We start from the raw sequence: 111,861 nt of genomic DNA, 5'->3' as shown, positions 1-111,861 counted from the left end.
GCTGCCTTCTTCGCAGGTGCTGCCTTCTTCGCAGGTGCTGCCTTCTTCGCAGGTGCTGCCTTCTTCGCAGGTGCTGCCTTCTTCGCAGGTGCTGCGGCCTTCTTGGCCGGGGCGGCTTTTTTAGCCGGGGCTTTTTTCGCAGTTGCCATTGTTTTCTCCTTGATCAAGTTGCAAAGAGCACTTCATCCGATCTTGATGCCGGTGAAGTGATTCAGCGCCTTGGGGTCGTGTGGATGCATCCACGGCTGGCCCCAAGGAGTTGAATCCTGTGACAAAGTCCTCCCCGCGGTGCCGAGGCATCGGGAAGAGGACTTTGAATGCTTGAAACGCATGTGATGGTCTGTCGGTGTGCAACGCGTGGCCCCGGGCCTAGGAACATCAGTCCCAGGAGAGCGCCCCGCCGGACTGGTACTCGATCACGCGGGTCTCGAAGAAATTGCGCTCCTTCTTGAGGTCGATCATTTCGCTCATCCAGGGGAACGGGTTCTCTTCGTTCGGGAACATGGGCTCCAGGCCGATCTGCGTGGCGCGCCGGTTGGCGATGTAGCGCAGGTAGCCCTTGAACATGGAAGCGTTGAGGCCCAGCACGCCGCGCGGCATGGTGTCTTCGGCGTAGCGGTATTCGAGCTCCACGGCCTTGATGAACAAGGCCTTGATCTCGGCCTTGAATTCCGGCGTCCACAGCATCGGATTTTCCAGCTTGATCGCGTTGATCAGGTCGATGCCGAAATTGCAGTGCATGGACTCGTCGCGCAGGATGTACTGGTACTGCTCAGCGGCACCCGTCATCTTGTTCTGGCGACCGAGCGCGAGAATCTGTGTGAACCCGACGTAGAAGAACAGGCCTTCCATGAGACAGGCAAACACGATCAGGCTCTTGAGCAGGGTCTGGTCGTCCTGCGCTGTGCCGGTCTTGAACGCCGGGTCCATGATCGCTTCGATGAAGGGGATCAGGAACTCGTCCTTGTCGCGGATCGACTGGACCTCGTTGTAGGCGTTGAAGATCTCGGACTCGTCCAGACCCAGCGACTCCACGATGTACTGGTAGGCGTGGGTGTGGATGGCCTCTTCAAACGCCTGGCGCAGCAGGAATTGGCGGCACTCGGGCGCCGTGATGTGGCGGTAGGTGCCCAGCACGATGTTGTTGGCGGCCAGCGAATCGGCGGTCACGAAGAAGCCGAGGTTGCGCTTGACGATGCGGCGCTCGTCTTCGGTCAGACCATTGGGATCTTTCCAGAGCGCGATGTCGCGGCTCATGTTCACTTCCTGCGGCATCCAGTGGTTGGCGCAGGTGGCGAGGTATTTTTCCCAGGCCCACTTGTACTTGAACGGCACGAGCTGGTTGACGTCGGTCTTGCCGTTGATGATGCGCTTGTCGGCCACGTTGATGCGGCGCGCGCCTGGCGTGCCTGCGCTGGCGGAAGAAGAGAGGGGGGCGTCAGACAGTGACACTGGCACACCCGGCATGCTGGTTGCCAGGGGAAGAGGTGCGGGCTTCGATGAGGGAGTGACTTGTTCGTCCCAGGTCAACATATGTGTGTCCAATTCTGCGGATTATCGAAGTGTCGGCATGAAATGCAAAGGACTCATGCGCGACGGGTGTGCTTTGTGTTGCGGTGTCGCATCGAACGCGCGAGCTTCGACACCACAACACATTGGCACGGACGGGTTCACATCACTGACAGGCTTCACAACCGGGGTCGTCGATGGCGCAGAACTTGATGTCGGTGGCGGGCTCCACCATCGCTTCACTGGTCGCGACCGGCGCACCCAAAGCGGTGTCGTTGCTGGTCATCGAAACGGCGTTGAGTTGACCCGTGCGACCGGTCGATTTTTCGACCTGGGTCGCCGATGTGGTGCGCAGGTAGTAGGTGGTCTTGAGACCACGCAGCCATGCGAGCTTGTAGGTGTCATCGAGCTTCTTGCCCGAGGCGCCGGCCATGTAGATGTTCAGGCTCTGTGCCTGGTCGATCCATTTCTGGCGCCGCGCAGCGGCTTCCACCAGCCACAGCGGTTCCACTTCGAACGCGGTGGCGTAGAGCGCCTTCACTTCTTGTGGCACGCGGTCGATGGGGCGCAAGGAACCGTCGAAGTGCTTGAGGTCCATGACCATCACGTCGTCCCACAGGCCCAGGCGCTTGAGGTCTTTCACAAGGTAGCTGTTGATGACGGTGAACTCGCCCGAGAGGTTGGACTTCACCGAGAGGTTGCCGAAGCAGGGTTCGATGGAGGCGTCCACACCGATGATGTTGGAGATGGTCGCGGTCGGTGCGATGGCCACACAGTTGGAGTTGCGCATGCCGTCCTGCGCGATCTTCTGGCGCAGCGCGTCCCAGTCCAGGCTGCTGGAGCGGTCCACGTCCACATAGCCACCGCGCTCGCACGCCAGCAGGTCCAGCGTGTCGGGAGGCAGGATGCCCTGGTCCCACAGCGATCCCTTGAAGCTGCTGTAGCGACCGCGTTCGCGGGCGAGTTCGGTGGAGGCCCAGTACGCGTAGTAGCAAACGGCTTCCATGGATCGATCGGCGAACTCCACCGCCTCGTTGGAGGCGTACGGGATGCGCAGCTCGTACAGGGCGTCCTGGAAGCCCATGACACCCAGGCCCACCGGGCGATGGCGCATGTTGGAGTCGCGTGCTTTCTTGACCGCGTAGTAGTTGATGTCGATCACGTTGTCGAGCATGCGCATCGCGGTCTTGATCGTGCGCTGCAGCTTGTCGTGGTCCAGCTGACGGGAGCCTTCGGTGGACCCGCTCTTGACGTGGTTGAGCAGGTTGACCGAACCCAGGTTGCAGACGGCGGTTTCGGTGTCGCTGGTGTTGAGCGTGATCTCGGTGCAGAGGTTGGAGCTGTGCACCACGCCGGCCTGCTGCTGTGGCGAGCGCACATTGCAGGCGTCCTTGAAGGTGATCCAGGGGTGGCCGGTTTCGAACAGCATCGAGAGCATCTTGCGCCACAGGTCGGTGGCGGGCAGCTTGCGGTAGGGCTTGATCTCGCCGCGCGCGGCCTTCTCTTCGTAGGCCACATAGGCGCGCTCGAAGTCGGCGCCAAAGCGGTCGTGCAGGTCGGGCACGTCGTTGGGCGAGAACAGGCTCCACTCGCCCTTTTCCATCACGCGCTTCATGAACAGATCGGGGATCCAGTTGGCCGTGTTCATGTCGTGCGTGCGGCGGCGGTCGTCGCCGGTGTTCTTGCGCAGCTCCAGAAATTCTTCGATGTCCAGGTGCCAGGTTTCCAGGTAGGTGCAGACCGCACCCTTGCGCTTGCCGCCCTGGTTCACCGCGACGGCGGTGTCATTGACGACCTTGAGGAAGGGCACGACCCCTTGCGATTCGCCGTTGGTGCCCTTGATGTGGCTGCCCAGGGCGCGCACGCGGGTCCAGTCGTTGCCCAGGCCGCCGGCGAACTTGGAGAGCAGCGCGTTTTCCTTGATGGATTCGTAGATGCCATCGAGGTCGTCGGGCACGGTGGTCAGGTAGCAGCTGGAGAGCTGCGAGCGCAGCGTACCGCTGTTGAACAGGGTGGGCGTGGACGACATGAAGTCGAACGAAGACAGCACTTCGTAGAACTCGATGGCGCGCGCTTCGCGGTCGATCTCATTGAGCGACAGGCCCATGGCCACGCGCATGAAGAAAGCCTGTGGCAGTTCGATACGGCTCTTGCGCACATGCAGGAAGTAGCGGTCGTACAGGGTCTGCAGGCCGAGGTAGTCGAACTGCAGATCGCGCTCGGGCTTGAGCGCGGCACCCAGGCGGGCCAGGTCGAACTGCTGCAGCCGCTCGTCGAGCAGTTCGTTCTGCACACCTTTCTTGATGAACTGCGGGAAGTAGTCGGCGTAGCGTGCGCCCATGTCGCTGGAGGGCACTTCTTCGCCGATCACTTCCTTCACGATGGTGTGCAGCAGCAGGCGCGCGGTGGCGTAGGTGTAGTCGGGGTCTTTTTCGATCAGGGTGCGCGCGGCCAGGATGGAGGCCTTGTAGACCTCTTCGATCGGCACGCCGTCGTACAGGTTGCGCTTGGTCTCGGCGACGATGGGGTCGGCCTTGACGTCTTTGCCCAGGCCCTTGCACGCGTCTTCGATCAGGTGTTGCAGGCGGTTCAGGTCCAGGGGGACCCGCTGGCCGCCATCCATCACGTGCAGCAGGGCTTCGGCGGGTTTGGCTTCCTCGGCCTGGTGGGCACGTTCCTGGGTGCGGCGCTCTCGGTACAGCACGTAGGCGCGGGCGACTTCGTGGTGACCGCTGCGCATCAGGCCGAGCTCCACGTGGTCTTGCACGTCTTCGATGTGGAAGGTGCCGCCGCCCGGGCGCGAACGCATCAGCGCGCGCACCACCGTCTGCGTCAGCGCGTCCACGGTTTCGCGCACGCTGGCCGATGCAGCGCCCTGGGTGCCGTGCACCGCCAGGAAAGCTTTCATCAGGGCCACGGCGATCTTGCTGGGCTCGAAGGGGACGACCGCGCCATTGCGGCGAATGATCTGGTAGTTGGCGAAAACCGGGCTGGCGGTGGCATGCGCCACGGTGCCGAAGGCGCCAGCGGCGGGAGCGGCAGAAGCGGTGCTCAAAGGGGAGGGGGATTGGGCTGTCAGCATGGGTCCTCTTTCATTTGTTGTTGGTGGCCTGCCCCGGTGCCGTGCGGCTGGGCAGGTGTTGGGCGGGCCGGTTTCAGGGCCGTGTCGGGCGGTGTGCGGAGGCTGCGGACCGGGGTCGGCGTGCCACGGCAGAAGGCCGTCAGCGTGAAATGCGCTGGTGCCGCGAAAGCACAGGGCACACTATATCTGGTGTGTCGGTGCCATTCAAGCCACTACCGGTAGCGTTTGAAAAAAAATATGGGTGCACCCGATTGGGGCTTTTCGGTGGGCGAAAAAACGCCCGAGAGCCCACTTGCCTGTCGCCGGTTCCATGGTCCGGAACGCCCCGGATTTTCTGGAACCTTGTTGGGAGAACCCAGTGATTTCGAACCCTCTGGGCGGATTCGGGTCTGAAAGCCGCGTCGATGCGGGCGGTGAAGAATCGGCTGCGGTTGCCGATGCGCGGGCGGCTCAATCGTCAGCGGTGAAAACCCGGTCTGTGTCTTCGGGAAAACACCGACGTGGCCAACCCAGGCCCCGCCGCAGCTGCGACCAGTCAAAGCCCGGCCCCGGGTCCTGCTTGCGTCCGGGCGCAATGTGCTCGTGGCCCGCCACATGGGCCACCGGATAACGTGTGCGCAGGCTGGCACACAAGCGGATCAGCGCGAGGTACTGCGCCGTCTCGAAGCGGTCGCCCTCCAGGCCCTCGAGCTCGATGCCGATGGAGTCGTCGTTGCAGTTGTCGCGTCCCCGCCAGCACGACGCGCCGGCGTGCCAGGCGCGGGCGCCGGCGTCGACGAACTGCACCAGCTCGCCATCGCGCCGGATGAAGAAATGCGAGGACACTTCCATGCCCCGGATCTGTTCGAAGTAGGGATGGGCTTGCCAGTCGAGCTGGTTGGTGAAGAGCTGTTCCACCTCGGGGCCGCCATAGACGCCGGGGGGCAGGCTGATGGAGTGGATGACGATCAGGTCGATGTGTGCGCCGTGGGGGCGTGGCCCGAAATTGGGCGAGGGGCAATGCCGGGCCGCATCCAGCCAGCCGCCGTTCCAGTGCCAGCGGGGGGCTGCGTGCCTGGTTTCAGCCCGCATCGTTGTCGTCCGAGGGCATGGCAATGCCGAGCCGCTGGATGCGGTAGCGCATCTGGCGCAGGTTGAGCCCCAGCCGGGCCGCCGCGGCGGTGCGGTTGTAGTCGGTTTCCTTGAGGGCCTGGAGCAGCACCTGGCGCTCCTGCTGGTCCAGGTAGGTCTGCAGATCGGCCGGAATGCCGGGGCACGGCGGAGGGGCCGCTGCGTCGGCGTCGGTCGGTGGCAAGGGCTCGATGCTGGCCGGGATCGTGTCCAGTGCGGTGTCGCCGAAGTCGTCGGGCTCGATGGTGTGGCCGCTGCTCAGCGCCAGGGCGCGCTGCAGCAGGTTTTCGAGCTCGCGCACATTGCCCGGCAGGTCCCGCGACTGAAGCCATTGCAGCGCCGCGCCGGACAATCCGGGCACGGCTTGCCCGGTCTCGTTGCAGATGCGTTGCAGCAGCGCGTGGGCCAGCTCGGGCAGGTCTTCGCGTCGGTCGCGCAGCGCGGGGGTGCGCAGTTCGATCACGTTGAGCCGGTAGAACAGGTCTTGCCGGAATTCCCCGGTCTTGACCAGCGCACCGAGATCGCGGTGGGTGGCACTGACCAGACGCACGTCCACCGCCTCGTCCTGCACGCCGCCGAGCGGGCGCACGCGCCGTTCCTGGATCACGCGCAGCAGCTTGGCCTGCATGGCCAGCGGGAGATCGCCGATCTCGTCGAGAAACAGGGTGCCGCCCTTGGCCGCCTGGAAGTAGCCTTCGCGGTCTTGCGTGGCGCCGGTGTAGGCGCCCTTGCGCACGCCGAAGAACTCGGCCTCGATCAGACTTTCCGGGATGGCGCCGCAGTTGACCGCGACGAGCGGGCCCGCGGCGCGGTGGCTGCATTCGTGCACCGCGCGCGCCACCAGTTCCTTGCCCGTGCCCGACTCGCCCAGGATCAATACCGGGGCCATGCTGGTGGCCACCTTTTCAATGCGGCCCTTGATCTGCGCGATGCTGGGCGCGTCGCCCACGATGCGCGTCAGGGCGCGCACGCCATCGGGCGGCGGTGGGGCGCTGCGCAGCTCGGCGATGGACGACGCGATCGCCGCGCGCGGACCGTCGGTTGGGGTGCGTTGCTGCAGCACCGCGGGCACATGGCGCTGGCTTTGCAGCGCGGCCAACACCGCGGCGCGCAGCTGCTTGAGATCAACCGGTTTGGTCAGGTAGTCGAACGCGCCGGTCTTGAGCGCTTCCACGGCGTTTTCGGCCGAACCGTAGGCGGTGATGACGATGCACCTTTCGGTGCGCTGGCTGGTGCTGAGTTCGCGCAGCAGCTCCAGGCCCAGGCCGTCGGGCAAGCGCATGTCGGTGATGAGCACATCAAACCGCTGCTGGGCCAGCCATTCGCGGGCCTGGGCCAGGTCCTGGGCCGAGACCACCTGGTGGCCTTCGCGCAGCAGCGTCAGCTCGTAGAGCGTGCGCAGATCGGGCTCGTCGTCGACGACCAACACGGAGGCGGTGACGGGGGTGGGGGTGGGCATCTTGTGGCTCGGGCGTCAGCGGGGCGAACGGGGCAGATCACCCGGCAGGAGCGAGCCGGGGCGCGTGAGGCTGGGGATCGAGTCGCCTGGGGGGTACGAGAGGCTTTGCTGGACCGGTTGGCGTGGCGCGTTGGCCGACGACGCCATGAGCACGTAGAACTCGTTGCCTTCGCGCTGGTCCAGCCGGCTGCGCTGGTAGGCGATCTGGGCGCCATACCGTTCGCACAGCTCGCGGCAGATGTAGAGACCCAGACCGCTGGAACGGCTCTCGGAGGAGAAGAACGGTTCGAACAGGTGGCGCAGCACGCCGGCTTCCAGCGGTGCGCCATCGCTCCAGACCGACAGGCGGATGCGGTCGCTTCCGCTGGGCTGGGTGATGACACGGATCGACGACGCGGTGCGGCTGGCGTGGTGCAGCGCGTTGTCGAGCAGGTTGATCAGCAGGCGGCGCAGGTGCTCGGGGTCGAAGCCGACGTGGGCCGTGGCTGCGTGGGTGTGTACCCCGAGCACGCGCTGGGCCTGGTTCTGCCGGATCCATTCGTGCGTGATCTGTCGCACCGTGTGGTCCAGCGGCAGCACCGGGGGGGCGCCATCGCCCCGGGTGGGCTGGACGCGTGCGACGTTGAGAATGTCGTCCACGATGCGCGAAAGCCGTTGCGCGTTCTGTTCGATCATGCGGGTGAGCCGTTTCTGTCCGGGTTCCTGCACTTCTTCGTCCAGCAGCGCGTTGGCTTGGGTGATGGCCGATAGCGGGTTGCGGATCTCGTGCGCCACGGCGGCCGACATGCGGCCCATGGAGGCCAGTTTTTCGGTGCGCACCTGGGCCTCGACCTCGCGCAGGTCTTCGAGAAACAGCACGCACAGCCCGGCGCGACGCCCGCCCTGCGCACTGGTCAACCGTGTGCGCGCGAACAGCCGGTGGGTGGTGAGCTCATCAAGGTCGATGCGGACTTCCGACTCCATCGGATGCCCGACCGCAAAGGTTTCGCTCACCAGGTTGGCCAGCCCTTCCCAAGCCGGCCGGGCCGAGAGCAGCAGCTTGGCGCCACGTGGGTAGTCCTCGCCCATCAGCATGAACTGGGCGGCCGGGTTGGCGTTGCGCACCACACTGTGCGGATCGACCACCAGCACACCTTCGCTCAGGCTCTCGATCACGAGTTCGTTGACCTGCGCCTGCGTGCGCGCAGCGGCCTGGCTGCTCAAGGCCAGGGCTTCCTCGCGCGCCAGGCGCAGCGCCAGTTGGTTGGCCAGCACCGCCACCAGGAAGAAGCCGGTGCCGGTCAGGCCCGACTGCAGGAAGCGCGAGGTGGACACCTCGCTGAGTACCGTGGCACTCAGGGCGGCCTCGCCCAGCATGTACAGCGTGATGCTGGCCGCGGTCGCCAGTGCCAGCGTCAAGGACCCGAGGATGGCGGCCAGCAGCACCGGCAGCGCAAACAGCGGCGTGTAGTTGATGCCGCCTTGCTGGAAGTGCTGCAGCAGGGCGAAGGCCAGCAGATCGACGCCGATGGTCAGCAGCCACTGGAACTGGAAGGGTTTGCCCAGCTCGGTCGGGTGCGACCAGATCAGCACCGCCAGGGTGGCGCTCAGGTGCACGGCGCAGACCAGGATGAGCCAGTCGGGGCCGCCTGAGCCGGTGACTACCACGAAGACCTGCAGCGCCAGCAGCACCACCGCGATGAACACCCGCGCCCGCATGAAGGCGCGCCAGAGCCGGAAGAAGGCGTGTTGCCGCTTTTCGCGGTTGTGCGCGCTGTTGCCCTCGAAGGCGGAAAACCAGGAGGGCGCAAACTGGGAGGTGACGTCCCTGGCCATGTCAGTGGACGGTGTGGGGCGTCACCGCGACGCCCCCTCGTGCTGCTGGCGGTGTTCGGGGCAGCAATACGCGCCCAATCGGCCGGTGAGCGCTTCGCTTTCGGGCAGGTGCGTGCCACAGTGCTGGCACGCCACCATGACCATCGGCGTGCGTGACGCACGGGGTTGGGGTGGCTTGGGCGAAGTGCCCTCGTCCGGCCCGATCTGGCGGTTGTTGCGCCAGATCCAGAAGGCCACGACCAGCACGGCCAGAACGAGCAGGAATTTCATGGACAGATACCCGTTCAGGCCCGTGACAACACGACTTCGAGCACGAAGCGCGATCCGACGTAGCCCAGCAGCAGAAAGCCCGCGGCCAGGTACAGCGTGCGCACGGCGACGCGCCCGCGCCAGCCCAAGCGCCAGCGGCCCCACAGCAGCACCCCCATGGTCAGCCAGGAAAGCACAGAAAACACGGTCTTGTGGTCCCAGGTCCAACGGTGGTTGAGCGTCTCGGAAAACCACCCGCCCGCCAGCAGCGTGGCGCTGAGCAGGGCAAAACCGGCGGCCACGAAACGGAACGTCAGCCGCTCCAGTGTCAGCAGCGGCACGGGGGTCTCGGTGGCGGCGCCACTGCGCATCGATTTTTCCGCCCGCTGCATCAACCAGGCGTGCACCACCGCGGCGCCGATCAGGCCGTAGGAGGCGATGCCCAGGGCCCAGTGCAGTGGCAACCAGTTCGAGCGCAGGGCCGGGTAGGGGGAGCCGGGAAACACCAGGGCGAGCAACACGGCGAGGGTTCCCAGCACGGCCAGCGTCCAGCGCGCCCGCAGTTCGGGGTACAGGCGGCTCTCGATCAGGTAGACCGTGAGCACCAGCCAGGCGGTGACGGAGAGTGCCGGCGCAAAGCCGAAACGCACCGGTTGTTCGAGCAGGCCCGAGGCCAGCACCAGCAGGTGCAGCAGCCAGGCCGTGGCCAGCACGAAACGGGTCTGCCCCGGCGTCATGCGGGGGTGAGCCCAGGCCAGGACGGCATACGACAGCGCCGCCACGGCCGAGAGCAGCGCAGCGGGGGGATTCGTCGCAAGGGCGGGCAGCAGGTTCATTGGGTCGGCGTCGGACGCAACGTGTGGGCGCAGGGCGCAGCTAAAATCAGCACCACAGTTTAACGGCCTTGCCCGCAGCAGCCCCGAGGGGCTGCGGCCCACCCCCCAGACACGCAGACCCCGCGGCCCGAGCCCGCAGCCTGCGCCACGGCGGCCTTTTTCACCACCCGAGCGCACCATGGCATCAGCCCTCTCCGACCGTCTCTCACGCATCGTCAAGGAAATGCGCGGCCAGGCCCGCATCACCGAGGCCAATGTCACCGACATGCTGCGCGAGGTGCGCATGGCCCTGCTGGAGGCCGACGTGGCCCTGCCCGTGGTGCGCGACTTCATCGCCCGCGTGAAGGAAAAAGCGCTGGGCCAGGAGGTGGTGGGCTCGCTCACACCGGGCCAGGTGCTGGTGAGCGTGGTCAACCGCGAACTCGCGGCCACCATGGGCGACGGCGTGGCCGACATCAACCTCGCGGCGCAGCCGCCCGCCGTCATTCTGATGGCGGGCCTGCAGGGCGCCGGTAAAACCACCACCACCGCCAAGCTGGCCAAGCACCTGATCGAGAAGCGCAAGAAGAAGGTGCTCACGGTCTCGGGCGACGTCTACCGCCCCGCCGCGATCGAGCAGCTCAAGACCGTGACCGCGCAGGCCGGGGCCGAGTGGTTTCCCAGCACGCCCGATCAGAAGCCGGTGGACATTGCGCGCGCCGCCATCGACTACGCGCGCAAGCACTATTTCGATGTGCTGCTGGTGGACACGGCCGGCCGCCTCGCCATCGACGAAGCGCTGATGCGCGAGATCCAGGAGCTGCACGCGGTGCTCAAGCCGGTGGAGACCCTGTTCGTGGTGGACGCGATGCAGGGCCAGGACGCGATCAACACCGCCAAGGCCTTCAGCGCCGCGCTGCCGCTGACCGGCATCGTGCTCACCAAGCTCGATGGCGACTCGCGCGGAGGCGCGGCGCTGTCGGTGCGGCAGGTGACGGGGGCGCCGATCAAGTTTGCCGGCGTGTCCGAAAAGCTCGATGGCCTGGAGGTGTTCGACGCCGAGCGCCACGCCGGGCGCATCCTGGGCATGGGCGACATCCTCGCGCTGGTGGAGCAGGTCACGGCCGGGGTCGACATGGCCGCGGCCCAGAAGCTGGCGGCCAAGGTCAAGAGCGGGGAAGGCTTCGATCTGAACGACTTCCTGGACCAGATCCGCCAGATGAAGCAGATGGGCGGACTCTCCAGTTTCATGGACAAGCTGCCCAGCGCGATGGCGGCCAAGGCCAGCGAGGCCGATCTGAGCCGTGCCGAAAAGGACATCAAGCGCAAGGAAGGCATCATCTGCAGCATGACGCTCAAGGAGCGCAGCCGCCCCGAGATCATCAAGGCCACGCGCAAGCGCCGCATCGCCGCCGGTGCGGGCGTGCATGTGCAGGAGGTCAACCGGCTGCTCAAGGAATTCGAGCAGATGCAGGGCATGATGAAGAAGATGAAGGGCGGCGGCCTCATGAAGATGATGAAGCGCATGGGCGGCATGAAAGGCATGCCCAAGTTGCCCGGCATGGGTTGATCGAAGTCAAACCCGATCATGGGGGCGCGGCCCATACTCGCGCCGCATGTTGTTTGCCCTAGAACTGTCGCTGGCCCTCCTGTCCCTGGGTGTGGCCCTGTGGCTGCGGCCCTGGCGCATGCTCCGCGGGCCCTTGCTGACACCTGCGCTGGCCGCGGTGGCGCTGTTGCCCTGGCTCTGGCTGCTGCCGCAGAAAATGCCTCAGGGTCTGCAGGTGCAGCTCTCGGGCGCCTGTCTGCTGGTGCTCATGCTGGGTTGGCCGTTGGCGGTGCTGGTGCTGGCGCTGGTGGCGCTGGCGGTGGGTCTGATCGGCCAGTCGGGTCTTGCCGCGACGCTCTCCCAGTGGGTCTGGATCGGGCTGGTGCCGGCCACGCTCGCGTTGGGCATTGGCGCGGTGCTGCGTCGCTGGTTGCCACCCAACCCCTTCGTCTACACCCTGGGCCGAGGTTTTCTGGGCACCGCCGCCGCCATGTTTCTGGCGGGCATGGTGCGGGAGTTCGGTTACCGCCTGGCCGGCGGTGTGGCGCTGGAGCAGGCGCTGGTCGCGCGCTGGCTCATGGCCTGGGGCGATGCCTTCCTCACCGGCATGTTCACAGCGATCTTCGTGGCCTTTGTGCCGAGCTGGCTGGCCACCTGGTCCGATGAGCGCTACCTGAAGCCGCCTCCTGAATGAAATGAAACACCCCGCCGCGCTTCACGCGGCGGGGTGTTTCATTCAAGCCGCGGCCAGCCGGCTGGCGTGGCGCCAGGCGCGGCGCAACACCGCTGGGGACCAGGACTCTTCCGGGATCAACAGCACGCCGCGCGAACGCATCCAGGTGCCCAGGTCCACGTGGCTGGTCGCCACGGTCAGAGGCACCGACAGCAGCAGCGGCAGGGCCACGGGGGCGAGCCAGATCAGCGCCTCAGCGTTGATGGCGGCGACACCCAAGGCCAGCAGGCCGATCACGGCGCTCATGGGGGCCAGACGCACCGTGGCGTCGCGCCAGGTCACGCCGGCCGCTTCGCGCGGGGGCGACTTCCATTCCAGCTTCAGGCCGGTGATCGCCACCAGCACGAACAGCGAATGCGCCAGCATGCGGATGGGCGCCTGCAGCAGGGCCAGCAGGGTTTCCACCGCGGCGCTGCCCAGCAGGCCGGCGGCCCCGCCAAAGGACCTCTGCTCGCCCTTGAGGAACACAGCCAGCAGGCCCAGCACACGCGGCAGGAACAGCATGGACAGGGTCCAGGCCCACAGGCCACGCAGTTCGGCCGGCACGGCGTGCCAGAGCGACGGCGCGCTGGAGTCCGACATCCACAGCGCGGTGCCGAAGGTCAGGAAGGCCAGCCACAGCGGCGCCGACAGGTAGGACATGGCGCCAATGGCGAACATGGTACGGTGCACGCGGTGGATGCCGGGCTCGGCCATCAGGCGGGCGTTCTGCAGGTTGCCCTGGCACCAGCGACGGTCGCGCTGCAGCTCGCTCAGCAGGTCGGGCGGCTGCTGTTCGTAGCTGCCGGTGAGGTCGGAGACCAGCCAGACGTGGTAGCCGGCGCGGCGCATCAGCGCGGCCTCGACGAAGTCGTGGCTCATGATGCCGCCGGACATGCCGCCCGTGCCCTTGATCGGGGCCAGCGCGCAGTGCCGCATGAAGGGTTCGACGCGGATGATGGCGTTGTGGCCCCAGTAGTGGGACTCGCCCAGTTGCCAGAACTGCATGCCCAGCGTGAACAGGCGGCCGGTCACGCGCGAGGCGAACTGCTGCGCCCGTGCGTGCAGGGTGGCGTGGCCGATGGCCTGCGTGGCCGTCTGCACGATGCCCGCGCGGGGGTTGGCTTCCATCAGCTTGACCATGGAGACCAGGCAGCTGCCGCTCATGACGCTGTCGGCGTCGAGCACCACCATGTAGCGGTAGTCCTTGCCCCAGCGGCGGCAGAAGTCGGCCACGTTGCCGGCCTTGCGGTGGGTGCGGCGCGTGCGCAGGCGGTAGTACACCTCGATCTGCGGCAGGTCGGGCTGGGCGGCGAGCGCGGCGCGCAGGTCTTCCCAGGCACCGCGTTCGGCCGCGGCGATGGCCGGGTCGTAGCTGTCGGAGAGCACGAACACGTCGAACTGCCGCGCGTGGCCGGTGCCGGCGAGCGATTCGCAGGTGGCGCGCAGACCGGCGAACACGGTGGACACGTCCTCGTTGCAGATCGGCATGATGATCGCCGTGCGCGCATCAGGGTTCATGGGGTGGTGTCGCACCGTGGCGGCCGAGAGCGTGTGGGCGTCGCCGCGCAGCGAGACCCAGAAGCCCATCAGTGCGGTCACGAAGCCTGTGACGACCCAGGCCGAAAGCACCACGAACAACACCAGCTGGCCGGTCTGCAGCCAGGTGTTCTCGTGCACGGGCTGGGCGTCGGCGAACAGGCTGGCCGCCAGCGCCGTGCTCAGCACGGTGAGCAGCACGAACACGCCGCGGCGCAGGTTGGCGGCCCGTTCCCAGGCCATGGGGGCGGGGGCCTCCACGGCCGGCGTGGCGGGCGTGCGCGGGGGCAGCACGCTGCTGGCCGCGCTCAGCAGGGCCGTGCCGATGCTGTTCCAGAACCCCCGCCAGGGGCGCGGCACCATGGAGCCACGGTTGATCGGTGGCGCGGTGACGGCGTTCGGGTGGCGTTCCTCGCGCAGCAGGCTGCGCGCCGACGGTGTGGCGCTCATTCGGGAAGCAGTAGATGTGTCCATGTTTCGCTCACGGTGTCGTTGTTGTGTTGGAGAAAGGCGCGCAGCTCGACCGGCTGGGCCGGGTCGATGCGCTGCACGCGCAGGGTCACGCGCCAGCTGCGCGTGGCGGGGTTGGGGTAGGCCAGCTGTTCGAGCACCCGGCCGTTGGCGTTGCTGCTCACCATGGCGCGCACCGGCGCGTCGGCGGGCAGGGCGTCCAGGGCGGGGCCGGCGAAGTCGATCACGTACTGCGGCTGGCCGATCTGCTCGGCCGCGCTGAGCTTGGTGTAGCCGTAGCCGCGGCGGGTCTGCGTGACCCAGGACGAGGGTGGGCGCTGCTGCGTCTCGCCCTGCCAGTGCAGTTCGTAGGCCCATTCCAGCGGCTGCCCGGGCGCGGGCAGGCGGGCCGGCACCCAGTACGCCACGATGTTGTCGTGCGTCTCGTCGGGCGTGGGCAGTTGCATCAGTTCGACCCGGCCAGGGCCCCAGTCGCCCAGGGGTTTGACCCAGGCGCTGGGGCGGCGCTCGTAGCGGGCCTCCACGTCCTGGAAGCTGGCGAAGTTGCGGTCGCGCTGCATCAGGCCGAAGCCGCGCGGGTTGCTCATGGTGAAGGAGCTCACCGCCGGCGACTTGGGGCGCTGCAGCGGGCGCCAGAGCCACTCGCCCTCGCCCGTGACCATCATCAGGCCGTCGGAGTCGTGCACCTCGGGGCGGAAGTCGCCGGGCATGGGCTGGTTTTCACCCGAGAGGAACATGCTGGTCAGCGGCGCCAGACCCAGCGTGGCCACCGGGCCCGCACCCTGGCGCAGGAACACCCGGGCGGTCACGGTGGTGACGGTTTCCGTGCCCGGGCGCACCACGAAGCGGTAGGCACCGGTGCTGCGCGGCGATTCCAACAGCGCGTAGATCGTCAGTTCCTTGGCGTCTGGCGTCGGGCGCACCAGCCAGAACTCGGTGAAACGCGGGAACTCCTCGCCGCTGCCGCCCACCGTGTCGATGGCCAGGCCGCGGGCCGACAGGCCGTACTGCTGGTCCATGCCCAGGGCGCGGAAGTAGCTCGCGCCCTGGAACACGATCAGTTCGTCCTTGTAGGCGGTCGAATTCAGCGGGTAGTGCACGCGAAAACCGGCGTGGCCGAGGTCGCCCCAGGCCTTGGTGTCGAGGGTGTTGTGGCCGAAGTGGAAGTCTTCGCTGCGGTAGGGCAGGTGACGCACCGTGCCGTCGGGCGCGATTTCGTGGATGCGCACCGGGGCGGTCTGGTACAGGCCGAGGTGGAAATACTGGGCCTCGAAGGGCAATGCTTCGGCGCGCCAGGTTCCTCGGTCGGGCCGGAACCGGATGTCGCGCACCTGGTCGTAGTCCAGGGCGGCGAGGTCGGCGGGCAGCTTGTCGCCATTTGACTGAAAGGGTTTCTGGGCGCGGGTCTGGGCCAACACGGTCAGGCTGTCCCAGTTGATGCGTTGGGCATGGGCGCAAGCCCCGGCCAGCATGAACAACAGGGCGCCCAGGGTGTTGCGCGCGCTCAGGCGTCGACGGGTGGGAATCGGGTGAATATCCAGGGGCATGCCTGAATAAGGGCAAACCCTGTGCCAGCCTGAGAAAATCCTTTTAAATCAAAGGCTTGTTCTCTGGGTGGTGATTTTTGGGGCCTGAACGGGTCTCCGAGGCGGTCCAAACCCCGGGTTTTTGTCGCCGTTCGGCGACAGCTTCCCCCTATTGATGGGAAAACTCCAGGGAAAACAAGGACTTGCAGCTGTCACTCATCGGCGACAGCATCACCGCCGGAACCCGCAGACCCGGGCGCCGCGTCGCTCTTGAACAGGCCGGGTGTGAGGGCGTGTTTCTGCAGCAGGCGGTAGAACTCGGTGCGGTTGCGTTGCGCCAGGCGGGCCGCGTCGGCCACGTTGCCGTCGGTCATCTTGAGCAGCCCCACCAGGTATTCGCGCTCGAAGCGCTGTTTGGCGTCGGCAAAACTCAGCACCTCCACCGAGGGCGTGCGCAGCGCGCGCTGCACCAGGGCCAGCGAGACCAGGGGCGTGGTGGACAGGGCACAGACCTGCTCGACCACGTTGTAGAGCTGGCGCACATTGCCGGGCCAGGCCGCCATGGTGAGCGCCTTGAGGGCCTCGGGCGCGAAGCCCGAGCTGCGCTTGCCGTATTTGGCGGCCAGCTTGGCCAGGAAATGGTTGGCCAGCAGGGCGATGTCCTCGCGCCGCTCGGCCAGCGTGGGCAGGGTCAGCGTCACCACGTTGAGGCGGTAATACAGGTCTTCGCGAAACTGGGCCGAGGCCATGGCGACTTCCAGGTCGCGGTGGGTGGCCGAAATGATGCGCACGTTCACCGGCACCGACTGGCTCGACCCCAGGGGGCGCACCGCGCGTTCCTGCAGCACGCGCAGCAGCTTGACCTGCAGGGCGGGGGGCATGTCCCCGATCTCGTCGAGCAGCAGGGTGCCGCCGTCGGCGGCCTGGAACAGGCCCTTGTGGTTGGCCACGGCATCGGTGAAGGCGCCCTTGACGTGCCCGAACAGCTCGGATTCGAGCAGGGCCTCGGGAATGGCGCCGCAGTTGACCGCGATGAACGGCTTGTTCGCGCGTGGGCTGGCCCGGTGGATGGCGCGCGCCAGCATTTCCTTGCCGGTGCCCGAGTCGCCGCGCAGCAGCACGCTGGCGTCGGACTGCGCCACCATGCGGGCCTCGGCCAGCAGGTCGGCCATGCGGTTGGAGCGGCTCACGATCTCGCTGCGCCAGGCCTCGTCGGCGAGCGAACTCGGGCTGGCCGGGGCGCCCAGCGCCAGGGCCTGGGCGATCTTGTCCAGCAGCTCTTTCGCGTCGTAGGGTTTGGTGAGGTAGGTGAACACGCCGCGCGCGGTGGCTTCCACCGCGTCGGGAATGGTGCCGTGCGCGGTCAGCAGGATGACCGGCAGCGACGGGTGGCGGGCGCGGATTTCGTCGAACAGCGCCAGGCCGTCGCGCCCGGGCAGGCGCACGTCGGAGAGCACGAGCTGAGGGCGTTCGATGTCGAGCTGGGCGAGCGCGGCCTCGGCCGAGCCGACCGAGGTGACCTGGTAGCCCGCCGACCCCAGCCGCATGGCCAGCAGCCGCAGCATGTCGGCGTCGTCGTCCACCACGAGCAGCCGCGCGCGCGGTGTGGCATGGCGGCCAGGCTCCTGGCTCACTGGACCACCCTCCGTGCTGCGCACTGCGGGGCTGAGCGTCTTCGGAACAGCCAGGCGGCGCTCATGGCGCGGCGGGGCGGCTGCCCGGAGGGGGTGGTGGGGGGCGCGTGGTCAGGCTGCGCTCGATCGCGCGCATGGCCTCCAGGCGTTCGTTGAGCTGCTCGATGCGGCGCTGGCTGTCGCGCAGATGCTGGCCCTGGCGCTCCACCGTGTCCTCCAGCCGGCGCAGGTCCTGCAGGCGTGCGGCGAGCAGGCGGGCCAGGGGCTTGAGCGGCGTGCTTTCGGGCGAGTTCTGGTTGACGACCCGTTGCAGCAGGCCCAGCGCACGGGCGGTGTCCACGGCTTGGTGCGTGTGCATCAGGGCCAGCGCCAGCTGCATCTGGCGCGGGGCCGATGCGCCCGGATCGGCCAGCGCGGCGATCTCGCCCGCCACTTCGGCGGCATTCATGGAGCGCAGGCGCTCGGTGTAGACCAGCAGCGAGGCCAGCGTGTCGGATTCGGCGGCGGTGCTGGTGCACAGCCCGGTCTGCGGAGCCGGTGGCGAATCCACCGTGGGCACCGCCGGCGCGGCGCAAACCCGCTCGGGCGCGCCGGTGCTCAGCGGGGGCGTGGTCGGCGCAGGCACCGCGCTGGGGGGCGGCGTCGTGCCGCAGGCTCCGAGGCCCAGTGCGAGGGCGAAAGGCAGCCCATGGCGGCCCGCACCCGCGAGAAAACGGGTGTGGCCATTCGTGGGGCGGAAACGATCAGGTGGCATGGGGAAGCTCGATGCGGAAGTGGGCGCCGTTGCGGTAAGGCAGCAATTCGATGCGACCACCGTGGGCCAGAATGTACTCGTGCACGATGGACAGGCCGATGCCGGTGCCGCGCACGGCGTCCAGCGGCTGACGCTCGCCCCGGTAGAAGGGCTCGAAGATGCGGTCGCGGTCCACCTCCGCCACACCGGGGCCCTGGTCGGCGATGTCGATCGAGGCCCGGCCCGGCAGGTCCAGCAGCCGCAGCTGGATACGCCCGCCGTGGGGCGAATAGCGGATGGCGTTGGACAGCAGGTTGCCCACCGCGGAGGCGATCTTTTCGCGGTCGATGTGCAGGAACACCGGCTCGCCCTCCACCTCCACCGTGAGCTGGTGGGCTTGCCAGTGCAGGCGCTGGGCGTCGACCTGGTCCTCCAACAGCACCAGCAGATTGGTGTGTTCCCGTTTGAGCTGGCGCGCTTCGAAGGCCGCCGCGTTGAAGCGCAGCAGGGCCTCGATCTGGTGCTGCAGCAACTGCGTGTTGTGCTGCAGGATGTTCACCACCTCGGCCTGGCTGGTGTTCAGCGCGCCGGCCACGCCGTCGCCCAGCACCGCCACGCCCTCGTGCAGCGAGGCCAGCGGTGTCTTGAGTTCGTGGGAGATGTGGCGCAGAAAGCGCGCCTTGTCGGCGTCGAGTTCGGTCAGACGCAGGCGCAGCCAGTCGAGCTGCTGGCTCACGCGGCGCACGTCCGACGGCCCCTGGATGTCGATCGGCGTGTCCAGCCGGTTCTCCCCCAGGCCGACGATGGCCTTCTCCAGCCGCTGGAACGGCCGCGCCAGCCAGACGCCAAAGGCCAGCGCCATCACCGCCGCCAGGCCGATGGAGCCCACCACCTGCTGGGTGAGCTGTTGGCGGCTGGTTTCGAAGCCGGCCTGCAGCGCGTCGTTGCGGTTGCCGATGATGGTCTGCACCTTTTGTGCGATCACCGTGCTGTGGCCGTCGAGCTCCCGAAAGGCCAGTGCCACGTCGCGCTCGCGCTCCAGTGCGGTCTCGGGCTCACCATCGAGCAGCCCCGCGATGTGGGTGAGCTGTTCGCGCCAGGGGGTCGAGAACTCGGGCGGCAGCTCGTTGTCTTCCAGCCGGTGCAGGATGTCCCGGGCGTTGCCCGCGGCCTCGTCGAAACGCTTGCGCAGCTGGTTGTCGCGCAGCACCAGCGACTGGCGCGCCGCGCGCTCCATGGTCAGGCTGCGTTCGCTCAGCGACTGCGCCGCCGTGGACAGGGCGATCGCCTGCGCCGCGCTCTCGCGGCTCTGAGCCATCAGGCTTTCGAGCGAAAACAGGGCCCGCAGGGCGGCCGCACCCAGGAGGGCGCCAATCAGCAGAAAGGCCACCAGCAGCAGTTGCTGGAATGAGAAGCGCAGCGTTTTCACGGCTGTGCGTGACCCATCTTGACCGGGCGCCCTGGGCGCCGCGGGGTGGTCATGCCACCTCGCCGCGCAGCGAGTGCGGGAAGGCTTCGGTGATGCGCAGGTCGATCATCTGGCCCACCAGACGCGCGGCGTTCGGACCGGCGTCGAAGTTCACCACCCGGTTGCACTCGGTGCGGCCCATGAGCTCGGGCGCCTCGGGGGTGGATTTGCGCGACGGGCCTTCGACCAGGATGCGCTGCACCGTGCCCTGGCGGCTGGCGCTGATGCGGCGCACGTTGTCCTCGATCGTGGCCTGCAGGTGCTGCAGGCGCTTGAGCTTCACGTCGTGCGGCGTGTCGTCGGGCAGGTTGGCCGCGGGCGTGCCCGGGCGCGGGCTGAAGATGAAGCTGAAGCTGGTGTCGAACCCCACGTCGGTGATGAGCTTCATCATCTTCTGGAAGTCGTCTTCGGTTTCGCCGGGGAAGCCGACGATGAAGTCGCTGCTCATGGCGATGTCGGGCCGGATCGCGCGCAGCTTGCGCACCGTGCTCTTGTATTCCATGGCCGTGTAGCCGCGTTTCATGGCCATGAGGATGCGGTCGCTGCCGTGTTGCACCGGCAGGTGCAGGTGGTTGGCGAGCTTGGGGATCTTGCCGTAGGCCTCGATCAGGCGCGGCGTGAACTCGTTGGGGTGGCTGGTGGTGTAGCGGATGCGCTCGATGCCGGGGATGTCGGCCACGTATTCGAGCAGCAGGGCGAAGTCGGCGATCTCGGCGGTGTCGCCCATCTTGCCGCGGTAGGCGTTGACGTTCTGGCCCAGCAGGTTGACCTCGCGCACGCCCTGGTCGGCCAGGCCGGCGATCTCCACCAGCACGTCCTCGAACGGCCGGCTCACCTCTTCACCGCGCGTGTAGGGCACCACGCAGTAGCTGCAGTATTTGGAGCAGCCTTCCATGATGGAGACGAAGGCGGACGCGCCGTCCACGCGCGCGGGCGGCAGGTGGTCGAACTTCTCGATCTCGGGAAAGCTGATGTCCACCTGCGGCAGCGACTGGCGCTCGCGCTGGTTCAGCAGCTCGGGCAGGCGGTGCAGGGTCTGCGGGCCGAACACCACGTCCACATAGGGCGCGCGCTTGATGATCTCGGCGCCTTCCTGGCTGGCGACGCAGCCCCCCACGCCGATCAGAACGCCTTTTTTCTTCAGGTGCTGTACGCGGCCGAGGTCGGAAAACACCTTTTCCTGCGCCTTCTCGCGCACCGAGCAGGTGTTGAACAGGATCAGGTCGGCTTCTTCGACGTCCTGCGTCTGCTCGTAGCCCTGGGCCGCGCCCAGCACGTCGGCCATCTTGTCCGAGTCGTACTCGTTCATCTGGCAGCCGAAGGTTTTGATGAAGACTTTTTTGCTCATGGGAATCGGGGCTCCGAAAGGGGCGTGCGGGCTCTGGCACACCGGTCGGTGGGGAGCGGGGGTGTCGGTGTGACGGCGGCGCTGGCGCTGGGGTGGGTCCGGGCGCGGACCCACGGGCTTCAGTTCTTGAGGTCGGCGGCCGTGGGTCGTTTTTCCTCGGCCTCGGCGGCGGTCAGGATCCAGACCTCGTGCACCAGGCCATGGGGCTCACGCAGGTAGTTCACGGTCAGTTCCTGCTTCACCAGCGAACCCGACATCACCAGCATGTTGTTGGTACCGCGGATGCGCGCGCCGGGCGAGAGTTGCGCGGGCTGGCCGTCGAGCGTGATGACGGGCGGTTGTGCCACCACCATGACGCCGCGCAGGGCCTGGGGTGGGAACGGGCGCTGTCCGGCGGTCTGTGCCTGGGCGGCGCCGGCCCACAGACCGAGCGTGAGCAGGCACAGGGCCAGCACCGTGGGGCGCCGGCCGGGGGCTGAGGGGGCATTGCAGCGGTTCATGGTGTAGATCCAGAGGCTGTGGGGCTGAAGCAGATGGCCAACCGGGGTTGGAAGGGCCGCATTGTCTCATGCGGCCCGAGCCGCCGCGACTCCCTGTCGCCTGGGCCGGAGCCGCTCAAAGCACCGGTTTGTGCATCAGGGCCACGTTGGGCGCCGGGATCTCGCAGGCCCAGCCGTGGTGCTCGGCCAGCCAGCGCAGCGTGGCCTCGCGGTAGAACACCACGTGGGTCGGATCGCGCCGGTAGTGCCATTGGGCAAAACGCGCGTCATCGGTCTGGAAACGCGTCATCAGCCCGAGCCAGCCGCCGGGCCTGAGCAGGCGGTTCAGGCGGCGGAACTCGTTGGCCGGGTGGTGAAAGTGCTCGGCCACCTCGGTGCAGGTGATGAAGTCGTAGTGCTGTGCCAGCGCCCCGGCGTCGGGCTGGAAAAACGGGTCGTACAAGGCCACCGCGTGGCCGGCCTCGCGCAACATGCCGGCCAGCGCCGGGCCGGGACCGCAGCCATAGTCCAGGCCGCTCTGCGCCGGCGGCAGGCGCTGCAGCAGTGGGGTGCCCAGTTGCGCCAGATGGCGCCGGTAGCCCGGGTCCTGCGCATCGTTGTGGTGCCGCCGGTATTCGGCCAGTTCGGCCTCGGCGCTGGGTCGCTGGTCCGGTCGCACGAAAGTGCAGTGGCAGTGCTCGCAGCGCCGGTAGTGCCGCCCGCCGACTTCCAGGAACGCTCGGCTGCCGGGGGCTTCGCACACCGGGCACGGCAGGCTGGCCGGTTCGGTGTCGACCGGGGCCGGGCGTGTCCCGCGTTGGCCGGCGGGCGTCACTTCCAGCGCAGCGGCTCGATGTGCACGCTGCCCTGCGTGCTGCTGAGGGTGAGCGCGCCTTCCTGCACCGTGGCCTGCAGCTGCATGCTGCGCTCGGCCATGCCCGCCAGGGCGGGTGCCACCTCGGTGGGCAGGCGCCAGACCTGCAGCTTGTCCAGCCGGGTCAGCTTGGTTTCGATGCCGCGCCACCACACGTCGGCCGCCGGGCCGAAGGCGTAGACGAACACCGCGTCGGCCTTGCTGCAGGCCTTGGCCATGGGTTTGTCTTCGGGCTGGCCCACTTCGATCCAGATGCGCTTGCGGCCGGTGAAATCGGTCAGTGACACGTCCGGGTCGTCCGGGTCCGACAGACCGGCGCCGAAAGCCAGGGTGCCGTCGCCGTGGCAGGTGTCCTGCAGTTCGTGGGCGTGGATGGCCAGCGCCACCAGCCGCACCATCATGCGTTCGTCGGTCTCGCTCGGGTGGCGGGCCAAGGTGAGCGCATGGTCGGCGTAGTAGCCGTGGTCGATGTCGGCGATCTGCAGGTTCGCCTTGAAGATGGTGGATTTGATGGCCATGGGTGAGAAGGGTAACCCCGCGCTGCGCCACCGCGCGGGTGGCGGCCCGGCAACGAAAAAAGCGGGTTCCGTTGCCGGAACCCGCTTCTGAAATGCTGGTGGCGATAGGTGGACTTGAACCACCGACATCAGCATTATGAATGCTGCGCTCTAACCAACTGAGCTATATCGCCAACGAGGTCGGCATTGTAGCCCAATTCGGAGCCCGAAAAATCGCCGGGGCGGGCCGCGTGCGCGGTCAGGCCGGTTTTTTCACATAGGACGAGCACCAGCCCTGGGCGGCGACCTGTTTGCCCGGGAACAGCGGGCAAGGTCCGGCGTCCGCGCCGGCCGTGCCCTGGTACAGCGCGCAGTTGGAGCAGGTTTGGTCGGCGGCGTGTTTGGGGTACTTGGTCTTGTCGGCACGGGTGGTGTCCGCGACGTAGCCCAGTGCCACGGCCGCGGCGTCGGCCTCGTCGAGCATCGGGCCGGCCCCGGCTTCGGGCGGTGCTGCGGGCGGGGTGGCTGGTACGGGCTCCTCCTGGGGCGCCATTGGCGCTGCGGGAGGGGCGGCTGGCGCCGCCTCGGGCGTGGCGGCGGGTGGCGGCGTGGCCTGGTCCGAACAGGCCGCGGCCAGCACGGCTCCTGAAGCGGGAATCATGAACATGAATCGGCGGCGCGTGGTCATGGGGCATCTCCTTGTTGGGATCGGCCGGGATGCACGCCCCATGCTCAGACCCCATCGGTCATCGCTTGCCAAGGGCGTGGAGCCGAAGCTTCTTATAAGCCCATGCCGCCGGGCGGCTTGTTACAGCCTGTGTGATGCCCAACAAGACGCTCACTGGTGCCGGAACGCCGCCTTGCGCTTGTTCACGAACGCGTCCATGCCTTCCTTCTGGTCGTCGGTGGCGAACAGCGCGTGGAACATCCGGCGTTCGAACATCACGCCGTCGGCCAAGCCGCCCTCGAAGGCGCGGTTCACGCATTCCTTGGCGGCCATCACGCTGGGCTGCGAGAACTCGCAGATCATGAGCGCGGCGCCCAGGGCTTCGTCCATCAGCTTGTCCAGCGGCACCACGCGGCTCACCAGCCCGGCGCGCTCGGCTTCGGTGGCGTCCATCATGCGGCCGGTCAGGGCCATGTCCATGGCCTTGCTCTTGCCCACCGCGCGCGGCAGGCGCTGCGTGCCGCCGGCGCCGGGGATGATGCCCAGCTTGATCTCGGGCTGGCCGAATTTCGCGTTGTCGGCGGCGATGATGAAGTCGCACATCATGGCCAGCTCGCAGCCGCCGCCCAGCGCGAAGCCGCTCACCGCCGCGATCACCGGCTTGCGGATGCTGCGGATGGTTTCCCAGTTGCGGGTGATGTAGTCGCCCTTGTAGACGTCGGCGAAGCTGTACTTGGCCATGGCGCCGATGTCGGCACCGGCGGCGAAGGCCTTTTCGCTGCCGGTCACGATCATGCAGCCGATGGCTTCGTCGCCGTCAAACGCCTTGAGCGCGGCGCCCAGTTCGTTCATCAGCTGGTCGTTGAGCGCGTTGAGCTGCTTGGGGCGGTTCAGCGTGACGATGCCCACGCGGCCTTGCGTGCTCACGGTGATCAGTTCGGGGGTTGTGGTGTCGCTCATGGTGTTTCCTCGGGTGGTGTGTGATGATTGACGTAAACGTCAACTATAGCGGGCCGTCCGATGCCGGGCCATCCAAGGGAAAACATTAACCGACCGATAGGTCGGTTAATGGTAGATTGCCGTTCCAGGCCAACCACGAGCGCTGCGGAACGACGGCGCCAGGAGACAGACACCCATGAACATCCCCGCCGCGGGCAGCACCGTGCTCTATGAAGTGCGTGGCGCCGTCGCCCTGATCACCCTGAACCGCCCCGACGCTCTCAACAGCTTCACGCGCCAGATGCACCACGATCTGTGGGCCGCGCTGGACCGGGCGGAGGCCCATCCGCTCGTGCGCGCGCTGGTGCTCACCGGCGCCGGCCGCGGCTTCTGTGCCGGGGCCGACCTGGCCGAGTTCGATTTCGAGCCGGGGCCGGACCTCGTGAAACGCGCCGACCCCGGCCCGGTGATCGATCAGGCCTTTAACCCCACGGCGCGGCGCATCCAGTCGCTGCGCATGCCGGTGATCGCGGCGGTGAACGGCGTGGCTGCAGGGGCCGGCGCCTCGCTGGCCATGACCTGCGACATCGCCATCGCCGCGCCGGGCGCGAGCTTCATCCAGGCGTTCAGCAAGATCGGCCTGATCCCGGACGCGGGCGGCAGCTGGTTCCTGGTGGAGCGGCTGGGCCTGGCGCGCGCCATGGCGCTGGCCATGACGGGCGACAAGCTGCCCGCCGCTCAGGCGAAAGAGTGGGGAATGATCTGGGACGTGCAGGACGACCCGCTCGCCGTCGCCATGGCATTGGCCGAAAAACTGGCCACGATGCCGACCAAGGCCCTCGTCGCCACCCGCGCTCTGTTGCGCGATGCCGGTACCCGCACGCTGAACCAGCAGCTCGACGTGGAGCGCGACACCCAGTCGGCCCTGGGCGCCACGCACGACTACATCGAAGGCGTGATGGCGTTTCGCCAGAAGCGCCCGGCGCAATTCAAGGGGGAGTGAATGCGCATGACGCCGCAAGAGCGCGCCGCCAAGGTCGGTGAAACCATGTTCGCGGCCGACGTGGCGGCGCGTGAAACCATGGGCATCGAGATCCTGAGCGTGATGCCCGGCCGCGCCGTGCTGCGCATGGCCGTCAAGCCGCTGCACCTCAATGGCCACCGGATCTGCCACGGCGGCTTCATCTTCACCCTGGCCGACACCACCTTCGCCTACGCCTGCAACAGCCACAACCGGAACGCGGTGGCGGCGGGCTGCAGCATCGAGTTCCTCAGACCAGGCCACGAGGGCGACGTGCTGACCTGCGAGGGCGTGGAGCAGACGCTGCAGGGCCGGCACGGCATCTACGACATGAAGGTCCGCAACCAGAAGGGCGAGGTGATCGCGATGTTCAGAGGCAAGAGCGCCGTCATCCCCGGCGCCATCTTTCCGGAAGAGGAGGGCGCATGAACCACTTCCCGCTCGAACCCATCGAAAAGGCCAGCATCGACGAGCTACGCGCGCTGCAGCTCAAGCGCCTGCGGGCCACGCTGCGCCACGCGTACCAGAACTCCCCGGTCTACAAGGCCAAGTTCGACGAAGCAGGCGTGCACCCGGACGATTGCCGCACGCTGGCCGACCTCGCGAAGTTTCCGTTCACCACCAAGAAGGACCTGCGCGACAGCTACCCCTTCGGCATGTTCGCCGTGCCGCGCGAGCAGTGCGCGCGCATCCACGCCAGCAGCGGCACCACCGGCAAACCGACCGTGGTGGGCTACACACTGAAAGACATCGACACCTGGTCTGGTGTGGTGGCGCGCAGCATCCGCGCCAGCGGCGCGCGGCCGGGCGACATGGTGCACGTGAGCTACGGCTACGGCCTGTTCACCGGGGGCCTGGGCGCGCATTACGGCGCCGAGAAACTGGGCCTGACGGTGGTGCCCTTCGGCGGCGGCCAGACCGAGCGCCAGGTGCAGCTGATGCAGGACTTCCGGCCCGACATCATCATGGTCACGCCCAGCTACATGCTGGCGATCGCCGACGAGTTCGAGCGCCAGGGACTGAACCCGCGCGAGAGCAGCCTGCGCATCGGCATCTTCGGCGCCGAACCCTGGACGAATGACATGCGGGTGGCGATCGAGGCCCGCATGGGCATCGACGCGGTGGACATCTACGGCCTGTCGGAAGTGATGGGGCCGGGCGTGGCCAACGAATGCGTGGAAACCAAGGACGGCCCGACGATCTGGGAGGACCACTTCTACCCCGAGATCATCCACCCCGAGACCGGCGAACCCGTGGCCGACGGCGAGATGGGCGAGTTGGTGTTCACCAGCCTGACCAAGGAGGCGTTGCCCATCATCCGCTACCGCACGCGCGACCTTACCCGCCTGCTGCCCGGCACGGCGCGCACCATGCGCCGCATGGAAAAGATCACCGGCCGCAGCGACGACATGATGATCGTGCGCGGCGTCAACGTGTTCCCGACCCAGATCGAGGAGCTGATCCTCAAACGGCCCGAGCTCAGCGCGCACTACCAGTGCGTGCTGAGCCGCGAAGGCCCCATGGACAGCCTGACCGTGCTGGTGGAGACGCAACCCGGCCTGGACCCGGCGAGCATCGAGGCGAGAGCGGCCGCCAAACGGCTGCAGCACGAGGTGAAGGTCTTCGTGGGCAGCCATGTGGAGGTCGAGTTGCGGCCCGAGGGTGGCGTGGAGCGTAGCCAGGGCAAGGCCAAGCGGGTGCTGGACCTGCGCGGGCGGTAGGACGAAATACCTCCCGCCGTGCCCGGCGCGGCGTGTCCGCAACAATTCCCTTCAAAAGTCCGGCCGCTCGGGGCTAACCCGGTTGGCAGCGCGCGCCTGCGGGCCTACATTGCGCAGGCAATCAATGGGAATCCATGGACAACAACACCCTGCTCGCCAAGACAGACAAGGGCCGTGAGGCCCTGGCTGCGCGCTCGCCCGAACTCGGGCCGAAGCTGCGCACGGTGCTGATCATGGTCGATGGCAAGAAGAGCGTGGCCGAACTGGGCAAGTTCGGCGGCGCGCTGGCCGTGCTCGAGCAGCTGGAGGCGGGTGGCTGGGTGCTCGAGGTGGATGCCAGCGGTCAACCGGTGGAGCGCGCCTCGGCCTCGGCCGAGGCGGTTACGGAGCCGGTCGCAGCGGCCACGGCCGAGGAGGTGGCGCCCGCCGTGGCGTCGGCACCCGCGGCCCCGGCCCCGCAGACCCTGCCGTATTCCGAGGCTCGGCGCATGGTGGTGCGTTACATCAACGACCAGCTCGGCCCCATGGGCGAGCTCACCGCCATCCGTGTCGAGGGTTGCAAGAGCCCGGCCGATCTGCAGGCACTGCTGCCCCGCATCCGGGACGCGCTGAGCAACTACCGCAACGCGGCCGCGGTGCAGCGTTTCGATCAGGAACTCGTGCCCCTGTTGCCCAAGCACTGAGTGCTTGATCAGCGCCCGAGCAAGCCGGCCACGGGCGCCAGCCACTGCGCCAGACGCGGCGCGTCGCCCACGCCCAGCCGCACGGCCTGGGTCGGGGCGGGCCATTCCAGCGGGCAGCGCAGCAGGCGTTTGTCGCGCGAGACCAGCGCCACCAGCTGCGTCCGCTGACCCCGCAACAGGTTGACCTCGTCGAGCTTGTGGACGCGCCAGGCTTCGGCGGCGGCACCGCGGCGGGGTGCCGCGAATTCCACGCCCAGCCATTCGTCTCCGGCGGCCATGCCCGCGGCTTCGGCGGCGCCACCGCGCAGCACGGTCTTGAGGGTGAGGCCGCCGGCCTCGCTCACGCGCAGGCCCAGCTGTTGCGCCAGCGGGGCTTTGTCCTGCGTCGCTTTGGCGCCCTGGGCCTGCAGCAGGTCGACCGTGGGCAGGTCGTCCGTGCCGTGCACCCAGTGGGCGATCTCTTCTTTGAAGCTGCGCCGCCCCAGTTGCTGCAGCACCCGCAGCACGTCGGCTTCGCGCAGTGGGCCACCTTTGCAGCGCGCCCAGAGCGCGCGCATCACCGCGTCCAGCGTGGTGTGGCCCTCGGCGCGCAGGGTCAGGTCCAGGCAGAGCGCCACGAGCGAGCCCTTGGTGTAGTAGCTCACCGTGGCGTTGGCGGTGTTTTCGTTGACCCGGTAGTACTTCACCCAGGCGTCGAAGCTGGCCTGGGCCACGCTTTGCATCAGGCGTCCGGGCGTCTGCTGGACCTGGTTGATGGTCTTGGTCAGCAGCTGCAGGTAGGTGTTGTCGTCGATCAGGCCCGCGCGGCGCAGGATCAGGTCGTCGTAGTAGCTGGTGAAGCCTTCGAAAAACCACAACAGCTCGGTGTAGTTCTCGCCGGTGTAGTCGTAGCGCTTGAACTCGGCCGGGCGCAGGCGCTTGACGTTCCAGGTGTGGAAATACTCGTGGCTGATCAGGCCCAGCAGCGTGGTGTAGCCGTCGGTGGCTTTCAGCGGCGCGGGTTTGTCGGTGGGGGGCGCAGGCGTTTCGCCGCTGGGTCGCCCCGAGGCGGCGCGTGGCGGTTCGCTGACTTTGGGGAGATCGGCCCGCTGGCAGATCAGCGCGGTGGAGTTGCGGTGTTCCAGCCCTCCGTACCCGTCGTCGCTGGCGTACAGCATGAACACGTAGCTCTGGAACGGTGGCGTGGGGGCATCGCCGTGCCAGAACGCCATCTGTTCCTCACAGATCCGGCGTGTGTCGCGCAGCAGGCGATCGCCGTCCATCCAGGCGCCGGCGCCGCTGACGACGAAGCGGTGGGGCACGCCGTGGGCGGTGAACTCGCCGCTCCAGAAATGACCCAGCGTCACCGGGCAGTCGGCCAGCTCGTCGTAGTTTTGCGCGCGGTAGTGGCCAAAGCCGTCGCCGTCCACGCTGTGGGGGGGCAGCCCGGTGGCCACCTGCCAGCCGGGCGTGGCCGGGCTGCACACCAGCTCCAGCGCCTGCGGCTGGTCTTCCTGGCCGAGCACCCGCAGGCACAGGCTGGTGGCGTTGAAAAAGCCCCGGGTACTGTCCAGAAAGGCGGTGCGCACCGAGTGGTCGAAAGCGTAGACCTGGTAGCGCAGCACCAGCGCCTCGTCGGGGCGGGCCTCGACCTGCCAGGTGTGTTTGTCGAGCTGGCGCATGGGCACCGGCTCACCGCCCTGGGTCGCTTCCAGGCTCTGCAGGTGTTGTGCGAACTCGCGCACCAGATAGCTGCCCGGTATCCACACCGGCAGGCTCAGCCGCTGCTTGGGCGCGGGGCGGTCGATATTGAGCGTGACTGCGAACAGGTGGGCCTGGGTGCTGTGCACTTCCACCCGGTGGTGCACCCCGGGGCTGGGCTGGGCCGGTGCGCTCGCGCGGGAAGAGCGAGAGGCGCTTGTTGGGTTGGTTTTTTTGCTCACAGGGCTCCTGCGCCAATGAAACAGCCGAGGGAGGCCACGGCCGAGAGCCGGAACCTCAGGGTGAGCCAGCGCTGCAGACCGGCCCGGGCGTACAGCCGGCGGTCCACCAGATAACACAGCACGAACAGCAAACCGAGCCAGGCCAGACCGGCGAACGGGGGCATCAGCAGGCCCGGCCAGGCCAGCAGCGAGGGCACGATGCCCCACAGGAAATGGTGGCGCTGGGCATGGTACGGGCGCTCGGCAGCCGCGGGCTGGCCTGCCCGGAGGCCGGCCAGCCAGCCCATGCCCCAGTGAATCCCGCCCAGAAACGAGACGATCAGCCCCGCATACGCGGCCAGTGCGATGGCGACCCAGGTTTGCAGTTCCGGCGTCACCAGCCAGAGCAGGGCCGCCAGCAGCACAAAGGGGATCAGCCCCGCGTGGCCCAGGGTCCGGACGAGCGCGGTGTCATGCGGGTCGTCCAGTCCGGCGCGGTCGGTCATGGGGCGGCGGCGTGGGATCAGGGTTTGGCTTCGGCCAGGAGCTTCTCGATGCGGTCGGCTCCGATGGCGCCGGGCACCCGCGAGCCGTCGGCAAAGATGATGGTGGGCGTGCCGGTGACGCGGGCCTTTTTGCCGAACTCGAAGTTGCGCGCCACGGCGGAGGCGTCACACTTGGCCGTGGGCGGGGTCACGTCGTTCACCATCCAGTCGATGAAGGTCTTGCCCTTGTCCTTGGCGCACCAGATGTTGCGCGACTTCTCGCCCGAGTCCGCGCTCAGGATGGGGTACAGCAGCACGTGCACGGTCACGTTGTCGATCTTGATCAGGTCGCGTTCGAAGCGTTTGCAGTAGCCGCAGTTGGGGTCTTCGAACACGGCCATCTGGCGCTTGCCGTTGCCGCGCACGATGGTGAAGGCGTCTTTCAGCGGCAGGTCCTTGAAGGCGATCGCGGTGAGTTTTTCCACGCGTTGCTCGGTCAGGTCCACGCGGGCCTTGGTGTCGATCATGGTGCCCTGGAGCACGAAGTTGCCTTCGGCGTCGGTGTAGAACAGTTCGCTGTGGTTGATCCGCACTTCGTACAGGCCCTCCATCGGCGTCTTGCGGACCTCGTCGATCTTCGGCAGGTTGGGCAGGCGCTCGGCCAGGTTCTTGCGGATGGTGGCTTCCTGCGCCAGCGCGCCCAGCGAGAGGGTGGTGATGAGCGCGAGCAGGAGGGTTTTGAGGGGTTTCATGGTGTGGCCCGTGGGCGTTGAAGGGTCAAAAAAAAGTGGTGGGGCTGGCTTTCAGCCCGCCTGCCCCATGGCCTGGCGGGCCAGCCAGTGCTTCAGCGGGCCCAGGCGGTCCACGCCCTGCATGCCCCAGTTGCGCAGGGACTGGATACGGCTGTCGGTCTGGGCGAACAGGCCAAACAGACCGTCGGTCACCCAGGCCATGGCGTTCACATCGGCCTGCCGCGCGCGCTCGTAGCGCCGCAGCAGCTTCAGGTCGCCCAGCTCGCGCCAGTACTCGCGCTCGTGCAGCACGCGGGCCAACTCGGCGGCGTCGGCCAGGCCGACGTTGAGTCCTTGTCCGGCCAGCGGGTGCATGGCGTGGGCCGCGTCACCGGCCAACGCCACACCGCCTTGGGCGGTGCGGGCGATCCAGCGGGTGGCGCGGGCCAACTCCAATGGCCAGGCCTGGGCCGGGCTTTCCAGTTGCATCTCGCCCAGGGCCTGCCCACAACGTTCCTGCACCGCCTGCGCCAGGGCGTCCGGGGCAGCCGCCAGCCAGGCATCGGCCTGCTGTGTTTCCAATGACCAGACCAGCGCCACGGAGTTCCCCTGCGCGCCACCCAGCGGCAACAAAGCCATGATTTCGCCGTTGCGGAACCACTGGCGGGCCACGCCGCCGTGCGGTCGGGCGCAGCGCAGCCGGGTGGCCAGGGCCTTGTGGGGATAGGGGCGCACCTCGAATTCCATGCCGAGCTCGGCGCGGGTCGCGCTGCGCTTGCCTTCGCAGATCACCGTGAGCGCGGCGGGCGGGGCCTCGCTCAGGCATTCGATGCCACCCTGGAAATGCACCGCGTGGGCCAGCCGCTGCTCCAGCGCCGGCACGTCCACGATCCAGGTCAGGGCGTCCGTGCCCTGGTCGGCGGCGCCAAAGCGCAGTTCGCCGCGGCCGTCGCCAAACACCTCCATGCCGGTCACCGGCGTGATCGTGGGCGGGGCGTCGGCCACACTGGCGCCAGCGGGCGCGAGCGCATCCTCGGGCCAGGCGCGCACCGAGCGCAGCAGATCGCGCGCGGCGGCGTTGAGCGCATAGGCCCGCACGTCGGCGCCGCCGGTGGCCGGGCGCGACGGGGCACCGACCAGCGCCACCCGCAGGCGGTCGCGCGCCAGCAACAGGGCCAGGGTGTGTCCGACCACGCCACCGCCTCGGATGGTCACGTCAAAACGCCGGTGCGTGGAACGGGGGGAAGCTTGCGACATGGCTGGATTTTAGGAGCAGGGCACAATCTGGCCCCGCGATGGCGGCGCAATGCCCTTGCCGCCCCGACAACCCTGGGTCCCGCCATGATCGACACCTCTCCGCCGGCCGATGTCCAGGCCACCATCGAACAGCTCTGGATCTACCCGATCAAGTCCTGTGCCGGGATTTCGCTCACCGAGGCCGAACTCACCGAGACCGGGCTGGCCTACGACCGCTCCTGGATGGTGGTGGACGCCCAGGGCGATTTCGTCACCCAGCGCGAACTGCCGCGCATGGCGCTGATCCAGCCGGCCTTCAAGCTGGGCCAACTGGTGCTGCGCGCGCCCGGCATGCTGGCGTTGCACCTGGCGCTGGACGCGGCCGAGTCGCCGTTGCGCGTGCGGGTGTGGGGCGACACGGTGGACGCCTACGACATGGGCGAGGTGGCAGCGCAGTGGTTCAGCGACTTCCTGGGGCCGGACGCGCCGGCCGGTCTGAAACGCCTGCGCCTGGCGCGTTTCGACCCCGAGGTGCGCCGCGTGTGCAGCCTGAAATGGACCGGCGGGCGCGAGGCCGTCACGCAGTTCGCCGATGGTTTTGGTCTGCTGGTGACCAGCAGCGCCTCGCTGGTCGAGCTCAATGCCCGGCTGGCGCAGGCCGGCCACGCGACGGTGGACGGGCGGCGCTTCCGGCCCAACATCGTGCTCGGCGGCCTGGAGGCGCACGACGAAGACCGGGTCGGCCCCATGCACATCACCACCGCCGAGGGTGTGGCGGTGATCGAAACCGTGAAGCCCTGCGCGCGTTGTCCGATCCCCAACATCGATCCCGCCACCGCCGTCTCCAGCCCGGCGGTGGGCGACGCGCTGCAGACCTACCGCCAGGACCCGCGCATGAACGGCGCCATCACCTTTGGCATGAACGCCATTCCGCTCGAAGGCCACGGCCAATGGCTGCGCGTGGGGCAGGCGGTGCGGGCCGACTGGCGTTTCGACTGAGGTTTTTGCCGGCCAGCGCGCCGCGCTCCGGTCGGGTGCGCAACGGGGCTCCACCACCGGGCCGCTTCTGGCCGGCGAGGCGCGCGACGGCCCGCCCTTTAAAATCCTGGGTTTCCCCCAGAATCTGAAAGCCCCGCCATGAGCCTCCAATGCGGCATCGTGGGCCTGCCCAACGTCGGCAAGTCCACCCTTTTCAACGCGCTGACCAAAGCCGGCATCGCCGCCGAGAACTACCCCTTCTGCACCATCGAGCCCAACACCGGCGTGGTGGAGGTGCCCGATCCGCGGCTGGCGCAGCTGTCGGAGATCGTCAAGCCCGAGCGCGTGGTGCCGGCCATCGTCGAGTTCGTGGACATCGCCGGCCTGGTGGCCGGGGCCAGCACGGGTGAAGGCCTGGGCAACAAGTTTCTCGCGCACATCCGCGAAACCGACGCCATCGTCAACGTGGTGCGCTGCTTCGAAGACGACAACGTGATCCACGTCGCCAACAAGGTGGACCCGATCGCCGACATCGAGGTGATCCAGACCGAACTCTGTCTGGCCGATCTGGCCTCGGTGGAAAAAGCCATCCACCGCGTGAGCAAGACCGCGCGGTCGGGCGACAAGGAGTCGATCAAGCAGCTCGCCATTCTGGAAAAATGCCAGACCGCGCTGAACGACACCCAGCCGGTGCGCACCATCGACTTCAGCAAGGAAGAGCAGGCCCAGCTCAAGCAGTTCTTCCTGATCACGGCCAAACCCGCGATGTTCGTGGCCAACGTGTCGGAAGACGGTTTCGAGAACAACCCGTTCCTGGACCGCCTGCGCGCCTTCGCCGAGAAGCAGAACGCGCCCGTGGTGGCCATCTGCGCCAAGATTGAGGCCGAACTCTCCGAGATGGACGACGCCGACCGGCTCGAATTCCTGAAGGAACTGGGCCAGGACGAACCGGGCCTGAACCGCCTGATCCGCGCCGCCTACAAGCTGCTGGGCCTGCAGACCTACTTCACCGCCGGTGTGAAGGAAGTGCGCGCCTGGACCATCCACGTCGGCGACACCGGCCCGCAGGCGGCCGGCGTGATCCACACCGATTTCGAGAAGGGCTACATCCGCGCCCAGACCATCGCCTTCGACGACTTCATCGCCTACAAGGGCGAGCAGGGCGCGAAGGATGCCGGCAAGATGCGCGCCGAAGGCAAGGACTACGTCGTCAAGGATGGCGACGTGATGAACTTCCTGTTCTCGTCCTGAACGCGCCCATGTCCGACACCGGCCGGTCCGAACCCCAACGCCTGGCCAAACGCCTGGCCGCCCAACTGCCCTGTTCGCGCAGCGACGCCGAGCGCTACATCGCCGGGGGCTGGGTGCGCGTGGACGGCGTGGTGGTCGAAGAGCCCATGGCGCGGGTGCACGACGGCCAGACCGTGGCGCTGGACCCCAAGGCCAAGCTGGAATCGCTCGACTCCGTGACGCTGATCTGGCACAAGCCCGCGGGCCGGGTGCTGCCGGAAGGCTCGCCGCTGCCCGATGCGCTGGCGGCCGAGCTGTTCACCAGCCAGAATCGGTTCAAGGGCGACCGCTCGGGCGTGCGCCCGCTCAAGGCCCACCGCCACAAGCTGCTGCCGGTGGCGCCCTTGTCCACCCCCATGAGCGGCCTGATGGTGTTCACCCAGAACCCTGGCGTGGCGCGCAAGATCTCGGACGAATCGGCGCAACTCGAACACGAGTGGCTGGTCGAGGTCGCGGCCGATCCCGAACTCGACGACGAAGCCCGGCGCGAGGCGGTGTTGAAGTCGATCGGCAAGGCCCTGTTTTTCGACGGCTGGAGCCTGCCTTCGGCGCGCGCGAGCTGGCAGAGCGAACACCGCCTGCGCCTGGCCATCAAGGGCACGCGGCCGGGCCAGGTGGAGCACCTGTGTGAACGGGCGGGCCTGCAACTGGTGGCGGTTCGGCGCCTGCGCATGGGCCGGGTCGCGCTCACGGGGTTGCCTGTGGGCGAGTGGCGCTACCTGCTGGGTTACGAACGTTTTTGAAATCGGCTGGCCCAGACGCTCAGGGCCATCGCGAGGATCAGCACCACCAGCCCCACCTGGTGCAGGCGCAGCATGTGCCCTTGCGCGATCAGGAGGCCGCCCAGCGCGGCGCCCAGCGCCTGTCCACCGTACATGGCGGAGGTGTTGAGCGCGACCGTGGCCGGGGCCAGTGCCGGCGAGAGGTGGACCAGTCGGGCCTGCTGCGCCGAGTTGCAGGCGAAACAGCCCAGCGCCCAGGGCACCAGCACCAGCGCCTGTTGCCAGACGCCCGCCCGACCCAGCGGCCAGAACAGCAGGCTCAGCACCATGGCACCGAGCGTGAGCAACACGGCGCGCGCTGCGCCGATGCGGTCGATCCAGCGCGAAAGACCCACGTTGCCGGCCAGGCCAAAGGCGCCGAACCACAGGAACATCAGCGAGAGCGCTGCGCCGCCCAGGCCGAGGGTCTGGAGGAAATACGGTGCGAAGTAGGAAAACAACGCGAACTGGCCAAAGGCCGAGAGCAGCGTGACACCCACGGCGAGCATGAGCGACGCCGAGCCCAGGGCCTGCCCCCAGGCCTGGCGCGACAGCGCCGCCGGGCGGATGCCGTCGGGCATTTCGCGCCACACCCATGCGGCGCTGACCAGCGACATCAGGGCCACCAGACCAAAGGCCCAGCGCCAGCCCAGCGTGCCGCCGATCCAGGCCGACAGCGGCATGCCCATGACGGACGCCACCGACCAGCCGAGGAAGACAAAGGTGATGGCGCGCCCGCGCTGGTGGGGCGGCACCAGCAGACCCACGCTGGCGGCGGCCTGTGGGGTGAAGACGGCGGGCGCGATCACCGCGAGCACCCGCAGCGGCAACAGCGTGGCGTAGTTCGGGGCCAGCGCGCAGATGCCGGTCAGCAGGGCGTACCAGAGCAGCGAGAGCGTGAGCAGGCGCCGGCGGTCCCAGCCCGCCACGAGGGTGGCGAAGGCGGGTGCGCCCAGACCCATGAGGATGGCGGCTGCGGTGATGAGTTGACCGGCCTGCGGAATCGACACATTCAACGAGGCGCTGATGTCGTTGAGCGTGCCCGGCACCACCATGACGCCGGTGCCGATCACGAAGTTGCCCAGCATCAGGGCCCACAGGGCGCGGGGCAGGGGGGCTTCGGTGGGCGGACGGGTCATGGGTGTGGTGCGGCAGGGACAGGCGCAGTATCGACGCGATCGCGCCGGGAGCGCACGGCTCAGAGTCCCCCGGGGAACACCCAGACCAGGGCGACGGTCATGGTCAGGTAGCGCGCGAACTTGCCCACCGCCATCCAGGCCAGGCACGGCCAGAACGGCAGCTTGAGCCAGCCCGCAACGGCGCACAGCGGGTCGCCGACGCCGGGCAGCCACGACAGCAGGCAGGCCTTGGGGCCGAAGCGTTCCAGCCAGTCCACGGCGCGCAGGTGGGTGGGCGTGCCGTGGCGTGCTCTGTCCACCGCCTTGTGCGCGCCGTAACCCATCCACCAGCTCACCGCGCCACCCAGGGTATTGCCCGCTGTGGCCACCACAATGGCGGGCCAGAACAACTCCGGGTTGAGTTTGATGAGGGCGAACACCGCGGGTTCGGACCCCAGCGGCAGCAGCGTGGCCGAGACGAACGCCACCACGAAAATCGTGCCCAGACCGACTTCGGGCAGGGCCAGCAGGTGCAGCAGGGACAGGAGCCAGTCGGGCATGAAGCGGGTGTGAAAGCGGCCGGCGCCGCGGTGGGGCGAGAGGATATCGCCTGCTGAAAAAACAGGCAGATACAATGCCCTTCCTTCCTGCCCGGAAAAGTCCGGCGCGCGGGCCTCCACCGCAGTTCCACCCGATTCTCCCACCGCCATGCAACTGGGTCCGTACACCCTGCCCAATGCCCTGTTCGTCGCACCCATGGCGGGGGTGACGGACCGGCCGTTTCGCAAGCTCTGCAAACGGCTCGGGGCGGGCTACGCGGTGAGCGAAATGGTGACTTCGCGCCCGGACCTGCAGGACAGTCTGAAGACCTCGCGCCGCGCCGACCACAGCGGCGAGCCCGGGCCCATCGCGGTGCAGATCGCCGGCACCGACGCGGCCATGATGGCCGACGCCGCGCGCTACAACATCGACCGCGGCGCGCAGATCATCGACATCAACATGGGCTGCCCGGCCAAGAAGGTCTGCAACAAATGGGCCGGTTCTGCGTTGATGCAGGACGAGACCCTGGCGCTGGAGATCGTGCAAGCCGTGGTGGCCGCCGCCGCGCCGCACGGTGTGCCGGTCACCCTCAAGATGCGCACCGGCTGGTGTGTCAACGGCCGGAACGCGCCGACCATCGCGCTGGCCGCTGAAGCCGCCGGGGTGCAGATGCTGACCGTGCATGGCCGCACCCGCGAACAGGGCTACAAGGGCGAAGCCGAACACGACACCGTGGCCCACATCAAGAGCCGGGTGCGCATCCCGGTGGTGGCCAACGGCGACATCACCAACCCGCAGAAGGCGCGCGAGGTGCTGCAGCGCACCGGCGCCGACGCGATCATGATCGGCCGTGCCGCGCAGGGCCGGCCCTGGATCTTCCGCGAGATCGCGCACTATCTGGCCACCGGTGAAGAACTGCCGCCGCCCGACCTGCTGGAGGTCAAGGCCTGGCTGCTCGATCACCTGGAAGACCACTACAGCCTGTATGGCGAATTCACCGGCGTGCGCAGCGCGCGCAAGCACCTGGGCTGGTACGCGCAGGCGCTGCCCTTGCCCAGCGGCGCGGCCGCGCTGTTCCGCGGGCACATCAACACCCTGGCGAGCGCGCAGGCACAACTGGCCTGCGTGCGCGACAGCTTCGATGCCTGGGCCGCCGCCGGAACCGACGAGACAACCCCCCAAGAAGAAAACTGGAAACTGGCCGCATGAGCAACCACAACCTGCACGACTGTGTTCGTGCCAGCCTGGAAGACTATTTCCGCGATCTCAACGGCACCGACCCGGCCGGCCTGCACGACATGCTGGTCAAGGCGGTCGAAAAGCCCTTGCTCGAAGTCGTGATGCAGCAGTCGCAGAACAACCAGTCGCGCGCCGCGCAATGGCTGGGCCTGAACCGCAACACCCTGCGCAAGAAGCTGCTGGAGCACAAGCTGATTGATTGATTGCGAAACACCCCCGCAGCGCTTCGCGCTACCCCCTCAAGGGGGCAACACCAGCGGCCCGGCGAAGCCGGTTCCGCGGTGTTTCCCGGTTGGGGCTGTTGCAAGCGGTGCGGGGCACGCTCCGGTGTGATGTAAAACCGATTTGAAACTTCCCCACCCAAAGCTCCCTATGCGCGCACTTATCTCCGTCTCCGACAAGACCGGCATCGTCGAACTGGCCCAGACCCTGCACGGCCTGGGCGTGTCCCTCATCTCCACCGGCGGTACCGCCAAGCTGCTGGCCGACAAAGGCCTGCCGGTCACCGAAGTGGCCGAAGTCACGGCCTTTCCCGAGATGCTGGACGGCCGCGTCAAGACCCTGCACCCCAAGGTGCACGGCGGCCTGCTGGCGCGCCGCGATGTGCCCGAGCACATGGCGGCCTTGAAGACGCACGGCATCGACACCATCGACCTGCTGATCGTCAACCTCTACCCGTTCGAGGCCACCGTGGCCAAGCCAGGCTGCACGCTGGAAGACGCGATCGAGAACATCGACATCGGCGGCCCGGCCATGGTGCGCAGCGCGGCCAAGAACTGGAAGGACGTGGGCGTGGTGACCGACGCCAGCCAGTACGCCGCCGTGGTGGCCGAACTCAATGCCAGCGGAAAACTCAGCGACAAGCTGCGTTTTGAACTGTCCGTGGCCGCGTTCAACCGGATCGCCCAATACGACGGCGCGATCAGCGACTACCTCTCCAGCGTGAAGTTCGAAGAAGACAAGCTGGGCGAGTCCTACGTGCCCGAGCGCGCCCTGTTCGCTGGTCAGTCCAACGGCCATTTCATCAAGGTGCAGGACCTGCGCTACGGTGAAAACAGCCACCAGCAGGCCGCGCTGTACCGCGACCTCTACCCCGCGCCCGGCTCGCTGGTGACGGGCGTGCAACTGCAGGGCAAGGAGCTGAGCTACAACAACATCGCCGACGCCGATGCGGCCTGGGAATGCGTCAAGAGCTTTGACACCCCGGCCTGCGTGATCGTCAAGCACGCGAACCCCTGCGGCGTGGCCGTGGGCGCCAACGCTTTTGAAGCCTATTCCAAGGCCTTCCAGACCGACCCCACCAGCGCCTTCGGCGGCATCATCGCCTTCAACCGCCCGGTGGACAAAGCCGCGGCCGAGGCCGTGAGCAAGCAGTTCGTGGAGGTGCTGATGGCGCCCGACTTCAGTGCCGACGCACTGGAGATCTTCAAGGCCAAGGTCAATGTGCGTCTGATGAAGATCGCCTTGCCCGCCGGCGGCAAGACCGACTGGGAGCAGGGCCGCAACGCCATCGAGTCCAAGCGTGTGGGGTCGGGCCTGCTGCTGCAGACCGCCGACAACCACGAACTGGCACTGGCCGATCTGAAGGTGGTGACCGTCAAACAACCGACGCCCGAAGAACTGCAGGACCTGATGTTCGCGTGGAAGGTGGCGAAATTCGTGAAGTCCAACGCCATCGTGTTCTGCAAGAACGGCATGACCATGGGCGTGGGCGCCGGCCAGATGAGCCGCCTGGATTCGGCCCGCATCGCCAGCATCAAGGCCGAACACGCCCAGCTGAGCCTGCAGGGAACGGCCGTGGCGAGCGACGCCTTCTTCCCGTTCCGTGACGGGCTGGACGTGGTGGTGGACGCGGGCGCGACCTGCGTCATTCAGCCCGGCGGCTCGATGCGCGATCAGGAAGTGATCGACGCGGCCAACGAGCGTGGTGTGGTGATGGTCTATTCGGGCGTGCGCCACTTCCGTCATTGAACCATCGGGCGCTTCGTGAGAAGTGCCTTGCTCCCTCTCCCCCGGGAGAGGGTTGGGGTGAGGGCTCTTCGGAGTTCTTTTCTTTTTCTGCGGCGGTTTCTCAAGTGTGGGGCTTCTCGCCTGCACGGTGGGAGGGCAGGGGGTCGGGGCATCCGCTCTCCGGCTCACCTCGCGGGCGGCTGTTCGGGTCTGCTTCTGTTTCTTCGTGAACGCCGGAGGGGCGCTCGATGTCTGGGGCAACCGCGAATGGAGCCTGCGACCGGACTGCCCCAACCCCCTGCCCCGCTGACGGGTGGGTGCGTCAACAGAAAATACCTTGGGGTGCCGGGACGGGTGTTTGCGGGAGTGCCCACGCGCATTTGAAGGTGGGTGGTGCGGGCTGACGGGCGCAGGCTCCATTCGCGGTTGCCACTGAGCCGGCGTGCCGGCGGCGCCGTTGACGAACCCATGTTGGCGCACCAGAAGCCGCCGCCCGCGAGGTGAGCCGGAGAACGGCAGCTCCACCATCCACCTGGCGCTAGGTATTGGCGAGAAACGCAACGATTCCAAAGAAAACGGCCGGACAAAGCCGGCCGTTTGGAGGCCGCGCAAAAGCGCTTATTTCCCCAGCAGCTTGAACACGTCCCGCGCCGCCGCCACGGTGTCCGCAATGTCCTGCGCGGTGTGCGCTGCGCTCACGAAACCGGCTTCGTACAGCGCCGGGGCGATGTACACGCCGCGGTCCAGCAGGCCGTGGAACAGGGTGTTGAAACGCGGGCCGTCGGTGGTCATGACCTTGGCGTAGTTCTGCGGCAGTTGATCGAACAGGAAGAAGCCGAACATGCCGCCCTGACCGTCGCCACACAGGGTCACGCCTTCGGCCGCCGCGGCGGAGGTCAGGCCACTCACCAGCGACTGCGTGGTCGCTGAGAGCGCCTCATAGAAGCCCGGTTTCTGGATTTCCTTCAGCGTGGCCAGACCGCAGGCCGTGGCCACCGGGTTGCCGCTCAGCGTGCCGGCCTGGTAGACACCGCCCAGCGGAGCGAGCTGTTCCATCACCGCGCGCTTGGCGCCAAAGGCGGCCAGCGGCATGCCGCCACCGATCACCTTGCCCATCACCGTCATGTCGGGCTCGAAGCCGGGGATCAGTTGGGCGTACACGCTCTGTGCGCCACCGAGCGCGACGCGAAAGCCCGTCATCACCTCGTCGAACGCCAGCAGCGCGCCGTACTGCGTGCAGAGTTCGCGGCAACGCTTCATGAAGGGCACGCTCGCGCGCACGAAATTCATGTTGCCGGCGATCGGTTCGATGATCAGGCAGGCCACATCAGGGCCGTGTTCGGTGAACGCGGCTTCGAGTTGTTCGACGTTGTTGTATTCGAGAACGATGGTGTGCTGCACCACCTCGGGCGGCACGCCGGCGCTGGTCGGGTTGCCAAACGTGGCGAGGCCCGAACCAGCTTTCACCAGCAGCGCGTCGGCATGGCCGTGGTAGCAGCCTTCGAACTTGATGATCTTCTTGCGGCCGGTGGCACCGCGCGCCAGGCGGATCGTGCTCATGCCGGCTTCGGTGCCCGAGCTCACCAGGCGCACCATGTCGATGCTCGGGACGAGCTTGATGATCTCTTCGGCCAGCTCCACCTCGCGCTCGGTCGGCGCGCCGTAGGAGAAACCTTCCAGCACGGCTTTCTGCACCGCATCCAGCACGGCCGGGTGGCCATGGCCCAGGATCATCGGGCCCCAGGAGCCGATGTAGTCGATGTACTTCTGGCCGTTGGCGTCCCAGAAATACGCGCCCTGGGCGCGCTGCACGAAGCGGGGCGTGCCGCCCACGGCGCGGAAGGCGCGCACGGGCGAGTTCACGCCGCCGGGGATCAGCGCTTTGGCGCGGTCAAACAGTTCTTGGTTGCGGTCGGTCATGGTTGGGGGAAGATTCAATGTCTGGTGGTGTCCAGCGGAAAATCATCGACGTCGAGCGTGCTGTCGGGGGAGGGGTCTCCCGCCTGGCCTTCGCCCTCTTCGTCGTCTTCGTGGGCCCAGAACAGACGATCGGGCACGGCGTGGCCCATGCCGGGCTGGAAGCCCGCGTCCAGGCACTGATCGAGGTAGGTCAGCGCCTCGGCGCAGGCCGCCTGCAGGTCGGCCCCCCCGGCGATCAGGGCGCACAGCGCGGCGGACAAGGTGTCGCCAGCGCCACTGAAGGTGGCTTCAAAGCGTTCGTAGCGGGCCGAGGCCAGCACCGTTTCAGGTGAGGCCAGGTGGCTCTCTAGATACTGGTCGGCGGCGTTGAAGCCGGTCACCAGCGTGTAGGGCACGCCGTGCACGGCGGCCGCACGGGCGACCTCGCGGGCATTGGGCGGGCGGTCGCCTTCCCACTCCGGCAGCAGCCATCGGCACAGTGTGCTGTGGTTGCCAACCAACACGGTGGTCTGCGGCAGCAACAGTTCAACGCAGGCGTCCAGGTAGGTTTCGATGGCCAGTTCGTCCCACCACGACAGGTCGGGCATGTAAGCCACCACGGGCACTTCCGCATAGTCGGTGGTGATGCCGGCGATCGCGCTGAGGTTCTCCGGACTGCCCACGAAGCCGACCTTGAACGCCTGCACCGGCACATCTTCCAGCGAGCAGCGTGCCTGGTCGGTGACGGCCTCCTCATCGAGGGCGATGTGGTCGTGGATTTCGCTGGTGTCGCGCACATAGACACCCGTCACCACGGGAAGCACATGGGCCGATGCGCTGGACATGGCCGTGATGTCGGCGCTCAGGCCGCCTGCCCCGCTGGGATCGTTGGCGTTGAACACCATCACGCAGGGCAGGCTGGTTTCGCCCAGGGCCTCAAGCGAGGTGGGCGTGGAGGTGTCAGGGGTGTCGGGCATGAGGGTGGTGTGGGGTCAGGGCCGGGTGCTGATGCAGGATCGGCGGTCCGCGCACATGGGGAAAACCAGCGGCTGATGGCCTGAGGAGGCCTCATGGGGCTCGATACAATGATTGCATTCTATGACAATGGCCCCTATAACCATGAGCGAAACCAAGACTTGGATGTGCCTGATCTGCGGCTGGATCTACGACGAAGCTGCTGGCGCTCCCGAGCATGGTGTCGCACCGGGAACGCCCTGGTCGCAGGTGCCCATGAACTGGACCTGCCCGGAGTGTGGCGCACGCAAGGAAGATTTTGAAATGGTGCAGATCTGAGGTCGACCATGCCGTGGCACAACAGTTGCGTGTGCCCAAGCCCTGACACCCTAACTGGAGCGACACAACCGTGAGCACGACACCCGCGCTGAAAGTCCTGGTGGTGGATGACAGCAATACCATTCGCCGCAGTGCGGAGATCTTCCTCAAGCAGGGCGGGCATGAAGTCCTGCTGGCTGATGACGGCTTCGACGCACTGGCCAAAATCAACGATTACCAGCCCGATCTGGTGTTCTGCGACATCCTCATGCCGCGGCTGGATGGCTACCAGACCTGTGCCATCATCAAGCGCAACGCCCGCTTCGCGAGCATTCCTGTGGTGATGCTGTCTTCCAAAGACGGCGTGTTCGACAAGGCTCGCGGACGCATGGTCGGTTCCCAGGACTACCTCACCAAACCCTTCACCAAAGACCAGTTGCTGCACGCGGTGCAGCAGTTCGGCGCCCACCTCACCGGAGCTGCATGATGCCCATACATAAAGTGCTTGTTGTTGATGATTCCAAGACCGAGTTGATGGTTTTGTCGGACCTGTTGATCAAAAACGGCTACAGCGTGCGCACCGCCGAGAATGCCGAAGAGGCCTTTCGTCGGCTCGGCGAGGAAAAGCCGGAACTGATTCTGATGGACGTGGTGATGCCCGGTCAGAATGGTTTTCAGTTGACCCGGGCGATCGCGCGGGACCCGCAGTATTCCCACATCCCCATCATCATGTGCACCAGCAAGAACCAGGAGACCGATCGTGTCTGGGGCATGCGTCAGGGTGCTCGTGACTACGTCACCAAGCCGGTGAATACCGAAGAGCTGATTTCCAAGATTCGGGCGCTGGGTTAAGCGCCAGGCTCGACACCACCGCACGCGCCCCGAACCTTACTCAGCATGGCCACCAACCGACAGTCACTCAAGGATCTGCAGGAACGACTGGCGCAACGTCTGTCTGCCGCGAAAACCGAAGCTGCGACAGCCTCCTGGCTGGCCGTGGAAGCGGGCGGGCAGCGCTACCTGATACCGCTGGTCCAGGCGGGCGAGATTTTCCCCTGGTCCCCCATTCAGTCCGTGCCTTACACCAAGCCCTGGTACGCCGGGGTGGCCAGCCTGCGGGGTGGCCTGCACGGTGTGGTGGATCTGGCGCGTTTGCTGAACCGGTCGCTCGCGCCTGCCACCAGTGGGGACCGCGTGTCTTCCGAATCGCGGCTGGTCAGTCTGCATGCTGCGCTGGGTGTCAATGCCGTGCTCTGGATCGATCGCCTGCTGGGCCTGCGCAACCCGGCCATGTTCAGTGCGCTGGGGTCCAACCCCGAGAATGCTCCCGCTTATTTCACCCGTTGTCTGATCGACCACCAGGGCCAGCTGTGGCAGGAGCTTGATCTTCAGGCCTTGGCGGGTGAGTCTGAATTTTTGGCCATCGCCGCCTGATGGCCGAACGCCGTCGGCCAATACCGGTTTCCCGTATGTTGTTTTCTGTTGGAAGGTTTTCTCATGGCCATGCTTGATCGATTCCAGGGACTGTTCAAGAAAAAAGCTGGTGATGAACCCGAACCCGACCTGGGCGATTCCATCGACCAGGACATCGCCGATCTGGCCGCCGCACGGCTCGCGCCGGACTCTGCGGCGGGTGACCTCCCAGAAAGCCGGCTTCCGGACGACGACAACCCTTCCGATGCGGGGATGGTGTCGCTGCCCTTGCTGGGCCGTCGCCTGGCCGAACAGCACCAGCGAACCCTGGCCACCTTGCTGGCGTTTGGCCTGGTGGTGTTGGGCGCGGTGACATTCTTTGTGCTGAATCAAACCCAGAACCTGAGTGTGCAGGTGGCTGCCACCGGTGACGCGCTGATGCAGTCGCAACGATTGGCCAAAAGCGCGTCACAGGCCTTGATCGGCAGTGCATCGGCTTTCCCGGAAGTGGATCAAAGTGCCGAGGTGCTGTTTGACAACGTTGCTGCGCTTCGTTTGGGTGCCAGCGGAGAACATGGCGCAGGCGACAGTCATGCCCATGGCGCGGATCTTGTCCCGCTGGCGGCCGAACTCCAGCCGCAGTTGAGTGAACTCACCCCGGTGGTGCAGCGTGCGCACGACAACGCCGCCGCCATTCTCGCGCAGCAGAAGATCCTGACCCAGGTGGGCGACGCCCTGCGCACGATCAACCGGCAGTCTTCCGACCTGCTGGAAATCGCCGAAACCGTCTCGTCCCTCAAGCTGCAGCAAAACGCGCCAGCGGCCGAAATTTCGGCGTCTGGCCAGCTGGTGATGTTGACCCAGCGTATCGGCAAGTCGGCCAACGAATTCCTGACCATGGAGGGTGTGAGCCCTGAGGCGGTGTTCCTGTTGGGCAAGGACTTGAACACCTTCAAGGAAATCGCCGACGGCTTGCTCAAGGGCAGTGAGGAGTTGCGCCTTGCCGCCGCCAAGGACGAACAGGTGCGTGAACGGCTGGAAGCCCTGCTGGCCATGTACGAACAGACCCGCACCGAAGCCGGCGCGATTCTGGGCAACCTGCAGGGCCTGGTGTCGGCCCGGGAGGCGCAGGCCGGCATCATTGCCGATAGCGAACCTTTGCGATTGGCATTGGGCAAGCTCCAGGCGAGCCTGTCTTCCCGCTCCGGTTTGGGCGGCGCAGAAATCGCCGTCTTGCTGCTGTCTGCGGTCTTTGCGCTGGGTTGTGCGGGTGGTCTGGCCTATGTGCAGCTGCAGGACAGCCGTCAGCGCCAACGGGTGGCTGAGCGTCAGCGCCAGGCGGCCGAGTCGCTGGAGCAGGATGCCAAGCGCGTGAACGACGCCAACCAGGCGGCCATTCTCCGGTTGATGAACGAACTGCAGACGGTGGCCGAAGGCGACCTGACGCAGGAAGCGACCGTGACCGAGGACATCACCGGCGCCATCGCCGACTCGGTGAACTACACGGTGGAAGAGCTGCGTTCGCTGGTGGGCAACGTACAGGCCACGGCCACCCGGGTGGCGCAGACCACGTCCGCGGTGGAAAGCACCTCGACCGAGCTGCTGGCGGCGTCCACCGAGCAGCTGCGCGAGATTCGTGAAACCGGCCAGTCCGTGCTGGACATGGCGCAACGCATCAACCAGGTGTCGGGACAGGCGCAGGAATCGGCCTCGGTGGCACGGACTTCTCTGCAAGCCGCTGAATCGGGTCTGCAGGCCGTGCAGGACGCGATCGGCGGTATGAACGCCATCCGCGACCAGATCCAGGAAACCTCCAAGCGCATCAAGCGGCTGGGTGAGTCTTCGCAAGAGATCGGTGAAATCACCGAACTGATCTCGGACATTACCGAACAGACCAACGTGCTGGCCCTGAACGCCGCCATCCAGGCGGCTTCCGCCGGTGAAGCCGGTCGGGGCTTCTCGGTGGTGGCCGAGGAAGTGCAGCGACTGGCCGAACGGTCGGCCGACGCCACGCGCCAGATCGCGGCGCTGGTGAAGGCGATTCAGACCGACACCCAGGACGCGGTGGCCGCCATGGAGCGCTCCACCCAGGGTGTGGTCGAAGGAGCCAAGCTGTCCGACAACGCCGGTACCGCGCTGTCCGAAATCGACCGCGTGTCGCGGCGATTGGCCGAACTGATTGAGCAGATCTCCAGTGCCACTTCACGCGAAGCCGAGTCGGCCAACGAGGTGGCCGGCAACATCCAGCACATTTTTGCCGTGACCGAGCAGACCGGTGAAGGCACGCGTTCGACGGCCCAGCAGGTGCGTGAACTCTCCGCCATGGCCGAAGAACTGCGTCAGTCCGTGTCGCGGTTCAAGATCGCCTGAGAGCCCTCCCGCGTCTGTGCACCAACCTGACTGATGATCATGCTCGACACCACCGCCGACAGTTTGCAGACGGATGCCCCGCTCGCCGACCTCGGTCCGCTGGCCTGGGTGTTCGACGAGTTGCGCAAGTCGCTCGACGCGGCCAACAAGGCCATCAAGCGCTTCGTGCGCGAGACGGAACGATCCCGCAGCGACGACCTGGAGGCGGTGGACCCGGGTTCGCTGCGGATCGCCCGCCAGCAGCTGCACCAGGCGGTCGGTGCCCTGGAAATGGTGGGCCTGCTTGCGCCGGCCCAGGTGTTGCGGGCGATGGAAGCCGCGGTGCAACGTTTCGTGCAGCGTCCCCAGGTGTGCAACGATGAGGCCGCGGGCAAGGTCGAACGGGCCAGTTTCGCCCTGATCGAATACCTGGAGGCGGTGCTCAACAACAAACCGGTCCAGCCTGTGGCGCTGTTTGCACAGTACCGGGAGGTTCAGGAACTGGCTGGCGCAGAGCGTGTGCACCCTGCCGATCTGTGGCCTTTCGATCAGCGTAGTGTGGTGGTCGAGGCCCCGAAGGGCGCGTCCGCGTCGCAGTGCGATGCCCCCCAGCGCCTGTTGTTCGACCGGCTGGTGTTGCTGGTGGTCAAGACCCAGAGCCCCGCCGCCGCACAGCAACTGGCCAGACTCAGCGGGGGGCTGTCCGCCGGCGCCACCGAGGCCCGGGTGCGGACTTTCTGGAGCGTGGCCGCGGCCTATTTCGAGGCCCTGTCCCAGCGCCTGTTGCCGGTGGATGTGTATGTCAAGCGGGCGGCTTCGCGCATCCTGCTGCAGTTCGCCACGCTCGCCCGGGGTCAGAACCAGGTGTCCGAGACCCTGTTGCACGACCTGCTGTTTTTCTGTGCCCAGGCTGATGGCGCCACGCCAGGCAAAGCGCCTCACCTCGTGGCGGTGCGTGAGGCATTTGATCTGGGCGCGACCAAGCCGGTGGACTACCACCTGGCGACGCTGGGGCGTTTTGACCCGGCGCTGTTGACCCAGGCACGCAAGCGCATCCATGCCGCGAAAGAAGCCTGGTCGCTCTTTTCGGGTGGGGATGCGAGCCGGGCCCGCCAGGTGGCCGACCAGTTTGGTCTGGTGGGCGATTCCCTGCTCAAGCTCCATCCGGCCAGCACCGTGCTGGCGCAGGCCTTGTTCAAGACGGCCGAGCAGTCGGCGCGCGATGCCGGCGGCGTCAGGCCCGAACTGGCCATGGAGGTGGCGACCACCACCCTGTACCTGGAAGCTGCTTTTGAGGATTTCGACCCCAACGACAGCGAAATGACCGAGCGCACCCAGGCGCTGGCCGCGCGTCTGGAGAGCGTGTTGGCGGGTGCGCCCGCGCAACCGCTGGACGCCTGGATGGAGCAACTCTACCGCCGCGTGAGCGATCGCCAGACCATGGGCAGTGTGGTGGGCGAGCTCAAGGTGTCGCTGGGCGAGGCTGAAAAGTCGTTGGACCAGTTCTTCCGCACCCCCCACGAAAAGGGCGGGTTGCACGTGGCGGTGTCGCAGCTCGCGCAGATGCGTGGCGTGCTTTCGGTGCTCGGGTTGGAGCAGGCGGTGCAGACGGTGGCGCGGATGCGGGCCACGGTGGACCAGATCCTGGACACCGAGGTGGACGAGACCATGGCCCGCGAAGCCGGAACCTTCCAGCAGTTGGGCAACAACCTCAGCGCGTTGAGCTTCCTGGTGGACATGCTCAACTACCAGCCCGCGCTGGCCAAGAAGCTGTTTGTGTTTGACGAGGCCAAGGGCGAGCTGTTGCCGCTCATGGGTCGTACGCTCAGTTCCGAGGCTTCCAAGCCACCGGCCCATCAAGATGCCCAGGCCATCAATGCCGAGGTGCAGCGGGTGGTCGACGGTGTGCAGGACGGGGTGGCCCTGGTCGATCTCAGCCGGCAGCTCGACACGCTGGCCACGCAAGCCTCGCTGGCCGAACAGCCCGGGGTGGCACGCGCCGCGCGCGACGCGGCCCAGGCGGTGGTCAGTGACAGCGCCAGCGCCGGCGCACAGGCGCTGGTGGACCTGTCGCAGGCATCCGCTCCCGTGGCAGCTCCGGTGCCCAACGCCCTGATGGCCGAGGACAACGAAGAAGACGATCTGCTCGACATCTTCCTGGAAGAAGCCCGCGAGGTCGTGGCCAACGGACTCGATGCGGTGGAACATCTGCGGGTCGACCCCGCCGATCTGGAGCACCTCACCACGCTGCGGCGCGCGTTCCACACGCTCAAGGGCAGCTCACGCATGGTGGGCCTGAACGAGTTCGGCGAGGCGGCGTGGGCCATGGAGCAGATGCTCAATGCCGTGCTGGCCGAGCAGCGTGGAGCCCATGCCGACATGCTCCGGCTGGCGGGTGAGGCGATGGCCGCGTTCTCCCGTTGGGTGCAGGACATCGCGGACCGGCGCGACACCCATTGGAGCGCAGGGCCGTTCCGTGCCAGCGCCGAAACCTGGCGCAACCAGGCGCAATATCTGGGACTGGCGTTGCCGCAGGCCGTGCAACGCGTCGAATCCGACGGGATGGCCGAACCTGCCTCCGCAGCGACCGTGGTCGAGACCGCTTCCGCCATCGACGAGATCGCACTGCCCGAGCTGGCTCAAGCCGAAACCCTGGCTGAGGTGATGAACCTGGATGGCACGTCGCACCAACCCTCCGAGGGGCAGACGCCCGCGGGTGTTGAAGGCTTGGTGCCCGCGTCTGCGGAGGTCGATTTTGCCGACGCCGCGCCGTTCGCGGATGCCCCCACGCTGGATGCCGATCAACCGAACGCCGACGCGTCAGGTGACGCCCCTCTGCCATCCATGTTCGAAGAGATCGACTTCGACAGTCTGATGGCCGCGTCGTCCAGCGCGCAAGCCGAGGCCGCCCCTGTGGTGGTCACGGACGACTCGGATCTTGAGGTGGAGCCGGCCCCGGTTGATCCTGCTCCCCTCCCGTCACCCTCGTCCGATGAGGTGTCGGCCCTGTTTGACGGTCTCTCTCTGGATCTGGACACCGAAACCGGCCCTTCGCAAGAGGTCGAGTCCATCACGCTCGACGCCGACTTCGATCTGGACACCCGCGACGCGCCGCAAGCACAGGCCGAGCCGGTGTCTGATGATGCCGGGCTGGCTGTCGTTCAGGACGAGGCTCCCCCGATGCCAGAGGCTGAAGCCCATGCGGAAATGCCGCCCGATGGCCTGCAGCCACCGGTGGTGGATGAGGGCGCGGAACCCCAGGTCGTCGAGACTGTTGAGGAGTCCTTTCCGGGTGCTTCAGACGAACAGATCCGGGTCATTGGGGACCTGCGCATCGGTATCAAGCTGTACAACGTCTACCTCAATGAGGCCGACGAGTGGTCGCGCCGCCTGTGCACCGAACTGGCCGAGTGGGCGCTGGAGCGCCACCAGCCGGTGCCGGACCAGGCCGAGGCACTGGCGCATTCGCTGGCCGGCAGTTCGGCCACCGTGGGCTTCCAGTCGCTGTCCGACATCGCCCGCGCGCTGGAGCACGCGATCGAGTCGATCGGCCAGCACCAGCAAGCAGGCTGGGCCGCCAGCGCCGAACAGGCGCAGCTGTTCGTTGACGCTTCCGAAGACATTCGCCGGCTGTTGCACCAGTTCGCGGCCGGTTTCCTCAAGGAGCCCACCCCCGAGCTGATGGCAGCGCTCTACCGCGTCGTGCACGAGCCTGTACCTGAGGGATTGCCCCCCGAAGTGCCCGAGGCGCAGTCCGATCCGCTTTTTGAGGCCCCGCCGACGAACACACCCACCCCGATGCAGGCGCCTGCCGGCGTTGAAGTGGCCGCGTTCAGCGAACCCAGCACCGGTTTCGGTGGCCTGCACGAATCGACCGGTCCCGCTGCGGGCCCGGTGCAGGACATCGACGACGATATCGATGCCCTGGACACGATCGACGTCGATCTTTTTCCGATCTTTGCCGACGAGGCGCTCGAACTGTTGCCTCGGCTCGGCGGCGCCTTGCGCCAGTGGGTGGCGCGCCCCGACAACGGCAGCGCACGCTCCGAAGTGTTGCGCAATCTGCACACCCTCAAAGGCAGCGCCCGCCTGGCCGGTGCGCTGCGCCTGGGAGAGATGGCGCACCGCATGGAGACGGCGGCCGAGCGTTTGGGGTCCGACGTCGAACGCAGTGCCGACCTTGAGCCGCTGCAGAGCGCGTTCGACGCGATCAGCGCCCGTTTTGACGTGCTGCGTCGCACCGACGCCGAACCGCAGGATGTGATTCAGCGGGCGCCCGAACAGGCGCCGCCCGATGAGACGGGTGACGCGGTGCCCGAAGCCGCTCCGATGGCGTTGCCCATTGACGCCGCGCCCACGGGTCCCGCGGAGGGACTGGCCGGGATGACCCTGCCGCAGGTGCCGGCGCTGTTGCAGGCGCGGGCCGGAGCTGCCGTGCGTGTGCGGCCGGAGCTGCTCGACCGGCTGGTCAACCAGACCGGCGAGGTCATGATCACCCGCTCGCGCATGGAGTCCGAACTCGTGACCTTGCGCGGCTCGCTCAAGGACCTCACGGGCAACCTGGACCGTCTGCGCGGTCAGCTGCGCGACATCGAACTGCAGGCCGAGACCCAGATGCAGTCGCGCCTGGCTCAAGCACGCGACGCCGACCAGTCCTTCGACCCGCTCGAATTCGACCGTTTCACCCGGGTTCAGGAACTCACGCGCATGATGGCCGAGTCGGTCAACGACGTGGCCACCGTGCAGCGCAACCTGCAACGCGCGGTGGAGGCCACCGAAGACAGCCTGGTGGCCCAGGCGCGCCAGACCCGCGAACTGCAGCGCGACTTGCTGCGCACCCGCATGGTGGAGTTCGAAGGCATTTCCGAGCGCCTGTACCGCGTGGTGCGACAGGCGTCCAAGGAGACCGGCAAGCAGGTGCGGCTGGACATCGTGGGCGGCAACATCGAAATGGACCGCGGCGTGCTCGACCGGATGACCGCCGCGTTTGAGCACTTGCTGCGCAACAGCGTGGTGCACGGCATCGAACCGACCGAAACCCGGTTGGCGCTGGGCAAAGCGGCCGAAGGCCACATCGAGATTCACCTGGCCCAGGAACTCAACGACGTGTCGGTGGTGTTCCGTGACGACGGCGCCGGGCTTGACCTGGCCCGCCTGCGCGAAAAAGGCGTGGCCCAGGGGCTGGTGCCTGCCGGCACGCAGCTCAGCGACGACGAAGCCGCCCACCTGGTCTTCACACCCGGCCTGAGCACGGCGAGCGAGATCACATCGCTGGCGGGCCGGGGTGTCGGCATGGACGTGGTGCGCAACGACGTGGTGGCGCTCGGCGGCCGCATCGAGACCAGCACCCGCGCCGGCCAGGGCACCAGCTTCAAGCTGGTGCTGCCCCTGACCACCGCGGTGACGCAGGTGGTGATGGTGCGCGCTGGCGGGCTCACCTTTGGCGTGCCCTCCAACCTGGTGCAGGTGGTGCGCCGTCTCTCCAGCACCGAGCTGGGCGAGGCTTATGCCAAGGGCAGCCTGACGGTGGCGGGCGAAGAGGTTCCGTTCTACTGGGCCGGTGCCCTGTTGCAGTCTTCCGCGCAGTCGCAGGAGACCAAGGGTCGCACGCTGCCGGTGGTGATCTTCCGAAGCGCGGCGCAGCGCGTGGCCATGCACGTGGACCAGGTGCTGGGCAACCAGGAAGTGGTGGTCAAGAACCTCGGGCCGCAGCTCTCGCGTCTGCCCGGTCTGGCCGGCATGTCGGTGCTGGCCTCGGGCGCCGTGGCACTGATCTACAACCCGGTGGCCCTGGCGACGGTGTACGGCACCCAGGTCCATGAGTGGATCGCCCAGCAGCAGCGCCAGACCCCACAGGTGGTGGGCGAGACCTCGACCCCCGTGGACGCGGCGCTCAGCGCCGTGCCGCTGGTGCTGGTGGTGGACGACTCGATCACCGTGCGTCGGGTGACCCAGCGTTTGCTGCAGCGCGAAGGCTACCGCGTCTCGATGGCCGCCGATGGTCTGCAGGCATTGGAACGCTTGCAGCAGGAACGCCCCACCGTGGTGTTGTCCGACATCGAAATGCCGCGCATGGACGGTTTCGACCTCGTGCGCAACATCCGCAGCGACCCGCGCCTGTCCGATCTGCCGGTGATCATGATCACCTCGCGCATTGCGGAGAAACACCGCGAACACGCGCGCGAACTGGGTGTGGATCACTACCTGGGCAAGCCATACTCCGAAGACGAGCTGCTGGCGCTGATCGCGCACTACACGCAGATCGCTGCCGAAGCCTGATGGGCTGATCCTCCCAAGGTGGATCAGCCCCCTCAGGGGGCCGCGACCCGCGCAGCGGCGGAGCGTGGGGGGCCGACGATCCACCGCCGGGCCGCCCCAAGGTGGATCAGCCCCCTCGGGGGGCAGCGACCCGCGCAGCGGCAGAGCGTGGGGGTTCTTTTTTCTTCACCACCGCATACCGCAGCAGCGTGCGCTCGCGCGCCTCGGCGTGATCGACCACCGGCAGCGGATAGGTCTTGCCCAGCTCCACGCCCGCGGCGGACAACTCCAGCTCGCGGGCCTGCCAGGGCGCGTGGATGGCCGCATCGGGCAGTTCGGCGAGCTGCGGCAGATAGCGCCGGATGAACTTGCCCTGGGGATCAAAACGCTCGCTCTGCGTGACGGGGTTGAAGATGCGGAACCAGGGTTGCGCGTCGCAGCCGCTGGAGCTGGCCCACTGCCAGCCGCCGTTGTTGGCGGCGAGGTCGAAGTCGATCAGGTGTTCGGCGAAATAGCGCTCGCCCCAGCGCCAGTCCAGCCCCAAGTCCTTCATCAGAAAACTCGCGACCACCATGCGCAGCCGGTTGTGCATGTAGCCGGTCTGGTTGATCTGCGCCATGGCCGCATCCACCAGGGGGTAACCGGTGCGGCCCTCGCACCAGGTGGCGAACAGTTCCTTCGCATGTTTGCCACGCTCAAACCGGATGTGGTCGTATTCGGGTTTGAACGCCCGGTCCGCCACCTGCGGGAAATTGGCCAGCAGCTGGTGGTAGAAGTCGCGCCATATCAGCTCCGAGAGCCAGGTGCTCGCCCCGGCGATCCCCTGCAGATGCATCCGGTGGGCCACCGAAACCACCCGCCGCACGGAGAGGGTGCCAAAGCGCAGGTGCACGCTCAGGTAGCTGGGCCCTTTGACGGCGGGGAAGTCGCGCGCCTGGTCGTAGCGGTCGATGCGCTGCAGGAAATCGCTGAACAGCTGACGCGCACCGCTGGACCCGGTGGGCACGGGCAGTTGCGCGAGGTTGGTGGTCTCGAAGTCCAGGTCCGACAGGCGCGGCACCGGCACCGCCCATTCGGTTGGCACGGGCGCGAGCGTCGCGGCGTAGCGCGCCACTGGGTAGGCCTTGAGGTGGAACGGATCGAGCTGCTTGAGCCACGCATTCTTGTAGGGCGTGAACACGCCAAACGGGTGGCCGGCCTGGGTCAGCAGCTCGCGCCGCTCGAAGATCACGTGGTCCTTGTGGCTGTGCAACAGGATGCCGGCATGGGCCAGATCGCCAAACACCTGGGCGTCGCGCGCCAGCGCCGCCGGATCGTCGTCGTGGTTGGCGAACACGGCCTGGACCTGCAGCCGCCGGGCCAGCGCGGGGATGGCCTGGCGGGCCTGGCCATGCAGCACGATCAGGCCGACGCCTTGCGCGCCGTTGGCCTGCCCGAGGGTGCGCAGGTCCGTGTCGAGCTCGACCAGCGACTCGCGGATGAACTCGACGCGCCGGTCGGCCCGGGGCAAGGCGTCCAGAATGTCGGTGTCGAAGACGAAGACACACCAGACCTGGCGGCACACCTTGAGCGCGTGGTACAGCGCCGCGTTGTCCTCGCAGCGCAGATCGCGACGGAACCACATCAGGCCTTTGTCGTAGGTGTTCATGGCGGTGGACGGGGGCGGGCCTGCACGACCGGGCGCTGCGGGGGCAGCGGCTTAAAATCAACGCATGTCCGCTGATTTTGCCCCCATCAACCTGACCAATCATTTCCTGATTGCGATGCCAAGCCTCAGCGACGAGCTTTTTGCCCGCAGCGTGGTGTTCATGTGCGAGCACAGCGAACGAGGGGCCCTGGGGCTGGTGATCAACAAGCCCAGCGACATCCTGCTGCCCCGGCTGTTTGAAAAAGTCGACCTGCCCATGGGGCGCGACGACCTGGCCCTGCTGCCGGTGTTCCAGGGCGGTCCGGTGCAGACCGAGCGGGGCTTCGTGCTGCACGAAGCCGTGGAAGGCGGGGCCGGCGAATCGGTCTACGCCTCCACGCTGTCCATTCCCGGGGGGCTGGAAATGACCACCTCCAAGGACGTGCTCGAAGCCATGTCCTCGGGCGCCGGTCCGCGCAAGGTGTTCGTCACGCTGGGTTATGCGTCCTGGGGGCAGGGTCAGCTCGAATCCGAGATCACCGAAAACAGCTGGCTCACGGTCGAAGCCGACCCGAGCCTGATTTTTGACGTGCCGGTCTCCGAGCGTTACGTGCGCGCCATGGCCCTGCTGGGCCTGCAGCCCTGGATGCTCTCGCCCGACGCGGGCCACGCATGACGGACGACGCCTCCGCTTGCCAGACCTTCATGGCGTTTGACTATGGCCTCAAGCGCACGGGCGTGGCCAGCGGCAACCGCCTCACACGCACCGCCACGCCGCAGGCCACGATCGCTGCCGAGGGCGATGCCCGTTTCGCGCAGATCAGCCTGCGGCTCAAGGAGTGGGAGCCCGACGCCCTGGTGGTGGGCGTGCCTTTTCATCCCGATGGTGCCGCGCACGAGAACACCGCGCGGGCACGGAAATTCGCGCGCCAGCTGCGAGGTCGTTATGGCCTGCCGGTGTTCGAGGTGGACGAGCGTTACAGCACGACCGAAGCACACGCCCTGGGCGCCAAAGACGCCGACGCCGCGTCGGCCTGCATCATCCTGGAACAGTTTTTGAGGAGCCTGCCTTGAGTGCATTGCAACTGGACGCCGAACAACTCTACAAAACCCTGCTTCAGGGCGTCAAAGGCCTGATCGCGGTGACTCCGCAGCCGCTGCACCTCGCCGGCGTCACCTCCGGCGGCGCCTGGCTGGCCGAGCGTCTGCAGCGCGACCTGGGCCTGCCCGGGAGCGTCGGCGTGATCTCGTCCAGCATGCACCGCGACGACTTCGCGCAGCGTGGCCTGGCCATCAGCGCTCAGACCGTGCTGCCGTTCGAAGTCGATGGCGCCCACGTGGTGCTGGTCGACGACGTGCTCTACACCGGGCGCACGCTGCGCGCCGTGATCAACGAACTGTTCGACTACGGCCGCCCGGCCAGCGTGCAACTCGCGGTGCTGGTGGACCGGGGCGGGCGCGAACTGCCGATCGAAGCCAAGGTCTGTGCGGCCACCGTCGCATTGCCCGTGACGCAGACGCTCGAACTCGCGCGCAGCGACGACGGGCGCCTGAGCTTCGTGGTGGAAAACAAGAAGGAAGCCTGAACGTGGCACGCAACCCCCAACTCAACAAAAACGGCGAACTCATCCATCTGCTCTCCACCGAGGGCCTCTCGCGCGACATCCTCACCCAGATCCTGGACACCGCGGCCAACTTCGTCAGCGTCAGCAGCCGCGACGTGAAGAAGGTGCCGCTGCTGCGGGGCAAGAGCGTGTTCAACCTGTTCTTCGAGAACAGCACCCGCACCCGCACCACCTTCGAGATCGCGGCCACGCGCCTGTCGGCCGACGTGATCAACCTCGACATCGCGCGCAGCTCCACCGCCAAGGGCGAGTCGCTGCTCGACACCATCGCCAACCTCTCCGCGATGGCGGCCGACATCTTCGTGGTGCGCCACAGCGAGTCGGGCGCGCCCTACCTGATCGCGCAACACGTGGCACCGCACGTGCACGTGGTCAACGCTGGCGACGGCCGCCACGCCCACCCCACCCAGGGCCTGCTGGACATGTACACCATCCGGCACTACAAGAAAGACTTCACCCAGCTCTCGGTGGCCATCGTGGGCGACGTGCTGCACTCGCGCGTGGCGCGCTCCGACATCCACGCCCTCACCACGCTGGGTTGCCCCGACGTGCGCGTGGTGGGCCCACGCACCCTGGTGCCCGGCGACCTTTCGCAGATGGGCGTGCGCGTGTGCCACACGCTGGAAGAGGGCATCAAGGACTGCGACGTGGTGATCACCCTGCGGCTGCAGAACGAGCGCATGAGCGGCGCCCTGCTGCCGTCGAGCCAGGAGTATTTCAAGAGCTTCGGCCTGACCACCGAGCGCCTGCGCTGGGCCAAGCCCGACGCCATCGTGATGCACCCGGGCCCGATCAACCGCGGGGTGGAAATCGACTCCGCCGTGGTGGACGGACCGCAGAGCGTGATCCTGCCGCAGGTGACGTTTGGCATCGCGGTGCGCATGGCGGTGATGGGCATCGTGGCCAGCCACGACGCATGAGGACACACACATGAAAATCCTGATTCAGAACGGCCGTGTCATGGACCCGGCCACCGGCCGCGACGAGATGGCCGACGTGGCGATCGCCGCGGGTCGCATCATCGCCATCGGCAACGTGGCCGCCGACTTCCACCCCAACCGCACGATCGACGCCACCGGTTGCGTGGTCGCGCCCGGTCTGGTGGACCTGGCGGTGCGCCTGCGCGAACCCGGGCAGGAGCACGCGGGCATGCTGGAGAGCGAGATGGCCGCGGCGGTGACCGGGGGCGTGACCGCGCTGGTCTGCCCACCCGATACCGAACCCGTGCTCGACGAACCCGGCCTGGTGGACATGCTCAAGTTCCGCGCCGAGAAGCTGCACCAGTCGCGCGTGTTCCCGCTGGGCGCGCTCACGCGCGGCCTGCAGGGCGAGGTGCTCACCGAGATGGCCGAGCTCACCGAGTCGGGCTGCATCGGCTTTGGCCAGGCCGAGGTGCCCATCGTCAACCACCAGGTGCTGCAGCGTGCGCTGCAGTACGCCGCCACCTTCGGCTTCACCGTGTGGCTGCGTCCGCAGGATTTCTGGCTTGGCAAGGGCGTGGCCGCCAGCGGCCCGCTGGCCACGCGCATGGGTCTGGCCGGCGTGCCGGTGATGGCCGAGACCATCGCGCTGCACACGCTGTTCGAGCTGCTGCGCGCGGTGCACGGCAAAGGCAGCGAAGCGCGTGTGCACCTCTGCCGCATCAGCAGCGCCGCCGGTCTGGCCCTGGTGCGCCAGGCCAAGGCCGAGGGGTTGCCGGTGAGTTGCGACGTGAGCGTGCACAACCTGCACCTGACCGACGTGGACATCGGCTACTACGACAGCCGGCTGCGCTTGCAGCCGCCGGTGCGCCAGCAGCGCGACCGCGATGCCCTGCGCGCCGGTCTGGCCGACGGCACCATCGACGCCCTGGTGTCCGACCACAACCCGGTCGACAGCGACGCCAAGACGCTGCCGTTCGCCGAGGCCGAACCCGGCGCCACCGCCGTGGAACTGCTGCTCGGCCTGGCCTGCAAGTGGGCGCAGCAGGACGGCCTGGGCCTGATGCAGGCGCTCGCCGTGCTCACCACCGGCCCGCAGGCGGTGCTGGGCAGCAGCCTGGGCACGCTGGCGCACAGCGTGGGCCGGTTGGCGGTGGGTGGCCAGGCCGACCTCTGCGTCTTCGACCCCAACGCCAGCTGGCGCGTGGAGCCCACGGGCCTGCGCAGCCAGGGCAAACACACGCCGTTCGAAGGCCATGAAATGCCGGTGCGCGTGCGCGCCACCCTGGTGGGTGGGCAGGTGGCCCACGAGGCGGCCCGCGCCGCCGCGGTCCACGCGCTGGCGTGAGCGTCGCCCGCGTGTCCCCGCTGGTGGCCGCGTGGCGCGCGGTGCGGGCGCTGGTGCACGTATTGGGCGGGTTGTGGACCATCCGCAGCGAGTTCGGGCGGCTCACGCCCGCGCAGTGCGAGTTGCTGGTGCGCGAATGGTCGCGCCAGATGTTGCGCATCATGGGCGTGGAGCTGGTGGTGCGCGGCACGCCGCCCGCGCGCGGCCCGGTGCTGCTGGTGGCCAACCACGTCTCCTGGCTCGACATCCTGGTGATGAACGCGGCCCAGCCCGCGCGCTTCATCTCCAAGGCCGACGTGAAACACTGGCCGGTGCTGGGTGCGCTCATCACCGGGGTGGGCACGCTCTACATCGAGCGCGAGAGCCGGCGCGACGCCATGCGCGTGGTGCACCAGATGGCCGAACGCCTGCGTGCCCAAGACACCATCGCCGTGTTTCCCGAAGGCACCACGGGCGACGGCCGTGCGCTGTTGCCGTTCCATGCCAACCTGTTTCAGGCGGCGATCTCGGCCAATGCGCCGGTGCTGCCGGTGGCGCTGGCTTTTGTCGACGGCGCCAGCGGCCAGCGCAGCGACGCCCCCCTGTTCATCGGCGACACCACCTTGCTGGCCTCCCTCTGGAGCACCTTGCGCGCCAGCGGCCTGCAGGCGGTGGTGCACTACGGCGAACCCCAGCGTTTTCAGGGGCGCGACCGGCGCACCTGGGCGCAGGACATGCGCGCCGAGGTGGCTCGCCTGCTCGGCCTCTGAGCCGCCACCGGAGCTCGAAGCGGTTCAGGCTTTGGCGGCGCGGGCGCGCTGCAGCATCAGCTCGGTGCTGGTCTTGCGATCGGCGTTCACCCGCTGCACCGCAGGCCGTTCACCGAGGCGCTTGAGGTAGTCGCGCACCGGCAGATCGGCCAGGTGGTCGCGGCCGTAGATGATCCTGGTGGCGCTGCTGACCAGCGGCAGGTGGACCGCGGCGGCGACGTCTGCCAGGGTGAACTTCTCTCCGGCGATGAAGGGCGAGAACATGGCCAGCTTGGCGAACGCGGCGACGTTCTTCTCCAGTTGCTGGCCCACCTTTTCCTTGGCCGCGTCGCTCACCTGGCCGCCAAAGAAGGCCTCGGGGTAGAGGTTGCGCGCCACGAGTTCCAGGTGCAGCTCGATGAAGCGCAGCAGCTCGCGCACCTTGGCCGCCGCGAAGGCGTCGCCGGGCAGGAGCGGGTGCTGGGGGTAGGTGTCTTCCAGGTATTCCAGGATCACCGTGGACTCGCACATCGGGCCCCGCTCGGTGAGCAGGTAGGGCACCTTGCCCAGCGGGCTGGCGGCCTTGTCGGTCTCGCCCACCCAGGCCAGCACCTCTTCAAACGGCACACCCTTTTCGAGCAGGGCGAGCTTGACCTTGTTGTAATAGTTGCTGGCGGCGAAGCCACAAAGCTTGAGCATGGGTTGTCTCCGGGTGGGGTCTGTTGGCAGCGGGTTTTGAGGCCCTGCATGGTATCGGCCGCCGGTGGCCTGCGGGCGTCGCGCAGGCAACAGCGATTGGCTGGGCCGGGGCGTGGCGGGCTGCTAAACTGCGCCGATGCCGTTCGCCCGCGCCCACCGCCGTTTCACCGCCTGGCTGGCCATGCTTGCCATGGTGCTGGGCGCGCTGGCGCCCACCGTGGCGCAGGCGGTCGTGGCCTCTTCGGCGCACGACGGCTGGGTGCAGGTGTGCAGCGTCAGCGGCATGGTGTGGGTCCAGACCGATGCCGACCCGGCCTCCGGTGACGGCAACCCCATGGCGTCCGGCACCATGGACTGCCCCTGGTGCAGCCTGCATGGCGGCGTAGCCGGGCTGCCGCCGGTGTCGGCGCACGCCGAGCCACTGCAGCCGCAGGCCCAGCCGCTCCCGGTCTATTTCCACGCCGCCGCGCTGCGCGGCACCTGGGCCCCCGGCCTGGCCCGCGCACCCCCGCTCTCCGCCTGAACCCACCACGGTTGCACACCCCGTTCGTGGGTGCTGCGTGTGTTCCCTGATGTTCAGGAGGCCCCATGCCTCGTTTTCCTGTCTCTCGTGCGGGTGCGCCCGCCGACCCCCGCCGCCGTGCGGCCACCCTGTGGCTGGGCGGGTTGGCCCTGGGCACGGGCGGCCTGCTCGCCGGTTGTGACCAGACACCCCTGGGCGCGCCGGCCCCGGTGTTCAAGGGCATCGACATCACCGGCGCCGCCTATGGGCGCCAGTTCGCGCTGACCGATTTCAACGGCCAACCGCGCACCCTGGCCGACTACCGCGGCCAGGTGGTGATGCTGTATTTCGGCTTCGTGCAGTGCCCCGATGTGTGCCCCACGGCACTCACGCGGGCCGCCGCCGTGAAGCAGCAACTCGGCGCCGACGCCGCGCAGCTGCAGGTGATCTTCGTCACCGTGGACCCGGAGCGCGACACGCCCGAGCTGCTGCGCGACTACATGGCCGCGTTCGACCCCTCGTTCATGGCGCTCACCGGCAGCCCGGCGCAGATCAAGGCCGTGGCCGACGAATTCCGGGTCTATTACAAGAAGGTCCCGACCGGCAGCACCTACACCATGGACCACACCGCGCTGAGCTATCTGTTCGACCGCGAAGGCCGCATCCGCGTGGTGCTGCGCCACGAACAGACGGCCGACGACTACACCGCCGACATCCGGCAACTGCTGGCCCAGACGCCGGCCTGAAGCTTTCCCTTCTTTCCTTTTCTCTCAACCTTTCTCAACACAACAGGAGTTCCCCATGAAAAAACTGCTCATCGCTTCGCTGATCGCCGTCACCGCCGGTGCCTGGGCACAGACCACGGTCAAGGTCGAAGACGCCTGGGTGCGCGGCACCGTGGCCACGCAAAAGGCCTCGGGCGCCTTCATGCGCCTCACGCCCTCGGCCAACGCCCGTCTGGTGGCGGTCGAGTCGCCCGTGGCCGGTGTCGTGGAAATCCACGAAATGGCGATGGACAACGACGTCATGAAGATGCGCCAGGTTCCCGGGCTGGAGCTGGCCGCTGGCCGCACCACGGAGCTCAAGCCCGGTGGCCTTCATGTGATGCTGATGGACCTGAAGCAGCCGCTCAAGGGCGGCGAGAGCGTGCCCCTCACACTGGTGTTCGAAGACGCCGCCAAGCAGCGCTTCACGCAGGAAATCAAGGCGCCCGTGACCGCGCTGGGTGGCGGCAACGCGGCCATGCCCATGAAGCCGGGCATGGAGCACAAGCACTGAGCCTCGACGGTCTGCGCCGAGTCGCCTTCGTCTGATCCGAAAACCCCATGCCGGTCCGCCCGATGCGCCTGCTTGCGCGCGCCCTGCTGGGCGCGATGCTGCTGGCCGCGCTCGCGCCGGCCATCTCGCGCGCGCTGGCCTCCACGCGTGGGGCGGGCGATTGGGTGGAAATCTGCACCACCACCGGGATGCGCTGGGTGCAGCTGCAGGCCCCCGGCCCGCAAGGCGCCGCGGCCGATGCCGACGATCTGGCCCACGCGCTGGATTTCTGTGGCCATTGCAGCCTGGCGGCCGAACGGTTCGCACCGCTGATCCCGAGCCTGCCGGCCGTGGCGGTCCTGCCCGGCCAGCGTTCTCCACCCGGGTACATCGCCCGTGCCGCGCGGTCCTGCGCAGCGCCCCACCCAGCCGCGCGCGGCCCCCCGCTCCTGGTCTGACCCACCGGCCTCCCCCCGTGGAGGAGGCCCCGTCTTGCCGCCGCTGCACGCCATCGGCGGCCGGTTCGTCAGTTTCAGGAGCCCATCATGACCCCCTCCGTCCGTCCGGACGCGCGCGCCTTTGCGAAGGCCGAGTCCGTTTTTCTCGCCGGCGAAACCGGCCCCGTGTGGCGCGTGGTTGAAGGCGTCGTTCGCCTCGACCGCGACAGCGGTCCGATCCGCCAGCCGGTGCAGCTTGCCCTGCCGGGCGACATGATCGGCATCGATGCCCTGTGCGAGCGGCGCTACCAGTTCAGCGCCACCGCCTTCACCGCCTGCCGTCTGGAGCCGGTGCCGCTGGGCGCCGGCGGTCCGCGCGTGCCGCTGCTGCAGCAAGCCTTGCTGCAGCACCAGGACCGCAGCGAAGACATGACCGCCCTGCGCACCGGCAGCGTGCCACAGCGCATCACCCACCTGCTGTGCCTGATGGGCCTGGAGTGGCGGCCCGACGGGAGGGCGTTGGGCGGTGAGGCCGATGCCATCCGCGACGCCTTGCCCACCCTGCGCGAGGTGGCGCAGGTGGTCGATGCGAAGACCGAGACCGTGTGCCGTGCGTTGGCGCAACTGTTGCCCCCGCGCAGCCGCAAGAGCGGACCGGTGCGCGCCGTGCGCGACTGGTCGAGCACCGCCCCCGGGCGCCTGGCCACGGCCTGGGCGACCCACGCGGCACCGCCCATCTGCTGCAGGACATCCCCGGCGTGAGCCTCGACGGCGCCGGGGGCGTGTCCAGCCTGCCCTCGGCGGCGGCATCCTGGCCGAGGCGCGCGCCAAACATGGGTGAAAGCGACCGCCTGCGCGCGGGCACGGATCTGCAGCGCCACCGCATCAACGACTGGTGGACGCCCACGGGCGGCGCCTGCGTCGGCCAGGGCACCACGATGAGCAAACCCATGCTGCCCAACCACCCGCAGTGGGGCACGGCCGTGCCGGGCATGGGCCGCACAGTGTACGCGGGCGTGAACCTGAAGTTCTGAGCTTGCTGAGCGATTGAGGAGGGTGCTGCGAGCGCGCCGTTCTCAGCGCTCCACTCGGTGTGGTGCTTCCCGCAGGCCGCGGCGGACCGCCGAACCCGATCAGAGGCGGGTGTCGGCGACCGGCCTCTTGGCGCCCGGCGCGGGTGGCGAGGTGGCGCCCGCGCCGCGCGCGAACGTGACCACGTGGTCCACCTCGGCGCGGATGCCGATCCACTCGCCCACCGCGTGGTTGTGGTGCGAGGGCACGTGGGTCATCAGCACCTCGCCACTGGCCAGGCGCAGGGTGTAGAGAAACTCGGAGCCGCGAAACGCCTTGCGGATGATCTGCGCCTTGGCCGGCGCGCCGTCGTCGTGCACGATGTCGTCGGCGCGCAGCAGCACGTCGCACAGCCCCGCCTCGTAGGCGCTGGGCAGCGGGCATTCGTCCACGTCGTGCAGCGCGCCCAGCGGCGTCTGCACCGACACCTCGGTGCCCACCAGCTGGATCTGCGCGGGCGCGAACACGCCGTGGCCGATGAACTCGGCCACGAAGCGCGTGGCCGGGCGGTGGTAGAGCGCGTAGGCGTCGTCCCACTGGTGCAGATGGCCCTCGTGCATGACGCCGATCACGTCGCCAATGGCAAAGGCTTCGAGCTGGTCGTGCGTGACGAACAGGGCGGTGGCGCCCGCGGCCTTCAGGATGCCGCGCACCTCGTGCGCCAGCCGCTCGCGCAGATCCACGTCGAGGTTGGAAAACGGCTCGTCCAGCAGCAGCAGGCGCGGGCGCGGCGCCAGCGCGCGGGCCAGCGCCACACGCTGCTGCTGCCCGCCCGAGAGCTCGTGCGGAAAGCGGCGCTGCAGGCCGTCCAGCCCCACCAGTTGAAGCACCTCGGCCACGCGGGCCTCGCGTTCGGCGCGTGGCAGGCGGTCGATGCCGAAGGCCACGTTGCGGCCCACGTCCAGGTGGGGAAAGAGCGCGTAGTCCTGGAACACCATGCCAATGCGGCGCTGCTCGGCCGGCATGTGGCGCTGGCCGTCGCTCACGGTCTCGCCTTCGAGCGTGATGCTGCCGCTGCTGGCGCGCTCCAGCCCGGCCACGGCGCGCAGCAGCGTGGTCTTGCCGCAGCCCGAGGGGCCGATCAGCACGCCGATGTCGCCGGCGCGCAGGCCCAGCGACACGCCGTCCACCGCCGCTTGCGGCTGGTCGGCGTAGTGCACACGCAGTTGCGAGACGTTGAGGAACATGGCACTGATTGTAGATAACTACAATTCTCATTTGTGTTGATGCGGATCAATGTCCGACCCCGGTCCTGCGGCGTGTGGGCCGTGCCATCATCCACGCGTTGTTTGCGCCCATTACCCCCGTCCGTTCCCTCACCCACCTTCATTGCCCTTCATGCTGCGCTGGCTGGCCCCGACCCTGTTGCTCCTGCTGGCCCTGGCGCTGACGCTGCCCGTGCTCGCGCTCGGGGCGTCCTGGCTGCAGTTCGACGCCGTGGCGCGCGATGTGCTCAGCCAGATGGCGCAGACCGTGCTGCCGGAGTACGCGCTCACCACGCTGCTGCTGTGCGTGAGCGTCGCGGTGGGCGTGGCCGTGGTGGGCATGACCACCGCCAGCGCGGTCACCCTGTTCGACTTCCCCGGCCGGCGCTTCTTTGAATGGGCGCTGCTGCTGCCCCTGGCCATGCCGGCCTACGTGGTCGCTTACGCCTACACCGACTTCCTCCAGTTCAGCGGCCCGCTGCAGGTGGGCCTGCGCGAAGGCTTCGGCCTCTCCGGGCGGGTGTTCCCCGAAATCCGCAACACGCCCGGTGCGGTCTGGGTGTTCACCTTTTCGCTCTACCCCTATGTGTACCTGCTGGCGCGCACCGCCCTGGCCGAACGCGCCGCCCAGCTGATGGAAGCCGCGCGCCTGCTCGGCGCGCCGCTGGCCCGGCGCATCCGCGAAGTGGCGCTGCCGCTGGCGCGCCCGGCCGTGGCCGCTGGCGTGGCGCTCGCGCTCATGGAAACCCTGGCCGACTTCGGTGTGGCCAGCTACTTCGGCATCCAGACCTTCACCGCCGGCATCTACAAAGCCTGGCTCTCCATGGACAACCGCCTGGCCGCCGCGCAACTGGCCACCGTGCTGCTCGCCACCGTGGCCCTGCTGCTCTGGCTGGAGCGCCGCGCCCAGCACCGCATGCGCTTTGCCTCGCTGCGCGGCCAGCGCGCGGGCAGTGCCGAGGCGCAGCCGGTGCGCCTGCGTGGCGGTCGCGCGGCGCTGGCCGTGGTGGCCTGCGGCCTGCCCATCCTGTTCGGGTTCGTGCTGCCCGTGCTCTTCATGCTGCGCCCGCTCATCGGCGGCTGGGACGAACTGCCCTGGACCATGTTCGTGCAGTGGTCGCGCAACAGCGTCTGGCTCGCCGGCCTGAGCGCCGCGCTGGCCACCGCCATCGCGCTGGCGCTGGCGTTCGCGCTGCGCGCGCGGCCCGGCGTGGTCACGCGCGGCGTGGTGCAGCTCGCCAGCCTGGGCTACGCGGTGCCGGGCGCGGTGATCGTGGTTGGCATCCTGCTGCCGGTGGGTTGGGTGCAGATGGTCCGGCCCGAGACCAGCGTGGGCTACTTCGTCACCGCCACCGTGCTGGGCATCGTCTGGGCCTACCTGGTGCGTTTCACCGCGGTGGCGCTGCAGTCGGTGCAGAGCGGCTACGCCCGCATCCCGGGCAGCCTGGACGACTCGGCCCGCATGCTCGGCACCACCGGCGCCGGCCTGGCCGCGCGCGTGCACTGGCCGCTGCTCAAGCGCTCCACCGCCGCCGCCCTGCTGCTGGTGTTCGTGGACGTCATGAAGGAACTGCCCGCCACCCTGGTGCTGCGCCCCTTCAACAGCGACACCCTGGCCGTGGTGACCTACCAGCTCGCACGCGACGAGCGCCTGGGCGAAGCCGCCTTGCCCGCGCTCACGTTGGTGCTGGTGGGGCTGGTGCCCGTGATTCTGCTGAGCCGGACGCTGCGGGCGCGGTAGGGCGCTTCGGCGCCAGGGATCGGTCCGCAGGATCCCATCACCGTCAGGTCGGCCGCATCTCCTTCGGCCCCCCGTTCACCGCCCAGGCCGTGCCAAACCGGTCGGTCAGCATGCCGAAGGTGTCGGCCCAGAAGGTGGCGGCCAGCGGCATCTGCACGGTGCCGCCTTGGGCGAGGGCGTTGAACACGCGTTCGGCGTCGGCCACGCCGGGGTAGGTCAGCGCCATCATCACGCCCTTCATGCCATCGAAGGGCATGCCGGGCGGTGTGTCGCCGGCCATCAGGGCGAAGTCGGGGTGCACCAGGTAGGCGTGCATGATCTTGTTGGCGTGTTCGGGCGGCACCGGTTCGCCGTCGGGCATCTGCCCGAACGTGATCAGGGCTTCGAGCTTGGCGTCGAGCACCTTGGCGTAGAACGCCATGGCTTCGGCGCAGTCGCCGTCGAAAGACAGGTAGGCACACAGCTGTGGCATGGGTTTCCTTTCAAGGGTGGTTTCGGGGTCGTGCATGGGAACGACGGACCAGACCCGCGGTTTTCGACACGAGCCCGGTGCGCGCCGACGAGCGGTCGGCCGGGTTCAGCGGTGCACCGGGTGGCCGTACTGGGGCCATCGCCGATTTTTCTGGCCGCGCGTGGAGTGCTCGCCACATCGCGGTGGTCGGTGCGGACACAATCTCCCCGACAGCAGGCGTTTCGTTTTCAACCCACGACCCAGGAAGGACAGAAGACATGGACCCGTTTCTGCAAGCCGCGATCGACGAAGCCCAGGCCGGCCGGGATGAGGGCGGCATTCCCATCGGCTCGGTCATCGTGCACCAGGGCAAGATCATCGGGCGCGGTCACAACCGCCGCGTGCAGCAGGGCAGCGCCATCCTGCACGGTGAGATGGACGCCTTTGAAAACGCTGGCCGCCAGAGCGCGCAGGTCTACCGCGAGTCGGTGCTCTACACCACGCTCTCGCCGTGCCCCATGTGCAGCGGGGCCATCCTGCTGTATGGCATTCCAAAGGTGGTGATCGGCGAAAACCAGACCTTCATGGGCGACGAAGACCTGCTGCGCAGCCGGGGCGTGGCGGTGGAGGTCCGTCAGGACCCGACCTGCGTGGGCCTGATGCGCGATTTCATCGCCGCCCAGCCGCAGCTCTGGAACGAGGACATCGGCGAGCCCTGAGCGGGCCGGTGGGCGCCCATCGCCGCCGACCGGGTGCGGCGCTTGGCGAATGGCGGCTCTGGGGTGGTGGTGCGGCCAGTAGGAATCGAACCTACATCTGGCCCTTAGGAGGGGCCCGTTCTATCCATTGAACTATGGCCGCAGGGAACGGCGCATTGTAAAGGGGGTCCGCGCGGGCCTCTGGCTCACGGCTCCTGCCCGGGGGCTTCGCTGCCCAGCAGGCTGCTGTGGGTGGGCACGTGTTCGCCCAGGAAATCGAGGAAGCAGCGCACGGCGGGGGTGAGGCCGCGGCGCGAGGGGAACACCGCATGCACCAGGCCGCGCGGCGTCTGCCAGTCGGGCAGCAGCCGGACCAGCCGGCCCTGGCGCAGATCGTCTTCGCACATGTAGCTGGGCAGCCAGCACATGCCGGTGCCGGCGAGCGCGGCCACGTGCAGCGTGAGCAGGTCGTCGGCCACGTAGCGCGGGGTGTGCTGCAGGATGGTCTGGCGCCCGTCCGGGCCGGTCAGGGGGATGCTGGCGCGGCCGTCGGTGGTGGACATGGCCATGCTGTCGAGCCGGCTCAGCTCGTCCAGCGTGGTGGGCGTGCCCTGGCGGGCCAGCAGGGCGGGGCTGGCCACCAGCACGGGCACGTCGTCCCCCAGACGCTTGACCACCAGACTGCCGCTGTCGTCCAGCGTGGTGCGCACGCGCAGCGCCACGTCCACGCCTTCTTCCACCAGATTCACCACGCGGTTGCTCACCAGCATTTCCACGCGCACCAGCGGGTGCTGCGCCAGGAAGTCGGGCATCAGCTCGGCCAGCACGGTCTGCGCCAGCGTGACCGGGCAGGTCACGCGGAGGGTGCCGCACGGTTCGGTCTGCACCTGGGCCACGGTGTCGGCCGCGGCCTGGGCCGATTCGCGCAGCGCCTGGCAGTGGCGCAGGTAGGCTTCGCCGACCTCGGTGAGCGAGAGCTTGCGCGTGGTGCGCTGCAGCAGGCGCACACCCAGTTGCGCCTCCAGACCGGCCACGCGGCGCGAGAGCCGCGATTTGGGCAGGCCCAGCGCCCGCCCGGCCGCCGCGAAGCCGCCGCGCTCCACCACTTCGGCGAATAACAGCATGTCGTTCAGGTCCTGCATGGCGCTTTTCTCGGTTGATTGTCCTGATTATGGAACGATGAATCTCAGAATTACCGCCTTATCAGTGAATCGATACAAAAATACAATCTATCCACCGCCACGTCACGTGGTTCCTCTTTCCGCTTTCAGGAGATCACCATGCAACTGCTGCACATCGATTCCGCCATCACCGGCGAACAGTCCGTTTCCCGCCAGCTCAGCGCCCGCACCGTGGCCGCCTGGGTCGCCACCCACCCCGGCACGCGGGTGCAGCACCTGGACCTGGCCGCCGACGTGGTGCCCCACCTGGGTGCCGACGCGCTGGGTTTCCGCACCGGTCAGGCTGCCGAAACCGCGATCCAGCGTGAAGAAAACGCGCTGTCCGAAGCGCTGGTGAGCCAGTTCCTGGCCGCCGACGTGATCGTGATCGGTGCGCCGCTCTACAACTTCTCGGTGCCCAGCCAGCTCAAGGCCTGGATCGACCGCGTGGCCCAGATCGGCCGCACTTTCAAATACACCGAAACCGGCCCGGTGGGCCTGGCCGGCGGCAAGACGGTGATCGTGGCCATCACGCGCGGCGGGGTGTATTCGACCAGCGAAGCCGGCCGCGCCATGGAACACCAGGAGAGTTATCTGCAGACCGTGTTCGGCTTCCTGGGCATCACCGATGTGCGCTTTGTGCGCGCCGAAGGCGTGGCCATGGGCCCGGACGCCAAGGCCCAAGCCCTGGCCACGGCCGAGAGCGAGATCCAGAGCCACACCGCGGTGGCGGCCAACCAGGCCGCCTTGGCCGAAGCGGCCTGATGGGGTCAATCGAATCTTTGGGTAAAGATCAGATCCAGCGCGTTTTCTTCGCCCGCGCGGGCGCGCAGCGTCAGGCGGCGTGACAGGTCGTAGAACATGGACACCGTGCCCATGGCGCCGGCCAGGCTGCGTTCGTAGGTCAGGTACAGCTGGCTCGACAGGCGTTTGCCCATCGTGACCGCGGACGCGGTGGTGCTGCCGTTGCTGGCCGTGCCTTCGCCCCGGTAGCTCAGTTCGTCCAGCCCGAGGGCGCTGGCCAGGCGGCTGTCGAGCCCGCCCTCGTTGCCCGCCAGCAGGGCCAGCGCGGCCTGCTGCAGCACGGCGGCTTCGGCGCCGGCGCCGCTGGCCGGGCGGCCCAGCACCAGCCAGGCGAGTTTTTCGCTGTCCGGCAGTTCCGGCGTGCTGATCAGGCGCACGCGCGGCGTCTGCGCGCTGCCGCTGATCTGCACGCCCACGCGCTGGCTGTCGTCGCGCGCCTGCGGGCGCACCGCGACGATGTCGAGCGTGGGGTTGTCGTAGGGCCCGGTGAAGCGCAGCACGCCGGTTTCGATGGCGAGCCGCTGGCCGTAGGCGCGGTAGGTGCCGTTGACGGCGCGCACTTCGCCCAGCACCCGCGGCTCGGGCTGCGTGGGCGTGGCGCGCACCTGCAGCTGGCCGCTCAGGCGGGACTGCAGGCCGCGGCCGCGCACCTCGAACTGCTCGCCCAGATCCAGATCGACCAGCACATCGGGCTGCACGCGCTGAGCGTCGTCGGCCGTCGGTGGGGGCAGGTTGCGCCCGCCGCGCACCACCACGTCGGCGCCCAGCGAGGGGGTGAGTTCGTCGGGCAGGATGAAGAGCGCCGAATCGGCGGTGAGCCGGCCGCGGATGTTGAGCAGCGGGCCGGCGAGCTGGGCCGTGATCTGGCCCGAGAGGGTGAGCCGGCGGTCGGCCCGGGTGGACACGCGCAGTTTGGTGGCGGTGGCCTGCAGGTCAATGAAGGTCTGGCGGCGCCCGCCGGACTCCACCGCGCGCCACTGGGCCACGCCGGTGGCGTCCAGCGTGCCACCCACTTCGGCGCCGCGCGGGCCTTGCAGGTGGAAGCGTTCGATGGTGACGCGGTCGCCCGTGAGCGTGGCGCGCAGCTGGCCGTTGGAGAACGAGAACCCGTCCACCACCGAGCGCAGCGCCAACTGGTCGGCCTGCAGCGTGCCGTTCCACTGCGGCACAGCGCGCGTGCCGCCGATCGTGGCGCTGGCCTGCAGGGTGCCGCGCATGCGCCAGCCCGGTGGCGCCAGCGCCGACCACACGCCCACCTCAGGCAGTTGCGCGCTGAGCGTGCCGCGCAGGGGCGCGCCGGCGGGCCACCAGCGGTCGAGCGCGCTGACGCCCGGGGTGGCGTCGGGGTTGGCGGCGAGTTCGGTGTCAAGGCTTGCGCTGGCCTGGCCCAGGCGCTCGCTGTCCCAGCGCAGGCGGGCCTGCACCGTGCGGCCCTGGGCGCTCAGGCTCAGACTCGCCTCGCGCACGCCGGCCTGCACCCGTTGGGCGGCGCTCCGGTTGGTGCCTGTGGGGGCGCTGGCATCGTTGTTGTTGTTGTTGTTGTTGTTGCTGTTGCCGCTGCTGCTGGTCTGCACCGAGAGGTCGCCGCCGGTGCGCTGCAGCCGGGCCGACAGGCGCAGCGGCGTGCCGGCCTGGGCGGGCAGCAGCAGGTCCCAGTCGCCGTCGAACAGCAGGTCGCCCACCACGCCGGCCTGGGTGATCGGGCCGCTGCTCTGGCCCTCGGCGGTGGCCAGCGCGTCCACCCAGGACAGCGGCAGACCGCGCAACTGCCCCTTGCTCTGGAACGCGCCGGCCTGCCAGCTCAGGCTGTCCCAGGCGAGCGTGAGCGGACGGGTGGCGATGGGCGCGACGGCGCGGGCGCTGGCCGTGGTGGGCGCACCCGCCACCGCGCGCACGCTGGGCAACAGCTGCAATTGGCCGGCAGCGGCCTGCAGGGCCAGGCCGGCGGCGCCGGTCTGCATGGCCAGCGACAGGGGAGCGCTGCTGTCGAGCGTCCAGTCCACCACGCGGTCGGGCCGTGAGGCGTCGCTGGCCCGCAGCCGCAGCGTGCGCAGGTCGAGCAAGGTGGACGCGGGGGCGCTGGCCGTGGCCCGGGTGTGGCGCAGGCGGCCCTGGGTGTCGAGCACCCCGCGCCACGGCGCCTGCGCCGCTTCGCCCCGGAGCTGCAGCGCCAGATCGGTCAGGGGGCCGCTGGCCTGCAGGCGCAGCTGGCGCACCTGCCAGGGGGTGTCGCCCGCCGCGTCGAGCTGGGGCAGGTCCAGCGAGGCCTCCAGTTTCAGCGGCACCGGGCGGCTGGCGCCCGCGCTGCCGCCAGCCGGGGCCGGGTGGCCGAGCTCGGCCAAGCCGCCTTGCCAGCGGGCCGCGAGCCGGGCCTGGCCGCTCAGCGCCAGCTCGCGCAGCGTGGGCTGTTGCGCTAGTAGCTCGGCCACGCGCGGGCCGATCACCGGCAGCGTGTCCAGCCCGCGCAGCCAGGCCAGCAACTGGCGGGCTTCATCGACCCGCAAGGCCAGATCGCCCCGGCCATCGGCGTGCGCCAGGGCGCCGTCGAAACGGCCGCTGGCGCCCGGCAGCCGCAGCGTGGCCTGGCCGGTGAAGGCCTTGGCGGTGAGGTCCACCCGGCCCTGGGCGCTGGCGCGGGCCAGCGCGGCGTCGAGCACGGCTTCGCTGAATTCGAATACGCCGCCCATGCCGCCCGGGCTGGTCGGCGCGGCGGGGGTCCAGCGGCCTTTCAACTTCGCTTCGTTCAGGCGCAGGCCGGGTGGGGCCTTGGCGGGTCGGCCGGGCGAGGACAGGACGCGCGCGTCCAGATCGATCGCCGCCGGGGCCGGGCCGCCAGTGCCGCCAGCTGCGGCGGGCGCGGCGGTGCGGGCGCTGAGCGTGGCGTCGAGCGCGGTGGTGGCCAGCGTGCTCCACAGCTGCGCCGGGTCCAGGTTGCGGGCCTGCAGCTCGCCTTGCCATTGCGCTGGCCCGGCGGCGCCCGCGGGCTGGAATGTGCCGCTGGCCTGCACCCGGGCGCGCCCGATCTGTGCCACCAGCTCGGGCAGCAGCCAGCGTTCGCCGCGCTGTTCCAGGCGGGCCTGCAGGCTTTGCAACGGCAGGCGCTGCTGGTCCCAGGGGCCGCTGTTGGCGTTGCTCAGGTCCACCCGGGCCAGCCAGGCCTGGCCGTCGGGTTGTGCGTGCACCGTGCCGCTGAGCGCCGTGGCCGGGGCCTGCGGCCAGAGCGTGGCCAGGTCGAGCCGGTGGGCGGTGGCGTCCAGGGCCTGCAGCGGTTGGGTGGCCCAGGGCATCACGCGGGCGGTGGCGGCGAGGGTGGGCGTGTCGCCGGGGGCGGGGCTGGAGGGCGCTGGTGGCGTGGCACCGGGTGCGGCGGGCGGCCCGGGCCGCACGTCCGCCGTCACGTCCAGGGTGGCGTCGCGGCCGGCCAGCGTGCCTGTGGCGGCGGCGGTGGCCTGCAGCGCCAGGCGGGCCGAGCCGCCGGGCAGCTCGGTCAGCACCGTGCCCTGGGCGCTCAACACCAGTGGCATCGGGGCCTGCGCGCCGAGCAGGGCCTGCAGGCGGTAGCGGCCCTGGGCCAGTTGTAGCGAATCGACGCTGAGCTGGTGGGTCTGCCGCACGCCGGGCCGCTCGCCCAGCGCGGTCCGGTCGCTGGCCTGGGCGTCGCCGTAGCGGTAGCGGCCCTGGAGGGTGTCGAGCGTGAGCGGGGTCGCGCCTTCGTAGGTGAAGCGGCCCACCGACCAGGCCAGCGACACCGGCAGCGGCAGCGCGAGCGACTGCACCGGTTCGCCCGGGGGCGTGGGCGCGCGCTGGTCGCGCACTTCCAGCCGTTCGATGGCGAGTTCCTGCAGGTGCACGCCGCGCCCGAGCAGGGCGTCGGTCCACAGGCGCGGGTTCCAGTGCAGGCGCACGCCGTGGGCCTGCACCTCCAGGCCGTTGAACGTCCAGCGCAGGCGCCCGATGGCGCCGCCATGGTGCAGGCTGCCCACGGCGCCTTCGGTTTCGAGTTGCCCCAGGGTGTCGGCGCGCTCGGCCAGCCAGTCCTGCGCCCAGCCCAGGGTCTGGCCGAGCGAGCCGGGGCTGGCGGCCCAGAGCCACAGCGCCAGCACCGCGGCCGCCAGCAGCGCGACCGGTGCGCCCAGCAACCACAGCAGCAGCCAGCGCAGGCCGCGCCAGCGCCGGGGCGCCGGCGCGCGCGGGGCTTCGCCGGGCGGGGCGGGGGGCGGGGTCTGGTCGCTGTCCATCGGTGGGCTCGGGGGCTCAGAACGTGAAGCCGACGTTGAAGTGCAGGCGCAGGGCCTTGGGCTTCACGCCGTAGGCCAGGTCCAGCTGCAGCGGGCCGACCGGGCTGTTGTAGCGCACGCCGGCGCCCACGCCCCATTGCGGCGGGCGCAGGTCGCCCGGCTCGTTGGCCACGGCACCGGCGTCCACGAACACCACGCTTTCCCAGGGGGTGCGCACGCCGTCGCGCCAGATCGGGCGCTGCCACTCGACGCTGGCCACCGCCAGGTAGCGCCCGGGCGAGACACCGCCGTCGGCCTGGGGGATGCCGATGTCGCGCAGGCCATAGCCGCGCACGCTGGTGTCGCCGCCGGTGAGGTAGAGCAGGGTTTCCGGTATGCCGGCGTCCTTGCGCGCCCACAGCGCGCCGCCTTCCAGGCGCAGCGCCAGCCGGCCGGCCTGGCCGGTCTCGTCGTCGCTGGGGCGGGCCACGCCCAGCGGCGGCGCACCGCGGCGCACCAGGCCCTCCAGCGTGTCGGCCAGGGCGGACACGCCCGAGTCGATGGGCCAGTAGCTCAGCCAGCGGGTGTGCAGCCGCACGAAGGGGAGGCGCGGGCTCTCCAGCGTGGTGCCCACGCCGATCTCCATGCCCAGGCCGTTGCCGGTCTTGGGCAGGGGCATGCTGTCGAAGCGGCGGCGCGTCCAGGCGTAGTTGACGCTGAGGGCCGATTCCGCGTGGGTGGTTTCCGGGCTGCCGAGCACGGCGTTTTCCGCGCGTGCGCGCTCGAACTGCAGGAAGTAACTGCGGTCCAGCGGGGTGCTGTCCTGCGAGCGGCCCGCGCGCAGGCGCTGGCTGGTGGTGGTGTCGAAACCGTCGATCTGGCGTGCCATCTGGGCGCTGGCGATCCAGCGCCAGCCCTGGCTGTCCACCGGCGCGCTCCACTGGCTGCTGAGCAACTGGTCTTCGCGCTCCAGCTGCAGCTTGTTCACCGACTGCCAGCCCAGGCCGGGCACGCGGTGGTGGGTGTACTCGGCCGAGAGGCGCGCGCCGTTGTCGGTGCTGCCGCCCACGCCGAGCACCAGCTTTTGCCGCGGGCTCTCGCGCAGTTGCACCACCACCGGCGCGGTGCCGTCCTGCGGGTGGTCGGTGTCGACGAACACGAACACCGAGTCGTAGGAGCCGGCCGCGGCGATGCGCTGCTGCGCGTCCTGCAGCTGGTCCAGGTCGTAGTCGCTGCCGGGCCTGAGGCCGGAGAGGTGCACCAGGTGCTCGACCGTGGCCGCCTCGTAGCGCTCGGCGCCTTCCACGCGCACCTCGCCCACCCGCAGGGGCGCACCCGAGTCCAGCTCCACGCTCAGGCGCGCGCTGTGGGTCTTGGGGTCGATGTCGGCCAGGCTGTTGGCCACGCGCCCCGTGGGGTAGCGGCGGGCGGTGAGCGCGCGCAGCACGTTCGTCTTGGCGCTGCTCCAGTCGGCCTGGGTGAAGCTCTGGCCGGGTTTGAGCGTCCAGGCGCGGGTGACGGCTTCGCGCTGCGCCGTGGCCTGCGGGTTGTTGGCGATGTCGCCCAGGAAATAGAGGTCGGCCGACTCGACCCGGGTGATCGGGCCCGGGTCGACCCGGATGCGCACCGTGCCCAGCGGGGTGGGGCCGGTGGCGGCAGGCTCGTCGATGTGGATCTCTGGCGCGAAATGGCCCAGCGTGCCCAGCAGGTTGCCCAGGTCGTCGGGCGTCTTGCCCAGCAACCGGTCCAGCTCGCTGGCGTCCAGGTCGCGCAGCGTGCGAAAGCGCATCAGCTCCATGTGGCGCAGCAGAAAGTCGCGCAGCTCGTCGTTGCCGGCCTGCAGGTCGACGTCGAAGCGCGGCGGCGCCGGGGCCCGCGTGCGCGGGGTGCGGCGGGTCGCCGAGGGCGCGAGTGTCTCCACGGCAGCGTCGTCGGTGGCCTCCTGGGCGGCCTCGGGGATGGGGGTGCCGGCGGCGGGCGCGGGCGCCGGCGAGGAGGTGGTCTGGGCCAGCGCCCAGAGGGGAAGCAGGACCACCGTACCCACCAGCCACAGGGGCGGTCGCGCCCATCCTGCGCGGCGCAGGAATGGAGATTTCATGCGGTGTTTATTTCGACAACAGTCTCATGGCATCTTCCAGGCCCTTCAAGGTCAGCGGGTACATGCGCTGGCCCATCAGTTGCTGGACGACGCTGATGCTCTGTCGATACTGCCACACGCCCTGCGGTTCGGGGTTGATCCAGGCGAATTTCGGGAAAGCATTTGTGAGCCGCTGCAACCACTCCGCGCCGGCCTCTTCGTTGTTGTATTCCACGCTGCCGCCGGGCTGCAGGATCTCGTAGGGGCTCATGGTCGCGTCGCCCACGAAGATCAGCTTGTAGTCCTTGTTGTACTTGCGGATGATGTCCCAGGTCGGGAATTTCTCGGCGTAGCGGCGCCGGTTGTTTTTCCACATGAAGTCGTACACGCAGTTGTGGAAGTAATAAAACTCCAGGTGCTTGAACTCGCTCTTGACGGCGCTGAACAGCTCCTCCACCCGCTGGATGTGTTCGTCCATCGTGCCGCCCACGTCCATCAGCAGCAGCACCTTCACGTTGTTGTGCCGCTCCGGGATCATCTTGATGTCGAGCCAGCCCGCGTTGGCCGCGGTGGCGCGGATGGTGTCGGGCAGGTCCAGCTCGAAGTCGTTGCCCTCGCGCGCGAACTTGCGCAGGCGGCGCAGCGCGACCTTGATGTTGCGCGTGCCGAGCTCCTGCGTGTCGTCGTAGTCGCGGTAGGCGCGCTGGTCCCAGACCTTCACGGCCGTCTTGTTGCCGCCCTTGCCACCGATGCGGATGCCCTGGGGGTTGGACCCGCCGTGGCCAAACGGCGAGGTGCCGCCGGTGCCGATCCACTTGCTGCCGCCCTCGTGGCGCTCCTTCTGTTCTTCGAGCCGCTTCTTCAGCGTCTCCATCAGCTCGTCCCAGTCCATCTTGGGCGCGTTCGCCTTCTGCTCGTCGGACAGCAGCCGCTCGATCTCCTGGCGCAGCCAGTCGGCGGGAATGGGCTTGGTGAAGTCCGCGATCAGTTCCACGCCCTTGAAGTAGGCGGCAAAGGCGCGGTCGAACTTGTCGTAGTGCTTCTCGTCCTTCACCAGCGCGGTGCGCGCCAGGTAATAGAAGTCGTCCATGGAACACGCATCGGGATTGCGCGGCCCCACCACATCGGCCTGCAGCGCTTCGAGCAGGGTCAGGTATTCCTTGACCGAGACCGGCAGCTTGGCCGAACGCAGGGTGTAGAAGAAGTCGATCAGCATGAAAATTCCCCCGGTAACAGCCGTGGCATCGGGTTGTTCATGAATCAGGAGTCAACAAGGTCACTTGTTGTATTCGCCACTGCAATAAGGGTCATAGGGCTGGGACCCATCGCTGCGTTTGGGTTTGTCGCACCGACCTCCAGAGGACGCACATGCCGCCAACGCGAGCAGCAGCACGGCAAGCAAGCCAAATCTTGTCGTCTTCATGTACATGGTCCTCATATCAGCGGTTCCTCTGGTTCATGAACACCAGCTTCTCGAACAGCGTGGTGTCCTGTTCGTTCTTGAGCAATGCGCCCACCAGCGGCGGGATGCTGACCTTGTTGTCGGCGCTTTGCAGCGCTTCGAGCGGAATGTCTTCGGCCATCAGGAGCTTGAGCCAGTCCAGCAGTTCGCTGGTGGACGGCTTCTTCTTCAGGCCGGGCAGGTTGCGCACGTCGAAGAAGGTCTTCATCGCGGCGGTGAGCAGTTCCTTTTTCAGCTCGGGGAAATGCACGTCCACGATCTTGTGCATGGTCTCGGCGTCGGGGAACTTGATGTAGTGAAAGAAACAGCGGCGCAGGAAGGCGTCGGGCAGTTCCTTTTCGTTGTTGGAGGTGATGAACACCAGTGGGCGGTGTTTGGCGCGCACCAGCTCGCGCGTCTCGTAGCAGTAGAACTCCATGCGGTCGAGTTCGCGCAGCAGGTCGTTGGGAAATTCGATGTCGGCCTTGTCGATCTCGTCGATCAGCAGCGCCACCGGCTGGTCGGCGGTGAAGGCCTGCCAGAGCACGCCCTTGACGATGTAGTTGTGGATGTCCTTGACCTTCTCGTCGCCCAGCTGCGAGTCGCGCAGGCGGCTCACCGCGTCGTATTCGTACAGACCCTGCTGCGCCTTGGTGGTGCTCTTGATGTGCCACTGCAGCAGCGGCAGCTTGAGCGCCTGCGCCACTTCCTCGGCCAGCATGGTCTTGCCGGTGCCGGGCTCGCCCTTGACGAGCAGCGGGCGCTTGAGCGTGATGGCGGCGTTGACGGCCAGCATCAGGTCTTGCGTGGCGACGTAGTTTTCGGAGCCTTGGAATTTCATGGACGGGGTCGGGTGTGGTGGAGGTGGCGGGAGGGCCTTGGGGCCGGCCGATGCGGCATTCTGTGCGCGACTCGGGGGTGCGAAAGCCGGCGGTGTCAGGGTTATCAATAAGTCGGGGGTGATAGACCAGTCTATATAATCGAGCGTTGATTTTTATCAATCATCCATCTCATTGTGCTTGCAAAATGAACCAACTGTTGCCCATGATCGTCCGTTCCGTTGTCGCCGCTGCGACGTTTTCCGCAGCAGCACTGAGCGCTCAGGCTCAGGGTGTCACCGGCAGCGCCGAAGCCGGCCAGAAGAAGGCTGAAATGTGCATCGGTTGCCACGGCATTCCGGGCTACCAGAACAGTTTTCCCGAGATCCACAAGGTGCCCAAGATCTCCGGGCAGTCCGACAAGTACATCGTTTCCGCCCTAACCGCCTACAAGAAGGGTGACCGCAAGCACCCGTCCATGCGCGGCATCGCGGGCTCGCTGTCCGAGCAGGACATGGCCGATCTGGCAGCGTTCTACACCGCGCAGGGCGACCAGCCCGCCGACGAAGCCCCCAAGGCGGCCAACGTGGCCGCTGCGGCGCTGATCGAAAAAGGGGCCTGCGCGTCCTGCCACGGTGCCAACTTCAGCAAGCCGATCGACCCGAGCTACCCCAAGATCGGTGGCCAGCACGCCGACTACCTGTTTGTCGCGCTCAAGGCCTACACCGTCGAAGGCAACAAGGTCGTGGGCCGCTCCAACCCCATCATGGCCGGCGTTGCCAAGCAGTTCAAACCCGCCGAAATGCGCGAGATCGCCAAGTACCTGGCCTCGCTGGACGGTGAGCTCAAGACCGTGCCGCAGTCGCGTTTCCGCTGATCGGTGACCGCCCATGAAAAAGCCGCTCGATGAGCGGTTTTTTTTATTTCAGTCCTGCGTCGCTCGGCGGCGCACCTGGTCGATATAGGCCTGGCCGTCGGGCGGCCGGCCGGCGCGCTGGCTTTCCCAGAGCATGGTGCCCAGGCACTCCATCACCTCGTGGTGCGCGGCGTGCAGGTCGCCGCGCCGCGCCGCCAGCAGCTCCACCGCCTGGCGGATGCCCGGCGGTTGGTCGATGCTGCACTGTTCGCTGATGGACAGGTGCATGGACAGGTGCAGGAACGGGTTCTCGCGGGTGGCGCTGCCCGGTTCGCCCAGGCGAGCCAGGGCGGCGTCCACGTCGGCCAGCTCGGCGTGGTACTCGGGGTGCTCGGCGATCCACTGGCCCGCCAGCATCTCGATGGCCTCCATGGGCTGCTGTTGCAGGCTCTTGGCATAGACCGCGCAGAAGAAGCGGCGCACATCGGTTTGGGACGGACTGAACATGGGGGGATTGTCCCGCAAGCGGCCCGGCCCCTGGGTGGGCTTGGGTACAGTCGCTTGCCACCTTCAGGAGACAAGACATGACCCAGGCCTACATCTGCGACGCGATCCGCACCCCCTTCGGCCGCTACGGCGGCGCCCTCAGCAGCGTGCGCACCGACGACCTCGGCGCCATCCCGCTGCGCGCCCTGATGGCGCGCAACCCGGGCGTGGACTGGGCCGCCATCACCGACGTGCTCTACGGCTGCGCCAACCAGGCCGGCGAAGACAACCGCAACGTCGCCCGCATGAGCAGCCTGCTCGCCGGCCTGCCGCTGGAGGTGCCCGGCGCCACCATCAACCGCCTGTGTGGTTCCGGCCTGGACGCCGTGGGCACGGCCGCCCGCGCCATCAAGAGCGGTGAAGCCGGCCTCATGATCGCCGGCGGCGTGGAAAGCATGAGCCGCGCCCCCTTCGTCATGCCCAAAGCCGAGAGCGCCTTCAGCCGCAACAACGCGGTGTACGACACCACCATCGGCTGGCGCTTCGTCAACAAACTCATGAAAGCCCAGTACGGCGTCGATTCCATGCCCGAAACCGCCGAAAACGTGGCGACCGAGTTCAAGATCGAGCGCGAAGCCCAGGACCGCATGGCCCTGGCCAGCCAGATGAAAGCCGTGGTGGCCATCAAAGCCGGCCACCTGGCGCGCGAGATCTGCCCGGTCAGCCTCCCGCAGAAGAAGGGCGACGCCCTCGTCGTGGACACCGACGAACACCCGCGCGAGACCAGCCTCGAAGCCCTGGCCAAGCTCAAGGGCGTGGTCAAACCGGACGGCTCGGTGACGGCCGGCAACGCCAGCGGCGTGAACGACGGCGCCTGCGCGCTGCTGCTGGCCGACGAAGCCACGGCCGCGAAGAACGGCCTCACGCCCAAGGCCCGCATCGTCGGCATGGCCACGGCCGGCGTGGCCCCGCGCATCATGGGCATGGGCCCGGCCCCGGCCACGCAGAAGGTGCTGGCCCTCACCGGCCTCACGCTGGAGCAGCTCGACGTGATCGAACTCAACGAAGCCTTCGCCGCGCAAGGCCTGGCCGTGCTGCGCACCCTGGGTCTGAAAGACGACGATGAACGCGTGAACGCCTGGGGCGGCGCCATCGCCCTGGGCCACCCGCTGGGGGCCAGCGGCGCACGCCTGGCCACCACGGCGGTGAACCGCCTGCACGCCACGGGCGGGCGCTACGCGCTGTGCACCATGTGCATCGGCGTGGGGCAGGGGATCGCGTTGGTCATCGAAAAAGTCTGATCCTTGATCACCGATCCGTATTTCTATCTGGTGGCGATCCCCGCCGTGCTGCTGCTGGGGGTGAGCAAGAGCGGCTTTGGCGCCGGCTTCGGTTCGCTCGCCGTGCCCATGATGGCGTTGGCGGTCACGGTGCCGCAGGCCGCGGCGATCCTGATGCCGGTGTTGCTGGTGATGGACCTGCTGGGCATGGCGGCGTTTCGCAAGAACGTGGATCGCCGGTTGCTGCGTTTCCTGCTGCCCTTCGGCCTGCTCGGCATCGTGGTCGGCGCGCTGTTGTTCAAACTGCTGGACGCCAAGGTGGTGGCCGGCATCGTGGGCGGTTTCACCCTGCTGTTTCTGGCCCAGCGCCTGCTGTTCCCGCCGAAGGCCGACAGCCCGCCGCCGCCGAAATGGGTGGGCGCCATCCTGACGGCGACCTCCGGGTTCACCAGCTTCATCGCCCACGCGGGCGGCCCGCCGATCAACGCCTACGTGATCCCGCTGCGGCTCTCGCCGGTGCTGTTCACCGGCACCATGGCCTTCTTCTTTTTCTTCATCAACATCGCGAAGTGGATTCCCTACGCCTGGCTGGGCCTGCTGGACCTGCGCAACATGTTGACCTCGCTGGCGCTGCTGCCGTTTGCGCCGATCGGGGTCTGGGTGGGGGTGCGCATCGCGCACCGCATCCAGCCGCGGTTGTTTTACCGGATGGTCTACGCCGGCATGTTTCTCACGGGCGTCAAGCTGGTGTGGGACGCGTGGCGCTGAGGGGCTGGCGATACCATAGGGCCTGTTTTCAGACAACGAGGAGGTCGGTATGCCTATCGTGGTGGTTGCGAATCCCAAGGGCGGGGTGGGGAAGTCCACCCTGTCCACCCATGTGGCGGGCTATTTCGCCGCCCAGGGCCATGCCGTCATGCTCGGAGACGCCGACCGCCAGCAGTCGGCGCGTCTGTGGCTGCAACTGCGACCCCCGGCCGCGCGCCCGATTCGCACCTGGGAGGTGTCCCACGACCTGATCGCGCGTCCTCCGCGCGGCACCTCCCACGTGGTGCTGGACACCCCCGCCGGTCTGCACGGCTGGCGCTTCAAGGACGTGATGCGCATGGCCGACAAGGTGCTGGTGCCGCTGCAGCCCAGCATCTTCGACATCTACGCCACGCGCGCCTTTCTCGACGAAATCGCCGAGTTCCGCAACGCCGACAAGCTCAAGATCGGCATCGTGGGCATGCGGGTGGATGCGCGCACCATCGCGGCCGACAAGCTGCAGGAGTTCGTCTCGGGCCTGGGCCTGCCGGTGCTGGGCTATCTGCGCGACACGCAGAACTACATCCACCTGGCCGCGCGTGGGCTCACGTTGTTCGACGTGGCGCCGGGGCGGGTGGAGAAAGACCTGCAGCAGTGGCAGGGCATCTGCGACTGGCTGGAGCGTTGAAACACCCCCGCCGCGCTGCGCGCGACCCCCTCAAGGGGGCTGAGGGCCGCGGCTCCAAGCCTGCCTGCGCAGGCTTGGACGGCCCGAAGAAGCCTCGCCTCCGGCGAGGCTGCGGCCTGCAAGGCGCACTGGCCGTCCGGCAAAGCCGGCCCGGCGGTGCCCTTGGCAGCACCGTTTCGTGCGTCGGGGTCACGCTCCGGCGGCATGGAAAGCGGGTGGCGACACTTGTCGCGGGGCCGACACCCGCCGCCTGGCCGGCGGGCTAGAGTCGCATTCCATGAAAACCTTTGAAACCCTGGCCGATCTGGCGGCCTGCGTGGGCCAGGAAGTCGCGCTCAGCGACTGGGTCACGATCACCCAGGAACGTGTCAACCAGTTTGCCCAGGCCACCGGTGATCACCAGTGGATCCATGTGGACGTGGAGAAAGCGAAGCAGGGGCCGTTTGGCGGGACGATCGCGCACGGTTTCCTGACGCTGTCGCTGCTGCCGGTGTTTCTGGAGTCGGCGTTCGCGGTGCGCCAGTCCGGCATGGGCCTGAACTACGGGCTCAATCGGGTGCGCTTCACGGCGCCGGTGCCGGTGGGCAGCCGCCTGCGTGCGCGCCTGACCCTGCTGGCCGCCGAACCGATCGAACACCAGGGCCTGCAGCTGACGTGGTCGGTGGTGGTTGAGCGCGACGGGGCCGACAAGCCGGTGTGCGTGGCCGAGTCGCTGGTGCGGCTCTACCCCTGAGCCTTCGGCCGGCGCAATCAGCGGATCTTGACGAGCTGTTTGCGCTCCAGGCTGCCTTCAAACGCCCGGATCAGGTCGTTGATGCGTTCGGCGGCGATGGACTGGTTGTGGCGTTGGGAGATCAGCTGGTAGGCGTCGTTGCGCAGCATCCAGAGTTCCTGGGGTGTTTTGGCGTTGTCGATTTTCAGGCGCAGGCGCTGCGCGGGCAGGCTGATGCAGTCTTCGATGCACGACAGCAGGGCCTGCCGGATGGTGGCCAGGTCTTTCACGCTGACCGGCTTTTTTGCGCCTTGGCGCGGTGTCAGGGCCGCCTGAACGATGCGGGCAATGGTGGGGATCAATGCGGTCTCCAGGCGGCCGGTGGGGTCGCGTGTGTCGGATGGGCCGCCGGCGTTCGTGACGGGCAGCGCGTGTCGGGAAGTGTGAGCATTGTGCGGCCGCTGGAGGGAATGGGGTGGGGCGTGCAGCTCATAAAAGAGTGAACTGCGTCACGCTGACGGGGCGCCAAAGCCTTGCTGTCGCCAGGCCTCGAAGACCACCACCGCCACCGCGTTGGACAGGTTGAGGCTGCGCTGGCCTTCGATCATGGGAAGGCGCAGGCGCTGCGTTGGGGCGAAGCGCTCGCGCAGGTCGGCGGGCAGTCCCCGGGTCTCGGAACCAAAGACCAGCCAGTCCCCCGGCTGGAAGCGGTTGTCGTACACCGACAGCGTGCCCCGGGTGGTGAGCGCGAACATGCGTTGTGGGTCGGGCTGTTCGGCGTGCAGGAAGCTGGCCCAGTCGGCGTGGCGGCGCACGTCGGCGTATTCGTGGTAGTCCAGCCCGGCGCGACGCATCTGCTTGTCGTCCATCGAAAAGCCCAGGGGCTCGATGAGGTGCAGGGTGCAGCCGGTGTTGGCGCTGAGCCTGATCACATTGCCGGTGTTGGGCGGGATTTCGGGCGCAACAAGGACGATGTGGAACATGGTTGCGCGGCAGGTACCGGTGGGCGTGGCAGAAGTTGGAGCGGGCCAGTGGTCTGGTCTGTGGGCTCTCCCTGCAAGCTCGCGATGATAACGTCGGAATCGCGCCCGCCCGGCAGCGGTCCGCGGTGTCCGGGTCGCGGTCGTTCAGTGCGGCGGCGTGCGGGCCAGCACCAGCGCGTCGACCCGTTGGGCGCCCGCCTGCAGCAGGGCCTGGGCGGCGGTCTGCAGGGTGGCGCCGGTGGTGGTCACGTCGTCCACCAGCAGCACATGGGCCCGGGCCAACCGCTGCCGATGAAGCGGGTGGGCGGCGAACGCTCCGCGCAGGTTGTGCAGGCGCTGCTCGCGCGGCAGGCTGTGCTGGTCCGGGGCTTCGCCGATGCGCAGCAGGGCATCGGCCAGCGCGGGGGGCATGGGGGTCGCCGTTGTGGCGGCTTGCCGGCGCAGCGCCTTCACCAGTTCCCAGGCCTGGTTGTAGCCACGGCTGGCCAGGCGCGACGGCGTGAGCGGCACCGGCACCACCAGATCGTAGGGGCTGGACGGTGGCTGGGCCTGGTGCGCCCGCCACATCAGGGCGGCCAGGGTCCCGGCCCAACCGGGTTCGTTCCTGAATTTGAAGCGGGCGATCAGGGTGTCCCAGGGGTAGCTGTAGTCCACCGCCGCCACACAGCGCTGCAGTGCTGCGGGCGCCGTTCGGGTCTGGCAGGCGCCACAGAGCGCCGGGCCAGTGGCCGCCAGAGGGGCGGCGCAGGCACCGCAGCGAGGCGTGGGTGCGGCAAAGCGCTGCTCGCAGGCCGTGCACACGGCCTGCGCTGGCCAGCCGCCGCACACCTGGCAGGTGGCGGGCAGGTGGCGCGTGAGCCGGGTCCACGTGTTGAACATGGGGCCAATATACTGGGCGGTCGGGCTGTGTCCCGTTTTCCGGGCCCGTTTCTGACACCCCTGTCCGGCGATGTCGCCCGCACACCACCCGCTCTGGTTTTCCCTTGAACAACACGCCCGAAGCCGAAACCCCCGTTCCGGGTCTGGACCCGGTCGCCGCGCAGCGCTGGCTGCGGCAACCCCGCACCCAGAGCCCCTGGCTGCACGAAGAGGTGGCCTCGCGCATGGCCGAGCGGCTGCAGTGGTTTCGCGACAAGCCCTCGAGCTGGCTGCACTGGGAGCCGGTGCTGGGCGGCCTCCAGGCCCACCAGCGGGTGCGGTCCTTGTTGCCGCAGGCGCGTTGTCATGTCGCCGCGCGGCAGTTGCCACAGGCCTTGCTGGCCACGCGCGAGCCGCCGTCGGCGTCGTGGAACCCCCTGAACTGGGTGCGGGGCAAGACACCCGCGGCCGCGCAGGACGAAACCCGCGTGGCCATGCTGTGGGCCAACATGGCGCTGCATCTGGAGCCACAACCCCAGGCCTTGCTGCGGCGCTGGCACGCGCACATCGAGACCAATGGTTTCCTGATGTTCTCCTGCCTGGGGCCGGACACCCTGCGCGAGCTCCGGCAGATCTACCAGCGCGCGGGCTGGCCCGAGCCCACCCATGCGTTCACGGACATGCACGACTGGGGCGACATGCTGGTGCACAGCGGTTTTGCAGAGCCGGTGATGGACATGGAGCGCATCACCTTGTCGTACAGCGCTGCGCCGCTCCTGCTCCAGGACCTGCGCGAGCTTGGTCGCAATCTGCACGCGGACCGGTTCGAGGGTTGGCGCTCGCACGCCTGGCACGAGCGCCTGTGCCAGGCGCTGGAAGATGGGCTGCCCCGTTCGGAAGACGGGCGTCTGCTGCTGACCGTGGAGGTGATCTACGGTCATGCCTTCAAACCCGTTGCGCGGGCGCCACTGGGGTCCAGCACTGCGGTTTCGGTGGACGCCATGCGGGCCATGTTGCGCTCCGGGCGCCGCTGAACCGGGCATTGCATCGCCGGCCGATGAGGTCGGCGAGGGGGTGGATGGGGCGCCTCGGCAGGAAAGCCCCCCGTTTCTCGCCGCTACAATTGACATAAATCAAAGCCTTCGGGGTGCTTTCCCTGCAAGTACGCGCGGATTCTCGGATCGGTCGCGGATATGGCCAGCAATTGGTGCGTCAAACCTGCAACGCTTCCCCCGTGGGCAACCCTGTTCGCTGATGGACTGCGCTGGAGCTTGCGGTGCAGCGGTTCGGTCACGCCCGCGCAGCCCATGGCTGCGCTGGTCTTGCGGGGTTGCGGGGGTTGGGTATTCCCTGAGTGGGCGGCCCTATGAAAGTTTGTTCTAATCGGCATTGATATAAATCAATACTTATATTTGAGGCGCTTAAAGTGAGTACGACGAAGAAAACAGTTGATTCCATGCGTAAACGGCTGGTCACGGTGCGCGCGGCCGCCTCCACACTGGCGCTGAGCGTGGGTGTCTGGGCGACGCAGGCTGCCCATGCGGTGAACGACCTGCCCGGTGGTCCCGCTGTGAACCAGCTCAATTTCGCCCCGCCGGTCACCCGCATTGCCGAGGAGCAGCACTGGCTGCACTGGTTCATGATGGGCATCTGCGCGGTCATCTTCGTCGTGGTCTTCGGCGTGATGTTCTATTCCATCATCAAGCACCGCAAGTCGGTGGGCCACAAGTCGCAGGTGCTGGCCGAGCCGATCTGGGTGGAGCTGGGCTGGACCATCGTGCCGCTGCTGATCGTGATCGGCATGGCCCTGCCGGCCACCAAAGTGCTGGTGGCCCAGAAGGACACCACCAACAGCGACCTGACCATCAAGGCCACGGGCATGCAGTGGAAGTGGGGTTACGACTACATCAAGGGCGAGGGCGAGGGCATCGGTTTCCTCTCCACGCTGGACACCACCCAGCGCGAGATGTCCAGCCAGGGCAAGCCCGGGGGCGACGACTACCTGCTCAAGGTGGACCACCCGCTGGTGGTGCCCGTGGGCAAGAAGATCCGCATCATCACCACCGCCAACGACGTGATTCACGCCTGGATGGTGCCGGCCTTCGGCGTCAAGCAGGACGCCATCCCCGGCTTCGTGCGCGACACCTGGTTCCGTGCCGAAAAGACCGGTGATTTCTACGGCCAGTGTGCCGAACTGTGTGGCAAGGAGCACGCCTACATGCCCATCCACGTCAAGGTGGTCACGGCCGAGCAATACACCGCCTGGGTGACCGAGCAGCAAAAGGCCATGGCCGCGGCCGCCGATGACCCGAGCAAGGTCTGGGCCCTGGCCGACATGGTCAAGCGTGGTGAGTCCGTTTACGCGGCCAACTGCGTCGCCTGCCACCAGGCCAACGGCAAGGGCGCTGGCCCGATCAAGCCGCTGGACGGTTCGGCCATCGTGAACGACGCCGACAAGACCAAGATGATGACCGTGCTGCTCAATGGCGTCAAAGGCCCGGAGGCGGAGATGCCGGCCTGGAAACAGCTGTCGGACACCGAGCTGGCCGCCGTCATGACTTACGCCAAGAACAACTGGTCCAACAAAACCGAGCAGGTTGTGCAGCCTGCCGATGTGGTCGCTGCCCGCAAGTGATCCGGTTACAGAAAATCATTGAGTCTCAAAGGAATCGATCATGAGTGCAGTTCTCGACCACCACGATGCGCACGGTCACGACCACGACCATCACGCCCCGTCGGGCTGGCGCCGCTGGGTCTACGCCACCAACCACAAAGACATCGGCACCCTGTACCTGCTGTTCGCTTTCACCATGCTCATGGTGGGCGGCGTGCTCGCGCTGCTGATCCGCGCCGAGCTGTTCCAGCCCGGCCTGCAACTGGTCAACCCCGAGCTGTTCAACCAGCTCACCACCATGCACGGCCTGATCATGGTGTTCGGCGCCATCATGCCGGCCTTCGTGGGTTTCGCGAACTGGATGATCCCGCTGCAGATCGGCGCCGGTGACATGGCGTTCGCGCGCATGAACAACTTCAGCTTCTGGCTGATGATCCCCGCCGCGATCATGCTGGTGTCGTCGTTCTTCATGCCAGGCGGCGCCCCCGCCGCCGGCTGGACGCTCTACGCCCCGCTGACGCTGCAGATGGGCCCTTCGATGGATGCCGGCATTTTCGCGATGCACATCCTGGGTGCCTCGTCGATCATGGGTTCGATCAACATCATCGTGACCATCCTCAACATGCGCGCCCCCGGCATGACGCTGATGAAGATGCCCATGTTCTGCTGGACCTGGCTGATCACCGCCTACCTGCTGATCGCCGTGATGCCCGTGCTGGCTGGCGCCATCACCATGACGCTGACGGACCGCCACTTCGGCACCAGCTTCTTCAACCCCGCCGGCGGCGGCGACCCGGTGATGTACCAGCACATCTTCTGGTTCTTCGGCCACCCCGAGGTCTACATCATGATCCTGCCGGCCTTCGGCATCGTGAGCCAGGTCGTGCCCGCCTTCGCGCGCAAGAAGCTGTTCGGCTACGCCTCCATGGTGTACGCCACCGGCTCCATCGCCATCCTGTCCTTCGTCGTGTGGGCGCACCACATGTTCACCACCGGCATGCCGGTGACGGGCCAGCTGTTCTTCATGTACTCGACCATGCTGATCGCCGTGCCCACGGGCGTGAAGATCTTCAACTGGATCGCGACCATGTGGAAGGGTTCGATGACCTTCGAGACCCCGATGATGTGGGCCGTTGGCTTCATCTTCGTGTTCACCATCGGTGGCTTCACCGGGCTGATCCTGTCGGTCGCACCGATCGACATCCAGATGCAGGACACCTACTACGTGGTGGCCCACTTCCACTACGTGCTGGTGGCCGGTTCGCTGTTCGCCATGTTCGCCGGCATCTACTACTGGTTGCCCAAGTGGACCGGCGTGATGTACAGCGAAACCCGCGGCAAGATCCACTTCTGGTGGTCGATGATCTCGTTCAACGTCACCTTCTTCCCGATGCACTTCCTGGGCCTGGCCGGCATGCCGCGCCGCTACGCCGACTACCCGATGCAGTTCGCCGACTTCAACGCCATCGCCTCGGTGGGTGGTTTTGCCTTCGGTCTTGCACAGGTCTTCTTCTTCTTCGCCGTCGCGCTGCCTGCCATGCGTGGCAAGGGCGCCAAGGCGCCACAGAAGCCCTGGGAAGGCGCCGAGGGTCTGGAGTGGGAAGTGCCTTCGCCGGCCCCGTTCCACACCTTCGAGAACCCGCCCAAGCTGGATGCCAGCGCCACCAAGGTGATCGGCTGAACCCCGGCGCAGCAACGGTTGAAACATGACGCCTGACCAAAAAAAGAGCAACCTGCGCCTGGGTCTGATCCTGGGTTCGGTGGCGCTCGTCTTTTTCCTCGGTTTCGTGGGCAAGCTGGTGCTGTTCGGCGGCTGATGCCCGCCGACACGCCCGCACTTCCGAACCGGACACGCCCCATGGGACTTCGTCGCGAAAACCTCAAGATGGTGGGCAAGCTCGGCGTGATCACGCTGGGCATGTTCGGGTTCGGCTACGCCCTGGTCCCGGTCTACAACGCCATCTGCGAGATGACCGGCATCAACGTGCTGGCGCTCGCCGAGCGTGAGGTGCCGGGTGCCCGGCCCACCCTGCCGGTGAACACGCAGGTGGACCGCACGCGCAGCATCACGGTGGAGTTCGACGCGAATGCCCGCGGACCCTGGCAGTTCAAGCCCGCGGTGCGTTCGCTTCAGGTGCATCCGGGCGAACTCACCACGGTGATGTACGAGTTCCAGAACGTCCAGAACCGCACCATGGCGGCGCAGGCGATCCCGAGTTACGCCCCCAAGCAGTCGGCGGCGCACTTCAACAAGCTGGAGTGTTTCTGTTTCAACCAGTACACGCTGGCGGCGGGCGAGAAAAAGGCCTGGCCGGTGGCGTTCGTGATCGATCCGAAGCTGCCCAAGGACGTGACCACCATCACGCTGTCCTACACCTTCTTCGAGGTGGGCGGCAAGGTGCCGGCGGCGCCCGAGGGCCATCTGCCTCAGGCCAGCGCCGTGCCGGCCGCCTCCTTGCCGGGGGCCGTATGACGCAGCCTGTGCACCAGCGCAAAGGTTCGCTCGTGGGCACGGTCAAGGCCGTGCTCTGGGGTTTTCTCGGTGTGCGGCGCAATGCCGACTACCAGGACGACATCGCCAAGCTCAATCCGATCCACATCCTGGTGGTGGGGGTGGTCATGGCCCTGCTGTTCGTGCTGGGCCTGATCCTGCTGGTGAACTGGGTCGTCGCCTGAGGCGGTGCCGTCGACAGCACAAGGTTTTTTTCTTTCAGACATTCATACAAGCGCTTAGCAATTAGGAGTGAGCATGTCAGCAGCAACACACGGCACGACGCCTTATTACTTCGTCCCCGGGCCTTCGCGGCACCCGGTGATGGCGGCCATCGGGCTGTTTTTCGTCATCCTGGGCGCGGGCCAGTGGGTCAATGGCGCGGGCTGGGGCGCGTATTCGCTGGCCTTCGGTCTGGCCTTCTGGCTGATCGTGCTGTTCCAGTGGTTCAGCCAGTCGGTGGGTGAGAGCGAAAGCGGCCTGTACGGCCGCAAGATCGACCTGTCCTTCCGCTGGAGCATGAGCTGGTTCATCTTCTCGGAGGTGATGTTCTTCGGCGCTTTCTTCACGGCCCTGTGGTGGGCCCGTGTGCACTCGGTGCCCGCGCTGGGCAACATCGAGAACGCGCTGATCTGGCCCGACTTCACCGCGGTGTGGCCGAGTCTGCAGGCCGGCGCCACCGCCTCGCCGGCCGGCATCGTCGAGCCGTTCCAGACCATGGGCCCGTTCTGGTTGCCCACCATCAACACCGCGCTGCTGCTGTCCTCGGGTGTGACGCTGACCATCGCCCACCACGCCCTGCAGTCCGGTGAACGTGCCAAGACCATCGCATTCATGTGGGTCACGGTGCTGCTCGGCATTACCTTCCTGTGCGTGCAGGGCTATGAATACGCCCACGCCTACAGCGAGCTGAACCTCAAGCTGTCTTCGGGTGTGTTTGGTTCGACCTTCTTCCTGCTCACGGGCTTCCACGGCTTCCACGTGCTGGTGGGCATGTTGATGCTGCTCTTCATCACCCTGCGCCTGCAGAAGGGCCACTTCACCGCACAGCGCCACTTCGGTTTCGAAGGCGCGGCCTGGTACTGGCACTTCGTGGACGTGGTGTGGCTGGGTCTGTACATCCTCGTGTACTGGATGTGATCGGCCGCCTGGGGTGGTGCGCCACCCCATCCCCGCCAGCAACAAAAAAGCGCCCGCAGGCGCTTTTTTGTTGGTGGGCAATGGGATGGTGAGCCGGATCAGCGCTGCAATGGCAGACCGGTGGGCTGGATCCAGCCCATCAGGTAGCTGACCAGCACCACCACGAACAGCAGGATGGAAAAACCGACGCGAAACGCCAGTGCCCGTGCCATGTGGTTTTTGCGCGGTTTGTCGTTGCCGTCGGGCGATCCCTCGTCACCCCCCCGCATCATGAAAACCAGCGCGGCCGCCAGGCTGCCAATGATGGCGACGAAGGCCGCGATGACGAGTGTTTTCATGCGTGCGATTATCGGTTTCTTTTTCCCCCACCCGGCTGTTCCCGCATGAGTTCCCGCCACCTGCGTTTCTGGCTCGTCACGGCCGCCACCGTCTTCACCATGGCGACGACGGCGGCCCTGGGCGTGTGGCAGCTCGGACGCGCGGCGCAGAAGCAGGCGCTGCACGATCTGATCGACCAGCGCGGCCAGCTGGCGGCCTGGCGCGGGCCAGAGCTGCTGCGGGCGCCCGACCCGCAGGCCGGCCTGCACCGCCCGGTGACCCTGAGCGGGCGCTGGGTGCCCGAGGCCAGTGTGTTTCTGGACAACCGGCAGATGGGCGGTCGCACCGGTTTTTTCCTGGTCACGCCGTTGCGCATCGCGGGCAGCGAGCGGGCGGTGCTGGTGCAGCGCGGCTGGGTGCCACGCGATTTCAACGACCGCAGCCGCCTGCCGGTCATCGACACCCCCACGGGCGAGGTCCGCGTCGAAGGGCGTTTGGCCCCGCCGCCGGGCCAGCTATATCAACTGGGCAAGGCGGGCACGGGGATGATCCGGCAAAATGTCGAACTCGCAGCGTTTGCGCAGGAGACCGGGCTGTCCCTGCTGAACGTTTCCGTCCTGCAGACCGGCGACACCGCCGACGGTCTGCAACGCGACTGGCCCCGCACCGGAGCCGACGTCTCCAGACACCACGGTTATGCATTCCAGTGGTTTGGCCTGTGTGCCCTTGCGGGTTTCCTGTATGTCTGGTTCCAATTCCTTTCCCCCCGCCGATCGCGCAAACCCCATGGCACAGACCCCCGATGAACCGCTGACCCTGACCGTGCACAGCCTGCCGCAGCTCGACCAGGCCAGCGCGCGCGACGCAGCGAGCACGCGCGCCGGGCGCTGGAAGATGCTGGCCCTGTTGCTGGTGAGCGCCGCGCCGGTGATCGCTTCGTATTTCACGTATTACGTGATCCGGCCCGAGGGGCGGCGCAACTACGGTGAACTGATCGACCCGCAGCGCCCGCTGCCCGCGTTCAGTGGCCGGGACGCGCAGGGTCGGCCCGTGCCCCTCACCGCGCTGAAAGACCAATGGCTGCTCATCAGCGTGGCCGACAGCGCCTGCGGCGAGGCCTGCCAGCAGCACCTGTACCTGCAGCGCCAGTTGCGGGAAACCCTGGGCAAGGAAAAAGACCGGTTGGACTGGGTGTGGCTGCGCATCGGCGACGCCGCGTTGCCCGAGCCGCTGCGCCAGGCCACGGCGGCGGCCCGGGTGCTGCAGGTGGACGCAGAGCAACTCGCGACCTGGCTGGTGCCCGCGCCGGGTCATCGCATCGAAGACCACCTGTACCTGGTGGACCCGCTGGGCAACTGGATGATGCGTTTCCCCGCCCCGCTCGACCCCAAGCAGGCCAAGCGCGACCTGGACCGCCTGATGCGCGCCGCCGCGTTCTGGGACCATCCGGGTCGGCCGAACGACGCTGCGCCGGTGCCCACCCGCTGACCCTGGCCATGCAGACCCAGACCCTGTACGACCTTGCGCCCGTGGCCCGCATCATGCTGCTGGGCGTGGTGATCGCGCTCGGGCCGTTGGCCTGGGTGTGGCTGCGCAACCGCCGCGCCGAGCCCACGCAACGCCTGCGGGTGCTGACACTGGTCACCCTGTTCCTCACCTTCGACCTGGTGCTGTTTGGCGCCTTCACCCGCCTGACCGACTCGGGCCTGGGCTGCCCGGACTGGCCGGGCTGCTACGGCAGCGTGAGCCCGGTGGGGGCGGGGGCTTCCATCGCCGCGGCGCAGGAGGCCATGCCCGGCGGCCCGGTCACCTTCTCCAAGGCCTGGGTCGAAATGATCCACCGCTACCTGGCCACGGCCGTGGGCGTGCTGATCCTGGTGCTGGTCATCGTGAGCTGGGTCGAGCGGCGGCGTCTGGCCGTGTCCTTCGCCTGGCCGCTGCTGACCCTGTTCTGGGTCTGCCTGCAGGGCGCGTTTGGCGCGCTGACGGTGACGATGAAGCTGTTCCCCGCCATCGTGACCCTGCACCTGCTGGGGGGGCTGGTGCTGCTCGCGCTGTTGCGCGCCCAGGCCGCCGGTTACGCCCACGCAACCCCAGGCGCTGCCGCTCCGGTGCCGCTGAGCGCGGGCCTGCGCGCCGCCCTGGGTCTGGTGTTTGCGCTGCTGTGGCTGCAGATTGCGCTGGGCGGCTGGGTCAGCACCAACTACGCCGTGCTCGCCTGCAGCGAGTTCCCAACCTGCCAGGGCAGCTGGTGGCCTGAGATGGATTTCCAGCGCGGCTTCGCACTGTGGCGTGCGCTGGGCCTGGACACGTTGGGTGAGGCGATCCCTTTTGCCGCGCTCACCGCCATCCACTACATACACCGGCTCAGCGCCTATGTGGTGCTGGCGGCCCTGTTCTGGCTCGCCTGGCGGCTGTGGCCGGTGGCGGGCATGCGCGCCACGGCGCGGCTGCTGATCGCCCTGGCCCTGTGGCAGTTCGCCAGCGGTCTGACCAACGTGGTGCTCGACTGGCCCCTGCTCGCGGCGGTGGGCCACACCGGTGGCGCGGCGGCGCTGGTCATCGTTCTGACGGGCGCGCTCTGCGGCACCCGAACCAACGCCGACACCGTGCGTTCCGTCCCCTTCAACACCTCCCAGGCGATCCGATGAGCTCCGCGTCCTCCACCCCCACCGCCGTTGCCCTGCCGCCCACCTGGCGGCAGTTCTACGCGCTGACCAAGCCGCGCGTGATCCAGCTCATCGTGTTCTGCGCGCTCATCGGCATGGTGCTGGCCGTGCCCGGCGTGCCCACCTGGGCTGAGCTGCGGCTGGCCGCCATCGCGTCGCTGGGCATCTGGCTGGTGGCCGGCGCGGCCGCCGCGTTCAACTGCGTGGTGGAACAGCAGATCGACGCCAAGATGAAACGCACCGCCTGGCGACCGACCGCCAAAGGCCAGCTCACCAACGCCAGGACGCTCAGCTTCTCCGCCGTGTTGTGCGGCGCCGGTTCGGCCGTGCTGTACTTCTGGGTGAATCCGCTCACCATGTGGCTGACCTTTGCCACCTTCGTCGGCTACGCGGTGGTCTACACCGTCATCCTCAAACCGCTCACACCGCAGAACATCGTGATCGGCGGCGCATCGGGCGCCATGCCGCCGGTGCTGGGCTGGGCCGCCATGACCGGCGTGGTCTCGCCCGAGGCGCTGATCCTGTTCCTCATCATCTTCCTCTGGACGCCGCCGCACTTCTGGGCATTGGCGCTGTACCGCGTGGAGGACTACCGCAAGTCGGGCCTGCCCATGCTGCCCGTGACGCATGGCTCCGAATTCACGCGGCTGCAGATCTTCCTCTACACCCTGGTGCTGTTCGCCGCCTGCCTCATGCCCTTCATCATGCGCATGAGCGGCTGGTTCTACCTGGTGGCCGCGGTGGCCCTGAGCATCGGCTTCTGTGGCTACGCGTTCGTGCTCTGGCGCCACTACTCCGATGCGTTCGCCCGCAAGACCTTCCGTTTTTCGCTGATCCACCTCTCGCTGCTGTTCGCGGCGCTGCTCATCGATCATTACTTGTGAAACACCCCCGCCGCGCTTCGCGCGACCCCCTCAAGGGGGCGACACCAGCGGCCCGGCAGAGCCGGTTCCGCGGTGTCCTGGGTAGCATGCCTGCCGTACTGCCATGAAACCGACATCTCTTCTCCGCCGTGGTTGCCTTGTGCTGGCTCTGAGTGGTTTGCTGCTCGCGGCCTGCACCGACAAACCCGCCGACGCCACGGCCTCGGGCTTCTCCAGCATCGACATCACCGGCGCCGACTATGCCACCGGCTTCTCGCTGACCGACCACGACGGCAAGCCGCGCACCCTGGCCGACTTCCAGGGCAAGGTCGTGGTGATCTTCTTCGGCTACACCCAGTGCCCCGACGTGTGCCCCACCTCGATGAGCGAGCTGGCCGAGGCCAAGCGCCTGCTGGGCCCCGATGGCGAGCGCTTGCAAGGCCTGTTCGTGAGCGTGGACCCGGAGCGCGACACGCCCGAGGTGATGAAGGCCTACATGGCCAGCTTCGATCCCGGCTTTCTGGCGCTGTATGCCGCGCCCGACGCGCTGCCCGCGCTGACCAAGAGCTTCCGGATCTACTACAAGAAGGTCGAGGGCAAGACCCCCACCAGCTACACCATGGACCACTCCGCGGGCAGCTACGTCTACGACACGCAGGGCCGCGTCCGCCTGTACACCCGCTACGGCAGCGGCGCGCAGGCACTGGCCGGCGACGTGAAGAAGCTGCTGGACGAGGCGCGCTGATCCGCCAGGGAGGCCGCTGGCGCCATCACTAGAATCCCTGCGGGCTCTCATGTGGAGGGGCCCCTTTTTCAGGAAACTATTGATGTCTCTTTCGACCATTCGTGCCGCTGCTTTGCTTTTGACGGCGGTGGCGCTGACCGCCTGTGGCTCCAGCCCCGAGAAATCCGCGGCACCGGAACTGCCCGGCAAATACACGCAGGCCTATGTTTCGACGGTCTCGGTCACCTTGCTGGACAAGGACCCGGACAACAACCGTGTGCAGGACAAACAGACTTTTGAAAAGAAGCTGCCCGGTGTGATCCAGGCGGCTCTGAAAGAGAGCGGCCTGGAGGTGTTGAGCGAACAACCCGGTCAGCGCGAAGGCGTGGTCGTGGTTCAGGCCAAGGTCAGCTACGACCCGGGGAACCAGGCTTTGCGCTGGGTGGGCGGCATTGTGGGCGCGGGCAAGGCCTCGGCCGATTTTTCCCTTGAAGCCATCGATGCCCGCACGGGCCAGGTGGTTGCGACGAAACAGGAAAGCGACACCAAACGCGGTGGCGCATTCGGTGGCAACTTCTATGAAGACGCGGCCGAAAAGCTGGGGGACGTGACCGAAGAGCTGGCCGAGACGCTGGCGCTCATCAAGCGCTGAGAGCGGCGCGGGCCGGTCCCGTTGCCCGGCTCAGTCTCAGTCTCAGTCGACCTTCGCGCCGCTGAGTTGGACCATGCGCTGGTATTTGGCGCGCTCGCGGGTCATGAATTCGCCGAAGGCCTCGGGCGTGCTGGGCGCGGGCTCGGCCATCAGGGTCGCGAAGCGGGTCTTCACCTCGGGAGACTTCAAGGCCTCGCCGAAAGCCATGTTCAGCTTGCGCACCATCTCGGCCGGCGTGCCGGCGGGCACGACCAGGCCCCACCAGGTGTCGATCTCGAAACCCTTCAGCGTCTCCGCGACGGTGGGGACGTCGGGCATCACCGCGCTGCGCTGACCGGTGGTCACGGCCAGGGCCTTGAGCTTGCCCGAGCGGATGTTGGCCGCGGCGGTGGCGAGGTTGTCGAAGTTGAAATCGACCTGACCCGAGAGCAGGCCCAGTTGTGCGGGGTTGCCGCCGTTGTAGGGGATGTGCACGGCGAACACGCCGGCCTGGTTCTTGAACAGCTCGCCCGCGAGGTGGCCGGCGCTGCCGTTGCCGCCCGAGCCGTAGTTGAGCTTGCCTGGGTTGGCCTTGCCGTAGGCGATCAGATCGGCCAGGCTGTGGATGCGCAGGCGCGCCGCGGCGTCGGCGTTCATCACCAGCACGTTGGGCACGCGCAGCATCTGCGTGACGGGCACGAAGTCCTTGGCCGGGTCGTAGGGCAGCTTGCTGAACAGCCAGGGGTTGATGCCGTGCGAGGCGGTGGTCGCGATGCCCAGCGTGAGGCCATCGGGCGCGGCCTTGGCCACGGCGCTCACGCCGATGTTGCCGCCCGCACCCGGCTTGTTTTCCACGATCACGGTGCCCAGCGATCCCTTGACGGCATCGGCCAGGATGCGCGCCGTCACGTCGATCGGGCCGCCGGGGGCGAAGGGCACGATGATGCGCGTGGTGCCGCCGGCTTGGGCGTGAGCCAGCGTGGGCAAGGCCAGCGCCGAGGTGGCCAGGGCCATGGAGGTGATGAGGCGGCGGCGGTTCAGCATGGCGTGGTCTCCAGTCGGGGTGGGTGGATGGGCGGTCACACCTTGTCCGCGGCGCTGGTGAACGCGTCGGCGAAGAAGGCTTCTTCGGGCAACCCGGCCCGCGCCACGTAGTCGCGTTTGGCCGACTCCACCACGATGGGCGCGCCGCAGGCATAGACCTGGTGGCCCGAGAGATCGGGGAAGTCCTGCAGCACGGCCTGGTGCACGAAGCCGGTGCGCCCGATCCAGCCGTCTTCGGGCAGGGCATCGGAGACCACCGGCACGTAGCGCAGGTTCGGCATGCTGGCCAGCTGCGCCTCGATCCAGGCGCTCTGGTACAGATCGGCCGGGCGGCGGCCACCCCAGTACAGGGTGGCGGGGCGCGTGATGCCCTTGAATTGCATGTGCTCGATGATGGCCTTGATGGGGGCGAAACCGGTGCCCGAGGCCAGCAGGATCAGCGGCAGCTCGCTGTCTTCGCGCAGGAAGAAGCCGCCGTAGGGGCCCTCGATGCGCAGGATGTCCTTTTCCTTCATGGCGCTGAACACGTGGTCGGTGAACTTGCCGCCCGGCATGTGGCGCAGGTGCAGTTCGAGGCCGGGCTGCGTGGCCTGGGTGTGGGGCGCGTTGGCCATGGAATAGCTGCGGCGCTCGCCGTCGCGCAGCAGGAATTCCACGTACTGGCCCGCGTGGTACTGAAAGGTGTCACTGGCGGGCAGCTGCAGGCGCATCACGATCACATCGGGCGAGACGCGCTCCAGCGCGTTCACGCGCACCGGCATCTTCTTGATGGGGAAGGCACCGGCCTCGGTCACCTGGCGCGATTCGAGCACCACGTCGTTCTGTGCCACGCCGCAGCAGGTCAACACGTAGCCGGCGGCCTCTTCCTCGGCGCTCAGGGCCTTGGCCTGGTGCGCGCCATGGACCACCTTGCCGCTGACCAGCTTGCATTTGCAGGAGCCGCAGGCGCCGTCCTTGCAGCCGTAGGGCAGACCGATGCCCTGACGGATGCCGGCGGCGAGGATGGTTTCTTCGGGGAGGGATTCGAACGCGCGTCCACTGGGCTGGACGGTGATGGTGAATGTCATACTGGCGGATCTGGGTGAGGTGGCGCACAAGCGGGCGCCACAGCGCGCCAGCAAACAAAGATTGTCGCAAATTCGGAACTCGCATGAGCCTCATCGGCGCTTTGCCCGCACGCTTCCGGCGTGAACGGGTCTTGATCATTGGCTGCGGCGACGTGGGGCTGCGCGCCGCGCGTGCGCTGGGCGGCGGTCGGCGGGCGCGCCTGTTCGCCCTCAGTTCCACGCCCGGGCGCCAGGCGGCGTTGCGGGCGCAGGGCATCACGCCCTTGTCGGGCGATCTGGACGACGCGCGCAGCCTGCGCCGCCTGGCCGGGCTGGGCACGCGGGTGCTGCATCTGGCCCCACCGCCTTCGGGCGAGCTGGCCGACTGGCGGCTGGACCCGCGCACCCGTGCGCTGGTGCGGGCGCTGGCGCAGCGCTCCTTGCCCGCCGCGCTGGTGTATGGCTCCACCAGCGGGGTCTATGGCGACCGGCAGGGCCGCTGGGTGAGCGAAGCCACCCCCGCCCAGCCGCTCACGCCGCGCGCCTGGCGCCGGGTGGACGCCGAAGCCGCGGTGCACTGGCTGGGCCGCGCCACCGGCGTGCGCACCACGGCGCTGCGCATCCCCGGCATCTACGCGCCCGACCGCGAAGGCGGCACGCCGCGCGAGCGCCTGCTGCGCGGTACACCGGTGCTGCGGGCCGAGGACGACGTGCACACCAACCACATCCACGCCGACGATCTGGCGCGCGCCTGTGTGCTGGCGCTCTGGCGCGGGCGGCCGCAGCGCAACGTCAACGTCTCGGACGACACCGAGCTGAAGATGGGCGACTACTTCGATCTCGCGGCCGATCTCTACGGCCTGCCCCGGCCGCCCCGCGTCGCGCGGGACGCGGCGGGCGACCAGCTGCCGCTGGTGCTGCTGAGCTTCATGAGCGAGTCGCGCCGGCTGCACAACCAGCGCATGAAGACCGAGCTCGGTCTGCGCTTGCGTTACCCCACGGTGGCCGAGGGGCTGCGCGGCTGATGGGCCTTGGCGGGGTCGAGGGCGGTCACGGGCCCATGGACCGCAGCACGACCACGGTGTAGATCAGGTACGCGGTCAGCAGCACCCCGGCTTCCACCCGGTTGATGCGCCCCGGGCCGCGAAAGCCCCAGCCCATCAGGAACAGCAGCACCGTCAGGCCGGCCATCACGGGCAAGTCCCGGATCAGCACTTCGGTGCCCACGTCGATCGGTGCGATGACCCCGGCCAGGCCCACCACGGCCAGGGTGTTGAACAGGCAGGAGCCCAGGATGTTGCCCAGGGCAATGTCGTCTTCCCCCTTGCGTGCGGCCGCCACGCAGGACGCCAGCTCGGGCAGCGAGGTGCCCACGGCCACCACCGTCAGGCCAATGACGAGGTCGCTCACACCGAGCGACTGCGCGATGTCCACCGCGCCCCACACCAGCATGCGCGAGCTGCCCACCAGCACCAGCAGCCCCACCACGAGCAGCACCAGCGCGCGCCGCAAGGGCATGGCGTGCGCGCGCAGCTCGGTGGCCGTCTCCCTGGCCAGCGTGTCGCCCTTGTTGCGGCGGGCCTCGACGATGGACCAGCTCACCAGTCCGGCGAACACCAGCAGCAGCACGGCCGCGTCGAGCCGCGACAACACCCCGTTCCACACCAGGAGGGCGGTGAGCGCGGTCACCGCTATCAGGATCGGCAGCTCCTTGCGCAGGACCACCGACTGCACCAGCACCGGCGCGAGCAGCGCCGTCACGCCCAGGATCAGCGCCATGTTGACGATGTTGGAGCCCCAGGCATTGCCCAGCGCCAGCCCGGGGTTGCCCTGGGCCGCCGCCAGGACCGACACCACCATCTCGGGCGCCGAAGTCCCAAAACCGACCACCAGCATGCCCACCAGCAGCGGCGGGACCGCGAAATGTTGGGCGGTGGCCGAGGCCCCGGCCACGAAACGATCCGCGCTCCAGACCAGCAGCAACAGACCGGCAAGGATGGCAAGCGATGGCAGCAGCATGGCGGGTCGGTCGGGCGTTGTTGGACAATGCCCGGATTGTGTCAGCTGACCCACGCCCCGACCATGAAGAACCCAGCACCCCGGCGGCCCGCCCACCGGGCTTCTGGGACTCGCCCCTGCGTTCGCGGCTGGCGCTCACCGCGGGCGCCGTCGTGCTCATGCTGCTGTTGCTGTGGTGGTGGCGTCCCCTGCTGCTGATTCCCGGCACGCAGCCGCTGGTCATGTCCGGTGGCGACCCCTACCTGCGTGCCCTGATGCGCACCATCTCCGCGAGCGAGTCCAACGTGCTGCGGCCCTACCACGTGCTGCATGGAAACGATTACGTGTGGACGCTGGATGTGCACCCCAACCGCTGCGAATCCATCGGCCGGGGCCCCAACCGCGGCAACTGCTCCACCGCGGCCGGCCGCTACCAGTTGCTCTACAGCACCTGGCTGGAACTGGCGGCCCGCCACCACCCGCAGCGCACCGACGACCCGATGGACGCGACCGGCCTGAGCTTTGCACCCGTGTACCAGGACGAGGTGGTGCACGCCTGGCTGTCCGACCCGCGCTGGGGCAACCTGTCGGCGCAACTGCGCGCGGGTCGGGTGCAGCCGGTGCTGCGTCGCCTCTCGGGCACCTGGACCAGCCTCGGCTATGGCATTGAGAACAACAGCATGAGCCGCGAGCTGCCGGGCATCTACCGGCAGTTGCTCAAGGAAGAACTGGCACAGGCCGCGGAAGACGAAGAGGTACCCGCGCCGAAAAACAAGAAGGCCGCGCAGCGTTGACTGTGCGGCCTTGTCCGTGGTGCCCGGGGCCGGAACCGAAACAAGGCATGGCTTGACGCCGAGCCATCGCTGGCCATGGCGGGTGAAACATGGGGTGGCTCCAGGCACGGCGAGGGCGCCACACATCCGCCAAACGGGGGATGCGTCTCCAACGGGCAGAGCCGCAAGTGCCCCCGATTTTCCTGCGCTCGGCGCACCCGTTTTTCGCAGTGGAAAAGAGGTGGCTGAACAGCCTCCGCGCCCCGTTCGCTCCTGAGATGCGCGGCCGCGCGGCATCCCCTGTTTTAGGGTTGTGAGGCGCATGGGCGACTCGTAGCATCCGCCCACCTTCCAAGTCTCCATGCCTCATCGGCCTCGCCCTGAACGGTCGGGCACAGATCAGGTCCAGATGCGGAGCCCTCAATTGGAGCTGTTGCCATGCCCATCCATCGCCTTGTTGAACTGCAGCGCGCTGCGATGGCTCCGCAACTGGCGACCGCGGCCACACGTCGGCCGGTGCGTGTGATGCCGGCTGCCGCCGGTGACCCGGTGTCACCCGCGCTGGACGCCACGGTGGCCACGGTGATTGCACCAAGGCAGGCGGATGCCGGCGCGCTGCGCGCCGTGCGGCTCGATCCGGGCGTGGCGCGCATGCGCCTGGACCGCCTCCGTCCGGAGCTGTTCGACCCGGTCAAACCGCTCGGCTTTGAGCGCAAGGACTCGCCGCACGCCATCAGCCCGGTGGCACAGCCGAGCGACGCCACGCTGTTCGAAGACGCGCACAGCGACGCGCGTTATTTTCTGCCGCGCTACCGGCTGCGCACCACGGCCCCGGGCCGCTACGACGTGAACGTGGTGGCCGACCCGCAGGCCAGCGGCCTGTGGGTGGTGAGTCTGGGTCTGGAGGCCTACCCGGCGCCCGAACTGGGCGATGCCGCGCGCACGGCCCAGACGCTGCCGCACCCGCTCGACGCGGCGCTGAGCTACCGTCTGCCCGGCTCCACGATCGAGCGGCGGCTGCCCGCCACCGAGCTGCTCAGCGATGCGCGCGGACCGGTGGTGATCTTTCGTCTGGGCCTGGCCGAGCGCGACGAACTGCTTGGCGCTTTCATGGCCCAGAGCGCCGGCGCCAGCCTGGTGGTCATGCGCCCGTACACCGTGGCGGTGCCGCTGGCAGCACCCGCGCCCACACCCGGCCCTGTGCCCGGGCGGCGCCCGCCAGTGGCTGTGCCCGTGCCACCGGGCATGCCGCGACCCAGGTTTCCGGTGGCGGACACGCTGCCCAGGCACAGCCTCAACCTGGCGGCCAACCGGCAACTGATGCTCAAGCGCCGCTTCGAGATCGACCCGCGGTTGGTGGCCGGGACCGGCATCGCCGCCGCCCCCGCGGCGGCCGTGCCGCAGCGCTACCGTGCCCTGACGCAGAGCCCGGCGGTGACCATGCCCTTGTGGTTCGACAGCGCGCTGCACTCCTACGTCTACCCCGGCGGCAGCCCCAGCGCCGGCAGCGCCGTGGCCAGCCTGCAGATGCACAGCGTGCCCTACAGCGCGCCCGGTCGCAGCGCCCGCCACCACAGCTATCTGCAAAGCAGCAGCCAGCCCACACGTTTTTATTTTTTGCCCGACGCGTTTCGCCTGGCGCGCACCGAACACCCTCCCTTCAAACCCGCGCTGGCCTTTGTGGTGGACCAGTCGCCCAGCACCGACCCGGGCGCGACGCAGACCGCGGTGGAGCTGATCGCCGACGTGCGCCCCGTGACCGACGGCAAGCGCCTGCTGGCCGCGCGCGAAGCCCTGAAAAGCAAACTCCCCACCACCGGTGTGACCCCGGGCGAGATTTCGTTGGAACCGTTGCTCGCCCCCTCGGTGCTGCGCCTGGGCCTGCCGCGCGGTGGGCGCATGCAGACGATCGAGGTGGCGGCCCAGGTCGATCTGGCCAACGGTTTTCAGCTGAACGAAAGCTTTGCGCTCGACGATTTTCAGGACGTGTTCGCCGCACTCATGGCGCCGCGATCGGCCGCCCTGCTGCAAGGCCACGTGGCGGTGTCCACCGGCCTGGGTGGCGGTGAAATCCTGGTGCCGGTGGAGCTGAACTTCCGCGCCCTCGAGGGCGAGCTGTTCCAGTACACCGAGACCACCGACAGCGCCACCGGCACGGTGGCGGTCCAGCTGATCAACCAGACCGGTGGCGCGCTGCACATACCGGCGCTGCCGGTCTGGCTGAGCCGCGATGGCGCCATGGTGCCCGCGCGCACCGAGGGTCTGGACCTGAGCCAGGCGATCGAACTGCCGGCCGAGGGCGTGCTCGGTTTCCAGGTGCTGCCGGTCGATCCCTGGCCCGATGCGCTGCCCACCGGCCCGCTGGACGCGGTGTTCGACACCTCGGCCATCACCGCCGTGCCCGACCCCGAGGCGCTGTTCGCGCAGACCTTCGACAACAGCGTGGACCAAGAGACCGCGCGCGCCATCACCGTGATGACCGACGCCGAGGTGCTGACCAGCGCGCAGGCGCCCGACAAGGCCATTCGGTTCGTGATCATCGAGTTCCGCGGCAACAAGAGCGTGCGCCTGAGTGACAGCAAGCTCGAAGAAGCGGTGGAGGTGCCGGTGCCCTTGATGGACGTGCTGCTGCGGCGCGACACCGAGGGCCAGTACGAGTACCGCCAGACCGTGGTGTACCGCTCGGGCACGCAGACCAGCTCGGGCTGGCGCAAGACCGACCTGGGCCTGCTTTTCGTGCCTTTTGAAGGCGGAGACTGAGATGTTCGCTGGCCGCCCCGACTGGCACGCCCCCACCCATGTGGTGGGGCGGCCGGCGTATGCGGCTTTTGAACAGCCCGGGCGTTTCATGGTGGCGCCGCAGCGGCTGCGCACCGCTTCGCTGGCGCTGGACATCTATGAACAGGACCGTGGCGACGCCGGTCTTGAAAACTTCTCGCTGCTGCAACTGGGTTTTGAGGCCGAGTACGGGTTGGAAGCGCTGCGCCAGGCCGCGCTGGAATGGCCGGTGTCGGCCGTCTTGGGCCCGTTGCCGGCCGAAGCCGCGTGGTTGCGGCTGCACGCGGTCCAGGCGCTTTCGCTGCCCCCCGAGGTGACGGCCTTGTTGAGCCTGGACCGGGTTGGCCTGGGCACCATGGGCCTCACGCTGCGCCTCGATGGCGCGGCCACCGAGCTGTTTGTGGGCAGCCTGCAAAGCGGGCTGCTCACGGTGGGTGCGCAGGCCTGGGTGCGGGTGCGCGGCGTGGCCGAGCGCTGGCCGCTGGCCGTGAGCTTCGATCCTGCGGCCTTGCGCGCGGCGCTGCCTGCACTGGAGCTGCCCTTGCCATCGCTGCGCCAGCGCCTGTTGGACGCCCCCGAGAGCCTGGGTTTCGCGGCCTTGCTCGAGGTGCCGCTCTCGAACCGGCCGCAGGCCGCCGACGCGCTGCTCGACCGCCTGGTCGAACGTTTCTGTGCCCTGATGCCCGGCCCGGCCGACGGCCCGGCGGCGGACGTGCGCGTGGCCTTCGATGCGGCCCTGATGCCGGCCGGTCGCGTGTCGTGGGCGCTGGATGAAGTCTTGCTGTGCCCGCGCCTGCTGGTGATGGACGCCGACCCGCTGGCGCCACTGTGCGAACTGCCGCCGGCCTCGTGGCCCGGGCAACTGGTGCGCCGCCACAGCGTGCCGGCCCTGGGCAGCGGCTGGCACAGCCTCACGCTCTTGCCCAACCTGCCGGGCCCGCGCGTGGGCCTGCTGCGCGCGCAAGTGGAGGTGATCGCGCCGCCCCGGCCGCCGGCCCGGCCCTTCAGCAGCCGCGCCTCGGCCACGCTGCCGGCCAACGACGCGCCGGTGCTGTTGAACCTGCGGCTCGCGCCCGACGAGCCGCTGCACTACCAATGGAAGATCAGCAGCTTCGTGCGGCAAGACGGCCACGCGGAGCTGGTGGAGGGCCCGGTCCAGACAGCGGACCGGCGCCACCTGGTCATCGGCGCCGATGCGCTGGGCCTGCGTTTTGTGGGCGTGGAGGCAGAGGCCGCTTTTCTGCGCGAAGCCCGCATCACGCTGAGCTGCCAGGGCCAACGCGCCGGCAAGCCCTGGGCGACGGAAGGCGCCATCGACAGCGCCCACCCGCGGCTCGCACTGGCCCTGCCGCCGGGGGTGACCGACGCCACCCTCAGCGCCACCGCCACCGCCCTGGCCGACGGCCGCACTTGCGCCACGCAGGCGCAGGTGGTGACCGAAAACCTGTACCTGGACGCCTTCAGCTTCGAGGGCAGCGGCGCACGTAGCCTGGCGCTGGAGTGCGACTTCGACGACGCCGCGCCGCAGGTGCTGATCGAGCTCGTGCCCGAAGACCGGGTCGACCAGGCCGGTCGGCGCGCCTTGCTGCGGCTCGCGCCGGCCGCGCCAGCAGCCACCTGGGGCTGGACCGCGCTGTCGCCGTTTCGCAGCGGCTACCGCTGGCGCTGGGCCGGCCAGGCCGATTGGTCCGCCGCCACCTCACCCACGGTGCCGCTGCAACTTCGCAGCAGCCAGGACCCGACACGGAGCACACCATGAGCCTTGATCTGCACGGTCTTGTACTGACCCCCTTGCCCGAGCCGAACAGCTTCGCCTACCGGCCCGCCCGGCCCACGCTGGCACGCAACGACGACGGATCGGCGCAGTTCAGCTTCATCAAGGCCGGCAGCGTGAGCCTGCTGTCGTTCACCGCGGTGTGGGCGGCCCCGCAAGCCGCGCTCGACCAGGCGCGCGCCGAGCTGGCCGCGCAACGGCAGTGCGCACCCGACATGATCGATCTCTTGCCCGAACCCCTGATCGCCAGCCCGGCCGAGCTGCGTTTTGGCGACGGCGCCGGCCAGTGGGTCACCGCCATCAGCACCGCCTCGTCGGGCGTGGCGCCGTTCCAGGCCGCCTTCAGTGCCATGTTGAATCCCGAGCAGGCGGACAAGCTGCGCCAGGCCGCGGCCGGTGAGACCGGCTGGGTGGGCGTGGCCTACCGCTTGACGCTCGCGGACGCGCCGGTGCGCAGCAGCACGCTGGACGCCCAGGCCTCGTTTCTGGGCGAGGCCAGCCTGAACCGCGGCGACCCGCAAGACCCCGTCGCCGGCCTGCGCACCGAAGCCAGCGCCAGCCTGTCCGCCACCCACAGCAGCAGCCCCGCCGCGCCCGCCCCGGACGAAAGCTTTGGCGACGCCGCGCTGTGGGGCCTGCCCAAACCCTGACCGCTCTTTCAACGCCCTCTTCAACACCCCACCACCCAAGGACTTTCACCATGATGCAACTCGACAACGTTCGCCAACTGCTGGGTTTCCAGGTGCACGGCGACCACCAGAACGACCACACCTTTTACGTCTATCCGAACCGCCCGACCTTTGCGCGCATGGAGAACGGCGGCCTGGCGCTGCGTTTCGTGGAGTACGGCCAGCTGCGCGAAGACGGAGGCAAGAAGTTCGGCGGCTTCGTGGCGTTTGATGCCGAGCTCACCGTGCCCGACGACGCCCTGGCCAAGATCACGGTGGAACTGCAGAAAGAGGTGGACGCCAAATACAAGAAGCGCGGCGCGCAGCCGCCCAAGGTGAAGATCGCCCCGATCCTCTGGACCGGCGGCACGGTGGAACTGCTGCTCAGCGAAGGCGGCGCGCTGGTGGAGAAGGTGCGCGGCGCGGGCAAGCCTTCGCTCTATGGCCGCAACGTGGCCGCGTTCATGATGGAGCTCTCCGAGCTCGGCACCGCGATCTTCAAGGAAACGCTGAGCACCGGATCGGCCAGCGCCGTGACCGTGGTCTACAAGCTGGACCACTACATCCGCCTGCCCGAGATGAGCGCCTGGGGCACCTGGAACGCCTCCGAGTTCTACAGCTTCTTCCAGGACATCAACACCGAAGACAACTTCTGGAGCGAGGACAGCTACACCGAGGTGGTGAACTCCAGCCGCTACAAGAACGACGTCACCAAGACCCACTTCGAGTTCACCCAGGCGCCCAATCTCTCGCCCGAAGAAAACGCCAAGCTCGAAGGCGATGTGCGCGCGCTCATCAACAAGCAGCTCGAAGCGGCGGTGCAGCGCAACATGCTCAAGGAGATCGCCGACGTCGACCCCAACGTGAAGGCCCTGCAAGAGGGTCAGGACATCGAGGACATCCGCCGCACCATCAACAAGAGTCAGATCGCCAACGTGCGCGTGGAGTGGAGCGAGGCCAAGACCATCATCACCAACAAGGCGCCGCAAGGCCAGCTGCCCACGGTGACCTCGCTCAAGGGCGCCGACGGCAAACCGGTGAAGTGGGAGGACTACTACAGCAAGCTCAGCGTCGACGAATTCCTGAAGACGGTGCAGGTGAACATGCGCGTCAACGCCAGCTTCGCCGACCTGCCGATCCACAGCGTGGAAGTGAAGATCAGCTACCCGCACGGCCCCAACGCCAAGACGCAGGAATTCACCTTCACCAGCCCCGACGCGGTGGCCAAGTTCGAGTGCTTCGTGCACCAGGGCATCCGCAAGTTCAAGTACGCCTACACCGTCAACTACAAGAACAGCGCCTTCGTTTTCAAGAGCCCCGAGGTCGAGACCGACGACACCAACCTCACCATCAACGTCGACGACCTGGGCATCCTGGCGCTTGACATCGCCCCGGGCGACATCAACTTCGGCCAGGTCGACCGCGCGCTGATCACCGTGAGCTACGCCGGCGGGGCGCGGCCTTTCGAGGCCAAGTTCAACATGACCAAGGACAGCAACACCTTCAGTGTGCGCCAGGTCATCGAGCAGCGCCGCAGCGGCCCGGTGCAGGTGCAGGTGGTCTACCAGATGGCCGACGGGCGCGAGATCAAGGGCCCGGTGCGCGAGCAGACCGCCAGCCAGCTCTACATCGACGATCCGTTCAGCGCCATGAAGACCATCGGCTTTCGCGCCGTCGGCGACCTGGAAAACGAGGTCGCCAGCATCACGGTCGACGCGGTCTACGAGGACGCGGGCAACAACTACCGCCAGCGTGTCAACAAGAACCTCAACAAGGACAACCCGGCCGACGACTGGACCTTTCCCGTGATCGACGACGCCCTGGGCGAGGTGCGCTACACCGCCACCGTGCTCTTCAAGGACGGCAAGATGAAAGAGTTGCCCGAGACGGTGGCCAAGCGATCCACCATCACCCTGGGCAGCGGCACGGTGGAGTTCCTGACCGTGAGCGTGGTGCCCGATCTGATGGACTGGGACCGGGCCAAGCTGGTCAACGTGGCGCTGTCCTATCAAGACACGACCAACGGCGTGAACAGCCGCAACGAGTTGCGCTTCAAGTCCGGCGACGCGGAAAAGAGCTGGAAGGTCGCGCTCAAGGACGCGGCCAAGACCGAGTACGAGACCACGGTCACCTATTTCCTCCAGGACGGCAGCAAGAAAGTGGTCGGCCCGACCCGCCAGTCCGATCTGTCGGTGTTCCTTGAAATCCCCGCCTGAGCACCAGGAGAAAAACCATGCTCTTGCTCGACTCCCGTTCGCGCATCATCAACGGCCTCTCGGTATTCCCCGACCACGCCGACCCGGAGCAGTGGTACTACATGCCCACCGCGCCCCATCTGACCACCGTGCGCGACAGCGCGCTCGGGCTCGACATCCCGCAGTTCATGCTGCTGGGTTTTCGTGGCGACGCCGGCAACGGCGGTTTCCTGAACTTCGACTGCAACGTGGGCGCGAGCCAGCGCCAGGTCGATGACCTGGCGCGCGAGATCGCCAACGCCGAGAACCTGCGCAACGCGCCGCGCATCGCGCCGATCCCGCTCGAGGGCGGCACGGTGCGGCTGATGATGCTGGGCAAGGACAGCGCCGCGCCCCCGCCGACCGGAACGCCGGCCACGCCGGCCGGGCCGCAGTTCGTGCTGAAGATGGACCACAGCGCCAACCCCTCGCTTTACGGCGACAACCAGGCGGCGTTTTCGGTGCAGCTCGACCAGGACGGCTTCACCGTCATGCAGCAGGTGCTGGATGGCGAGATCCTGCCGGTGGCGGTGGTCTATTCGCTCGAGTTCCTGGGCCTGCGCCCGGCCTACAACATCCGCCTGAAGGTGGACTGGGACCGGGTGCAGAAGCACATGGACGAAAGCTTCTCGGCCAGCTTCCTGGTCGTCTCCACCGAGATCGGCAAGGCGGTCGACGAGCTGATCGACAAACGCGCCATCGTGCTCGAGTCCGACACCTTCGTGGCCGAGGGCGACGACACCAAGGGCATCATCGACCGGCGCGACGCCGCGCTCGCCCAGGTGCGCTCGATGATCACCGAGGCCTTCTTCAACGTCAGCCTGCCGCCCTGGACGCCCGAGAAGAAACCCGACTGGGAGCGCGCCATGGACGCCGTGGGCCGCTTTGCCGCGAACCAGTCGGCGCAGGCCGCGGGCGGGCCCGCCATGGGGCTGTTGCCCAGCTTCAGCTACAAGCGCATGGACTACAAGCGCATGGACAAGAAGGCGCTCAACGTCAATTTCTCCGAGCGCGTGGCGGTGAAGAAGCACATCCACCCGCAAGGCCATCTGCAGTCGCTGTTCGCCACGCTGCGCGACGGCCGCGTGCCGATGGACCGTTTCGTCAAGCAGGTCTCTCTCGACAACGAGTGGTTCAAGAAACGCAAGCTGCGCGTGACCGCGCGCAACGACCTGGCCGCCGACGACATCGCCAGCATCAACGTGCGCGCGGCCTATGGCGACAAGCCGCAAAACGCGCTGCTGACGCCCGCCGCGCTGGAAACCAAGTTCGAGTGGTTCAGCCAGATCGATGCCGGCAAACCGCTGCGCGACGTGGCGATGGAATTTGAAGTGCTGTTCAAGAACGTCGACACCACCAAGCGCCCCGCCAAACTCAAAAGCAAGCCCTGGACGGTGGACATCGACAACGTGGAGATCGTGCCGCGCGAGCTCTACAGCCTGATCACGGTTCCGGTGATCGCGGAGAACTTCCCCTGGGATCGCTACAGCTCGGTCGAGGTGCAGCTGCGCTACAGCGACGAAGCGAACGACATCGCTCAGCACGACACGCTGCGCCTGACCCATGAGGCGCCGAGTGCGAACTGGAAGATGTTCGTGCTCGACCCGGACAAGACCACGTTCGAGGTGAAGAAGGTCTTTCGCGCACTCGACAACCGCGATGTCGAACATGGCTGGCAGGCCAGCGACGAGACCCAGGTCACGCTGCGCAACCCATTTCCCACGCGGCGCGTGGTGCAGGTGGTGCCCAGCGTCGACTGGACGCAGGTGCAGGAGGCCTTCGTCGACTTCCGCTACGAAGACCCGGCCAACAACGTGCTGGTCGAAGAGTCGATGAGCTTCACCGAGGGGTCGAGTTCGAAGGCCTTTTCCGTGGACCTGCGCAATCCGGCACAGAAGTCGGTGTTCTACCGCATCAGCCTGCAATACAAGGACAGCCGCTTTGTCGAGCTGCCCGAGTCCATGACCAACGCCAGCCGCATCGCCATCAAGCCCGACGCCAAGGGCCGGCGCATCGTCACCGTGCGCGCGCCGGCCGATTTTGAGCGGCGCCACCTGCGCAGGGCCAGCGTGTCGTTGCGTTTCGAGGACTTTGCCGGTGGCCTGTCGTTCGCCGACGACCTGGTGTTCGAGAACGGCCAGAGCTCGGGCGAGTTCGAGTACGACTACCTCGACCCCAACCGCATGCGCTTTGAATACCGAGTGCACTGGCTGTTTGAAAACGGCCTGGGCAAGGTGAGCGACTGGACCGCCAGCGCGGCCACCGAGCTGGCGCTGCGCATTCCCAACTGAACTTCCGCGAGAGGCCCCCCATGCTGCAACTCGATTCACGCTCGATCTCGATCGAAGGCGTCACGGTGTTTCGCGACCACGCCGATGCGTCCCAGTTCTGGTACCTGCCCGGGCCGGTGACGCTGGCGCGGCGCGAGGCCGACCAACGCACCCAGTTCACCTACCTCAAGTACAAGAACCGCGCCGGCCTGGCGCGGCGCGGCGGTGGCTTTCTGATGATCGAGACCCAGCTCAAGCTGGATGCCGATCTGGAGCGCCGCGTGCTCGAGCGCCTGCGCTCCATCAGCCGTGGCCAGCCACGCCTGGCGCCGGTGCCGTTCGACGACGGCACCGTGGCCTGCGTGGCGCTCAACCTGCAGGGCGCGGGCGGCACACGGGCCAGCCCATCGGCCAACGCGCCCGAAGGTTCGTTCAACGCGGTGGAAAGCATCCTGGGTGCGGGCAAGCCCTCGCTGGCCGGCAACAACACGGCGGTGTTCAGCCTGGAACTGTCGGCCGAAGGCGCGACCATCCTGGAGAAAGCCCTCAAGGATGGCACGACGCCGATCGGCGTGATCTACGACCTGAAATACACCGGTCTGCGCCCGGCCTTCAACGTGAAGATCACCGCCGACTTCAACCAGGTGTTTACCCACTTCAGCACCTCGGCCGACGGCCAGCGCGGCTTTGTGCGCGCCGGCATCGACACCGGCTTCGAGCGCCTGGTGCGCAGCGGCGCGATCAAGATCGAGGTCGCCGACATGACCGGCACGCCCGAGAACGAGGCCCGCATCAAGGACGCGCTCGACTTCTTCAAGGCGCAGGTGCTCAGCACCTGGTTCACGCCGGTGCTCACGCCCGGTACCCTGGCCGCGACGGCGGCCAGCGCGGCGTCGCTGGACCAGGTGCGCGCCCTGGGCGAACAACTGCGCCCGCCGCAACCGCCCGCGCCCGCGCGCCCGGACGCCACACCCGCGGCGCCGGCCGCCGCCGACCCCGGTCCCAGCCCCACCGAAGGCACCGGCCATGGCCCCAGCGCCACGGGGTTGGCCGCGCCCAGCGCGTCGGCC

General features: G+C 67.9%; 102 protein-coding genes, 2 tRNA genes and 1 pseudogene. 60 read left to right on the top strand and 45 right to left on the bottom strand.

Annotation, left to right across the window (positions count from 1 at the left end; genetic code table 11):
* A partial coding sequence (locus tag AC07YZ_RS10020; protein WP_494794631.1) for a hypothetical protein occupies positions 1 to 210 on the top strand: 210 nt, incomplete at its 5' end.
* Positions 211 to 378: 168 nt separating this feature from the next.
* On the opposite strand, the gene AC07YZ_RS10015 is transcribed toward AC07YZ_RS10020, so the two are convergent.
* From AC07YZ_RS10015 to AC07YZ_RS09985, 7 genes are all read right to left on the bottom strand, one after another.
* On the bottom strand, positions 379 to 1,533 hold the full coding sequence (locus tag AC07YZ_RS10015) for a ribonucleotide-diphosphate reductase subunit beta (RefSeq protein WP_494794630.1): 1,155 nt from the start codon (positions 1,531 to 1,533) through the stop codon (positions 379 to 381).
* A 142-nt stretch (positions 1,534 to 1,675) separates the two neighbouring features.
* Complete coding sequence (locus AC07YZ_RS10010; protein ID WP_494794629.1) at positions 1,676 to 4,591, bottom strand: ribonucleoside-diphosphate reductase subunit alpha; 2,916 nt, start codon at positions 4,589 to 4,591, stop codon at positions 1,676 to 1,678.
* Between the two features lie 450 nt (positions 4,592 to 5,041).
* The gene (gene ampD / locus AC07YZ_RS10005; RefSeq protein ID WP_226491559.1) at positions 5,042 to 5,662 is read right to left on the bottom strand and encodes a 1,6-anhydro-N-acetylmuramyl-L-alanine amidase AmpD; all 621 of its coding nucleotides are present in this window, start codon (positions 5,660 to 5,662) and stop codon (positions 5,042 to 5,044) included.
* Positions 5,652 to 7,160: a sigma-54-dependent transcriptional regulator gene (locus AC07YZ_RS10000; RefSeq protein WP_494794628.1), complete on the bottom strand. Its 1,509-nt coding sequence runs from the start codon at positions 7,158 to 7,160 to the stop codon at positions 5,652 to 5,654. Before AC07YZ_RS10000 ends, ampD begins: the two co-directional genes overlap by 11 nt.
* Positions 7,161 to 7,175: 15 nt before the next feature.
* Positions 7,176 to 8,975, bottom strand: coding sequence for a sensor histidine kinase (locus tag AC07YZ_RS09995; protein WP_494794627.1), 1,800 nt, complete (start codon positions 8,973 to 8,975; stop codon positions 7,176 to 7,178).
* 21 nt (positions 8,976 to 8,996) lie between these two features.
* Positions 8,997 to 9,245: a PP0621 family protein gene (locus AC07YZ_RS09990; RefSeq protein ID WP_226491562.1), complete on the bottom strand. Its 249-nt coding sequence runs from the start codon at positions 9,243 to 9,245 to the stop codon at positions 8,997 to 8,999.
* Positions 9,246 to 9,259: 14 nt separating this feature from the next.
* Entirely contained in the window at positions 9,260 to 10,060 is an 801-nt protein-coding gene (locus AC07YZ_RS09985; RefSeq protein WP_494794626.1) for a cytochrome C assembly family protein, read from the bottom strand.
* 178 nt (positions 10,061 to 10,238) lie between these two features.
* On the opposite strand from AC07YZ_RS09985, the gene ffh reads away from it, so the two are divergent.
* Complete coding sequence (gene ffh, locus AC07YZ_RS09980) at positions 10,239 to 11,609, top strand: signal recognition particle protein (protein WP_068167292.1); 1,371 nt, start codon at positions 10,239 to 10,241, stop codon at positions 11,607 to 11,609.
* A 46-nt stretch (positions 11,610 to 11,655) separates the two neighbouring features.
* Positions 11,656 to 12,282: a hypothetical protein gene (locus tag AC07YZ_RS09975; protein WP_226491564.1), complete on the top strand. Its 627-nt coding sequence runs from the start codon at positions 11,656 to 11,658 to the stop codon at positions 12,280 to 12,282.
* A gap of 42 nt (positions 12,283 to 12,324) precedes the next feature.
* On the opposite strand, the gene mdoH is transcribed toward AC07YZ_RS09975, so the two are convergent.
* From mdoH to AC07YZ_RS09915, 12 genes are all read right to left on the bottom strand, one after another.
* Entirely contained in the window at positions 12,325 to 14,313 is a 1,989-nt protein-coding gene (gene mdoH, locus AC07YZ_RS09970) for a glucans biosynthesis glucosyltransferase MdoH (RefSeq protein ID WP_494794625.1), read from the bottom strand.
* Positions 14,286 to 15,857, bottom strand: coding sequence for a glucan biosynthesis protein G (locus tag AC07YZ_RS09965; RefSeq protein WP_494794624.1), 1,572 nt, complete (start codon positions 15,855 to 15,857; stop codon positions 14,286 to 14,288). The genes mdoH and AC07YZ_RS09965 overlap by 28 nt, the downstream gene beginning before the upstream one ends.
* 191 nt (positions 15,858 to 16,048) lie before the next feature.
* Positions 16,049 to 17,470, bottom strand: coding sequence for a sigma 54-interacting transcriptional regulator (locus AC07YZ_RS09960; protein ID WP_226491566.1), 1,422 nt, complete (start codon positions 17,468 to 17,470; stop codon positions 16,049 to 16,051).
* Between the two features lie 61 nt (positions 17,471 to 17,531).
* Positions 17,532 to 18,224: a hypothetical protein gene (locus tag AC07YZ_RS09955; RefSeq protein WP_226491567.1), complete on the bottom strand. Its 693-nt coding sequence runs from the start codon at positions 18,222 to 18,224 to the stop codon at positions 17,532 to 17,534.
* Positions 18,214 to 19,632: a sensor histidine kinase gene (locus tag AC07YZ_RS09950; RefSeq protein WP_226491568.1), complete on the bottom strand. Its 1,419-nt coding sequence runs from the start codon at positions 19,630 to 19,632 to the stop codon at positions 18,214 to 18,216. Before AC07YZ_RS09950 ends, AC07YZ_RS09955 begins: the two co-directional genes overlap by 11 nt.
* Positions 19,633 to 19,681: 49 nt before the next feature.
* Entirely contained in the window at positions 19,682 to 21,019 is a 1,338-nt protein-coding gene (gene miaB, locus AC07YZ_RS09945) for a tRNA (N6-isopentenyl adenosine(37)-C2)-methylthiotransferase MiaB (protein WP_226491569.1), read from the bottom strand.
* Between the two features lie 119 nt (positions 21,020 to 21,138).
* Positions 21,139 to 21,519, bottom strand: a complete 381-nt coding sequence (locus tag AC07YZ_RS09940) for a hypothetical protein (RefSeq protein ID WP_494794623.1) — start codon at positions 21,517 to 21,519, stop codon at positions 21,139 to 21,141.
* A gap of 115 nt (positions 21,520 to 21,634) precedes the next feature.
* Complete coding sequence (locus tag AC07YZ_RS09935) at positions 21,635 to 22,333, bottom strand: class I SAM-dependent methyltransferase (RefSeq protein ID WP_494794622.1); 699 nt, start codon at positions 22,331 to 22,333, stop codon at positions 21,635 to 21,637.
* Positions 22,330 to 22,890: a YaeQ family protein gene (locus AC07YZ_RS09930; protein WP_494794621.1), complete on the bottom strand. Its 561-nt coding sequence runs from the start codon at positions 22,888 to 22,890 to the stop codon at positions 22,330 to 22,332. The genes AC07YZ_RS09935 and AC07YZ_RS09930 overlap by 4 nt, the downstream gene beginning before the upstream one ends.
* Positions 22,891 to 22,986: 96 nt before the next feature.
* Positions 22,987 to 23,063 (bottom strand) — tRNA-Met (locus AC07YZ_RS09925).
* 65 nt (positions 23,064 to 23,128) lie between these two features.
* On the bottom strand, positions 23,129 to 23,557 hold the full coding sequence (locus AC07YZ_RS09920; RefSeq protein ID WP_494794620.1) for a high-potential iron-sulfur protein: 429 nt from the start codon (positions 23,555 to 23,557) through the stop codon (positions 23,129 to 23,131).
* Positions 23,558 to 23,707: 150 nt separating this feature from the next.
* Positions 23,708 to 24,496, bottom strand: a complete 789-nt coding sequence (locus tag AC07YZ_RS09915; protein WP_226491573.1) for an enoyl-CoA hydratase — start codon at positions 24,494 to 24,496, stop codon at positions 23,708 to 23,710.
* 175 nt (positions 24,497 to 24,671) lie between these two features.
* Here AC07YZ_RS09915 and AC07YZ_RS09910 point away from each other — a divergent pair, with 175 nt between their 5' ends.
* From AC07YZ_RS09910 to AC07YZ_RS09895, 4 genes are all read left to right on the top strand, one after another.
* A complete protein-coding gene (locus AC07YZ_RS09910) occupies positions 24,672 to 25,478 on the top strand; it encodes an enoyl-CoA hydratase-related protein (RefSeq protein ID WP_494794619.1) in 807 nt (268 codons plus the stop codon).
* 6 nt (positions 25,479 to 25,484) lie between these two features.
* Positions 25,485 to 25,925: a hydroxyphenylacetyl-CoA thioesterase PaaI gene (gene paaI, locus AC07YZ_RS09905; protein WP_494794618.1), complete on the top strand. Its 441-nt coding sequence runs from the start codon at positions 25,485 to 25,487 to the stop codon at positions 25,923 to 25,925.
* Positions 25,922 to 27,217 (top strand): phenylacetate--CoA ligase PaaK, encoded by a 1,296-nt coding sequence (paaK, locus tag AC07YZ_RS09900; RefSeq protein ID WP_494794617.1) that lies wholly within the window; start codon positions 25,922 to 25,924, stop codon positions 27,215 to 27,217. The genes paaI and paaK overlap by 4 nt, the downstream gene beginning before the upstream one ends.
* Positions 27,218 to 27,351: 134 nt before the next feature.
* Entirely contained in the window at positions 27,352 to 27,900 is a 549-nt protein-coding gene (locus tag AC07YZ_RS09895) for a hypothetical protein (protein WP_494794616.1), read from the top strand.
* A gap of 8 nt (positions 27,901 to 27,908) precedes the next feature.
* Here AC07YZ_RS09895 and AC07YZ_RS09890 read toward each other — a convergent pair whose 3' ends face one another.
* Genes AC07YZ_RS09890 through AC07YZ_RS09875 form a run of 4 tightly spaced genes read right to left on the bottom strand, consistent with a single transcriptional unit; the run spans position 27,909 to position 32,274 of the window.
* The gene (locus AC07YZ_RS09890; protein WP_494794615.1) at positions 27,909 to 29,822 is read right to left on the bottom strand and encodes a M61 family metallopeptidase; all 1,914 of its coding nucleotides are present in this window, start codon (positions 29,820 to 29,822) and stop codon (positions 27,909 to 27,911) included.
* Positions 29,819 to 30,307: a DUF3429 domain-containing protein gene (locus AC07YZ_RS09885; RefSeq protein ID WP_226491578.1), complete on the bottom strand. Its 489-nt coding sequence runs from the start codon at positions 30,305 to 30,307 to the stop codon at positions 29,819 to 29,821. Before AC07YZ_RS09885 ends, AC07YZ_RS09890 begins: the two co-directional genes overlap by 4 nt.
* Before the next feature lie 17 nt (positions 30,308 to 30,324).
* Positions 30,325 to 31,038 carry a DsbC family protein gene (locus tag AC07YZ_RS09880; protein WP_226491579.1) on the bottom strand — a complete coding sequence of 238 codons (714 nt, stop codon included), beginning with the start codon at positions 31,036 to 31,038 and terminating at the stop codon, positions 30,325 to 30,327.
* 51 nt (positions 31,039 to 31,089) lie between these two features.
* Positions 31,090 to 32,274, bottom strand: coding sequence for an FAD-dependent monooxygenase (locus tag AC07YZ_RS09875; protein WP_494794614.1), 1,185 nt, complete (start codon positions 32,272 to 32,274; stop codon positions 31,090 to 31,092).
* 84 nt (positions 32,275 to 32,358) lie between these two features.
* Between AC07YZ_RS09875 and AC07YZ_RS09870 the strand changes: the two genes are divergently transcribed.
* The 3 genes from AC07YZ_RS09870 to AC07YZ_RS09860 all read left to right on the top strand — a co-directional run bounded on the left by AC07YZ_RS09870 (position 32,359) and on the right by AC07YZ_RS09860 (position 35,264).
* Positions 32,359 to 33,252: an MOSC domain-containing protein gene (locus tag AC07YZ_RS09870; protein WP_494794613.1), complete on the top strand. Its 894-nt coding sequence runs from the start codon at positions 32,359 to 32,361 to the stop codon at positions 33,250 to 33,252.
* Positions 33,253 to 33,390: 138 nt separating this feature from the next.
* Positions 33,391 to 34,482 carry a redox-regulated ATPase YchF gene (gene ychF, locus AC07YZ_RS09865; protein ID WP_226491582.1) on the top strand — a complete coding sequence of 364 codons (1,092 nt, stop codon included), beginning with the start codon at positions 33,391 to 33,393 and terminating at the stop codon, positions 34,480 to 34,482.
* Positions 34,483 to 34,490: 8 nt separating this feature from the next.
* Positions 34,491 to 35,264 carry an RNA pseudouridine synthase gene (locus tag AC07YZ_RS09860; RefSeq protein WP_494794612.1) on the top strand — a complete coding sequence of 258 codons (774 nt, stop codon included), beginning with the start codon at positions 34,491 to 34,493 and terminating at the stop codon, positions 35,262 to 35,264.
* Here AC07YZ_RS09860 and AC07YZ_RS09855 read toward each other — a convergent pair.
* On the bottom strand, positions 35,249 to 36,421 hold the full coding sequence (locus AC07YZ_RS09855; RefSeq protein WP_494794611.1) for an MFS transporter: 1,173 nt from the start codon (positions 36,419 to 36,421) through the stop codon (positions 35,249 to 35,251). The two genes, AC07YZ_RS09860 and AC07YZ_RS09855, sit on opposite strands and share 16 nt — an antisense overlap.
* Before the next feature lie 59 nt (positions 36,422 to 36,480).
* Complete coding sequence (locus AC07YZ_RS09850; RefSeq protein WP_226491585.1) at positions 36,481 to 36,960, bottom strand: YqaA family protein; 480 nt, start codon at positions 36,958 to 36,960, stop codon at positions 36,481 to 36,483.
* 148 nt (positions 36,961 to 37,108) lie between these two features.
* Here AC07YZ_RS09850 and dusB point away from each other — a divergent pair, with 148 nt between their 5' ends.
* The 3 genes from dusB to purH all read left to right on the top strand — a co-directional run bounded on the left by dusB (position 37,109) and on the right by purH (position 40,150).
* Complete coding sequence (gene dusB / locus AC07YZ_RS09845; RefSeq protein WP_226491586.1) at positions 37,109 to 38,149, top strand: tRNA dihydrouridine synthase DusB; 1,041 nt, start codon at positions 37,109 to 37,111, stop codon at positions 38,147 to 38,149.
* Positions 38,146 to 38,382: a helix-turn-helix domain-containing protein gene (locus AC07YZ_RS09840; protein ID WP_226491587.1), complete on the top strand. Its 237-nt coding sequence runs from the start codon at positions 38,146 to 38,148 to the stop codon at positions 38,380 to 38,382. The genes dusB and AC07YZ_RS09840 overlap by 4 nt, the downstream gene beginning before the upstream one ends.
* 169 nt (positions 38,383 to 38,551) lie before the next feature.
* On the top strand, positions 38,552 to 40,150 hold the full coding sequence (purH, locus tag AC07YZ_RS09835) for a bifunctional phosphoribosylaminoimidazolecarboxamide formyltransferase/IMP cyclohydrolase (RefSeq protein ID WP_494794610.1): 1,599 nt from the start codon (positions 38,552 to 38,554) through the stop codon (positions 40,148 to 40,150).
* A 597-nt stretch (positions 40,151 to 40,747) separates the two neighbouring features.
* On the opposite strand, the gene hemL is transcribed toward purH, so the two are convergent.
* Positions 40,748 to 42,049, bottom strand: a complete 1,302-nt coding sequence (hemL, locus tag AC07YZ_RS09830; RefSeq protein ID WP_494794609.1) for a glutamate-1-semialdehyde 2,1-aminomutase — start codon at positions 42,047 to 42,049, stop codon at positions 40,748 to 40,750.
* Positions 42,050 to 42,063: 14 nt separating this feature from the next.
* Entirely contained in the window at positions 42,064 to 43,005 is a 942-nt protein-coding gene (gene thiD / locus AC07YZ_RS09825) for a bifunctional hydroxymethylpyrimidine kinase/phosphomethylpyrimidine kinase (RefSeq protein WP_226491590.1), read from the bottom strand.
* Positions 43,006 to 43,147: 142 nt separating this feature from the next.
* Between thiD and AC07YZ_RS09820 the strand changes: the two genes are divergently transcribed.
* The 6 genes from AC07YZ_RS09820 (at position 43,148) to AC07YZ_RS09795 (ending at position 53,341) form a co-directional block, all read left to right on the top strand.
* A complete protein-coding gene (locus AC07YZ_RS09820; RefSeq protein ID WP_084235834.1) occupies positions 43,148 to 43,321 on the top strand; it encodes a rubredoxin in 174 nt (57 codons plus the stop codon).
* A 70-nt stretch (positions 43,322 to 43,391) separates the two neighbouring features.
* Positions 43,392 to 43,787: a response regulator gene (locus AC07YZ_RS09815; protein ID WP_068167268.1), complete on the top strand. Its 396-nt coding sequence runs from the start codon at positions 43,392 to 43,394 to the stop codon at positions 43,785 to 43,787.
* Complete coding sequence (locus AC07YZ_RS09810; protein WP_226491591.1) at positions 43,787 to 44,152, top strand: response regulator; 366 nt, start codon at positions 43,787 to 43,789, stop codon at positions 44,150 to 44,152. Before AC07YZ_RS09815 ends, AC07YZ_RS09810 begins: the two co-directional genes overlap by 1 nt.
* A 45-nt stretch (positions 44,153 to 44,197) precedes the next feature.
* On the top strand, positions 44,198 to 44,734 hold the full coding sequence (locus tag AC07YZ_RS09805; protein ID WP_226491592.1) for a chemotaxis protein CheW: 537 nt from the start codon (positions 44,198 to 44,200) through the stop codon (positions 44,732 to 44,734).
* A 63-nt stretch (positions 44,735 to 44,797) separates the two neighbouring features.
* Complete coding sequence (locus tag AC07YZ_RS09800; RefSeq protein WP_226491593.1) at positions 44,798 to 47,083, top strand: methyl-accepting chemotaxis protein; 2,286 nt, start codon at positions 44,798 to 44,800, stop codon at positions 47,081 to 47,083.
* Between the two features lie 39 nt (positions 47,084 to 47,122).
* The gene (locus AC07YZ_RS09795; protein WP_494794608.1) at positions 47,123 to 53,341 is read left to right on the top strand and encodes a hybrid sensor histidine kinase/response regulator; all 6,219 of its coding nucleotides are present in this window, start codon (positions 47,123 to 47,125) and stop codon (positions 53,339 to 53,341) included.
* Positions 53,342 to 53,447: 106 nt separating this feature from the next.
* Here AC07YZ_RS09795 and AC07YZ_RS09790 read toward each other — a convergent pair whose 3' ends face one another.
* Complete coding sequence (locus tag AC07YZ_RS09790) at positions 53,448 to 54,968, bottom strand: cryptochrome/photolyase family protein (RefSeq protein ID WP_494794607.1); 1,521 nt, start codon at positions 54,966 to 54,968, stop codon at positions 53,448 to 53,450.
* A gap of 64 nt (positions 54,969 to 55,032) precedes the next feature.
* On the opposite strand from AC07YZ_RS09790, the gene AC07YZ_RS09785 reads away from it, so the two are divergent.
* Genes AC07YZ_RS09785 through AC07YZ_RS09760 form a run of 6 tightly spaced genes read left to right on the top strand, consistent with a single transcriptional unit; the run spans position 55,033 to position 59,589 of the window.
* A complete protein-coding gene (locus tag AC07YZ_RS09785) occupies positions 55,033 to 55,623 on the top strand; it encodes a YqgE/AlgH family protein (RefSeq protein WP_226491596.1) in 591 nt (196 codons plus the stop codon).
* Positions 55,620 to 56,021, top strand: coding sequence for a Holliday junction resolvase RuvX (ruvX, locus tag AC07YZ_RS09780; protein ID WP_226491597.1), 402 nt, complete (start codon positions 55,620 to 55,622; stop codon positions 56,019 to 56,021). Before AC07YZ_RS09785 ends, ruvX begins: the two co-directional genes overlap by 4 nt.
* Positions 56,018 to 56,533, top strand: a complete 516-nt coding sequence (gene pyrR, locus AC07YZ_RS09775; protein WP_494794606.1) for a bifunctional pyr operon transcriptional regulator/uracil phosphoribosyltransferase PyrR — start codon at positions 56,018 to 56,020, stop codon at positions 56,531 to 56,533. Before ruvX ends, pyrR begins: the two co-directional genes overlap by 4 nt.
* A complete protein-coding gene (locus AC07YZ_RS09770; protein ID WP_226494657.1) occupies positions 56,530 to 57,492 on the top strand; it encodes an aspartate carbamoyltransferase catalytic subunit in 963 nt (320 codons plus the stop codon). Before pyrR ends, AC07YZ_RS09770 begins: the two co-directional genes overlap by 4 nt.
* A 10-nt stretch (positions 57,493 to 57,502) precedes the next feature.
* Positions 57,503 to 58,840: a dihydroorotase gene (locus AC07YZ_RS09765; RefSeq protein WP_494794605.1), complete on the top strand. Its 1,338-nt coding sequence runs from the start codon at positions 57,503 to 57,505 to the stop codon at positions 58,838 to 58,840.
* The gene (locus AC07YZ_RS09760) at positions 58,837 to 59,589 is read left to right on the top strand and encodes a lysophospholipid acyltransferase family protein (RefSeq protein WP_226491600.1); all 753 of its coding nucleotides are present in this window, start codon (positions 58,837 to 58,839) and stop codon (positions 59,587 to 59,589) included. The genes AC07YZ_RS09765 and AC07YZ_RS09760 overlap by 4 nt, the downstream gene beginning before the upstream one ends.
* Positions 59,590 to 59,613: 24 nt before the next feature.
* Here AC07YZ_RS09760 and AC07YZ_RS09755 read toward each other — a convergent pair whose 3' ends face one another.
* Positions 59,614 to 60,267: a glutathione S-transferase family protein gene (locus tag AC07YZ_RS09755; protein WP_226491601.1), complete on the bottom strand. Its 654-nt coding sequence runs from the start codon at positions 60,265 to 60,267 to the stop codon at positions 59,614 to 59,616.
* Positions 60,268 to 60,403: 136 nt separating this feature from the next.
* On the opposite strand from AC07YZ_RS09755, the gene AC07YZ_RS09750 reads away from it, so the two are divergent.
* The 6 genes from AC07YZ_RS09750 (at position 60,404) to AC07YZ_RS09725 (ending at position 63,497) form a co-directional block, all read left to right on the top strand.
* Positions 60,404 to 60,790 carry a DUF2946 domain-containing protein gene (locus AC07YZ_RS09750; RefSeq protein WP_494794604.1) on the top strand — a complete coding sequence of 129 codons (387 nt, stop codon included), beginning with the start codon at positions 60,404 to 60,406 and terminating at the stop codon, positions 60,788 to 60,790.
* Between the two features lie 65 nt (positions 60,791 to 60,855).
* Positions 60,856 to 61,515 carry an SCO family protein gene (locus tag AC07YZ_RS09745; RefSeq protein WP_226491603.1) on the top strand — a complete coding sequence of 220 codons (660 nt, stop codon included), beginning with the start codon at positions 60,856 to 60,858 and terminating at the stop codon, positions 61,513 to 61,515.
* Between the two features lie 55 nt (positions 61,516 to 61,570).
* Entirely contained in the window at positions 61,571 to 62,047 is a 477-nt protein-coding gene (locus tag AC07YZ_RS09740) for a copper chaperone PCu(A)C (protein ID WP_494794603.1), read from the top strand.
* Between the two features lie 47 nt (positions 62,048 to 62,094).
* A complete protein-coding gene (locus AC07YZ_RS09735) occupies positions 62,095 to 62,484 on the top strand; it encodes a DUF2946 family protein (protein WP_494794602.1) in 390 nt (129 codons plus the stop codon).
* A gap of 87 nt (positions 62,485 to 62,571) precedes the next feature.
* Positions 62,572 to 63,225 (top strand): cyclic nucleotide-binding domain-containing protein, encoded by a 654-nt coding sequence (locus AC07YZ_RS09730; RefSeq protein WP_494794601.1) that lies wholly within the window; start codon positions 62,572 to 62,574, stop codon positions 63,223 to 63,225.
* Positions 63,222 to 63,497 (top strand): hypothetical protein, encoded by a 276-nt coding sequence (locus AC07YZ_RS09725; protein WP_494794600.1) that lies wholly within the window; start codon positions 63,222 to 63,224, stop codon positions 63,495 to 63,497. The genes AC07YZ_RS09730 and AC07YZ_RS09725 overlap by 4 nt, the downstream gene beginning before the upstream one ends.
* 99 nt (positions 63,498 to 63,596) lie before the next feature.
* On the opposite strand, the gene AC07YZ_RS09720 is transcribed toward AC07YZ_RS09725, so the two are convergent.
* Entirely contained in the window at positions 63,597 to 64,721 is a 1,125-nt protein-coding gene (locus tag AC07YZ_RS09720; RefSeq protein ID WP_494794599.1) for an ABC transporter ATP-binding protein, read from the bottom strand.
* Positions 64,722 to 64,872: 151 nt separating this feature from the next.
* On the opposite strand from AC07YZ_RS09720, the gene AC07YZ_RS09715 reads away from it, so the two are divergent.
* Positions 64,873 to 66,480, top strand: coding sequence for an ABC transporter permease (locus AC07YZ_RS09715; protein WP_494794598.1), 1,608 nt, complete (start codon positions 64,873 to 64,875; stop codon positions 66,478 to 66,480).
* Between the two features lie 43 nt (positions 66,481 to 66,523).
* On the opposite strand, the gene AC07YZ_RS09710 is transcribed toward AC07YZ_RS09715, so the two are convergent.
* Complete coding sequence (locus AC07YZ_RS09710) at positions 66,524 to 66,952, bottom strand: VOC family protein (RefSeq protein WP_494794597.1); 429 nt, start codon at positions 66,950 to 66,952, stop codon at positions 66,524 to 66,526.
* A 257-nt stretch (positions 66,953 to 67,209) separates the two neighbouring features.
* On the opposite strand from AC07YZ_RS09710, the gene AC07YZ_RS09705 reads away from it, so the two are divergent.
* Positions 67,210 to 67,650 carry a nucleoside deaminase gene (locus tag AC07YZ_RS09705; RefSeq protein ID WP_068167234.1) on the top strand — a complete coding sequence of 147 codons (441 nt, stop codon included), beginning with the start codon at positions 67,210 to 67,212 and terminating at the stop codon, positions 67,648 to 67,650.
* Between the two features lie 67 nt (positions 67,651 to 67,717).
* On the opposite strand, the gene AC07YZ_RS09700 is transcribed toward AC07YZ_RS09705, so the two are convergent.
* A tRNA-Arg gene (locus AC07YZ_RS09700) sits at positions 67,718 to 67,792 on the bottom strand.
* Positions 67,793 to 67,835: 43 nt separating this feature from the next.
* The gene (locus AC07YZ_RS09695) at positions 67,836 to 68,771 is read right to left on the bottom strand and encodes a LysR family transcriptional regulator (protein WP_494794596.1); all 936 of its coding nucleotides are present in this window, start codon (positions 68,769 to 68,771) and stop codon (positions 67,836 to 67,838) included.
* 138 nt (positions 68,772 to 68,909) lie between these two features.
* Here AC07YZ_RS09695 and AC07YZ_RS09690 point away from each other — a divergent pair, with 138 nt between their 5' ends.
* Positions 68,910 to 69,554 carry an FMN-dependent NADH-azoreductase gene (locus tag AC07YZ_RS09690; RefSeq protein WP_226491612.1) on the top strand — a complete coding sequence of 215 codons (645 nt, stop codon included), beginning with the start codon at positions 68,910 to 68,912 and terminating at the stop codon, positions 69,552 to 69,554.
* 5 nt (positions 69,555 to 69,559) lie between these two features.
* On the opposite strand, the gene AC07YZ_RS09685 is transcribed toward AC07YZ_RS09690, so the two are convergent.
* The 4 genes from AC07YZ_RS09685 to AC07YZ_RS09670 all read right to left on the bottom strand — a co-directional run bounded on the left by AC07YZ_RS09685 (position 69,560) and on the right by AC07YZ_RS09670 (position 78,169).
* Positions 69,560 to 73,831: a translocation/assembly module TamB domain-containing protein gene (locus AC07YZ_RS09685; RefSeq protein WP_494794595.1), complete on the bottom strand. Its 4,272-nt coding sequence runs from the start codon at positions 73,829 to 73,831 to the stop codon at positions 69,560 to 69,562.
* A gap of 16 nt (positions 73,832 to 73,847) precedes the next feature.
* Positions 73,848 to 75,908 (bottom strand): autotransporter assembly complex protein TamA, encoded by a 2,061-nt coding sequence (locus AC07YZ_RS09680; protein ID WP_494794594.1) that lies wholly within the window; start codon positions 75,906 to 75,908, stop codon positions 73,848 to 73,850.
* Between the two features lie 7 nt (positions 75,909 to 75,915).
* Positions 75,916 to 77,103, bottom strand: a complete 1,188-nt coding sequence (locus AC07YZ_RS09675; protein ID WP_226491614.1) for a vWA domain-containing protein — start codon at positions 77,101 to 77,103, stop codon at positions 75,916 to 75,918.
* 223 nt (positions 77,104 to 77,326) lie between these two features.
* Positions 77,327 to 78,169 carry an AAA family ATPase gene (locus tag AC07YZ_RS09670; protein WP_226491615.1) on the bottom strand — a complete coding sequence of 281 codons (843 nt, stop codon included), beginning with the start codon at positions 78,167 to 78,169 and terminating at the stop codon, positions 77,327 to 77,329.
* 185 nt (positions 78,170 to 78,354) lie between these two features.
* Between AC07YZ_RS09670 and AC07YZ_RS09665 the strand changes: the two genes are divergently transcribed.
* Positions 78,355 to 79,023 carry a c-type cytochrome gene (locus AC07YZ_RS09665; RefSeq protein WP_226491616.1) on the top strand — a complete coding sequence of 223 codons (669 nt, stop codon included), beginning with the start codon at positions 78,355 to 78,357 and terminating at the stop codon, positions 79,021 to 79,023.
* 48 nt (positions 79,024 to 79,071) lie between these two features.
* On the opposite strand, the gene AC07YZ_RS09660 is transcribed toward AC07YZ_RS09665, so the two are convergent.
* Entirely contained in the window at positions 79,072 to 79,509 is a 438-nt protein-coding gene (locus AC07YZ_RS09660; RefSeq protein ID WP_226491617.1) for a DUF1841 family protein, read from the bottom strand.
* A gap of 77 nt (positions 79,510 to 79,586) precedes the next feature.
* Between AC07YZ_RS09660 and pcaF the strand changes: the two genes are divergently transcribed.
* From pcaF to AC07YZ_RS09640, 4 genes are all read left to right on the top strand, one after another.
* The gene (pcaF, locus tag AC07YZ_RS09655) at positions 79,587 to 80,789 is read left to right on the top strand and encodes a 3-oxoadipyl-CoA thiolase (protein ID WP_494794593.1); all 1,203 of its coding nucleotides are present in this window, start codon (positions 79,587 to 79,589) and stop codon (positions 80,787 to 80,789) included.
* Positions 80,790 to 80,792: 3 nt separating this feature from the next.
* Positions 80,793 to 81,536 carry a sulfite exporter TauE/SafE family protein gene (locus tag AC07YZ_RS09650; protein ID WP_226491619.1) on the top strand — a complete coding sequence of 248 codons (744 nt, stop codon included), beginning with the start codon at positions 80,793 to 80,795 and terminating at the stop codon, positions 81,534 to 81,536.
* A gap of 49 nt (positions 81,537 to 81,585) precedes the next feature.
* Positions 81,586 to 82,203: a nucleotide-binding protein gene (locus AC07YZ_RS09645; RefSeq protein ID WP_494794592.1), complete on the top strand. Its 618-nt coding sequence runs from the start codon at positions 81,586 to 81,588 to the stop codon at positions 82,201 to 82,203.
* A 277-nt stretch (positions 82,204 to 82,480) separates the two neighbouring features.
* Positions 82,481 to 82,936, top strand: coding sequence for a MaoC family dehydratase (locus AC07YZ_RS09640; protein ID WP_226491621.1), 456 nt, complete (start codon positions 82,481 to 82,483; stop codon positions 82,934 to 82,936).
* Between the two features lie 17 nt (positions 82,937 to 82,953).
* Here AC07YZ_RS09640 and AC07YZ_RS09635 read toward each other — a convergent pair whose 3' ends face one another.
* The 3 genes from AC07YZ_RS09635 to AC07YZ_RS09625 form a co-directional block, all read right to left on the bottom strand.
* Positions 82,954 to 83,277, bottom strand: a complete 324-nt coding sequence (locus AC07YZ_RS09635; RefSeq protein WP_226491622.1) for a hypothetical protein — start codon at positions 83,275 to 83,277, stop codon at positions 82,954 to 82,956.
* A gap of 147 nt (positions 83,278 to 83,424) precedes the next feature.
* Positions 83,425 to 83,898, bottom strand: coding sequence for a tRNA (uridine(34)/cytosine(34)/5-carboxymethylaminomethyluridine(34)-2'-O)-methyltransferase TrmL (trmL, locus tag AC07YZ_RS09630; protein ID WP_494794591.1), 474 nt, complete (start codon positions 83,896 to 83,898; stop codon positions 83,425 to 83,427).
* Between the two features lie 144 nt (positions 83,899 to 84,042).
* Positions 84,043 to 84,777: a ComF family protein gene (locus AC07YZ_RS09625; protein WP_494794590.1), complete on the bottom strand. Its 735-nt coding sequence runs from the start codon at positions 84,775 to 84,777 to the stop codon at positions 84,043 to 84,045.
* Between the two features lie 104 nt (positions 84,778 to 84,881).
* Between AC07YZ_RS09625 and AC07YZ_RS09620 the strand changes: the two genes are divergently transcribed.
* The 7 genes from AC07YZ_RS09620 (at position 84,882) to AC07YZ_RS09590 (ending at position 91,001) form a co-directional block, all read left to right on the top strand.
* Positions 84,882 to 85,790 carry a methyltransferase domain-containing protein gene (locus tag AC07YZ_RS09620; RefSeq protein ID WP_494794589.1) on the top strand — a complete coding sequence of 303 codons (909 nt, stop codon included), beginning with the start codon at positions 84,882 to 84,884 and terminating at the stop codon, positions 85,788 to 85,790.
* A 434-nt stretch (positions 85,791 to 86,224) separates the two neighbouring features.
* Entirely contained in the window at positions 86,225 to 87,391 is a 1,167-nt protein-coding gene (gene coxB / locus AC07YZ_RS09615; RefSeq protein ID WP_494794896.1) for a cytochrome c oxidase subunit II, read from the top strand.
* Between the two features lie 40 nt (positions 87,392 to 87,431).
* Entirely contained in the window at positions 87,432 to 89,051 is a 1,620-nt protein-coding gene (ctaD, locus tag AC07YZ_RS09610) for a cytochrome c oxidase subunit I (protein ID WP_226491627.1), read from the top strand.
* A 25-nt stretch (positions 89,052 to 89,076) separates the two neighbouring features.
* The gene (locus AC07YZ_RS09605; protein ID WP_218017389.1) at positions 89,077 to 89,187 is read left to right on the top strand and encodes a cytochrome oxidase small assembly protein; all 111 of its coding nucleotides are present in this window, start codon (positions 89,077 to 89,079) and stop codon (positions 89,185 to 89,187) included.
* A gap of 41 nt (positions 89,188 to 89,228) precedes the next feature.
* Entirely contained in the window at positions 89,229 to 89,843 is a 615-nt protein-coding gene (locus AC07YZ_RS09600; RefSeq protein ID WP_226491628.1) for a cytochrome c oxidase assembly protein, read from the top strand.
* Positions 89,840 to 90,046: a DUF2970 domain-containing protein gene (locus AC07YZ_RS09595; RefSeq protein ID WP_226491629.1), complete on the top strand. Its 207-nt coding sequence runs from the start codon at positions 89,840 to 89,842 to the stop codon at positions 90,044 to 90,046. Before AC07YZ_RS09600 ends, AC07YZ_RS09595 begins: the two co-directional genes overlap by 4 nt.
* 73 nt (positions 90,047 to 90,119) lie before the next feature.
* Positions 90,120 to 91,001, top strand: coding sequence for a cytochrome c oxidase subunit 3 (locus tag AC07YZ_RS09590; protein ID WP_226491630.1), 882 nt, complete (start codon positions 90,120 to 90,122; stop codon positions 90,999 to 91,001).
* Between the two features lie 98 nt (positions 91,002 to 91,099).
* Here the strand turns inward: AC07YZ_RS09590 and AC07YZ_RS09585 are convergent, their stop codons facing one another.
* Positions 91,100 to 91,339 (bottom strand): twin transmembrane helix small protein, encoded by a 240-nt coding sequence (locus AC07YZ_RS09585; protein WP_494794588.1) that lies wholly within the window; start codon positions 91,337 to 91,339, stop codon positions 91,100 to 91,102.
* Between the two features lie 45 nt (positions 91,340 to 91,384).
* Here AC07YZ_RS09585 and AC07YZ_RS09580 point away from each other — a divergent pair, with 45 nt between their 5' ends.
* From AC07YZ_RS09580 to AC07YZ_RS09555, 6 genes are all read left to right on the top strand, one after another.
* A complete protein-coding gene (locus tag AC07YZ_RS09580) occupies positions 91,385 to 92,125 on the top strand; it encodes an SURF1 family protein (protein ID WP_494794587.1) in 741 nt (246 codons plus the stop codon).
* Positions 92,106 to 92,807, top strand: a complete 702-nt coding sequence (locus AC07YZ_RS09575) for an SCO family protein (protein ID WP_494794586.1) — start codon at positions 92,106 to 92,108, stop codon at positions 92,805 to 92,807. The genes AC07YZ_RS09580 and AC07YZ_RS09575 overlap by 20 nt, the downstream gene beginning before the upstream one ends.
* A gap of 8 nt (positions 92,808 to 92,815) precedes the next feature.
* The gene (locus tag AC07YZ_RS09570) at positions 92,816 to 93,970 is read left to right on the top strand and encodes a COX15/CtaA family protein (protein WP_226491634.1); all 1,155 of its coding nucleotides are present in this window, start codon (positions 92,816 to 92,818) and stop codon (positions 93,968 to 93,970) included.
* Positions 93,967 to 94,872: a heme o synthase gene (gene cyoE, locus AC07YZ_RS09565; protein ID WP_494794585.1), complete on the top strand. Its 906-nt coding sequence runs from the start codon at positions 93,967 to 93,969 to the stop codon at positions 94,870 to 94,872. The genes AC07YZ_RS09570 and cyoE overlap by 4 nt, the downstream gene beginning before the upstream one ends.
* Before the next feature lie 103 nt (positions 94,873 to 94,975).
* Positions 94,976 to 95,596, top strand: a complete 621-nt coding sequence (locus AC07YZ_RS09560; RefSeq protein WP_226491636.1) for an SCO family protein — start codon at positions 94,976 to 94,978, stop codon at positions 95,594 to 95,596.
* Positions 95,597 to 95,678: 82 nt separating this feature from the next.
* The gene (locus AC07YZ_RS09555; protein ID WP_226491637.1) at positions 95,679 to 96,227 is read left to right on the top strand and encodes a DUF4410 domain-containing protein; all 549 of its coding nucleotides are present in this window, start codon (positions 95,679 to 95,681) and stop codon (positions 96,225 to 96,227) included.
* 42 nt (positions 96,228 to 96,269) lie between these two features.
* On the opposite strand, the gene AC07YZ_RS09550 is transcribed toward AC07YZ_RS09555, so the two are convergent.
* Together AC07YZ_RS09550 and AC07YZ_RS09545 are read right to left on the bottom strand one after the other, a co-directional pair.
* Complete coding sequence (locus AC07YZ_RS09550; RefSeq protein ID WP_494794584.1) at positions 96,270 to 97,250, bottom strand: Bug family tripartite tricarboxylate transporter substrate binding protein; 981 nt, start codon at positions 97,248 to 97,250, stop codon at positions 96,270 to 96,272.
* Positions 97,251 to 97,285: 35 nt separating this feature from the next.
* Positions 97,286 to 98,317: a CDP-6-deoxy-delta-3,4-glucoseen reductase gene (locus AC07YZ_RS09545; protein WP_494794583.1), complete on the bottom strand. Its 1,032-nt coding sequence runs from the start codon at positions 98,315 to 98,317 to the stop codon at positions 97,286 to 97,288.
* A gap of 83 nt (positions 98,318 to 98,400) precedes the next feature.
* On the opposite strand from AC07YZ_RS09545, the gene AC07YZ_RS09540 reads away from it, so the two are divergent.
* On the top strand, positions 98,401 to 99,321 hold the full coding sequence (locus tag AC07YZ_RS09540; RefSeq protein WP_494794582.1) for an SDR family oxidoreductase: 921 nt from the start codon (positions 98,401 to 98,403) through the stop codon (positions 99,319 to 99,321).
* A gap of 25 nt (positions 99,322 to 99,346) precedes the next feature.
* Here the strand turns inward: AC07YZ_RS09540 and AC07YZ_RS09535 are convergent, their stop codons facing one another.
* Positions 99,347 to 100,315, bottom strand: a complete 969-nt coding sequence (locus AC07YZ_RS09535; protein WP_494794581.1) for a calcium/sodium antiporter — start codon at positions 100,313 to 100,315, stop codon at positions 99,347 to 99,349.
* Between the two features lie 38 nt (positions 100,316 to 100,353).
* On the opposite strand from AC07YZ_RS09535, the gene AC07YZ_RS09530 reads away from it, so the two are divergent.
* The 7 genes and pseudogenes from AC07YZ_RS09530 to AC07YZ_RS09500 form a co-directional block, all read left to right on the top strand.
* Positions 100,354 to 101,088: a glycoside hydrolase family 24 protein gene (locus AC07YZ_RS09530; protein WP_226491642.1), complete on the top strand. Its 735-nt coding sequence runs from the start codon at positions 100,354 to 100,356 to the stop codon at positions 101,086 to 101,088.
* 417 nt (positions 101,089 to 101,505) lie between these two features.
* Complete coding sequence (locus tag AC07YZ_RS09525; protein WP_494794580.1) at positions 101,506 to 103,827, top strand: hypothetical protein; 2,322 nt, start codon at positions 101,506 to 101,508, stop codon at positions 103,825 to 103,827.
* A gap of 1 nt (position 103,828) precedes the next feature.
* Positions 103,829 to 105,604: a hypothetical protein gene (locus AC07YZ_RS09520; protein ID WP_494794579.1), complete on the top strand. Its 1,776-nt coding sequence runs from the start codon at positions 103,829 to 103,831 to the stop codon at positions 105,602 to 105,604.
* Positions 105,601 to 106,269 (top strand): hypothetical protein, encoded by a 669-nt coding sequence (locus AC07YZ_RS09515; protein ID WP_494794578.1) that lies wholly within the window; start codon positions 105,601 to 105,603, stop codon positions 106,267 to 106,269. The genes AC07YZ_RS09520 and AC07YZ_RS09515 overlap by 4 nt, the downstream gene beginning before the upstream one ends.
* Positions 106,270 to 106,319: 50 nt before the next feature.
* Positions 106,320 to 108,503: a hypothetical protein gene (locus AC07YZ_RS09510; protein ID WP_494794577.1), complete on the top strand. Its 2,184-nt coding sequence runs from the start codon at positions 106,320 to 106,322 to the stop codon at positions 108,501 to 108,503.
* 17 nt (positions 108,504 to 108,520) lie between these two features.
* A complete protein-coding gene (locus tag AC07YZ_RS09505) occupies positions 108,521 to 110,812 on the top strand; it encodes a hypothetical protein (protein WP_494794576.1) in 2,292 nt (763 codons plus the stop codon).
* Between the two features lie 20 nt (positions 110,813 to 110,832).
* Positions 110,833 to 111,861: pseudogene (locus AC07YZ_RS09500) on the top strand (hypothetical protein); the annotation flags it as partial.

Source organism: Hydrogenophaga sp. GW101-3F08 (genome assembly GCF_059424585.1).
Note: the sequence above shows the minus strand (reverse complement) of the source record. Positions and strands in the feature narration are given on the sequence as shown.

Bases quoted from the DNA above. Each gene is read 5' to 3' on its own strand.
- AC07YZ_RS10015 (WP_494794630.1), bottom strand. From the start codon at position 1,533: ATGTTGACCTGGGACGAACAAGTCACTCCCTCATCGAAGCCCGCACCT.
- AC07YZ_RS10010 (WP_494794629.1), bottom strand. From the start codon at position 4,591: ATGCTGACAGCCCAATCCCCCTCCCCTTTGAGCACCGCTTCTGCCGCT.
- ampD (WP_226491559.1), bottom strand. From the start codon at position 5,662: ATGCGGGCTGAAACCAGGCACGCAGCCCCCCGCTGGCACTGGAACGGC.
- AC07YZ_RS10000 (WP_494794628.1), bottom strand. From the start codon at position 7,160: ATGCCCACCCCCACCCCCGTCACCGCCTCCGTGTTGGTCGTCGACGAC.
- AC07YZ_RS09995 (WP_494794627.1), bottom strand. From the start codon at position 8,975: ATGGCCAGGGACGTCACCTCCCAGTTTGCGCCCTCCTGGTTTTCCGCC.
- AC07YZ_RS09990 (WP_226491562.1), bottom strand. From the start codon at position 9,245: ATGAAATTCCTGCTCGTTCTGGCCGTGCTGGTCGTGGCCTTCTGGATC.
- AC07YZ_RS09985 (WP_494794626.1), bottom strand. From the start codon at position 10,060: ATGAACCTGCTGCCCGCCCTTGCGACGAATCCCCCCGCTGCGCTGCTC.
- ffh (WP_068167292.1), top strand. From the start codon at position 10,239: ATGGCATCAGCCCTCTCCGACCGTCTCTCACGCATCGTCAAGGAAATG.
- AC07YZ_RS09975 (WP_226491564.1), top strand. From the start codon at position 11,656: ATGTTGTTTGCCCTAGAACTGTCGCTGGCCCTCCTGTCCCTGGGTGTG.
- mdoH (WP_494794625.1), bottom strand. From the start codon at position 14,313: ATGGACACATCTACTGCTTCCCGAATGAGCGCCACACCGTCGGCGCGC.
- AC07YZ_RS09965 (WP_494794624.1), bottom strand. From the start codon at position 15,857: ATGCCCCTGGATATTCACCCGATTCCCACCCGTCGACGCCTGAGCGCG.
- AC07YZ_RS09955 (WP_226491567.1), bottom strand. From the start codon at position 18,224: ATGCCACCTGATCGTTTCCGCCCCACGAATGGCCACACCCGTTTTCTC.
- miaB (WP_226491569.1), bottom strand. From the start codon at position 21,019: ATGAGCAAAAAAGTCTTCATCAAAACCTTCGGCTGCCAGATGAACGAG.
- AC07YZ_RS09940 (WP_494794623.1), bottom strand. From the start codon at position 21,519: ATGAACCGCTGCAATGCCCCCTCAGCCCCCGGCCGGCGCCCCACGGTG.
- AC07YZ_RS09930 (WP_494794621.1), bottom strand. From the start codon at position 22,890: ATGGCCATCAAATCCACCATCTTCAAGGCGAACCTGCAGATCGCCGAC.
- AC07YZ_RS09920 (WP_494794620.1), bottom strand. From the start codon at position 23,557: ATGACCACGCGCCGCCGATTCATGTTCATGATTCCCGCTTCAGGAGCC.
- AC07YZ_RS09915 (WP_226491573.1), bottom strand. From the start codon at position 24,496: ATGAGCGACACCACAACCCCCGAACTGATCACCGTGAGCACGCAAGGC.
- AC07YZ_RS09910 (WP_494794619.1), top strand. From the start codon at position 24,672: ATGAACATCCCCGCCGCGGGCAGCACCGTGCTCTATGAAGTGCGTGGC.
- paaI (WP_494794618.1), top strand. From the start codon at position 25,485: ATGACGCCGCAAGAGCGCGCCGCCAAGGTCGGTGAAACCATGTTCGCG.
- paaK (WP_494794617.1), top strand. From the start codon at position 25,922: ATGAACCACTTCCCGCTCGAACCCATCGAAAAGGCCAGCATCGACGAG.
- AC07YZ_RS09895 (WP_494794616.1), top strand. From the start codon at position 27,352: ATGGACAACAACACCCTGCTCGCCAAGACAGACAAGGGCCGTGAGGCC.
- AC07YZ_RS09885 (WP_226491578.1), bottom strand. From the start codon at position 30,307: ATGACCGACCGCGCCGGACTGGACGACCCGCATGACACCGCGCTCGTC.
- AC07YZ_RS09880 (WP_226491579.1), bottom strand. From the start codon at position 31,038: ATGAAACCCCTCAAAACCCTCCTGCTCGCGCTCATCACCACCCTCTCG.
- AC07YZ_RS09875 (WP_494794614.1), bottom strand. From the start codon at position 32,274: ATGTCGCAAGCTTCCCCCCGTTCCACGCACCGGCGTTTTGACGTGACC.
- AC07YZ_RS09870 (WP_494794613.1), top strand. From the start codon at position 32,359: ATGATCGACACCTCTCCGCCGGCCGATGTCCAGGCCACCATCGAACAG.
- ychF (WP_226491582.1), top strand. From the start codon at position 33,391: ATGAGCCTCCAATGCGGCATCGTGGGCCTGCCCAACGTCGGCAAGTCC.
- AC07YZ_RS09860 (WP_494794612.1), top strand. From the start codon at position 34,491: ATGTCCGACACCGGCCGGTCCGAACCCCAACGCCTGGCCAAACGCCTG.
- AC07YZ_RS09855 (WP_494794611.1), bottom strand. From the start codon at position 36,421: ATGACCCGTCCGCCCACCGAAGCCCCCCTGCCCCGCGCCCTGTGGGCC.
- AC07YZ_RS09850 (WP_226491585.1), bottom strand. From the start codon at position 36,960: ATGCCCGACTGGCTCCTGTCCCTGCTGCACCTGCTGGCCCTGCCCGAA.
- dusB (WP_226491586.1), top strand. From the start codon at position 37,109: ATGCAACTGGGTCCGTACACCCTGCCCAATGCCCTGTTCGTCGCACCC.
- AC07YZ_RS09840 (WP_226491587.1), top strand. From the start codon at position 38,146: ATGAGCAACCACAACCTGCACGACTGTGTTCGTGCCAGCCTGGAAGAC.
- purH (WP_494794610.1), top strand. From the start codon at position 38,552: ATGCGCGCACTTATCTCCGTCTCCGACAAGACCGGCATCGTCGAACTG.
- hemL (WP_494794609.1), bottom strand. From the start codon at position 42,049: ATGACCGACCGCAACCAAGAACTGTTTGACCGCGCCAAAGCGCTGATC.
- thiD (WP_226491590.1), bottom strand. From the start codon at position 43,005: ATGCCCGACACCCCTGACACCTCCACGCCCACCTCGCTTGAGGCCCTG.
- AC07YZ_RS09820 (WP_084235834.1), top strand. From the start codon at position 43,148: ATGAGCGAAACCAAGACTTGGATGTGCCTGATCTGCGGCTGGATCTAC.
- AC07YZ_RS09810 (WP_226491591.1), top strand. From the start codon at position 43,787: ATGCCCATACATAAAGTGCTTGTTGTTGATGATTCCAAGACCGAGTTG.
- AC07YZ_RS09805 (WP_226491592.1), top strand. From the start codon at position 44,198: ATGGCCACCAACCGACAGTCACTCAAGGATCTGCAGGAACGACTGGCG.
- AC07YZ_RS09800 (WP_226491593.1), top strand. From the start codon at position 44,798: ATGGCCATGCTTGATCGATTCCAGGGACTGTTCAAGAAAAAAGCTGGT.
- AC07YZ_RS09795 (WP_494794608.1), top strand. From the start codon at position 47,123: ATGCTCGACACCACCGCCGACAGTTTGCAGACGGATGCCCCGCTCGCC.
- AC07YZ_RS09790 (WP_494794607.1), bottom strand. From the start codon at position 54,968: ATGAACACCTACGACAAAGGCCTGATGTGGTTCCGTCGCGATCTGCGC.
- AC07YZ_RS09785 (WP_226491596.1), top strand. From the start codon at position 55,033: ATGTCCGCTGATTTTGCCCCCATCAACCTGACCAATCATTTCCTGATT.
- ruvX (WP_226491597.1), top strand. From the start codon at position 55,620: ATGACGGACGACGCCTCCGCTTGCCAGACCTTCATGGCGTTTGACTAT.
- AC07YZ_RS09765 (WP_494794605.1), top strand. From the start codon at position 57,503: ATGAAAATCCTGATTCAGAACGGCCGTGTCATGGACCCGGCCACCGGC.
- AC07YZ_RS09755 (WP_226491601.1), bottom strand. From the start codon at position 60,267: ATGCTCAAGCTTTGTGGCTTCGCCGCCAGCAACTATTACAACAAGGTC.
- AC07YZ_RS09750 (WP_494794604.1), top strand. From the start codon at position 60,404: ATGCCGTTCGCCCGCGCCCACCGCCGTTTCACCGCCTGGCTGGCCATG.
- AC07YZ_RS09745 (WP_226491603.1), top strand. From the start codon at position 60,856: ATGCCTCGTTTTCCTGTCTCTCGTGCGGGTGCGCCCGCCGACCCCCGC.
- AC07YZ_RS09740 (WP_494794603.1), top strand. From the start codon at position 61,571: ATGAAAAAACTGCTCATCGCTTCGCTGATCGCCGTCACCGCCGGTGCC.
- AC07YZ_RS09735 (WP_494794602.1), top strand. From the start codon at position 62,095: ATGCCGGTCCGCCCGATGCGCCTGCTTGCGCGCGCCCTGCTGGGCGCG.
- AC07YZ_RS09730 (WP_494794601.1), top strand. From the start codon at position 62,572: ATGACCCCCTCCGTCCGTCCGGACGCGCGCGCCTTTGCGAAGGCCGAG.
- AC07YZ_RS09720 (WP_494794599.1), bottom strand. From the start codon at position 64,721: ATGTTCCTCAACGTCTCGCAACTGCGTGTGCACTACGCCGACCAGCCG.
- AC07YZ_RS09715 (WP_494794598.1), top strand. From the start codon at position 64,873: ATGCTGCGCTGGCTGGCCCCGACCCTGTTGCTCCTGCTGGCCCTGGCG.
- AC07YZ_RS09710 (WP_494794597.1), bottom strand. From the start codon at position 66,952: ATGCCACAGCTGTGTGCCTACCTGTCTTTCGACGGCGACTGCGCCGAA.
- AC07YZ_RS09705 (WP_068167234.1), top strand. From the start codon at position 67,210: ATGGACCCGTTTCTGCAAGCCGCGATCGACGAAGCCCAGGCCGGCCGG.
- AC07YZ_RS09695 (WP_494794596.1), bottom strand. From the start codon at position 68,771: ATGCAGGACCTGAACGACATGCTGTTATTCGCCGAAGTGGTGGAGCGC.
- AC07YZ_RS09690 (WP_226491612.1), top strand. From the start codon at position 68,910: ATGCAACTGCTGCACATCGATTCCGCCATCACCGGCGAACAGTCCGTT.
- AC07YZ_RS09685 (WP_494794595.1), bottom strand. From the start codon at position 73,831: ATGGACAGCGACCAGACCCCGCCCCCCGCCCCGCCCGGCGAAGCCCCG.
- AC07YZ_RS09680 (WP_494794594.1), bottom strand. From the start codon at position 75,908: ATGAAATCTCCATTCCTGCGCCGCGCAGGATGGGCGCGACCGCCCCTG.
- AC07YZ_RS09675 (WP_226491614.1), bottom strand. From the start codon at position 77,103: ATGCTGATCGACTTCTTCTACACCCTGCGTTCGGCCAAGCTGCCGGTC.
- AC07YZ_RS09670 (WP_226491615.1), bottom strand. From the start codon at position 78,169: ATGAAATTCCAAGGCTCCGAAAACTACGTCGCCACGCAAGACCTGATG.
- AC07YZ_RS09665 (WP_226491616.1), top strand. From the start codon at position 78,355: ATGAACCAACTGTTGCCCATGATCGTCCGTTCCGTTGTCGCCGCTGCG.
- AC07YZ_RS09660 (WP_226491617.1), bottom strand. From the start codon at position 79,509: ATGTTCAGTCCGTCCCAAACCGATGTGCGCCGCTTCTTCTGCGCGGTC.
- pcaF (WP_494794593.1), top strand. From the start codon at position 79,587: ATGACCCAGGCCTACATCTGCGACGCGATCCGCACCCCCTTCGGCCGC.
- AC07YZ_RS09645 (WP_494794592.1), top strand. From the start codon at position 81,586: ATGCCTATCGTGGTGGTTGCGAATCCCAAGGGCGGGGTGGGGAAGTCC.
- AC07YZ_RS09640 (WP_226491621.1), top strand. From the start codon at position 82,481: ATGAAAACCTTTGAAACCCTGGCCGATCTGGCGGCCTGCGTGGGCCAG.
- trmL (WP_494794591.1), bottom strand. From the start codon at position 83,898: ATGTTCCACATCGTCCTTGTTGCGCCCGAAATCCCGCCCAACACCGGC.
- AC07YZ_RS09625 (WP_494794590.1), bottom strand. From the start codon at position 84,777: ATGTTCAACACGTGGACCCGGCTCACGCGCCACCTGCCCGCCACCTGC.
- ctaD (WP_226491627.1), top strand. From the start codon at position 87,432: ATGAGTGCAGTTCTCGACCACCACGATGCGCACGGTCACGACCACGAC.
- AC07YZ_RS09605 (WP_218017389.1), top strand. From the start codon at position 89,077: ATGACGCCTGACCAAAAAAAGAGCAACCTGCGCCTGGGTCTGATCCTG.
- AC07YZ_RS09600 (WP_226491628.1), top strand. From the start codon at position 89,229: ATGGGACTTCGTCGCGAAAACCTCAAGATGGTGGGCAAGCTCGGCGTG.
- AC07YZ_RS09595 (WP_226491629.1), top strand. From the start codon at position 89,840: ATGACGCAGCCTGTGCACCAGCGCAAAGGTTCGCTCGTGGGCACGGTC.
- AC07YZ_RS09590 (WP_226491630.1), top strand. From the start codon at position 90,120: ATGTCAGCAGCAACACACGGCACGACGCCTTATTACTTCGTCCCCGGG.
- AC07YZ_RS09585 (WP_494794588.1), bottom strand. From the start codon at position 91,339: ATGAAAACACTCGTCATCGCGGCCTTCGTCGCCATCATTGGCAGCCTG.
- AC07YZ_RS09580 (WP_494794587.1), top strand. From the start codon at position 91,385: ATGAGTTCCCGCCACCTGCGTTTCTGGCTCGTCACGGCCGCCACCGTC.
- AC07YZ_RS09575 (WP_494794586.1), top strand. From the start codon at position 92,106: ATGGCACAGACCCCCGATGAACCGCTGACCCTGACCGTGCACAGCCTG.
- AC07YZ_RS09570 (WP_226491634.1), top strand. From the start codon at position 92,816: ATGCAGACCCAGACCCTGTACGACCTTGCGCCCGTGGCCCGCATCATG.
- cyoE (WP_494794585.1), top strand. From the start codon at position 93,967: ATGAGCTCCGCGTCCTCCACCCCCACCGCCGTTGCCCTGCCGCCCACC.
- AC07YZ_RS09560 (WP_226491636.1), top strand. From the start codon at position 94,976: ATGAAACCGACATCTCTTCTCCGCCGTGGTTGCCTTGTGCTGGCTCTG.
- AC07YZ_RS09555 (WP_226491637.1), top strand. From the start codon at position 95,679: ATGTCTCTTTCGACCATTCGTGCCGCTGCTTTGCTTTTGACGGCGGTG.
- AC07YZ_RS09550 (WP_494794584.1), bottom strand. From the start codon at position 97,250: ATGCTGAACCGCCGCCGCCTCATCACCTCCATGGCCCTGGCCACCTCG.
- AC07YZ_RS09545 (WP_494794583.1), bottom strand. From the start codon at position 98,317: ATGACATTCACCATCACCGTCCAGCCCAGTGGACGCGCGTTCGAATCC.
- AC07YZ_RS09540 (WP_494794582.1), top strand. From the start codon at position 98,401: ATGAGCCTCATCGGCGCTTTGCCCGCACGCTTCCGGCGTGAACGGGTC.
- AC07YZ_RS09535 (WP_494794581.1), bottom strand. From the start codon at position 100,315: ATGCTGCTGCCATCGCTTGCCATCCTTGCCGGTCTGTTGCTGCTGGTC.
- AC07YZ_RS09525 (WP_494794580.1), top strand. From the start codon at position 101,506: ATGCCCATCCATCGCCTTGTTGAACTGCAGCGCGCTGCGATGGCTCCG.
- AC07YZ_RS09520 (WP_494794579.1), top strand. From the start codon at position 103,829: ATGTTCGCTGGCCGCCCCGACTGGCACGCCCCCACCCATGTGGTGGGG.
- AC07YZ_RS09515 (WP_494794578.1), top strand. From the start codon at position 105,601: ATGAGCCTTGATCTGCACGGTCTTGTACTGACCCCCTTGCCCGAGCCG.
- AC07YZ_RS09510 (WP_494794577.1), top strand. From the start codon at position 106,320: ATGATGCAACTCGACAACGTTCGCCAACTGCTGGGTTTCCAGGTGCAC.
- AC07YZ_RS09505 (WP_494794576.1), top strand. From the start codon at position 108,521: ATGCTCTTGCTCGACTCCCGTTCGCGCATCATCAACGGCCTCTCGGTA.